This is a genomic window from Candidatus Poriferisodalis sp. (assembly GCF_965221945.1).
In the GTDB taxonomy this organism is placed as follows: domain Bacteria; phylum Actinomycetota; class Acidimicrobiia; order Acidimicrobiales; family Poriferisodalaceae; genus Poriferisodalis.
The window spans coordinates 632,171-747,513 of record NZ_OZ244925.1 but is presented as its reverse complement, the minus strand read 5'-3'; the positions used below and the strand labels follow the sequence as shown (position 1 = coordinate 747,513).

Annotated in this window: 103 protein-coding genes (2 of these 103 running past the window's edge); 50 read left to right on the top strand and 53 right to left on the bottom strand. The window is 65.3% G+C overall.

Annotation, left to right across the window (positions count from 1 at the left end; translation table 11 throughout):
- The 3 genes from ACOQPH_RS03420 to ACOQPH_RS03410 form a co-directional block, all read left to right on the top strand.
- On the top strand, positions 1–126 hold the end of the coding sequence (locus ACOQPH_RS03420) for a hypothetical protein (protein ID WP_420623342.1). The gene continues 177 nt to the left of window position 1, outside the view; the window shows 126 of its 303 coding nt (coding positions 178–303); its start codon lies beyond the left edge, outside the window; it ends in the stop codon at positions 124–126.
- The gene (locus ACOQPH_RS03415; protein WP_420623341.1) at positions 71–3,751 is read left to right on the top strand and encodes a choice-of-anchor R domain-containing protein; all 3,681 of its coding nucleotides are present in this window, start codon (positions 71–73) and stop codon (positions 3,749–3,751) included. The genes ACOQPH_RS03420 and ACOQPH_RS03415 overlap by 56 nt, the downstream gene beginning before the upstream one ends.
- A gap of 350 nt (positions 3,752–4,101) precedes the next feature.
- A complete protein-coding gene (locus ACOQPH_RS03410) occupies positions 4,102–4,359 on the top strand; it encodes a hypothetical protein (RefSeq protein ID WP_420623340.1) in 258 nt (85 codons plus the stop codon).
- A 32-nt stretch (positions 4,360–4,391) separates the two neighbouring features.
- Here the strand turns inward: ACOQPH_RS03410 and ACOQPH_RS03405 are convergent, their stop codons facing one another.
- The 4 genes from ACOQPH_RS03405 to ACOQPH_RS03390 all read right to left on the bottom strand — a co-directional run bounded on the left by ACOQPH_RS03405 (position 4,392) and on the right by ACOQPH_RS03390 (position 9,944).
- The gene (locus ACOQPH_RS03405) at positions 4,392–5,864 is read right to left on the bottom strand and encodes an amidase (RefSeq protein WP_420623339.1); all 1,473 of its coding nucleotides are present in this window, start codon (positions 5,862–5,864) and stop codon (positions 4,392–4,394) included.
- A gap of 54 nt (positions 5,865–5,918) precedes the next feature.
- On the bottom strand, positions 5,919–7,253 hold the full coding sequence (locus ACOQPH_RS03400; protein WP_420623338.1) for an aspartate aminotransferase family protein: 1,335 nt from the start codon (positions 7,251–7,253) through the stop codon (positions 5,919–5,921).
- Positions 7,254–7,454: 201 nt separating this feature from the next.
- Positions 7,455–8,600, bottom strand: coding sequence for an aromatic ring-hydroxylating oxygenase subunit alpha (locus ACOQPH_RS03395; RefSeq protein ID WP_420623337.1), 1,146 nt, complete (start codon positions 8,598–8,600; stop codon positions 7,455–7,457).
- Positions 8,601–8,609: 9 nt separating this feature from the next.
- Positions 8,610–9,944: an aspartate aminotransferase family protein gene (locus ACOQPH_RS03390; RefSeq protein ID WP_420623336.1), complete on the bottom strand. Its 1,335-nt coding sequence runs from the start codon at positions 9,942–9,944 to the stop codon at positions 8,610–8,612.
- A gap of 227 nt (positions 9,945–10,171) precedes the next feature.
- Between ACOQPH_RS03390 and ACOQPH_RS03385 the strand changes: the two genes are divergently transcribed.
- The 7 genes from ACOQPH_RS03385 to ACOQPH_RS03355 all read left to right on the top strand — a co-directional run bounded on the left by ACOQPH_RS03385 (position 10,172) and on the right by ACOQPH_RS03355 (position 22,057).
- Positions 10,172–10,375 (top strand): hypothetical protein, encoded by a 204-nt coding sequence (locus ACOQPH_RS03385; RefSeq protein ID WP_420623335.1) that lies wholly within the window; start codon positions 10,172–10,174, stop codon positions 10,373–10,375.
- 27 nt (positions 10,376–10,402) lie between these two features.
- Positions 10,403–11,692, top strand: coding sequence for a deoxyguanosinetriphosphate triphosphohydrolase family protein (locus tag ACOQPH_RS03380; RefSeq protein ID WP_420623334.1), 1,290 nt, complete (start codon positions 10,403–10,405; stop codon positions 11,690–11,692).
- 111 nt (positions 11,693–11,803) lie between these two features.
- The gene (locus tag ACOQPH_RS03375; RefSeq protein WP_420623168.1) at positions 11,804–12,997 is read left to right on the top strand and encodes an ISL3 family transposase; all 1,194 of its coding nucleotides are present in this window, start codon (positions 11,804–11,806) and stop codon (positions 12,995–12,997) included.
- Positions 12,998–13,197: 200 nt separating this feature from the next.
- Positions 13,198–17,229 carry a hydantoinase B/oxoprolinase family protein gene (locus ACOQPH_RS03370; protein WP_420623333.1) on the top strand — a complete coding sequence of 1,344 codons (4,032 nt, stop codon included), beginning with the start codon at positions 13,198–13,200 and terminating at the stop codon, positions 17,227–17,229.
- Between the two features lie 173 nt (positions 17,230–17,402).
- On the top strand, positions 17,403–18,200 hold the full coding sequence (locus ACOQPH_RS03365) for an alpha/beta fold hydrolase (protein ID WP_420623332.1): 798 nt from the start codon (positions 17,403–17,405) through the stop codon (positions 18,198–18,200).
- Between the two features lie 152 nt (positions 18,201–18,352).
- Positions 18,353–20,653 (top strand): xanthine dehydrogenase family protein molybdopterin-binding subunit, encoded by a 2,301-nt coding sequence (locus tag ACOQPH_RS03360; RefSeq protein WP_420623331.1) that lies wholly within the window; start codon positions 18,353–18,355, stop codon positions 20,651–20,653.
- Positions 20,654–20,809: 156 nt separating this feature from the next.
- Complete coding sequence (locus ACOQPH_RS03355) at positions 20,810–22,057, top strand: acetyl-CoA C-acetyltransferase (protein ID WP_420623330.1); 1,248 nt, start codon at positions 20,810–20,812, stop codon at positions 22,055–22,057.
- Here the strand turns inward: ACOQPH_RS03355 and ACOQPH_RS03350 are convergent.
- Both ACOQPH_RS03350 and ACOQPH_RS03345 read right to left on the bottom strand, forming a co-directional pair.
- Positions 22,054–22,647 (bottom strand): hypothetical protein, encoded by a 594-nt coding sequence (locus ACOQPH_RS03350; RefSeq protein WP_420623329.1) that lies wholly within the window; start codon positions 22,645–22,647, stop codon positions 22,054–22,056. The two genes, ACOQPH_RS03355 and ACOQPH_RS03350, sit on opposite strands and share 4 nt — an antisense overlap.
- Before the next feature lie 89 nt (positions 22,648–22,736).
- The gene (locus ACOQPH_RS03345; protein WP_420623328.1) at positions 22,737–23,159 is read right to left on the bottom strand and encodes a RusA family crossover junction endodeoxyribonuclease; all 423 of its coding nucleotides are present in this window, start codon (positions 23,157–23,159) and stop codon (positions 22,737–22,739) included.
- A 159-nt stretch (positions 23,160–23,318) separates the two neighbouring features.
- On the opposite strand from ACOQPH_RS03345, the gene rpe reads away from it, so the two are divergent.
- Positions 23,319–24,038 carry a ribulose-phosphate 3-epimerase gene (rpe, locus tag ACOQPH_RS03340; protein ID WP_420623327.1) on the top strand — a complete coding sequence of 240 codons (720 nt, stop codon included), beginning with the start codon at positions 23,319–23,321 and terminating at the stop codon, positions 24,036–24,038.
- A 5-nt stretch (positions 24,039–24,043) separates the two neighbouring features.
- Complete coding sequence (locus ACOQPH_RS03335) at positions 24,044–24,490, top strand: hypothetical protein (RefSeq protein ID WP_420623326.1); 447 nt, start codon at positions 24,044–24,046, stop codon at positions 24,488–24,490.
- 52 nt (positions 24,491–24,542) lie between these two features.
- Here the strand turns inward: ACOQPH_RS03335 and ACOQPH_RS03330 are convergent, their stop codons facing one another.
- The 7 genes from ACOQPH_RS03330 to ACOQPH_RS03300 form a co-directional block, all read right to left on the bottom strand.
- Positions 24,543–25,178 (bottom strand): ATP-dependent Clp protease proteolytic subunit, encoded by a 636-nt coding sequence (locus ACOQPH_RS03330; RefSeq protein ID WP_420623325.1) that lies wholly within the window; start codon positions 25,176–25,178, stop codon positions 24,543–24,545.
- A gap of 68 nt (positions 25,179–25,246) precedes the next feature.
- Positions 25,247–25,816 carry an RdgB/HAM1 family non-canonical purine NTP pyrophosphatase gene (gene rdgB, locus ACOQPH_RS03325; protein ID WP_420623324.1) on the bottom strand — a complete coding sequence of 190 codons (570 nt, stop codon included), beginning with the start codon at positions 25,814–25,816 and terminating at the stop codon, positions 25,247–25,249.
- A gap of 56 nt (positions 25,817–25,872) precedes the next feature.
- A complete protein-coding gene (gene rph, locus ACOQPH_RS03320; protein ID WP_420623323.1) occupies positions 25,873–26,601 on the bottom strand; it encodes a ribonuclease PH in 729 nt (242 codons plus the stop codon).
- A 46-nt stretch (positions 26,602–26,647) separates the two neighbouring features.
- A complete protein-coding gene (locus ACOQPH_RS03315) occupies positions 26,648–27,397 on the bottom strand; it encodes an MBL fold metallo-hydrolase (RefSeq protein ID WP_420623322.1) in 750 nt (249 codons plus the stop codon).
- A 59-nt stretch (positions 27,398–27,456) separates the two neighbouring features.
- Positions 27,457–28,218 (bottom strand): hypothetical protein, encoded by a 762-nt coding sequence (locus ACOQPH_RS03310; RefSeq protein ID WP_420623321.1) that lies wholly within the window; start codon positions 28,216–28,218, stop codon positions 27,457–27,459.
- A gap of 59 nt (positions 28,219–28,277) precedes the next feature.
- Positions 28,278–29,225, bottom strand: a complete 948-nt coding sequence (locus ACOQPH_RS03305) for a PLP-dependent cysteine synthase family protein (RefSeq protein ID WP_420623320.1) — start codon at positions 29,223–29,225, stop codon at positions 28,278–28,280.
- A 36-nt stretch (positions 29,226–29,261) separates the two neighbouring features.
- Positions 29,262–29,537: a ubiquitin-like small modifier protein 1 gene (locus tag ACOQPH_RS03300; protein ID WP_420623319.1), complete on the bottom strand. Its 276-nt coding sequence runs from the start codon at positions 29,535–29,537 to the stop codon at positions 29,262–29,264.
- A 177-nt stretch (positions 29,538–29,714) separates the two neighbouring features.
- Here ACOQPH_RS03300 and smpB point away from each other — a divergent pair, with 177 nt between their 5' ends.
- The gene (gene smpB / locus ACOQPH_RS03295) at positions 29,715–30,179 is read left to right on the top strand and encodes an SsrA-binding protein SmpB (RefSeq protein WP_420623318.1); all 465 of its coding nucleotides are present in this window, start codon (positions 29,715–29,717) and stop codon (positions 30,177–30,179) included.
- Between the two features lie 73 nt (positions 30,180–30,252).
- Here the strand turns inward: smpB and ACOQPH_RS03290 are convergent, their stop codons facing one another.
- Positions 30,253–31,818: a 4-hydroxyphenylacetate 3-hydroxylase N-terminal domain-containing protein gene (locus ACOQPH_RS03290; RefSeq protein WP_420623317.1), complete on the bottom strand. Its 1,566-nt coding sequence runs from the start codon at positions 31,816–31,818 to the stop codon at positions 30,253–30,255.
- Positions 31,819–31,913: 95 nt separating this feature from the next.
- A complete protein-coding gene (locus ACOQPH_RS03285) occupies positions 31,914–32,390 on the bottom strand; it encodes a zinc-binding dehydrogenase (protein WP_420623316.1) in 477 nt (158 codons plus the stop codon).
- Between the two features lie 170 nt (positions 32,391–32,560).
- Between ACOQPH_RS03285 and ACOQPH_RS03280 the strand changes: the two genes are divergently transcribed.
- A complete protein-coding gene (locus ACOQPH_RS03280; RefSeq protein ID WP_420623315.1) occupies positions 32,561–32,908 on the top strand; it encodes a hypothetical protein in 348 nt (115 codons plus the stop codon).
- 7 nt (positions 32,909–32,915) lie between these two features.
- Positions 32,916–33,575, top strand: coding sequence for a nucleotidyl transferase AbiEii/AbiGii toxin family protein (locus ACOQPH_RS03275; protein ID WP_420623314.1), 660 nt, complete (start codon positions 32,916–32,918; stop codon positions 33,573–33,575).
- A gap of 337 nt (positions 33,576–33,912) precedes the next feature.
- Here the strand turns inward: ACOQPH_RS03275 and ACOQPH_RS03270 are convergent, their stop codons facing one another.
- Both ACOQPH_RS03270 and ACOQPH_RS03265 read right to left on the bottom strand, forming a co-directional pair.
- Positions 33,913–34,542: a nucleotidyl transferase AbiEii/AbiGii toxin family protein gene (locus ACOQPH_RS03270; RefSeq protein WP_420623313.1), complete on the bottom strand. Its 630-nt coding sequence runs from the start codon at positions 34,540–34,542 to the stop codon at positions 33,913–33,915.
- Between the two features lie 3 nt (positions 34,543–34,545).
- Positions 34,546–34,857 carry a hypothetical protein gene (locus tag ACOQPH_RS03265; RefSeq protein WP_420623312.1) on the bottom strand — a complete coding sequence of 104 codons (312 nt, stop codon included), beginning with the start codon at positions 34,855–34,857 and terminating at the stop codon, positions 34,546–34,548.
- 302 nt (positions 34,858–35,159) lie between these two features.
- On the opposite strand from ACOQPH_RS03265, the gene ACOQPH_RS03260 reads away from it, so the two are divergent.
- The 5 genes from ACOQPH_RS03260 to ACOQPH_RS03240 all read left to right on the top strand — a co-directional run bounded on the left by ACOQPH_RS03260 (position 35,160) and on the right by ACOQPH_RS03240 (position 37,269).
- A complete protein-coding gene (locus ACOQPH_RS03260) occupies positions 35,160–35,786 on the top strand; it encodes a DUF6338 family protein (RefSeq protein WP_420623311.1) in 627 nt (208 codons plus the stop codon).
- Positions 35,787–35,826: 40 nt separating this feature from the next.
- On the top strand, positions 35,827–36,021 hold the full coding sequence (locus ACOQPH_RS03255) for a hypothetical protein (RefSeq protein WP_420623310.1): 195 nt from the start codon (positions 35,827–35,829) through the stop codon (positions 36,019–36,021).
- 18 nt (positions 36,022–36,039) lie between these two features.
- A complete protein-coding gene (locus ACOQPH_RS03250) occupies positions 36,040–36,249 on the top strand; it encodes a hypothetical protein (protein ID WP_420623309.1) in 210 nt (69 codons plus the stop codon).
- A gap of 202 nt (positions 36,250–36,451) precedes the next feature.
- Positions 36,452–36,532 (top strand): hypothetical protein, encoded by an 81-nt coding sequence (locus ACOQPH_RS03245; RefSeq protein ID WP_420624298.1) that lies wholly within the window; start codon positions 36,452–36,454, stop codon positions 36,530–36,532.
- Between the two features lie 92 nt (positions 36,533–36,624).
- Complete coding sequence (locus ACOQPH_RS03240; protein WP_420623308.1) at positions 36,625–37,269, top strand: hypothetical protein; 645 nt, start codon at positions 36,625–36,627, stop codon at positions 37,267–37,269.
- A 659-nt stretch (positions 37,270–37,928) separates the two neighbouring features.
- Here the strand turns inward: ACOQPH_RS03240 and ACOQPH_RS03235 are convergent.
- The 4 genes from ACOQPH_RS03235 to ACOQPH_RS03220 form a co-directional block, all read right to left on the bottom strand.
- The gene (locus ACOQPH_RS03235) at positions 37,929–38,903 is read right to left on the bottom strand and encodes a quinone oxidoreductase family protein (RefSeq protein ID WP_420623307.1); all 975 of its coding nucleotides are present in this window, start codon (positions 38,901–38,903) and stop codon (positions 37,929–37,931) included.
- Positions 38,904–38,983: 80 nt separating this feature from the next.
- Complete coding sequence (locus tag ACOQPH_RS03230; RefSeq protein WP_420623306.1) at positions 38,984–39,556, bottom strand: VOC family protein; 573 nt, start codon at positions 39,554–39,556, stop codon at positions 38,984–38,986.
- Positions 39,557–39,664: 108 nt separating this feature from the next.
- The gene (locus ACOQPH_RS03225; protein ID WP_420623305.1) at positions 39,665–39,904 is read right to left on the bottom strand and encodes a hypothetical protein; all 240 of its coding nucleotides are present in this window, start codon (positions 39,902–39,904) and stop codon (positions 39,665–39,667) included.
- Positions 39,877–40,614, bottom strand: a complete 738-nt coding sequence (locus ACOQPH_RS03220) for an LLM class flavin-dependent oxidoreductase (RefSeq protein WP_420623304.1) — start codon at positions 40,612–40,614, stop codon at positions 39,877–39,879. The genes ACOQPH_RS03225 and ACOQPH_RS03220 overlap by 28 nt, the downstream gene beginning before the upstream one ends.
- A gap of 172 nt (positions 40,615–40,786) precedes the next feature.
- Here ACOQPH_RS03220 and ACOQPH_RS03215 point away from each other — a divergent pair, with 172 nt between their 5' ends.
- Together ACOQPH_RS03215 and ACOQPH_RS03210 are read left to right on the top strand one after the other, a co-directional pair.
- Complete coding sequence (locus ACOQPH_RS03215) at positions 40,787–41,212, top strand: GlcG/HbpS family heme-binding protein (protein ID WP_420623303.1); 426 nt, start codon at positions 40,787–40,789, stop codon at positions 41,210–41,212.
- Positions 41,213–41,307: 95 nt separating this feature from the next.
- Positions 41,308–42,216: an IS982 family transposase gene (locus ACOQPH_RS03210; RefSeq protein WP_420622806.1), complete on the top strand. Its 909-nt coding sequence runs from the start codon at positions 41,308–41,310 to the stop codon at positions 42,214–42,216.
- 46 nt (positions 42,217–42,262) lie between these two features.
- Here the strand turns inward: ACOQPH_RS03210 and ACOQPH_RS03205 are convergent, their stop codons facing one another.
- Positions 42,263–42,988, bottom strand: a complete 726-nt coding sequence (locus ACOQPH_RS03205) for a hypothetical protein (protein ID WP_420623302.1) — start codon at positions 42,986–42,988, stop codon at positions 42,263–42,265.
- Positions 42,989–43,324: 336 nt separating this feature from the next.
- Between ACOQPH_RS03205 and ACOQPH_RS03200 the strand changes: the two genes are divergently transcribed.
- The 9 genes from ACOQPH_RS03200 to ACOQPH_RS03160 all read left to right on the top strand — a co-directional run bounded on the left by ACOQPH_RS03200 (position 43,325) and on the right by ACOQPH_RS03160 (position 51,073).
- Positions 43,325–44,788, top strand: coding sequence for an ABC transporter substrate-binding protein (locus tag ACOQPH_RS03200; protein WP_420623301.1), 1,464 nt, complete (start codon positions 43,325–43,327; stop codon positions 44,786–44,788).
- Between the two features lie 45 nt (positions 44,789–44,833).
- A complete protein-coding gene (locus tag ACOQPH_RS03195) occupies positions 44,834–45,760 on the top strand; it encodes a branched-chain amino acid ABC transporter permease (protein ID WP_420623300.1) in 927 nt (308 codons plus the stop codon).
- 32 nt (positions 45,761–45,792) lie between these two features.
- Positions 45,793–46,782, top strand: coding sequence for a branched-chain amino acid ABC transporter permease (locus ACOQPH_RS03190; RefSeq protein WP_420623299.1), 990 nt, complete (start codon positions 45,793–45,795; stop codon positions 46,780–46,782).
- Positions 46,779–47,495 (top strand): ABC transporter ATP-binding protein, encoded by a 717-nt coding sequence (locus tag ACOQPH_RS03185; protein WP_420623298.1) that lies wholly within the window; start codon positions 46,779–46,781, stop codon positions 47,493–47,495. Before ACOQPH_RS03190 ends, ACOQPH_RS03185 begins: the two co-directional genes overlap by 4 nt.
- 2 nt (positions 47,496–47,497) lie before the next feature.
- Positions 47,498–48,256, top strand: coding sequence for an ABC transporter ATP-binding protein (locus ACOQPH_RS03180; protein ID WP_420623297.1), 759 nt, complete (start codon positions 47,498–47,500; stop codon positions 48,254–48,256).
- 118 nt (positions 48,257–48,374) lie between these two features.
- A complete protein-coding gene (locus ACOQPH_RS03175; RefSeq protein WP_420623296.1) occupies positions 48,375–49,682 on the top strand; it encodes an alkyl sulfatase dimerization domain-containing protein in 1,308 nt (435 codons plus the stop codon).
- A gap of 317 nt (positions 49,683–49,999) precedes the next feature.
- The gene (locus ACOQPH_RS03170) at positions 50,000–50,320 is read left to right on the top strand and encodes a DUF5678 domain-containing protein (RefSeq protein WP_420623295.1); all 321 of its coding nucleotides are present in this window, start codon (positions 50,000–50,002) and stop codon (positions 50,318–50,320) included.
- A gap of 92 nt (positions 50,321–50,412) precedes the next feature.
- The gene (locus ACOQPH_RS03165; protein WP_420623294.1) at positions 50,413–50,748 is read left to right on the top strand and encodes a hypothetical protein; all 336 of its coding nucleotides are present in this window, start codon (positions 50,413–50,415) and stop codon (positions 50,746–50,748) included.
- A gap of 151 nt (positions 50,749–50,899) precedes the next feature.
- The gene (locus tag ACOQPH_RS03160) at positions 50,900–51,073 is read left to right on the top strand and encodes a hypothetical protein (RefSeq protein ID WP_420623293.1); all 174 of its coding nucleotides are present in this window, start codon (positions 50,900–50,902) and stop codon (positions 51,071–51,073) included.
- Between the two features lie 151 nt (positions 51,074–51,224).
- On the opposite strand, the gene ACOQPH_RS03155 is transcribed toward ACOQPH_RS03160, so the two are convergent.
- Positions 51,225–51,758 carry a DNA sulfur modification protein DndB gene (locus ACOQPH_RS03155; protein WP_420623292.1) on the bottom strand — a complete coding sequence of 178 codons (534 nt, stop codon included), beginning with the start codon at positions 51,756–51,758 and terminating at the stop codon, positions 51,225–51,227.
- A gap of 12 nt (positions 51,759–51,770) precedes the next feature.
- Here ACOQPH_RS03155 and ACOQPH_RS03150 point away from each other — a divergent pair, with 12 nt between their 5' ends.
- The 3 genes from ACOQPH_RS03150 to ACOQPH_RS03140 all read left to right on the top strand — a co-directional run bounded on the left by ACOQPH_RS03150 (position 51,771) and on the right by ACOQPH_RS03140 (position 55,578).
- Positions 51,771–52,238 (top strand): alkyl sulfatase dimerization domain-containing protein, encoded by a 468-nt coding sequence (locus tag ACOQPH_RS03150; RefSeq protein WP_420623291.1) that lies wholly within the window; start codon positions 51,771–51,773, stop codon positions 52,236–52,238.
- Positions 52,239–52,727: 489 nt separating this feature from the next.
- On the top strand, positions 52,728–54,221 hold the full coding sequence (locus ACOQPH_RS03145; protein WP_420623290.1) for a hypothetical protein: 1,494 nt from the start codon (positions 52,728–52,730) through the stop codon (positions 54,219–54,221).
- 262 nt (positions 54,222–54,483) lie between these two features.
- The gene (locus ACOQPH_RS03140; protein WP_420623289.1) at positions 54,484–55,578 is read left to right on the top strand and encodes a hypothetical protein; all 1,095 of its coding nucleotides are present in this window, start codon (positions 54,484–54,486) and stop codon (positions 55,576–55,578) included.
- Between the two features lie 105 nt (positions 55,579–55,683).
- Here the strand turns inward: ACOQPH_RS03140 and ACOQPH_RS03135 are convergent, their stop codons facing one another.
- The 4 genes from ACOQPH_RS03135 to ACOQPH_RS03120 all read right to left on the bottom strand — a co-directional run bounded on the left by ACOQPH_RS03135 (position 55,684) and on the right by ACOQPH_RS03120 (position 58,522).
- On the bottom strand, positions 55,684–55,926 hold the full coding sequence (locus tag ACOQPH_RS03135; RefSeq protein WP_420623288.1) for a hypothetical protein: 243 nt from the start codon (positions 55,924–55,926) through the stop codon (positions 55,684–55,686).
- Positions 55,927–56,335: 409 nt separating this feature from the next.
- Entirely contained in the window at positions 56,336–57,028 is a 693-nt protein-coding gene (locus ACOQPH_RS03130) for a topoisomerase DNA-binding C4 zinc finger domain-containing protein (RefSeq protein ID WP_420623287.1), read from the bottom strand.
- Positions 57,029–57,249: 221 nt separating this feature from the next.
- A complete protein-coding gene (locus ACOQPH_RS03125; RefSeq protein ID WP_420623286.1) occupies positions 57,250–57,600 on the bottom strand; it encodes a hypothetical protein in 351 nt (116 codons plus the stop codon).
- Positions 57,601–57,799: 199 nt separating this feature from the next.
- The gene (locus ACOQPH_RS03120; RefSeq protein ID WP_420623285.1) at positions 57,800–58,522 is read right to left on the bottom strand and encodes a hypothetical protein; all 723 of its coding nucleotides are present in this window, start codon (positions 58,520–58,522) and stop codon (positions 57,800–57,802) included.
- Positions 58,523–59,440: 918 nt separating this feature from the next.
- On the opposite strand from ACOQPH_RS03120, the gene ACOQPH_RS03115 reads away from it, so the two are divergent.
- From ACOQPH_RS03115 to ACOQPH_RS03100, 4 genes are all read left to right on the top strand, one after another.
- Entirely contained in the window at positions 59,441–60,232 is a 792-nt protein-coding gene (locus tag ACOQPH_RS03115) for a hypothetical protein (protein WP_420623284.1), read from the top strand.
- Positions 60,229–61,155 carry a hypothetical protein gene (locus ACOQPH_RS03110; protein WP_420623283.1) on the top strand — a complete coding sequence of 309 codons (927 nt, stop codon included), beginning with the start codon at positions 60,229–60,231 and terminating at the stop codon, positions 61,153–61,155. The genes ACOQPH_RS03115 and ACOQPH_RS03110 overlap by 4 nt, the downstream gene beginning before the upstream one ends.
- Before the next feature lie 72 nt (positions 61,156–61,227).
- The gene (locus ACOQPH_RS03105) at positions 61,228–61,962 is read left to right on the top strand and encodes a TIGR02391 family protein (protein WP_420623282.1); all 735 of its coding nucleotides are present in this window, start codon (positions 61,228–61,230) and stop codon (positions 61,960–61,962) included.
- A gap of 334 nt (positions 61,963–62,296) precedes the next feature.
- Positions 62,297–62,671 (top strand): hypothetical protein, encoded by a 375-nt coding sequence (locus ACOQPH_RS03100; RefSeq protein ID WP_420623281.1) that lies wholly within the window; start codon positions 62,297–62,299, stop codon positions 62,669–62,671.
- 92 nt (positions 62,672–62,763) lie between these two features.
- Here the strand turns inward: ACOQPH_RS03100 and ACOQPH_RS03095 are convergent, their stop codons facing one another.
- On the bottom strand, positions 62,764–63,639 hold the full coding sequence (locus ACOQPH_RS03095) for a hypothetical protein (protein ID WP_420623280.1): 876 nt from the start codon (positions 63,637–63,639) through the stop codon (positions 62,764–62,766).
- 556 nt (positions 63,640–64,195) lie between these two features.
- Between ACOQPH_RS03095 and ACOQPH_RS03090 the strand changes: the two genes are divergently transcribed.
- A complete protein-coding gene (locus tag ACOQPH_RS03090; protein ID WP_420623279.1) occupies positions 64,196–66,163 on the top strand; it encodes a hypothetical protein in 1,968 nt (655 codons plus the stop codon).
- Between the two features lie 228 nt (positions 66,164–66,391).
- Positions 66,392–67,078, top strand: a complete 687-nt coding sequence (locus ACOQPH_RS03085) for a hypothetical protein (protein ID WP_420623278.1) — start codon at positions 66,392–66,394, stop codon at positions 67,076–67,078.
- A 351-nt stretch (positions 67,079–67,429) separates the two neighbouring features.
- Here the strand turns inward: ACOQPH_RS03085 and ACOQPH_RS03080 are convergent, their stop codons facing one another.
- The 4 genes from ACOQPH_RS03080 to ACOQPH_RS03065 form a co-directional block, all read right to left on the bottom strand.
- The gene (locus tag ACOQPH_RS03080) at positions 67,430–68,254 is read right to left on the bottom strand and encodes a hypothetical protein (protein ID WP_420623277.1); all 825 of its coding nucleotides are present in this window, start codon (positions 68,252–68,254) and stop codon (positions 67,430–67,432) included.
- Between the two features lie 90 nt (positions 68,255–68,344).
- The gene (locus tag ACOQPH_RS03075) at positions 68,345–69,919 is read right to left on the bottom strand and encodes an AAA family ATPase (RefSeq protein WP_420623276.1); all 1,575 of its coding nucleotides are present in this window, start codon (positions 69,917–69,919) and stop codon (positions 68,345–68,347) included.
- Positions 69,920–69,936: 17 nt separating this feature from the next.
- Positions 69,937–73,017 (bottom strand): type I restriction endonuclease subunit R, encoded by a 3,081-nt coding sequence (locus ACOQPH_RS03070; RefSeq protein WP_420623275.1) that lies wholly within the window; start codon positions 73,015–73,017, stop codon positions 69,937–69,939.
- The gene (locus ACOQPH_RS03065; RefSeq protein ID WP_420623274.1) at positions 73,017–74,267 is read right to left on the bottom strand and encodes a restriction endonuclease subunit S; all 1,251 of its coding nucleotides are present in this window, start codon (positions 74,265–74,267) and stop codon (positions 73,017–73,019) included. The genes ACOQPH_RS03070 and ACOQPH_RS03065 overlap by 1 nt, the downstream gene beginning before the upstream one ends.
- Before the next feature lie 158 nt (positions 74,268–74,425).
- Between ACOQPH_RS03065 and ACOQPH_RS03060 the strand changes: the two genes are divergently transcribed.
- Positions 74,426–75,775 carry an IS1380 family transposase gene (locus tag ACOQPH_RS03060; protein WP_420621095.1) on the top strand — a complete coding sequence of 450 codons (1,350 nt, stop codon included), beginning with the start codon at positions 74,426–74,428 and terminating at the stop codon, positions 75,773–75,775.
- Positions 75,776–76,002: 227 nt separating this feature from the next.
- Here ACOQPH_RS03060 and ACOQPH_RS03055 read toward each other — a convergent pair whose 3' ends face one another.
- The gene (locus ACOQPH_RS03055; RefSeq protein WP_420623273.1) at positions 76,003–78,111 is read right to left on the bottom strand and encodes a type I restriction-modification system subunit M; all 2,109 of its coding nucleotides are present in this window, start codon (positions 78,109–78,111) and stop codon (positions 76,003–76,005) included.
- 338 nt (positions 78,112–78,449) lie between these two features.
- On the opposite strand from ACOQPH_RS03055, the gene ACOQPH_RS03050 reads away from it, so the two are divergent.
- The 3 genes from ACOQPH_RS03050 (at position 78,450) to ACOQPH_RS03040 (ending at position 81,706) form a co-directional block, all read left to right on the top strand.
- Positions 78,450–79,757 (top strand): AAA family ATPase, encoded by a 1,308-nt coding sequence (locus ACOQPH_RS03050; protein WP_420623272.1) that lies wholly within the window; start codon positions 78,450–78,452, stop codon positions 79,755–79,757.
- A gap of 3 nt (positions 79,758–79,760) precedes the next feature.
- Positions 79,761–80,231: a hypothetical protein gene (locus ACOQPH_RS03045; protein ID WP_420623271.1), complete on the top strand. Its 471-nt coding sequence runs from the start codon at positions 79,761–79,763 to the stop codon at positions 80,229–80,231.
- 545 nt (positions 80,232–80,776) lie between these two features.
- Positions 80,777–81,706 carry a DMT family transporter gene (locus ACOQPH_RS03040; protein ID WP_420623270.1) on the top strand — a complete coding sequence of 310 codons (930 nt, stop codon included), beginning with the start codon at positions 80,777–80,779 and terminating at the stop codon, positions 81,704–81,706.
- 78 nt (positions 81,707–81,784) lie between these two features.
- Here the strand turns inward: ACOQPH_RS03040 and ACOQPH_RS03035 are convergent, their stop codons facing one another.
- From ACOQPH_RS03035 to ACOQPH_RS02995, 9 genes are all read right to left on the bottom strand, one after another.
- Positions 81,785–87,403: a S8 family serine peptidase gene (locus ACOQPH_RS03035; RefSeq protein WP_420623269.1), complete on the bottom strand. Its 5,619-nt coding sequence runs from the start codon at positions 87,401–87,403 to the stop codon at positions 81,785–81,787.
- A gap of 260 nt (positions 87,404–87,663) precedes the next feature.
- Entirely contained in the window at positions 87,664–88,479 is an 816-nt protein-coding gene (locus ACOQPH_RS03030; protein ID WP_420623268.1) for an enoyl-CoA hydratase-related protein, read from the bottom strand.
- Positions 88,476–90,800, bottom strand: a complete 2,325-nt coding sequence (locus tag ACOQPH_RS03025) for an acetate--CoA ligase family protein (RefSeq protein WP_420623267.1) — start codon at positions 90,798–90,800, stop codon at positions 88,476–88,478. The genes ACOQPH_RS03030 and ACOQPH_RS03025 overlap by 4 nt, the downstream gene beginning before the upstream one ends.
- Before the next feature lie 25 nt (positions 90,801–90,825).
- Positions 90,826–91,995 carry an acyl-CoA dehydrogenase family protein gene (locus tag ACOQPH_RS03020; protein WP_420623266.1) on the bottom strand — a complete coding sequence of 390 codons (1,170 nt, stop codon included), beginning with the start codon at positions 91,993–91,995 and terminating at the stop codon, positions 90,826–90,828.
- A gap of 66 nt (positions 91,996–92,061) precedes the next feature.
- A complete protein-coding gene (locus ACOQPH_RS03015) occupies positions 92,062–93,564 on the bottom strand; it encodes a 3-hydroxyacyl-CoA dehydrogenase NAD-binding domain-containing protein (RefSeq protein WP_420623265.1) in 1,503 nt (500 codons plus the stop codon).
- Positions 93,565–93,578: 14 nt separating this feature from the next.
- Positions 93,579–95,135 (bottom strand): amidase, encoded by a 1,557-nt coding sequence (locus ACOQPH_RS03010; protein WP_420623264.1) that lies wholly within the window; start codon positions 95,133–95,135, stop codon positions 93,579–93,581.
- Positions 95,136–95,194: 59 nt separating this feature from the next.
- Complete coding sequence (locus ACOQPH_RS03005) at positions 95,195–95,596, bottom strand: type II toxin-antitoxin system VapC family toxin (protein WP_420623263.1); 402 nt, start codon at positions 95,594–95,596, stop codon at positions 95,195–95,197.
- Complete coding sequence (locus ACOQPH_RS03000) at positions 95,593–95,835, bottom strand: FitA-like ribbon-helix-helix domain-containing protein (RefSeq protein WP_419552598.1); 243 nt, start codon at positions 95,833–95,835, stop codon at positions 95,593–95,595. Before ACOQPH_RS03000 ends, ACOQPH_RS03005 begins: the two co-directional genes overlap by 4 nt.
- Positions 95,836–95,929: 94 nt before the next feature.
- Positions 95,930–96,757, bottom strand: a complete 828-nt coding sequence (locus ACOQPH_RS02995) for an enoyl-CoA hydratase-related protein (RefSeq protein WP_420623262.1) — start codon at positions 96,755–96,757, stop codon at positions 95,930–95,932.
- 132 nt (positions 96,758–96,889) lie between these two features.
- Between ACOQPH_RS02995 and ACOQPH_RS02990 the strand changes: the two genes are divergently transcribed.
- From ACOQPH_RS02990 to ACOQPH_RS02980, 3 genes are read left to right on the top strand one after another with little or no spacing between them, the layout of a single operon-like run.
- Positions 96,890–97,630, top strand: a complete 741-nt coding sequence (locus ACOQPH_RS02990; protein WP_420623261.1) for a dienelactone hydrolase family protein — start codon at positions 96,890–96,892, stop codon at positions 97,628–97,630.
- 59 nt (positions 97,631–97,689) lie between these two features.
- Positions 97,690–98,424: an SCO6745 family protein gene (locus ACOQPH_RS02985; RefSeq protein ID WP_420623260.1), complete on the top strand. Its 735-nt coding sequence runs from the start codon at positions 97,690–97,692 to the stop codon at positions 98,422–98,424.
- 9 nt (positions 98,425–98,433) lie between these two features.
- Entirely contained in the window at positions 98,434–98,844 is a 411-nt protein-coding gene (locus ACOQPH_RS02980) for a nitroreductase family protein (RefSeq protein WP_420623259.1), read from the top strand.
- A 188-nt stretch (positions 98,845–99,032) separates the two neighbouring features.
- Here ACOQPH_RS02980 and ACOQPH_RS02975 read toward each other — a convergent pair whose 3' ends face one another.
- Positions 99,033–99,308, bottom strand: a complete 276-nt coding sequence (locus tag ACOQPH_RS02975) for a leucine-rich repeat domain-containing protein (RefSeq protein ID WP_420624297.1) — start codon at positions 99,306–99,308, stop codon at positions 99,033–99,035.
- Here ACOQPH_RS02975 and ACOQPH_RS02970 point away from each other — a divergent pair.
- Complete coding sequence (locus ACOQPH_RS02970; protein ID WP_420624397.1) at positions 99,216–99,455, top strand: hypothetical protein; 240 nt, start codon at positions 99,216–99,218, stop codon at positions 99,453–99,455. The two genes, ACOQPH_RS02975 and ACOQPH_RS02970, sit on opposite strands and share 93 nt — an antisense overlap.
- Positions 99,456–99,703: 248 nt before the next feature.
- Here ACOQPH_RS02970 and egtD read toward each other — a convergent pair whose 3' ends face one another.
- A complete protein-coding gene (egtD, locus tag ACOQPH_RS02965; RefSeq protein WP_420624296.1) occupies positions 99,704–100,744 on the bottom strand; it encodes an L-histidine N(alpha)-methyltransferase in 1,041 nt (346 codons plus the stop codon).
- A complete protein-coding gene (gene egtB / locus ACOQPH_RS02960) occupies positions 100,744–102,054 on the bottom strand; it encodes an ergothioneine biosynthesis protein EgtB (RefSeq protein ID WP_420623258.1) in 1,311 nt (436 codons plus the stop codon). The genes egtD and egtB overlap by 1 nt, the downstream gene beginning before the upstream one ends.
- Before the next feature lie 262 nt (positions 102,055–102,316).
- On the opposite strand from egtB, the gene ACOQPH_RS02955 reads away from it, so the two are divergent.
- Entirely contained in the window at positions 102,317–105,748 is a 3,432-nt protein-coding gene (locus ACOQPH_RS02955; RefSeq protein WP_420624295.1) for a carboxyl transferase domain-containing protein, read from the top strand.
- 19 nt (positions 105,749–105,767) lie between these two features.
- On the opposite strand, the gene ACOQPH_RS02950 is transcribed toward ACOQPH_RS02955, so the two are convergent.
- Both ACOQPH_RS02950 and ACOQPH_RS02945 read right to left on the bottom strand, forming a co-directional pair.
- Positions 105,768–106,310 carry an RloB family protein gene (locus tag ACOQPH_RS02950; RefSeq protein ID WP_420623257.1) on the bottom strand — a complete coding sequence of 181 codons (543 nt, stop codon included), beginning with the start codon at positions 106,308–106,310 and terminating at the stop codon, positions 105,768–105,770.
- 83 nt (positions 106,311–106,393) lie between these two features.
- Positions 106,394–107,731, bottom strand: coding sequence for an AAA family ATPase (locus ACOQPH_RS02945; protein ID WP_420623256.1), 1,338 nt, complete (start codon positions 107,729–107,731; stop codon positions 106,394–106,396).
- Positions 107,732–107,869: 138 nt separating this feature from the next.
- Here ACOQPH_RS02945 and ACOQPH_RS02940 point away from each other — a divergent pair, with 138 nt between their 5' ends.
- Positions 107,870–107,992 carry a hypothetical protein gene (locus ACOQPH_RS02940; protein WP_420623255.1) on the top strand — a complete coding sequence of 41 codons (123 nt, stop codon included), beginning with the start codon at positions 107,870–107,872 and terminating at the stop codon, positions 107,990–107,992.
- Positions 107,993–108,024: 32 nt separating this feature from the next.
- On the opposite strand, the gene ACOQPH_RS02935 is transcribed toward ACOQPH_RS02940, so the two are convergent.
- The 6 genes from ACOQPH_RS02935 to ACOQPH_RS02910 all read right to left on the bottom strand — a co-directional run.
- Positions 108,025–110,586 (bottom strand): CaiB/BaiF CoA transferase family protein, encoded by a 2,562-nt coding sequence (locus ACOQPH_RS02935; RefSeq protein ID WP_420623254.1) that lies wholly within the window; start codon positions 110,584–110,586, stop codon positions 108,025–108,027.
- 73 nt (positions 110,587–110,659) lie between these two features.
- Positions 110,660–113,215, bottom strand: coding sequence for a CaiB/BaiF CoA transferase family protein (locus tag ACOQPH_RS02930; RefSeq protein WP_420623253.1), 2,556 nt, complete (start codon positions 113,213–113,215; stop codon positions 110,660–110,662).
- Between the two features lie 85 nt (positions 113,216–113,300).
- Positions 113,301–114,242 carry a hypothetical protein gene (locus tag ACOQPH_RS02925; protein ID WP_420623252.1) on the bottom strand — a complete coding sequence of 314 codons (942 nt, stop codon included), beginning with the start codon at positions 114,240–114,242 and terminating at the stop codon, positions 113,301–113,303.
- A gap of 9 nt (positions 114,243–114,251) precedes the next feature.
- Entirely contained in the window at positions 114,252–114,896 is a 645-nt protein-coding gene (locus ACOQPH_RS02920) for a hypothetical protein (protein WP_420623251.1), read from the bottom strand.
- A 93-nt stretch (positions 114,897–114,989) separates the two neighbouring features.
- On the bottom strand, positions 114,990–115,259 hold the full coding sequence (locus ACOQPH_RS02915; protein ID WP_420623250.1) for a hypothetical protein: 270 nt from the start codon (positions 115,257–115,259) through the stop codon (positions 114,990–114,992).
- Between the two features lie 77 nt (positions 115,260–115,336).
- Positions 115,337–115,343, bottom strand: partial view of a hypothetical protein gene (locus ACOQPH_RS02910; protein ID WP_420623249.1) — the final stretch only. The gene runs 950 nt beyond the window's last position; only the last 7 of its 957 coding nucleotides appear in the window; its start codon lies beyond the right edge, outside the window; the stop codon is at positions 115,337–115,339.

Sequence of the window (115,343 nt, the reverse complement as noted above, 5' to 3'; positions counted from 1 at the left end):
GCCGTGGGCCTCAACGAGTTCACCGCCCCCGGCAGGCGCGTTCGCGTACCAGGGCGTCGACTACTTCGTCGTGCTGTCAGGCTTCGGGGCCTCTTTGTCGATCAACGAGACGACCTCCGACAATGAAGACCCCGGCGGCGAGACCGCAGCGACGCTCCAGGACAAGGGCTCGGACACCGGCGTGCTGCGCATGGCCGTCAACGGCGCCCAGCGCCAAAGCGGCATCCTGGCCTCGACCTATACCCAACCCGGCGACGGCCAAGAAGTCGTGTCGGTCGGCGACAAGCCCCGCGTCGCGTTCACCGTCGGGACCGCGGACCGCTACCTCCTCCGCGGCGTCACGTTCAGCCTCGACGACACCACAACCCGCAACGGGGGCTTTACCAACCCCTGGCAGGTGCGCTCGGGGGGCGACGAGCTGTTCCGCATGACCAGCACACGCCAGATATTCGGCATCAACGAGTTCACCGCCCCCCAGGGCGCGACCGTGCCCGGAAGCGGCTCATACGTCCTGTTCCAGGACATCAGCTCGGTGGAGCGGATGGGAGGCGTCATCCTGGGCCGCCACGCCTGCACCACCTCCACCGCAATGGACTCGCCCACGGCGGCGGGGGTGAGCATCGACGGCACAACAGACGTAACCGAGTTCGGATGCGACCCGCCGCTGATGGCCGTCTTCGGCGAGCCCCTCGCCGCGATGGTCCAGAACCTCGCCCAGACCGACAACAGCCACACCACCGCCGACACCACCAACACGGTCCTCTCCCAGGGCTTCACCACCGGCCCCCACTCGGACGGCTACGAGCTCTTGGGCTTGGGGGTGAGCGTCGAGGGCTCCGACAGCAAGTTTCCCGACGGGCCGTCGTCGGTGTCGGCGGCGGTGCACGCGGATGCGAGCGGGCTGCCGGGCGCGAAGCTGTTCGACCTGCTCAGCCCCTCCGAGTTCGCGGCGGGCCACAGCTTCTTCGAGGCGCCGCCGGGAACGACGCTGGATGCGGGCACGTCCTATGTGCTGGTGTGGGCCCACCTGGGCGGCACCGCGCACCGGCTGGCGAAGACCTCCAGCGACAGCGAGGACACCGACGCGCTGGCGGGGTTCTCCATCGCGGACGCGTTCCATCGGGGCGCGAGCCTTTCCAGCCTGACGGTCGACTCGGGCGGCAATGCGCTGGAGATCGCGGTGTACGGCAGGCACACCCAAAACGCCACCGGCGCGCCGCGGGTGGTGGCCTCGGCGGAGGATCCGGGCATCTTGGCTGTGGACGCCTCGCGTATCGGCGATCCCGACGGGCTCCCCAATGTGGGCAGCGTGGACACCACCGGCATCCAGCCCGATTTCTCCTACCAGTGGGTGCGGGTCGATGCCGTGACCGGCGTCGAGACTGCGGTGGGCGACGGGTCGGCCCGTTATCGGCGTGTGGCGGCTGATGTCGGCCAGCTGGTCAAGGTGGAGGTGTCGTTCGTCGATCTGGGCGGCACCGCCGAGGCGGTGACGAGCCTGCCGTTCGGGCCGCTGGCCGCGTTGGCGCCGCGGCTGTCGGCGTCGATGCTGGTCGCCAACACCTCCCAGACGCCCGTTGCCGCCAAGAACATCACCGCCCAGTACGCGATGGGGTTCGAGCTGGGCGCCCACGGGCAGGGCTATGAGATCTCGGGCGTGTCGATCGACCTGGCCGCAGCCCCCGCGGATTTGACGGTGTCGCTGTGGGCGGGGCCCCCGCCCGGGTTCGGCCGCGCCGCGGCCGCGCACACCAAGCTGTTCGAGTTCGCCAACCCGAACTCGTTCGCCGTGGGCCTCAACGAGTTCACCGCCCCGCCCGGCGCGTTCGCGTACCAGGGCGTCGACTACTTCGTCGTGCTGTCAGGCTTCGGGGCCTCTTTGTCGATCAACGAGACGACCTCCGACAATGAAGACCCCGGCGGCGAGACCGCAGCGACGCTCCAGGACAAGGGCTCGGACACCGGCGTGCTGCGCATGGCCGTCAACGGCGCCCAGCGCCAAAGCGGCATCCTGGCCTCGACCTATACCCAACCCGGCGACGGCCAAGAAGTCGTGTCGGTCGGCGACAAGCCCCGCGTCGCGTTCACCGTCGGGACCGCGGACCGCTACCTCCTCCGCGGCGTCACGTTCAGCCTCGACGACACCACAACCCGCAACGGGGGCTTCACCAACCCCTGGCAGGTGCGCTCGGGGGGCGACGAGCTGTTCCGCATGACCAGCACACGCCAGATATTCGGCATCAACGAGTTCACCGCCCCCCAGGGCGCGACCGTGCCCGGAGGGTGTACGACGGACGAAATGACGATGGCAGAGACCTGCAACTCATACGTGCTCTTCCAGGACATCAGCTCGGTCGAGCGGATGGGCGGCGTAATCCTGAGCCGCCACGCCTGCACCACCTCCACCTCGGCGGACGCGCCGGCCGCGACCGGGGTGAGCATCGACGGCACAACAGACGCAACCGAGTTCGGATGCGACCCGCCGCTGATGGCCGTCTTCGGCGAGCCCCTCGCCGCCATGGTCCAAAACCTCGGACAAACCGACAACAGCCACGTGAGTGCCGACAGCACCGACACAGTGCTCACCCAGGGCTTTACCACCGGTTGCTGCGAGACCGATGATTCCGAGTCCGATGCCGCGTTGTACGGGTACCGGCTTCAGGGGATCGGCGTCAACATCGAGGGCTCCGACGGCAGGCTCCCCGACAGCCCGTCGTCGGTGTCGGTGTCTGTGTACGCCGACGCGGGCGGGCTGCCGGGCGCCAAGCTGTTCGACCTCCTCAGCCCCAGCGAGTTCGCGGCCGGCCACAGCTTCTTCGAGGCGCCGCCGGACACGCATCTGGCGCCTGACACCTCCTACGTGCTGGTGTGGCGCCACAACCGCGGCACCGCGCACCGGCTGGCGAAGACCTCCAGCAACAGCGAGGACTCGGGCGCTGTGTCGGGCGCCAGCTTGGCGGACGCGTTCTACCGGGGCAAGGGCCTCGACAGCCTGTCGGCGGACACAAACGGCGATGTGCTGGAGTTGGCGGTGTACACCGTGGTCAACGACAATGCCCCCTTCGTGGCCCGCGGTGTCCCGGTGACCACGAGCTGGCTGCACATCCCCGACGGTGCCGAGGTGGGAGACCAGTTCAGGCTGGTATTCGTCACACAACGCGGAATACTGCCCACATCGGGGGACATAGAGGACTACAACGCGTTTGTGCAAAAGGAAGCCGCGGGGACCCTTGTCCGGGGTAAACCTGTCCCGGGCAAACCAGCAGCCGAGCCGTACACCGATCCGGTCATCCACAGGGTCGCGTCGCAGTTCACAGCGGTGGTGTGCACCGCTGCGGTCGACGCGGTGACGAACACCAAGATCGCGGAAGCGGGCTCCATCGCGGTGCCGGTCCATTGGCTGGACGGCGGCTGGCAGGACCGTCCCACGCTGATTGTGGAGCAGTACTCCGATTTCTATGGTGACGAGTGGGAGAACACCGAATACGGCGCCTATGTCACCGGCAACTCCGCCCATTTCCACGAGAACGCGATGGTGTGGACCGGGTGCGACGCCTCGGGGGCCGCGGATCCGAAGTTTCCGGTGGGTTCGAACAACATGGGGCTCGTCGCTGCGGGCTCGCCGAGAGACCCGGCCGACAACACCGCTCCTGTCGGCGCGGTCGATGTCACTGTGGGACGCATCACGGGCAACGATGACGAGCACAGGCCGATCTACGCCATTTCGCCCATCTTCACAGTCGTCCCGTGAGCTGGGGTTGACGGGAGATGATGTCGATGAAGCGCATCCGCGTGAGCGGTTCCGCCCCCCGGAAGGGAGCTCTGTACGGTCTGGCTGCGCGGGGCTATCTGCACCGACGACGACAGGAAATTGTCCAACCGCTTGGAATTCACCGTCAGCGGTCCAAACCAATAGACCACACACAGATCTCGGCATTGCCTCATCCCAAGCAGTCACCGAGGCTGGCGACACGTGGGTCGGTGTCGACAGGCCTCCCGCAGCGCACACACGAATCTGCTTCTGTCGTAGGTTTACAGAATTTCAAGTGTTTTCAATTAATGTCACAGGCTCGGCCGTAGCGGGTTTGGTAGGGTTGCGACATGACGGCCGCGGCGCTCGCGCAGATCGCCACCATGGTGCTCGCCGTACTAGCAATCGTGTGGCACCAACAGCGCAGCACCGACAAGGTTCGTGCTGAGGTCGGCGACGTACGCACAGAGGTCGCTCTCAATGGGCAGCGACTCGCGCGCATTGAGGGCTATCTGGGGATCGGCATGCCAGCAGATGCTGCGGTCGGGGCCGCCGGTTCGGCAGGCTTGCCGCCGTCTCAGGCCGCGGAGCCTTCAACTGATCCATAGTGATCTGGAGTGCCTCGCCATCGGAGAGTCGGCTACTCGTAGCCGGGCGGTGAGACGAAGCCGCCGAGGGTTCGCTCGATGAGGGAGGCGTAACGGATCGAGCGGCGATCGCCGAGATGCGGGGCGACGATCTGGATGCCGACCGGCAAGTTCAGCCCGTCGGCGGTCAGTCCGGCGGGTGCAACAGTGCCGGGCAGATACACGCTGCAGCTCCAGCCGGCCCAGAAGAGCTGGTCCACGCCAAGCTCCTGGTGGCCGTCGATGTCGATGGTGCGGGTCGGCCGGGTGCCCATGTGGTCATGGACGAACGCCGCCGACGCTGCGATCGGGCACAGCAGCAGGTCGTAGTCGTCGAAGAACCTCGCCCAGGCTTGCCGGTAGCCCTCGCGCTTGTTGTGGTGAGCGAACCACTCGCGATGGGTCATCGTCATCGCGTAATCGACGAGCGATTGGTAGTCCCCGTCGCCGTCGTTGTACCGGTGGGCACGGGACTGAGCGTCGTTCCACATTGCGTCGTCGGCCAGCGCGCCCGTGGCGGCTCGCAGCAGCATGAGGTAGTTCTCGTTGAATTCATGCTGGTCGATGTCGGGCGTGGCTTCGCTGACGTCAGCTCCTGCAGCGGCCAGCGCATCCACCGCCCGCTGCAAGGTGTCGATCATGGCTGTCGAGTTGCGAATCACCGGCGTGTCCAGCATGACGCCCACCCGGAACGCCCCCAACGTGTCGCGATGTTCGGGTTGCAGCGCCACGCGGTAACCGCTCGCGTCGAAGCCGGACGGTCCGGCGAGCACATCAAGCGCCACATCCAGATCGGCGGCGCTGCGCGCCAGCGGGCCGCACACCGCGATATCGCTGCCGACCAGCGCACCAGGCACGGCGTGACCCCCGTCGGGCACCAACCCGTAGGTCGGCTTGTGGCCGAATACGCCGCAGTAGTGCGCGGGGTTGCGAATGGATGCCCCGATGTCCGAGCCCAGTTCCAGCGATGCCATGCCGGTCGCCAGTGCGACCGCCGATCCGCCCGATGAGCCACCCGGCACACGGGTCAGATCCCACGGATTGTTGGTGCAGCCGTAGATGTCGTTGAAGCTCTGCCAGTCGCCCAGCAGGAGCGGCACGTTGGTCTTGCCCCAGATGACCGCGCCCGCCTGCCGTAGCCGAAACACCGTGACGGCGTCGGTGTCAGCCACGTTGGCGGCCCAGGCTGGATTGCCCCACGTCGATGGCGTGTCGGCCCAGTCGAAGGCTTCCTTGATGGTCATCGGCACGCCATGCAGCGGCCCCCAGCACTCCCCCGCCGCCAGCGCAGCATCGGCTGCAGCAGCGCGCTCGCGCGCCTCGGACATCCGGGTGAGAATCACAGCATTCACCGCGGGGTTGAAGCGCTCGTAGCGCTCGATTGCACCCTCGAGCGCATCGGTCGCCGACACCTCCCCGTGGCGAATGAGCGACGCCAGCTCGGTGGCCGGCATGAGGTTCGGATCTGTGCTGTTCGAGCCTGTCATCGCGCCGAGACTAGGAGCCAACCGGCGGCTGCGTCGATGGCTGCCCTGCCGGGTTCACGCGGGCAACGCGGTGGTGGCGGCTGCCAGGAGATGGGCGATGTCGTCGTCGGTCATCGCCAAGCTGAGGCAGCCGAATCCCCCGCCGGAGAGATACACGCCGCCCGCCTGCATGGCGTGTTCGAATTGCTCAAGCTCCGCAGCTTCGTCGCTGCTGAGGTGCGCGTCCCGGTAGTTGCGGATATGTCTCGTGTGGGGATGAACCTTGAACAGGCTCCCGCGGCCGGTTACCTGCCAGTCCACACCGGTCTTGGAGATTGCTGAACGCAGGCCGTTGCGCACGGCTTCGCCCATGTCATCCAAGCGGGCGAAAGCGGCGTGATCGAGTTGCTTCATGGTGGCGTATCCGGCCGCCATGGTGATGGGGTTCGCCGTGAACGTCCCCCCGGACGGCACCTTTGCCCGAGCGCCGCCTGCCCGTGCAAACGTCGACATCGGCCCTTCGCGCCCCGCAACACCGCCGACGGGGAATCCGCCGCCGATGATCTTGGCCACTGCGGTGATGTCAGGATCGATGCCGAGCAGCGTCTGGGCTCCGCTGTAGCCCAGCCGGAATGAGATCACCTCGTCGAGCACCAGCAATGCGCCTACCTCGCGGGTTGCCTCGCGAACCGCCGCTATGAAGTCCGGCTCGATGACCGGCAAACCGACCTGGCTCGGCATCACATCGAGCAGCACGGCCGCCAGACGGTCGCCCTGACGCTCAATGGCAGCCCGAGCACCCGCAGCGTCATTGAAATGGATGATGCCGACCTCTTCGATCACGGAGTCCGGTGTGCCAGATGCGAAGGGCACTGTGGCGGGGGCCGCGGCGTCGCCCCAATTGGTGGGATCGGACGCCAGGCTGGCCTCGGCATGGTCGTAGGTGCCGTGATAGGCGCCCTCCACCTTGATGACATTCGGCCGGCCAGTGAACGCCCGAGCAGCTTTCAGCGCACCCATCACGGCCTCGGTGCCCGAATTGCAGAAGCGGATGAGCTCGAAGCTGTCGACCCGGTCACACAGCAGCGAGGCCAGTTCGATCTCGATGTCGCACGCCAACGCAAACGCTGAGCCACGCTCCATCTGCGCACTCACCGCCTGGCCAATCGCGGGATCGGCGTGTCCCATGATGAGCGAAGTGAAGTTGTTGTTGCAGTCCAAGTAGCGGTTGCCGTCGACATCGGTCACCCAGGCGCCCTCACCGTGATCCACATAGATCGGGTTCGGTCGCCGCAGCAGCGTCGCCCGGGACACGCCGTCAGGAATCCACTGCCGTGCGCGGGCATACAGCGCAGCGGACTGTGCCTCTGAGCGCTGGCCACCGACCTGGGATCCGATTCGTTCCGCCATCGGCTCAGTGTCGCAGACCCATCCAACGCACGACGGGGTCGCGCGATCGCCTGCGAGAGCTACGGAGGCTGCGCGGAACGGTCACGGCTCAGGGAACGACTGTCGCGCACTCTTTGCGCAAATTTGCCGCCTGTGGCGGCATTTCTGCACAAAGTCGGGGCGGTCGAGGCAGGCAGGCATCGCCGCCGCTCCGTTAGCGCTCTAAGCCGCGCCAGCGCCGCGGTAGGCATCCAGCACGAGCCCATGGAAATGGTGCAGCCCGTGCTCGGACAGGCCCGAGCCGCCTGGGTCGCATACGAGTCGGCCCTGGGTGAATGCCGGTGTGCTCATGCCTCGCTGCACGCTCTCGACCAGCCCGACATCCTCAGGCTGCAGCACCTCGTCGATGTAACGCATCGACTCGATGTCGGCGGGGGTCAGCTCTGCGGACTCGAAGTAGAAGTCGATGGTCTCGAGGGTGCGCTCAGGCCCCGCCGGGACGATGTGCATGACGCTGAAGTTGCCGCGGCCGGGGTAGCGCATCAGGCAGGTGTTGGGCCACAGCCACCAGACCGCCAGGTCTTTCACGCTGGAGCCGTCGACGTCGTAGGCGGCATTGGCCGAATGGCCGGCTCGGGCCATGTGGCTGGAGTAGATGCCGTGGGTATCGACCCGGTAGGTGTCCATCTCCACCAGCGTCACGAAGTCGGGGTGAGCGATGTGGCAGTGGTAGCACTCGAGGAAGTTGTCGACCACGTTCTTCCAGTTGGAGGCGATGTCGTAACTGAAGCGGCGGACGTGGGTGAGGTCGTCCACATCGGGCGCCCAGCGCGCAATCTCGTCGCCGAGCCCTCCGGCCTGCGCGGACAGCGGGGCCGCAGACGGGTCGAGATTGACGTACACGAAGCCGCCGAACTCTTCTGCTTGCACTTCTGTGAGGCAGATCGCGGACGGGTCGAAGCCGGCGACGTCGTCGGTGTGGCGCGCCCGGTGCAGACCGCCCGACAGGTCGTAGGCCCAGCCGTGGTACGGGCACACGATGCTGCCGGTGTGGCCCGTGCCCGTCAGCAGGGCATGAGCCCGGTGCTGGCAGACGTTGTAGAAGGCCCGCAGCACGCCGTCGTTGCCGCGCACTACGGCGATTGGCATGCCCGCGACATCCAGTGCGGTGTAGTTGCCGGGTTCGCGGAGTGACTCCACGTGGCCCACCCATTGCCAGCTGCGTGCAAAGACTTCCCGCTGCTCGAGGTCGTGCCAGCGGGCGTCGACATAGGCGTCGGCACGCAGGGAGTACGACACGGTGGGATCCGGGTCGTAACCCGCATCGATCCCGGCTGCGGAATCGGCGGCAGTCGGAGTACTCGTCATTGCTGTGAATTATGGGCTTGGCAGCGACGCTTCGGCGGCCCCGAGGAAGTGCTCGACGTCGTCATCGCTCGTCGCCAGGCTCAGACACCCCAGGCTTTCGGCAATGAAGTAGACGCCTTGGGATTGCATGCGACGGCCAAATTCGGTGATCTCGACTATCTCGTCGCTGGACAGGTGCGAGTCGCGGTAGTTGCGGATCGTGCGATTGTGCGGGTGCACGCGGAACAGGCTGCCCGCGCCGGTGGCCTGCCAATCCAGGCCTGCACGATTGAATATCGACCGCAGGCCGGACCGAATGTTCTCGCCGATCGTGTCCAGCCGGGCGAAGGCATCGCGGTCGAGCAAGGTCATGGCGGCGTGCCCGGCGCACATCGTGATGGGGTTCGCAGCGAACGTGCCGCCCGATGGCACTTTGGCCCGGTTTCCCGCTACGCGGACAAAGGTCTCCATGGGGCCCCGACGACCGGCGATGGCACCCACCGGGAAGCCCCCGCCGATGATCTTGGCCAGCGTGGTGATGTCGGGGTCGATGCCCAACTTCGTCTGGGCTCCCCCGTAGCCCAACCGGAACGAGATGACCTCATCGAGCACGAGCAGTGCGCCCACCTCGCGTGTGGTGTCGCGGATCGCCCCGATGAACTCGGGTTCGATGACCGGCATGCCCACCCTGTTCGGCATGACATCAAGCAGCACCGCGGCCAGCTGATCACCGCCGCGGCGAATCGCCGCGCGGGCACCTTCCGCATCGTTGAACGAGATGATGCCGACTTCTTCTTCGACCGACGCCGGCGTACCGGCGGAGTAACGCACCGTCGACGGTGCCGTCGCATCGCCCCAATTCGTGGGATTGGGCGACTGGCTGGCTTCGGCGTGGTCGTACGTGCCGTGGTAGGCGCCCTCCACCTTGATGACGTTCGGCCGCCCGGTGAAGGCGCGGGCAGCTTTGAGGGCAGCCATGACCGCCTCGGTACCCGAGTTGGCGAAGCGGATGAGCTCGAAGCTCTCGACACGTCCGCACAGCAGTTCCGCCAGCTCGACTTCTGCGTCATTGGGAAACGAAAAGGCCGTGCCCCGAGACATGCGCTCCTGTACTGCAGCGGCAATTGTCGGATCGGCGTGGCCGATGATGATGGACGCGAAATTGTTGTTGCAGTCCAGGTAGCGGTTGCCGTCGACATCGGTCACCCACGCGCCGTCGCCATGATCGACGTAGATGGGGTGTCCTCCCTTGCGCAGCAGGGTGTCCCGTGAAGTGCCGTCAGTGATCGACTGCTGCGCTCGCTCGTACAGCGCTGCGGAGTGATCCGTGGACCACGGCCCAGTCCCGGTTGGGGGCATCGTCATCGCAGCACGGCTCGCTCGTACATCGGCCAAGTCTCGCATCGGTCCTCGCAGAAGGCGCGTCTTGCGGCCACGCAAGGTCAGATAGGCGCCTGACGTAGGGTTCCTCACACGACCCCACGGCAGTCCAATATTTCCGCTCCGGCCACTTGCGTCGCCGGTACAGTTCGGCGCAGCGGCTCCGGACGACCCGGGTCGCCCGGTATACGGAGGGGGAGGTGGAGGTCACCGTGACTGACGAGCGAGCGCAAATCATCGATGCGGCCATCCGCGATGCAATTGAGAATCATCTCGATTGCGACGGAGGATGGCTTCGAGAGGCGAGCAAGCAAGCAGATGCTGACCTTCCGGCGCTGCAACGTCGCTTCTACAAGATGCTCTCCGAGCACACAGTCACCTTGGGTCCAGGCCTCGTCCCTCAACTCGTCAAGTAGCTCACGGCGAGTAGCCGGGACATTCGAGTGCGTGAACACCGACTGCACAACAGCGCTTCACCCGACGACCCCCGCCCAAACGGGGCCCGTGATCGAGATCGAGTGTTGTATTGTGATCCTTTCCGACGGCTCTTAGGTGTAACACAAGTTGTCGGAGCCCATGAGGGCCTCACCTTTCATAACCGCCTAACGCATTCCATGAAGGTCGGGCAAATCGCCCGTCGGCTGGCCGAAGACACTCTCCGTAAGTGTCAACCCCAGCAAATCGAAGATTTGGGCGGCCTAGATCCGGAAGTAGCCGAAGCGGCTGCCCTGGCGCACGATATTGGCCACCCGCCTTTCGGCCATGCAACCGAACGCACACTTGACGAACTGGTACGCAATGAAGGGTGCCATGATGGATTTGAGGGCAATGCACAGAGCTTTCGAGTCATAACAAAGCTTGCGTTCACGAAAGCTGATCCCGATTCCCCTCCAGGCCTGGATCTGACACGGGCAACCTTGCGTGCTGTCTTGAAATACCCATGGCTAAGGGATCTAGATTCGAACAATCGCCCTAAGACAGACAGCGCCCACAGCAAGAAGTGGAGCGCATATGAAACCGAGCTTGAGGACTTCAATTTCGCGATGGAACTTCAGCCCGCGGACAAGTATCAAAGAAGTCTGGAGGCCGAAATCATGGACTGGGCTGATGACATCACATACGCGGTCCATGATCTTGAGGATTTCTATCGTGCCAACCTCATCCCGCTTCCAACACTCATTTTGGACGAGGACACTGGCTCAGAATTCTTGACAGAAGTATGCAATAAACGAGATCTTGACAGCAAGCTAGCTCAACAAGCGTTTCAGAACCTGAAGGTGCTCCTTCCGGACACGCCATTCATTGGCACGGCTGCCAGTATTGGGCGTCTCTCGGTAATGCGCAGCTCTCTGATCACGACCTTGTTGCAAGCATTTGAGATAGACAAGAGCGGCAAAGTCATGGTTCAGCCTGAAGGCCGGACACTCGCTGAGATTCTGAAATACCTAACGCGAAAATACGTCATCGACGCTCCAAGCCTGAACGCTCAGAGATATGGCCACAGGCGAATCATCACGGAGCTGTTTCACGCCTACTGCGATATCGATGCCCAGAAGGGAGCGATTACTACATCACTCAACACGCCCTTCTTTGACCGCGAGTTCTATTCGGATTGTCATTCGGCGCGTCGCGCCGCCGATTTCATCGCAAGTCTCACAGACGATCAGGCAATCAGACTGTATAGACGCATCACGGGTCAATCCCTCGACTCGATTCACTTGCCCATTGCGTGATTATCTGGCCCTTCGCGTTTTGGTGGGATGACGGCGGGTTGAGGGTCCGTTTGTAGGGGTCGAGGCCCTGCTGGGATCGGTGTTTGCGACGCCGAACCCTGGAGGGCCTCGATGGCGAGTGATGCTGTGTCGGTGCGGCTGTGGCTGCGGTGCATCAAAGTGCTGGAGGTGGTGGTGGACGCGCCTGAGCGGCTGGCGGTGCGGGTGGTGTCGACGGTGTCTCGTCCGAGGTGCCCGGATTGCGGGACGCCCAGCGGGCGCTGTCACGACCGTCGCGAGCGCGAGATCCGGGACTTGGAGGTGTCGGGGCGGCCGGTGCTGTTGTTGTGGGGGCGGCGCCGGATGGTGTGCGATGTCTGCGACCGGCGCTTCGTGGAGGACCATCGGGCGTTCGAGGGCCGTGTCACGGCGCGTCTGGCTCGCCGGCTGGTGGCCGATGCCCGTTCGATGCCGGTCAATACGGCGGCGCGTCGTCATGGGGTGAGCTGGGGGCTGGTGAACGCGTTGGTGGTCGCTTGGGCGGGTCTGGTCGCCGATCATCGCCGGCGGCGGCGGTGCCGGGTGCTGCTGGTCGATGAGACCTCGATCCGCAAGCGGCACCGCTATGTGACGGTGCTGGTGAACGGCGACACCGGCGAGGTGCTCGCGATGGTGCCCCACCGCAGCAGCCAAGCGCTCAGCACGTTCTTGGCCGCTCAGGGGCATCGCTGGTGCAAGGGCGTGAAGGTCGTCGTCTCGGACGGCTCGGCGGCATACAAGGCAGCCATCGAGGCCCGGCTCGGGCACGCCCGCCATGTGCTGGACCGCTTCCATGTGATCCGCTGGTTCGCTGCGGGCCTGACCGCGGTGCGCCGCGATGTCCAGCGCCGGCCCGAGGGCTCAAAGCCTGCGTTCGACCCCGAGGTGTTCCGGGCCAGGTTCTTGCTCATGCGCCGGCCCGACAAGCTCGACGCGGCCGAACAAGCACGCCTCGCCGAGCTGTTCGAGGCCCACCCCCGGCTGCGGGCAGCCTGGGACGCGCTCGGCGAGCTGCACAACCTCTATCTCGCCGACAACCACAAAGGCGCCCTCGAAGCGCTCGACCGGTTCGCCGACATCTACAGCACCGGCCAGATCCCCGAGTTCAGCGACACCGTCGACACCTTCCTCGCATGGCATGCCCAGATCCTCGACTGGCACCAAGCGGGGCGGCCCAGCAACGGACGCATCGACCGAACCAACAACCTGCTCCAAGTCCTGCGAACAACCGCGCACGGGTTCACCAACTACGCCAACTTCGAAGCCCGCGGCATCCTCCCAACATGAACCCCGCCGAGCCCAGCAGCCCAAATCCCACAAAATCGCGAAGGCTCGATTATCTGACTGTCTCCTGATCACCGGCAGCGATGACAGATTGATTACATTCGATGCAGGTGCAGTCGCCCGACAGGCAGTGGACACACTGCGGCGGGTGTGACTGCGGGTCTCATGAGCCGAACCGACGCCAAGGGTGCGAGACTGGGCGTGTGAGCAAGTCCTTCATGGCCCCTGCAAGCGACGGCGCCCAACGGCGACCCTCAACGCCTTGGCGGATCGGCGTGGACGTCGGGGGCACCTTTACCGATCTGGTGCTCGCCGACGTGCAGGGCGCGACCTGGGTGGCGAAGGTTCCCTCGGTGCCTGCGGATCCGAGCCGGGGAGTACATGCTGCGCTGGCTCGTGTGGCCGTGGATCTCGGTATGCCGCTGGGCGACGTGCTCGCGGACTGCTCGCTCTTCGTCCACGGTTCCACGGTCGCCACCAACACCATGCTGGAAGGCACTGGGGCCACCGTCGGGCTGATCGCTACCGAGGGATTCCGCGACGCGCTGGAGATCCGCCGAGGCCTGCGCGAAGACCAGTGGAACCACCGGGCTCCCTACGCCCCCGTGCTCGTGCCCCGCTACTTGAGGGCCACGCTGGGCGGCCGCATCGACGCCGACGGCAGCGAGCATGCCCCCGTTGAACTCGACAGCCTCGGCCCGATTCTTGAGCGCTTCGACAGCCACGACGTCGAGGCCATCGCCATCGCGTTCATGAACTCGTTCGTGAACGACTCCCATGAGCGTGCAGCCGCCGAAGCAGTGAGCGAGCAGTGGGATGGCACGTGGGTGACGACATCGACCGCTGTCTCGCCGCTTATGGGCGAGTACGAGCGTACGTCCACCGCCGTCGTCAACGCCTCGCTGTCGCCGAAGATCGTGTCGTACTTGCGCTCGCTGAACGACGATCTCGCTGCTGCTGGGTTGCGTCACGCCATTTTGCTTGTGCAGTCGAACGGCGGCGCTGCCTCGGTCGACCAGGTGTCCGGACGGCCCGTGAACCTGCTGCTCAGCGGCCCTGCTGCCGCTGTCGGAGCGCTGAACCTGTACCGCGACGCCACCGACAATGCGCTCGTCAAGGACGAGAACACTTCCGCCGTGGCCGGAAACCTGATCTCCATGGAGATCGGCGGTACCTCATGCGACGTGCTGCTCATGTCGAGCGGCGAAGTGGACACCCGCGACGACATCATGATCGCCGGCTATCACGTGTCCACACCTGCGATCGACATTCACACGATCGGCGCCGGCGGCGGCACGATCGCGGGCGTCGACGAGGCCGGCCTGCTCTATGTGGGCCCTCAAGGAGCAGGCGCCGATCCCGGTCCTGCGTGCTACGGCCACGGCGGCACACTGCCCACCGTCACCGACGCCCAGCTGATCCTCGGTCGCCTGCGCCCAGGAAAGTCCGCCGGCGGCACGTTGGACCTCGACATCGACGCAGCCCGCGTGGCAATCCGCGCCCATGTCGCCGAACCGCTCGGCATGACCATCGAAGAGGCAGCCGCGGGCATCGTCGAAGTGGTCGAGCAGCACCTGCTCAGCGCCACCGAGCACATCTCGATCGAGCGAGGCCATTCGCCGCGACGCTTCACGATGGTCGCCGCGGGAGGTGCGGGCCCGATGCACGGCGCATCGGTCGCTGCGGGACTCGGCTGCGAGCGCGTCTATGTGCCACGCGACGCTGGCGCGTTGTGTGCGATCGGAATGCTGCACTCCGATGTGCGCCAGGACTTCACCCGCTTCCTGATGGGCTCGCTGGACGACCTCGACGCAGCCGAGATCGAGGGGGGATTCGCGGCCCTGCGAGCACAAGCCCTCGAGGTGATGAGCGGCGAAGGCTTCGCAGCCGAACTGGTGGCGCTCGACTGCGAGCTGGAATTGCACCATCCCGGCCAGCTGTGGACCATTCGAGTCCCTGCTTACGCCGCAAGCAATTCAGAGGTCGACGCAGCCGCAGTCCGTGCCTCGTTCGAGGCTGAGTACCAGCGGCTGTATGGCCACGTCCAGACAGACGGCACGATCATGGTGGCCTCGCTTCGCCTCGTGGCTCGTGCCTCGACGGGCGACGTGGCCACCTCCGAGACTGCTCCTGCGGTGGGAGATCCTGAAGCCATCGAGACGCGTTCGGTCTGGCACGGCCCGTTGGGCTGGCGCGACACACCGGTCTTCGACGGCGAAGTCCTGCGGCGCGGCCACACCATCGCCGGACCCGCACTCGTCGAGGAGCTGACCACGACGGTCGTGGCCCGACCGGGCGACCGGCTGTGGGTCGACGCGAACGGCGACCTGTTCATCGACCTCGCACCCACCGACGAGTCCGCTGATGGCTCAGCATCGGGCGATGCGGCAGTGTCTCGAAGCGTCCAATCGGGCCAATCACGCAGCGCGTCAAACGGCGAAGCGGCGCCGGTACTGGACGAATTCGGATTGGACCCGATCGTGCTTGCGGTGATGCAGAACCGGCTCGACCAGATCAGCAAGCACATGGGCTGGGTCATGACGCGCACCGCACGCAGCACGATCTTCAGCCAGAGCCACGATTTCTCCTGTTACGTGACGACCCCGGACGGAACGCTGGTCGCCAACGCCGACGGCATCCCGATTCACACCGGCGGCGGCGGTTTCGCGGTCCGTGCGCTGTTGAAGCGCTATGAGGGCCGCATCAACCCAGAGGACGTCTTCCTGCTGTCGGACCCCTACGTGGCGGGCGGCAATCACCTTCCCGACTGGGTCATTGCCAGGCCCGTGTTCACCAACGAAGGCTGCGACGAACCGACGCTCGTGGGGTTCTGCTGCAACCGCGCCCACCAGTCCGACATCGGTGGCGGGATCGCAGGCACCTACAACCCTGAGGCAACCGAGATCTGGCAGGAGGGCATCCGGCTGCCGGTCATGAAGCTGATCGAGGAAGGCAAGGTCCGCGACGACCTCTGGGAGCTGCTGCTCATCAACTGCCGGACGCCCGAGCTGCTCGACGGCGACTTGCTGGCAATGCTGGGATCCACCCGCATCGGTGCGGAACGGGTGCTCGGCCTCGTTGCAGAACTGGACATCGAGCCCTACCTGGCCTACCTCGACGGTGTCCTGACCCACGGTGAACGTCGTATGCGCACTGCCATCGCGGCGCTCCCCGACGGCACCTACTACGGCGAGGACCGCACCGACAACGACTGCTTCGGCCCCGCCGACATCGCCGTCCGGGTGCATCTCACCGTCGAAGGCGACGAGATGATGCTGGACTTCACCGGCACCGATCCACAGATCGAGGGTTTCAAGAACAGCTCGGTGGCGAACACCTACTCGTCGGTGTACCTGGCCGTGTCGTCGTTCTTCGACACGTCAATCCCGCGCAACGAGGGCACCTACCGTTCCGTGCGCATCATCGCTCCCGAAGGCAGCATCGTGAACGCGCTGCCGCCAGCTCCGATGACGATGAACACCGTGTTCGTCGCCCACGAGATCGTGATCACGGTATGGCAGGCACTCGCGCAAGCCGATCCAGATCGGGCCTGTGCGGCGTGGTCCAAGACGATGCACGGTCACGTCACCGGGCGCCGCGATGACGGCACCACCTGGGTGATGTACCAGTGGCATGCGATGGCAACACCCGGCGCGACCGCCGAACGCGACGGCTTTCCGCAGATGGGCCACCTCATCACGCTCGGCGGCCTCGACCTGCCGAATCTGGAGTTCCACGAGCAGATGTATCCCGTGCGCTACATCCGCCATGAACAGCGCTGCGACAACGCCGGCCCAGGCCAGAAGCGCGGCGGAACGGGTGTGCGTTACGAAGCCGACATACTCAGACCGGCCACCTGGTCGTACAGGGCCGAAGGCCTCGACACGCCGTCTGGTCACGGCGTTCGCGGCGGCGGCACCGGTGGCGTCGGTCTGGAGTGGATCGTCCCCGTCGACACTGACGCCGACGGACCGACGTTCGTGCCGCCCAAGTACGGGGTGCAGCGTCTTGGTCCGGCACGCATGATCGCCGACACACCGGGCGGGGGCGGCTGGGGTGACGCACTCGAACGGGAGCCCGCTGCTGTGCTGCGAGACGTGATGGACGACGTCGTCAGCATTGAGGGTGCGCGTCGCGACTATGGCGTCGTGATTGGCGACGACGGCCAATCCATCGACGTCGACGCCACCGTGCAACTGCGTGCAGCCGGCCGAGCTTCCGCGCCGACCACTTGAATCCCGGCCCCTTGTCATTCTGTGTGCAGAAATGCCGTTCCCAGCGGCTTTATTGCGCAGAGAAACGAAGCTGCGGGTTTTCTGCGCAGAAATGCCGCTCCAGGCGGCATTCTTGCGCACAGAAGCGTGACAGCGAATCGACGTAGACACCCCGCTAGCGAGGAAGCGACCTCATGACACTCGTGCTCGTCCACGGCAATCCGGAGACGACCGCCATCTGGGACCCGATGCGAGCCGCACTCGAGCGCCATGGCATCGGCCCTGACGACGTCGTAGCGCTGTCGCCCCCCGGGTTCGGCGTGCCCGCACCCAACGACTTCGGCGCCACCATGAACGAATACCGGGATTGGCTCACCGCCGAGTTGGAAGAGCTCCAGGCGGGCGGCGCAGGGCCAATCGACCTGCTGGGCCACGACTGGGGCGGCGGGCACGTCATGCGCATTGCCATGGAGCGACCGGACCTGATCCGCTCGTGGTGCACCGATGTCATCGGGCTGTTCGATCCCGACTACGAGTGGCACGACGCTGCGCAGGTATGGCAATCGCCTCGCGGTGAGGCCTCGATCGAACGCATGATCAACCGCCCTGACGACGAGAGCGTCGCCTTCTACGCCGGATTGGGCATGGGCCCCGAAGTGTCGGCAGCAGTCGTGCCCCATGTCAACGCCGACATGGGCCGGTGCATCTTGGCGCTTTACCGCGACGCCTCCCAGCCGGCCATGTCCGACCTCGGCTTCAACATTGCCGCCGCTGGCCAGCGGCCCGGGCTCTGCATCTTGGCGGCAGGCGACCACTTCACCGGCGGCGGTGTCATGCATCGCCGAGTCGCCAAGCGCGCGGGCGCCCGGGTCACCGAGCTGCTCGACGTGGGCCACTGGTGGATGTGCGAGAACCCGGGCTTCGCGGCGCACACCGTGGCGAGCTGGATGACATCGCTCGAGGGGGCCAGCGCCGCACGGTTGGGGACCTGAGCCGGTCCGGTCACGACGCCCCCTCCGGCGCACAGCGCCGGTTCATCGTTGGGCTACTGTCGCGGCTGATGCCGGGCCGCGCGCGGCTGGGCACACAGTTCTGACCGCAATCTGGCGCCGCTCGCGGGGCGTCGGCCACAAGGGGGCAAGCGATGGCCGCATCGGGCTCGATCCTGGGGAATCCTGTACAGCGCCGGGAGGATCCCGGACTGCTGACCGGGGCGAATCATTACGTCGACGATCTCGACATTGATTCGGCGAAGGTTGCGTTCATTCGCTCGCCCGAGGCACATGCCGTAGTCACCTCGGTCGACACCTCTGACGCGGAGTCGATGCCGGGCGTGCTGGCGGTGTACACCGCCGACAACATGCCCATGGACGCCTTCCAAGGCTTCCCGATGATCGACCCGGCGTACAACCGGCCGCCGCTGGCAGCGGACAGGGTGCGTTACGTCGGCGACCTTGTGGCTGCCGTGGTAGCGGAGTCCCAGAGCGAAGCCAACGATGCGGCCGAGATGGTGAGCGTCGAGTACAGCTCGCTGCCGATCGTGTCCGACATCGAGGCTGCGCTGTCGCCGGACTCGCCGGTTGTGTGGGAGGGCCAGGACTCCAACGTCTGCTTCGCCCACATCGCCCCCGATGCCGAAGTTCAGGACGCGGGTGATCCGTTCGAAGGCGCCGATGCGATGGTGTCCGAGCGCATCGTGACCCAGCGTCTGGCGGGCGTGCCGATGGAGCCCAACGGCTGCGTGGCCGTGCCCGGCGACGGCGGCTCGATGACCTTGTACCTGTCGACGCAGGCGGCCCACTCGATGCGCGACGCGCTCGCGCCGGCGCTGGGTCTTGAAGCCGATCAATTGCGGGTCATTGCGCCCTGGGTGGGTGGCGGCTTCGGCCCCAAGGCGGCCTGCTACGTCGAGTACATCGTGGCTGGCAAGGCAGCCCAGGCCCTCGGCCGGCCGGTCCGCTGGACCGAGACCCGCACCGAGAACATGCTCTCGATGGTGCAGGGCCGGGCCATGGTCATGAACGCCGAGATGGGCGTGCGCAACGACGGCAGCATCGTGGGCTTGCGGGCAAACGTCGTCGCCGACGCTGGGGCGTACCCAGTCATCGGGGCGATCCTGCCGCTGCTCACCGGCATGCTCTCCCAAGCTGTGTACGACATGCCCATGATTCACTTCAAGGCATACACCGTCATCACCAACACCACCCCGATCGGTGCGTACCGGGGCGCGGGGCGGCCCGAGGCGACCCAGATGGTGGAGCGCATCCTGGACAAGGCGGCCGCTGCGATCGGCATGGACCCGGCGGAGATGCGCCGCAAGAACTTCCTCCAGCCCGACGCCTTCCCTGCGACGTTGCAGACGGGGGTCGTCTACGACTCGGGCGAATACGAGCGGTCGCTGGATGCGGTGCTCGAAGCATCGGGCTATTCCGACCTTCGTGCCCAGCAACAGGCCCGCCGCGACGCGGGCGACTCGAAGCTGTTGGGCATCGGCGTCTCGTCGTATGTGGAGATCACCGCTCCGGTGGGCCTGCACGTGGAGTACGGCAGCATCGAGGTGCACGAGGACGGGACAGCGACGATCCGTGTCGGGACGTCCAGCCACGGCCAAGGCCACGCCACGACTTTCGCCCAGATTGTCGAGGGCGTGCTGGGCATTTCCATGGACGATGTCACCCACATCGACGCCGATACCGCTGAGGTGCCTTCGGGTGCTGGCACGCTGGGTTCGAGGTCGCTGCAGACCGCCGGCTCAGCGGTGTACCTGTCGAGCCAGGCCGTGCTGGAGAGGGGCAAACAGCTTGCTGCTCACCTGCTCGAGGCTTCTGCCGACGACATCGTGATTGCCGAAGGCGGCCTGGCGGTAACCGGCGTGCCGACCAGCTCGGTGAGCTGGGCCGACATCGCCAAGCTGGCCAACGACGACAGCGCCCGTCCTTCGGGCATCGAAGCGGGCCTGATGGCCGAGGAGAACTTCGACGGGACCGATGCCACGTTCCCGTTCGGCTCCCACGTCTCCGTGGTCGAGATCGACAGCGACACCGGTGAGGTCGAGTTGCTCCGCCATATCGCGGTCGACGACTGCGGCACGATCATGAATCCGCTCATCGTCAACGGCCAGCAGCACGGCGGCATCGCCCAGGGCGTCGCGCAAGCGCTGTTCGAGCACGTGGAATACGACGACGACGCGAACCCGCTGAATGCCAGCATGATGGACTACCTGATCCCGTCGGCGGCCGAGCTGCCCAGCTTCGAGGTGTCCAACACCGAGACGGCCAGCCCCCGCAACCCGCTGGGTGCCAAGGGCATCGGCGAGTCGGGCACCATCGGCTCGACCCCTGCGGTGCACAACGCCGTGTGCGATGCGGTCGCCCACCTGGGCATCGACCACATCGACATGCCGTGCAGCCCCCAGAACGTCTGGCGAGCCCTGCAGAACGCCTGAACCCCTCTGCGCCGCACCATTTGACGCTCGCGGGGTTGCCTGAGCGCGCACGTCTTCTCGGACGAAGCACGCGGTGATGACGTAGCCTCTGGGCTCGCACACACTGCGTGACCGGCCCTGCAAACGGGTTCGGCGCGCCCTTCGAAGGGATCCCCCATGAGCCCAGTTGCAGCAAGCGCGGACGCCGCGACCGATCCGGTCATCGTCGCCACCGCCCGCAGCCCGATCGGCCGAGCGTTCAAGGGCTCGCTGACCGAGATGCGGCCCGATGACATGACCGCACAGATCGTGACCAAGCTGCTCGACAAGGTTCCCGATCTCCCTCGCGACGAGATCGAAGACCTGATGCTGGGCTGCGGACAGCCGGGCGGCGAGGCCGGCTTCAACATCGCTCGGGCCTCGGCAATTCTTGCCGGACTTGAGAACGTACCCGGCACGACGGTCAACCGCTACTGCTCGTCGTCGCTGCAAACCATCCGCATGGCAGCACACGCCATCCGCGCCGGCGAAGGCGATGCATTCATCTCCGCAGGCGTCGAGTGCGTGAGCCGCTACACCAAGGGCAACTCCGACAGCCTGCCGGGCACGACGAACCCGCAGTTCCAGGCCCCCGGCGAGCGGACCAAGGTTCGCTCTGAGGGCGGCCATGACGACTGGACGCCAGCTGAAGGAGTACTGCCCGACCTGTATATCGCGATGGGTCAGACCGCCGAGAACGTCGCGGAGCACCGCAACGTCAGCCGCCAGGCCATGGACGAGTACGGCGTGATGAGCCAGAACAAGGCCGAGGCGGCCATCGCTCGCGGCTTCTTCGAGATGGACATCACACCGCTCGAGCTGCCCGACGGCACGATCGTCAGCGCCGACGACGGACCGCGTGCAGGCGTGACCTACGACGCCGTGGCGCAGCTCAAGCCGGTGTTCCGGCCCGACGGTCGCGTCACCGCCGCCAATGCCTGCCCACTCAATGACGGAGCCGCAGCGGTGCTGGTGATGAGCCGCAAGCGTGCCGAGGAGTTGGGTATCACCCCGCTGGCGCGCATCATTTCCTCCGCGGTCTCGGCGCTGAACCCCGAGATCATGGGCCTGGGCCCCATCGAGGCCTGCAAGAAGGCGCTTGAGCGTGCGGGCATGTCGATGAGTGACATCGACATGGTCGAGATCAACGAGGCGTTCGCGGCTCAGGTGATCCCTTCGGCCGACGAGTTGGGCATCGACATGGTCGATCAGCTCAACCTCCACGGCGGTGCCATTGCCTTGGGTCACCCGTTCGGCATGACCGGCGCCCGCATCATGACCACGCTGCTGAACGGTCTCGCCGACCGCGACGAGACCTTCGGGCTCGAGTCGATGTGCGTCGGCGGCGGTCAGGGCATGGCCATGATTGTGGAGCGGCTGAACTAAGTCGCCGCCTTCGACCGTGCGGGAATGTCCTCCGAGAGCCTCCGCACGAATTCAGTCAGGTCGAGGACCACATCGCCCTCGATGTCCTCGTGGCTGTAGCCATGTGCAACTGCGTTTCTCAGCGCCTGTAGCTCTTTCAAGTAGCCACGGTCTTCGTGCGAGATGATGCCGTACATCGTCGCAGCGTCCATCAACTGACTTGTCAGGGGCAGGTCATCGTCCGACCCCGTTTCGTCTTGGAGTTGTGTGCGCAGTACTGCCTCGCAGGCTGCCCACGCAATCAACAATGCAGATTCCGGATGCCCATCGTCCAAGAGACGTTCTGCTGCACCCATCTGGCGCAGAGCCGCTTCCACGCCTATCGGACGTGAACCTTCAGGCGCGACCAGTTGCAGAGTCTCAGGAACCAGCACGATGTCGAAATGCCATCCCGGCTGAGACTCAATGATTCGGGCGATCTCATTGATCCGCGAATCATGTCGTAGTGACGAACGCCGCCTCACTTCGACAATCCTCTTATCATCGCCCTGACGCGCGACGATGTCTGCCCTAAAACCAGGCAAAAAGTCGACGCTTGCCTCCAGAATCACCTCGTAGCCGCGGGCACGATACTCATCTGCCGTCTTCTTTGCCTAGTAGTACTCGCTACTGATATGACCAGTGTTCTCTTCCGTTACTGTCATATGTTCAGCTCCCCGGCATTCGCGAATGTGATCGAAACATGCAAGAAGGGATCAGTGTCACCCATATGGCGCCTCACGGGATCCGATGGATTGTGAATCGTGAAGGCGCTGTAACGGTTTCTTCTGCGGCAGATAATGTCAATTACTTGCTTGTCATCCTCGTAGATAAGTCCCTTGAGGGCATCGAGAATTGGCTTCGGTACGTTGTCAACATCAAGTGAGTGCTTGAGTCTTGGCGTCGAATCGAAGCAGAAGTAGTTGATGGCGACCGCGACATCACCACTGATGACGGAACGAGACTGCCACATCGTCGATGCCGCCTCGTGGACTTGTTCTTGCCACTCACGCAGACGTGCACAATCCCTGGCCTGTTGGCTCACGGGCGGGCCGTCGATGGTGAATTCGAACGGTATGGACATCTGCTCCGAACCTAACGGTGTTCAACTCGCTCCGTCTACCTCATTTTGCGAACGTGGCCGGACGCTGCGCGGAGCTGGTGAGCCTCCTCAACAGGAGCACTGGGCCATGCCCTCGATAACTGCCGCGCCTGACGGGTTCGCGTCGGCAACACTGGTCGAGTGAACGCGATCTCTCAGTCGGCACCGCGGCCCATCGAAATCGTTCCGTCGGTCCTGCCCGCAGACTTCGCGCGCCTCGGAGACGAGTGCGCTGCGCTGGCCGAGGCCGGCGTCGACCGCATCCAGTGGGACGTCATGGACGGCGTCTTCGTACCGAACCTCACGTTCGGCCCCGACGTCATCGCAGCCTGCCGTCCCCATGCAGGCGTGCTCTTCGAAGCCCACCTCATGGTCGTCGACCCCGACCCGATGCTCGGTGCCTACGTGGATGCCGGCTGCGAAATGCTGATCATCCACGCCGAATCGGTCACCCACATGCACCGCACGCTGAGCCGGGTGGCCGAGCTAGGCGCCCAGCCCGCGGTGGCGATCAATCCGTCGACGCCGATCGACGCCGTGGCCCATGTGCTCGACCTCGTTGACATGGTGCTCGTGATGACCGTCAACCCCGGTTTCGGCGGTCAGGCGTACATCTCGACAATGGAGCCCAAGATCGCCGCGCTGCGTCAGCTCATCGATCGCAGTGGTTCAACGGGCGCATCGGGTTCGGGCATCGACATCGAAGTCGACGGCGGCATATCGGCCGACACCATCAGCGGCGCTGCGGCGGCAGGTGCCAATGTCCTCGTGTCAGGGAGCGCGTTGTACCGCTACGCCGAGGGGCTCGCGCACGGCGTCGCGGACCTGCGGTGCCGCGCGGAGGCTGCGTCCCGAGCGTGATGACCGTGGCAGCTCGCCGGCGTTGGCTTCTCGTTGCTGCCGCCGCCGTGGTGATCGTCCTCGCCGTGCGCGTGACACTGTTGCGCGACAGTGGGGAACCCTCCGCCGAAGAGTTCTGCGAGGAATTCGCGCACCTGCTGGTGGTCGACGAGCTCAGCCTGACGGTCAACCCGAATGATGACGCAAGCGCCCGCGACGCGATGGATCGCACCGCTCGCCAATTCGCCGACGCCGCAGCAGCCGCACCAGCGGAGATTCGCCCGGACGTGCAGCTGCTGGCCGACCTGACCGCCGCACTTCGAGATGCTGTCGTTGACACGGCATCACGAGAGACCTTTGACCGCGCCGCTGCGCTGATAGCGGCCCAGGATCCGTTTCTCGAGACTCAAGACGCTGCTGCGCAGCGAGTCATCGACTACGTCACCCGCCATTGCATTGCTACGCCCGGCTAAACCGGGCACACGAGCATTGCTGCGCCCGGCTGATCGACCCGGTGGTACGGGCCTAGATCATCTCGCCGCGCTTGACGATCACGTGATCGCACAAGCCGTAGCCCTTGGCCTCCTCGGCGGTGAACCAGCGGTCCCGCTCGAAATCGAGCAGGATCTGCTCCACGTCCTGACCGCTGTGAAGAGCAGTGCGTTCTGCCATCAGGCGCTTGATGTACGCCATCTGCTCGGCCTGGATGGCGATGTCTGATGCCTGGCCCCGCACGCCGCCAGATGGCTGGTGCATCATCACTCGGGCGTGCGGCAGGCAGTAGCGCTTGCCCGGTGCGCCCGCAGTCAGCAGGAACTGGCCCATCGAGGCACCAAGCCCCAGACAGACCGTGGCCACGTCGCACGCAACGAACTGCATCGTGTCGTAGATGGCCATGCCGGCAGTGACAGAGCCGCCGGGGCTGTTGATGTACAGCGAGATGTCCCGGCCGCGATCCTGACCCTCCAGGTACAGCATCTGCGCGCACACGACATTGGCCAGCTGATCATCCACGTCGTCGCCCAGGAACACGATGCGGTCGTCCAGCAGCCGGTTCGAGATCTGGGTCCAGCCAGACACCCCGCCTGACTCGAATGCACGCGGCTCGAATGCACGCTCCGAAGCGGGGCTCGGGTGCTGGGCGGATGGAAGGTCGGTCATGCGGCGCAGGTTACCGACGAGGCCATCTTGCCCAGCAGGGCAGGTGCGGGCATGTACGGGCAGGCGTGTCAGAGCTGCCTGGCCAGTGCACGCAGCGCCCGGCCCCGATGGCTGATCCGATTCTTCGCATCAGCCGTCATCTCGGCGAACGTCAGCGGAGCTGCCTCGTCAGGAACGAAGACGGGGTCGTAGCCGAAGCCATGATCGCCGCGCGGTGCCGTCGCGATGGTCCCTTCGACGGCGCCGTCGGCCAACACCTCGCGCCCGTCGCCGAATACGACAGCGACCACGGTGCGAAAGCGGGCAGTGCGCCGCGGCGGGGGTACATCAACCAGTGCCGCCATGAGCTTGGCCAGGTTGGCGACCGGATCCGCTTCGGGCCCCGCATAGCGGGCGCTGTGCACGCCAGGTGCGCCGCCGAGCGCGTCGACCTCAAGGCCGGTGTCATCTGCGATGGCCGGCTCGCCGGTGGCTGCGTGCACGAATCGGGCCTTGATGAGCGCATTCTCTGCCAGGGTCTCGCCGTTTTCGGCCACGTCACCGAGGTCGCCGGGCCGTGGCACGATTTCCGCTTCCGGCAACGCCGCTCGCAGCACGTCAGCTATCTCGATCGTCTTGTGCGGGTTGGCCGATGCCATTACGAGCCTCATGCCGTCGGGGCCCTCTCAGCGCATGTGTATGGAGTCGTTTGGCCTCAAGATGGCGGCGTGACCAGGGCCGCTCGCTGCAAGTTGACAATCTCGCCGATGCCCGAACGGGCCAGGGCCAGCATCGCCCCGAGATGGGCATCGTCGAACGGGTCTCCCTCGGCGGTGCCTTGCACCTCGACAAAGCGGCCCCCACCGGTCATCACCACGTTCATGTCCACCTCGGCCCGGGAGTCCTCCTCGTAGGGGAGGTCCAAGCGGGCCTCGCCGTCCACGATGCCCACCGAGATGGCAGCGCATTCGTCGGTGAGCGGGAGTTGGCTGATTGCCCCACTGAGGACCAGGCGGGTGCAGGCGTCGTGCAGGGCCACGTACCCACCGCAGATCGACGCAGTACGCGTACCTCCGTCGGCCTGCAGGACGTCGCAGTCAACGGTGACCTCACGCTCTCCGAGCGCCGCCATGTCGCACACCGCCCGCAGTGCCCGGCCGATCAAGCGCTCGATCTCGAGCGTGCGGCCTTTCTGCTTGCCGCGCTTGGCTTCACGGCCGACGCGCTCGCCGCTGGAGCCGGGCAGCATTGCGTACTCCGCGGTGACCCAGCCAGTCCCTCGGCCGCGCATCCAGCGCGGCACGTTGTCGTCGATGGACACGGTGCACAGCACCCTGGTGCGGCCGAAGGACACCAGTACCGAGCCGGGGGTCTGGTCGGTGAAGTCGCGTTCGAAGGTGACCGGGCGCAGTTGGCCGGGCGTCCGACCATCAGCGCGCGTCACCGCGGGGGTCCGGCCGTCGGCGCGCTCCACAGCGGGGGTCCGGCCTTCACGCCCAGAAGGTCGCGCCAGTGCGGGCAACCGACACATCGCCGCAGAACACTTCGCCTGCCTCCGTGAGATGGTCCTGCGGATCCGAGCCAGGCGGCACATGGGTCACGACGAGTTTTCGTGCACCCACGTCGTTGGCATCGGCCGCCAACCACGCAGCGCTGACGTGGGGGATGTCGGGATTGTCAGTCGCATGGAGCAGCGTTCCCTCCCCCACAACCAGGTCCGGTGCGGGTCGCCCGGCGTCGCGGCTGAGCGCAGCGAGCGCCCAGCCCCGGCCGGTGTCCGAGGTGTACACGATGGACTTGCCGTCGGACTCGAAACGCATTGCAAGCGTCTCGACCGGGTGATCGGTGCGGGAGAACAGGACGTCGATGTCGCCGACACGCGCTTTCGACGAGTCCTTCACCATCTCCCAGCCGAAGAGATCCGAGCTGTCGCCGTAGGCCTCGGTGACCTCCCGCACGCCGCTGGTAGCAAGGACACGAATGCGCTCAATGCCCATGTAGTACTTCGCGGCGTTGTAGACAACCGGCAGCTCGGCGCAGTGATCCGGATGGTGATGGCTCACCAGCAGTGCATCCACGGACTCGAGCGCCACGTGCTGTTGCAGGTTTGCGAACGTGCCAGGGCCGCAGTCCACCCACAGCGTCGTGGAGTCGCTGCGCACGAGGTAGCCGCTGCAGGACTCGCCAGCGGCGGCATAGCTGCCTGAACAACCCAAAACCGTCACCGAGAGCTCGCTCACGGAGGCCGATACTACGCAGGAAGGCGACGCGGCTCACATCGCGCCGGAGTCAGCGAACTTCAGCCCGTTGGGCAGCGCGTTCCTGCTTCGAGCGACCGGAGGATTCCGGTGCCATCCAAAATGCCGGTGAGCCGGCCGCCGCTGGTTGCAAGCACAACTGAGGCCGGTTCGCTGGCCGTCGCCGGGCGGAAAGTGGCGGCGGGGTATGCCTCGGCCACCTCGCTACGCGTGGCGCCGATGCCGATCCCTTCGGCGGTGCGCAGCAGGTACGGATCGGGTCCGAACGATCCCAACCGCCACGTCATGAAGTGCTCATCGGCGGCATCGCGGTGCTGGTACCCGTCTTCGGGATTCCCGAACAGGGCCAGCACACCCGGCCATTCCACGACTCGCAGGCGGCTGCCGGGACAGTCTCCGTATATCGAGAACGTGTCGATCCATCCGGTGTCGGCCACCGGCTGGCCGAGCGAATTGATCAGCGCACCGAGCGCAGCCTGCACGCCGGCACCGAAGCTCACGAAACCGAGGCCGTCTCCGGCCAGGACCACCCCTTCAGGGTTCGGAACTGCCGCGGCCCCCAGCCGCTCGGATGCCGTTGTCTGCGCCGCGGCGTCGGACGGAACCGTCACCAGTACCGCAGCCGGCCGCTCCGATGACGGTTGTTCCGGCAGCAACGTCGTCTGGGTGATGTCAAGCGACAGCGCAGTTGCGGGGGGCGAGGTGGGGGCAACCAGGATCGGCGGGCTCGTACACGCACCGGCCGACAGCGTCAGCGTGACAACTAGCGCCGCGGCTCTGCGGCGGGAACCCATCTCGTCCATCTCCTCAACGGTACGACGGCGACCCAAGAGACCAGCAGCAGGAAGTCAGAAACAGGGAATCAGAAGTAGATGACGTGCTCAGCGTTGGCGGCCGCGGCATCGAGGTCGTCAGTCCAGGCACCGACGGAGAGGTACTTCCAGCCGTGGTCGCTCACCACGAACACGATGACGCCTTCATCGATGCGGGAAGCAGCCTTGCGGGCTCCCGCCAGCGCCGCTCCGCCCGAAATGCCCGAGAAGACGCCCTCAGCCGCCAGCATGCGCGTGGCTTCGATTGATTCGCGTGGGCGGACGATCATCTTGCGATCGAGCAGATTGGCGCCACCCCAGTTCTCGAAGATGGGAGGCACGTACCCGTCGTCGAGGCTGCGCAGCCCTTCGACCTGCTCGCCAGCGGGAGGCTCGACAGCCCACACCTGCACTCCGGGAGCATGCTCCTTCAGGTACCGCCCGACGCCCAGCAGCGTCCCGCTGGTGCCCAGCCCCGCCACGAAGTGGGTGATGCCTGGCACATCGGCCAAGATCTCGGGACCCGTGGTCCGGTAGTGAACCTCAGGATTGGCCTCGTTCCCGTACTGGTACAGCATCGTCCAGTCGGGGTTCGCTTCTGCCAGCTCCAAGGCGAGCCGCACGGCGCCGTTGGATCCCTGCTCGGGCGGGCTGTCGATGATCTCGGCACCGAAGATCTCGAGCATCTGGCGCCGTTCCGCCGTGACGTTGCCCGGCAGCACGATCATCACCCGGTAGCCGCGGCGCTGCCCGAGCATGGCCAGCGCAATGCCGGTGTTGCCCGACGACGGCTCGATGATCATCGAACCCGGTGCAAGTTGGCCCTCTGCTTCGGCGCTGTCCAGCATTGCCAGCGCCACACGGTCCTTCACGGAGCCGGTCGGGTTCTGCCCTTCGAGCTTGGCGTAGAGCGCAACCGACGGGTTGGGGCTGAGGCTGCTGACATCCAACGTGGGAGTGCCGCCGATCAGCTCGTCGACGCAGCGATAGACGGCCACGAGCTAGCTCAGCGCCGGGGCCGGGGCGATGCCGGCTCAGCCGCCGGCAACGGCTGGCAAGATCGACAGCTCGTCACCATCGGCCAGCGCAGTGTCCATCTGGGAGAGGTACCGCACGTCCTCGTCGTTCACATAGACGTTGACGAAACGATGCAGGCTGCCGTCTTCGGCGAGCAGATTCGGGGCGATGCCAGGGAACTGGCCGACCAGCCACGACACTGCCTCGGCCACGGTGTTCCCCTCGGCGGCGACCCGCGACTGCCCGTTGGCGTGGGGACGCAGGACGGTGGGCAAGCGGACAGTGACAGCCATCGGAGCTCCCGGTTCGGCGGCGTTGGGGTGGACGAACTGTGGCCGGGGGAATCAGATTGCGCCACGGCAATTCCCGACCTGATCACTCAGGATTCTACGGGCCGCGACCGCTGCCTCCTACTGCCGCTCCCGATGGGCAACGCGAGTGCGGTGACCGCCAGCCGTACCCTCGGGCTGATGGCGAAGGACCGGACCGTCGTGGCGTCGAACCGGCGCGCACGACGCAACTACGAGGTGCTCGACACCTTTGAGTGCGGCATGGTCCTGCGCGGCACCGAAGTGAAGTCGCTGCGCGCCGGCGGGGCCCAGATGGGTGACGCCTACGCCCGCGTGCGCAACGACGAGATGTGGCTGATGGGCATGCACATCGCCCCGTGGATCCACGCATCGCCCACGATGGGACACGACGTCGAGCGCCCCCGCAAGCTGCTCATGCATCGCGCCGAGATCAACCGGCTGCGTGCCCGCACCGAACAGGATCGGTTGCAGCTAATCCCGCTGGAGATCTACTTCCGCGATGGGCACGCCAAGCTAGAACTCGCCTTGGCTCGGGGCCGTCGCATGTACGACAAGCGCCAGGCGATCCGCAAGCGAGAGACTGATCGCGAGGCTCAGCGAGCGCTGCGTCATCGGCCCGACTAGCGGCGGCGAGACATGGACCCGCCTAGCGGCACGGTGGTATCGGCCCGCCCGCCGTGCCGCCCAGTCCGCCAGCTCAGTTCCAGTCGCGGCCCACGATCGAGACATCGTCGGGGTTGAAGAATCCCGGGATGGTCCAGCCGTCGAGGTCGTACTCGGCCATGCACTGCTCAGCGAATCCTTCCAGCATCTGGGTCATGGAGCCCACACCGGGGATCTCGAAGTCGGCCACGGCCAGGTTCTCGAAGCGGATCTGTTCGTTGTTGCCGGCGTAGTTGCGCTCGTACAGCTCGTGGCGGCTGCCGAACTCGCTGCCCATGGCATCCCACAGCAGCTTCATGATCTTCATCCGCTCGAGCGCCGAGATGCCGTTCGACCCCCGCACGTACTTCTCGAGGTACGGCCGGATCTCATCGGACTTGAAGTCTGACGCATGGGAATTCACATAGATCAGGCCGGAGGCCACGACCGACTCGATGATGTCCTTGACGCGCGGATAGAACATCGGCGTGAAGGTGCGGTACGCCATGCCGTAGAGCAGCGACGGCTGCACTGCGCCGTTCTCCCACGGGTCCGGGCTCTTGCACATGGCGTCGCTCAAGCCCCACATCAGGTTGCGGATGGCGATCACCTCGCCCAGGTTCGCCTGCACGCCCCGGAAGTCACGGGTGCCCGTGGCCCGCAGCGCCTTCGAGAGCAGACCAGCGATGAAGTCGAGCTTCACGCACAGGCGGGCGAGACCGTGGAAGGTGAAGCGCGGGATGAAGCCTGAAGCGGGGAAGAAGTTGTTGGCGTTCTCGAGATCGCCATAGAGGAACACGTTCTCCCACGGGATGAGCACCTGGTCGAACACCAGGATCGAGTCGTTCTCATCCAGCCGGCTCGACAGCGGGTAGTCGAACACGCTGCCCGTTGCCGCCGCCTGCAGCTCATAGGAGTTGCGGCAGATGAGTTTGACGCCCTCACAATCCATCGGCGTGGTGCAGACGATGGCGAATTGAGGGTCTTGCAGCGGAAGCGGGCCGAAGTGAGCGATGAAGTTGTAGTGCGTCAGCGCCGAGCCCGTCGCCACGACCTTGGCCCCTGTGACGATGAGGCCGTTGTCGGTTTCCCGCTCGACGTGCATGCACACATCGCGGATCTGATCCGCCCCCATGTGACGGTCGACCGGCGGGTGCACGATGGCGTGATTCCAGTACGACACCTCTTCCTGGCTGCGCCGGTACCAGTACAGGGCGTTGTCGTAGTAGTCGCCATAGAACTCGGGAAATGCGCCGAGCGTGCCCAGGAACGAGGCCTTGTAGTCGGGGCTGCGACCCATCCACCCATAAGTCAGGCGCTGCCAGCCTGCAATCGCGTCACGGGCGCCGACGAGATCGTCAGCGCTGTGAGGTACCCGGAAGAACTTGTGCGTCTTGCCGCCAGAGCCGGTGTCGGTATCGCACATCAGCACGTCCTGCTGATCGGGATCGTGGAGCGCGTCGTACAGCCGGGCAATCGAACGCACGCTGTTGCGGAACGCTGGGTGCGTCGTGACGTCGCGCACCTTCTCGCCGTGGAAGTACACCGTGCGGCCGTCGCGCAGGCTCTCGATGTATTGGTCGCCGGTCATCGGCGACCATGTCTCGACTGATTCGCTCATTGCTCCCCCTGTCAGGTTCCCCCGGATGCGGCCCGACACTAACGCAGGACGCTGACAGGGAGTCTTGTTCAGCGCTAAAACTGAGTCAACTCACTTTAGGGAATGAGCAGGACCTTGCCGGTCGTTGCCCTGCCTTGCAGGGCCTCATGGGCGCTGCGTGCGTCCGACAGTGCGAACCGGGCGCCGATGCGCACGTCGAGGCGACCCTCGGCGATCCATCCGAAGAGGTCGCCCGCTCGGCCCTCGAGCTCGTCGCGGGTGAGCGTGTGATGAGCAAGCGTCGGCCGTGTCAGAAACAGCGATCCCCCGGCGGACAACCGCAGCGGCGCCAGCGGCGGCACCGGTCCCGAGGCGTTGCCGAAGGTGGCCATCGTCCCCCGCGGCCGCAGGACCTCCAGGCCTCGCTCGAACGTGTCAGCGCCGACCCCGTCGAAGACCACGTCGAGCGGTCGGGGGCCGGCAATGCGTTCCACGGCGTCGCCGAAATCCTCGTCGCGGTAGTTGATGACGTGATCGGCGCCCGCGCCCGCTGCCAAGGCGTAAGTAGTCGGGGCATGTGGTTCTTGGTTCATAGGGGGAGAATGACGAGGCCGACCGGGAACGTGATCCCAGATCGCCAGGTGCTCAATCGACGTGCGCGGCTGCGCGGCCCGCCACACCTCTTCGCGTCGCCCAAAAGCCCGTAGGCAGTGTGCAATTGATGCAGATCGTGAGATCAGGGCCTGCCAATACAATGGATATTGTGGCTGGCCATCTCGTGACCGACGTGCGCGAAGCTGCGCGCCGTCCGCTGGGGCGGATGCCGGTCGCTATCCCCGCAGACGCTTCGGACCGGACGCTGCCCAAAGCAGGCGGGGTGGTGCGGCTCCCGGGCCATATCGCGTGGAGCCCGCCGCATGTCTATGACCTGGACGACCGCCAGCAGCGCTGCCGTGCGTACGCCAGAGTCATGAGCGAAGGCCTCGAAGCCGACGTTCGCTACTTCATCGACGTCGACGCCCTTGTGGAGGTGTGGGACGAGATTCACCTGGCGCCGCACGTGCGGGAGCGGTGGAGCGCCTGGCTGACCGAGCAAGGCCTGTTGGCCTAGCGGCACGGTGCTCACTGACCTGCAGCGAGAGATTCGGCGCATTCTGACGGGGTTGGCAGAGTGCGCCGAGTTCGCGCTTGCCGGCGGCACAGCGATCATCGTGAACGGAATCGCAGACCGCCCCACGAATGACCTCGACTTCTTCACGTCGTATCCGAAGACCGTCGAAGCCCTGCTCAACGCCGCTCAGGCCGCCCTCGAGGACGAAGGCTTCGACGTGGCACGGCTCGCGGAAGGGGCCACGTTCGCACGGCTGAGCGTCAACAACGCCGGCGAGATGACCTACGTCGACCTGGCGTCAGATGCCCGCATGCTGCCGGCACGGTTGACCGAGGAAGGATTCGTGCTAGCAGAGCCCGAGCTCGCAGCGGACAAAGTGCTCGCACTCGCCGGCAGACGCGAATCTCGCGACTACATCGACTTCCGAGGCCTGCTCGACCGCTTCGACATCGACCGGCTCTGCGAGCTCGCCGGCGACAAGGACCCCGGCTTCGCCCCCGACCAGCTCACAGATGCTCTGGGATACTTCGACCGGATACCGGCCACCGAATTCGCCGACTACACCGACGACTACACCGGACTGAGCGAATGCGTGCATGCTGCACGACAAGCCCTCCAGCCCCCCGCCCGGGAACAACCGGGTCGCCGCAGGGGACTCGGGCTCTAACGCCGTGAGGACGCACCCCAAAGGCGGTCGACGGGAGCGGTCGTGACCGGGCAAGCATCGAAGGCGGGTGTGTGGGGCCTGAATCCGGACACGATCCAGTTCGGGTTCGTTGTGGCCCTGGTCGTACGACACCGTCGAAGGGGACCGGATCGGCAGGGCCCGATGGATCGGCGCCTGCCTGTGGCTTACGCTCCACAAGCGGTTCACCGAGCCACGTATTGACCCGTGTCACTACTGCTAGGCCGCCGGGCTGCGGATCAAGTTCGGAAGGCGGCGAGCAGACCGCAAGGGGTTGCGGGACCGGAGGTCCGCAGAATGGGAATGCGACTGTGCCTGGTCAGTGTTGGTGGGGGGACGGCAGGTCGGCGCGCCAGCTGTGCACCCAGGTTCGCAGGCGTTCGTAGTCGTCATCGGAGACGGGGAAGTCCTGGCGGTAGCGGTGCTCGAAGGTGCCGAGGGCGTCGTGGAGGCGCTCGAGGACGAAGCCGGTGTCTTTGTCCTTGGCGAGTTCGTAGAGCTGGGACCGGCTGAAGCGCGCCGACAAGGCGTAGACGTCGACGAAGTCGCGTGCAGCGGCGCGGCTGAACAGGGCAGCCATCTTGTCGCCGGCGAGGTCCTCGGGCGTGAGGACCTGCCCGGTCTCTGCGAGAACCGGGGGGAACGCCCGCCGTGAGGGGCCAAAGTCGACGGCGGTGCGGTCGTGGCCGTCGGTGACTTCCAGGCGCACCAAAATTGCTCCGCCGCGGCGCACCTCGACGTGGAGGCCTTCGTGCTCGAGTGCGGTGTGCACTGCTTGGGCGGTGGGTCTCACATCGGCGATGTCGGTGGAGAAGAAGTCGAGGTCTGTGGTCCCTCGGTCAACGATTCCGTGGACGATGAGAGCGCCCCCGCCGGCGAGAGCCGCTGACTCGGCGTCGGGCAGGGAGCCGACGAGTCGGCAGATTCGCTCCTGCAGGGCAGTGAGCACGCTCTAGGAGATCAGGCCACGCGAACGCAGGTGCTCCGCCCACTGCTCGCGGACGTGGGGGGCGAGCCACATCGTGTCCCACATTCCCAGCAGCACCTCGAGGTCGATGTAGGTGCGCACGTCATCCTCGTTGCCTTCAGTCATGACCAGCTCGTACACATGGGCCCGACCCCGCGGGTCGTCGAGGTCGTACTCGCCTTGGCCGCTCCATGCAATGTGATTCGGCAGCTTCACGCGCCCGGTCCGGACCGCGGCAGGGCGATCCCCGTGATCATCGGGTATCTCCACAGGGCGCCAGAAGCGCGTAACGGTCACAGCACCGAGTCTAGAGACAGCGTTGTGAGCAGATCGAGCAACCGGTCACGTCGGGTGCGGCGCGCCTATTGACGGCGACTAGTGCCCCTAGCTTCGATCGCTGTCCGCTTCTCGTGTCCTGGCGGCGTGTCGTTCAGCGCGACGCCACGCAGCGTTCGATGCGCGGCACTCGTCGCAGCGGCACTCCTTGACTCGGTAGCCGTAGCGGGTGCCATGCCGGAGGCCGCTCGCTTCGGGCCAGGGATGGCGACGGCGAGGACCGTCGGCTGCCAACCTGTTCCGGGCGACTGTAGGGAGGCCAAGTGCTGCCGGAGCTCGAAACAATCGTGCGGACTGTGGCGGCGGCGTTTGTCTTGTTGGTGCCGGGCGCAGCTGCGGCCTCGGGCTTCGAGTGGCACTCGGTTCGTTACGGAAGGCGCGGCCGCGACTGGGTGCTGCGGTTGCTGTTGTTCTCAGGGCTGTGGCTGGGGGCCGGATTTGCACTATGGCGGTGGCTTGCCGCCGAGTATTGGGACGAGCTGATTGGCCGAGAGCCGGTGCCTTGGTGGCTCAACGTCGTACCGGTCACCTTTGTCGTGGTGCCCTACGGCATCGGCTGGATGCTGGGATGGCTTACGGTCAGACATCCATCTCGAATGCGCAAGGTGCTGGGCGGAAACCGCGAACCGACGGCTTGGGACCACGTCTTCGAGACGCGACAGGCGGGTTTCGTTCGTTGCCGGCTCCGCAACGGCCGGTGGGTGGGCGGCCTCTATGTGAAACACGCGCCGGTGACGTCATGGGCTGCGACTGACGAGGCGGATCGGGATCTCTACCTCGCCCGGGCGATCCTGTTCAATCAGGACGACGGGTCCCCAGTTCTGCACGACGGCGTTCCCTTCGAGACTCAGGGAGGGATACTGCTCCAGCGCAGCGACATCGAGTCGTAAGAGTTCGTACCCATAGACCCCACGACAGCCGGAGGCGGCGATGGCAGGCCGGAAGGACAATGACAGCGGCGCAAGCCGGACCCAGGAACGCAGGGGCCAGGACGGCCTCGGCTACACGCCGAGCGGCTCAGCCGGACCTCAGGACGTCCCCAAGGGCGCGTACCAGCCGCCCCCGTCCGAGGCCGGCGAAACGTCTGGCAGCGGAGCGTCTGACGGCGGGTCGCAGGACACGTAGCTGCCGATCATGGGCACGGTGACCGTCACAGTCGAGGAAACCCGCAAGCGGCTGGCGACAACGCCTGACGAGGTACGCCAGGCGGCGGCCTCGTACCGGCAGCTCGGAGGGATGCTGCCGGGCTGGCGTGCTTTCTGGCGCACGCACGCGCTGGCGTTCAGCGAAGCAGCTGGCGACGAGATGAGCGGGCTCGCGGCGCTATTCGCGGGACCGGTGCCGGCACGCTGACCCCCCCCCGCGAGAATTGGGTCGACAAGACGATCTGGACGGGTGACAACCTGCACGTGATGCGGGGCATGAACAGCGAGATGGTCGATCTTGTCGATCTCGGCCCGCCGTTCAACTCTAAGACCGACTACGCGGCGCCGATCGGCAGTAGAGCCGCCAGCGCGGAGTTCAAGGACACAGCGACCACATCAGCAACCTGCAGATGCTGTGCGGCTCGTGCAATCGAATCAAGGGCGACCGCGGCATGGAACATCTGCGCACGAAGCTCCAGCTCGCAGCATGAAGGAGCAGCCTGTAGTGCGGTAGTCCGGACTCGTCGGTGCCGGTAACCGCTGCATCAAGGATCGAGGATGCCGAAGCGACAATCCTTGGGACATGACGCTGCAGAATGTCGTGGCGATCGCCGGCGCGGTCGCAGCTGTTGAGATCTTGATCCGGGGACTGCGCGAGTGGCAGGCGGCCCGGCGCATCGTGCCGATCGCGACGCTCGACGCACAGGTCGTGGAGGAATGGGGCGTGGTCCCGACTCAGTTCGCGGGATCACGCTTCAGGATCGTTCGGGCGCTGTTGGGCGTGTACGGGTTTCTGTTCGTGACACCACGGACACGGAAGTCGGTGTTCTTGTGCAAGGCAGTCACCGGTATGAGAGATGAGAGTGAGATCGGCTGTGGTGCGCTCGGGCCAGGCGACCATCTGCGCGTTGTGCTCGACGACGGCGAGCGCGCTGCTTCTCTTGTGAAAGCCCTTCGGCGCGGCGGGTCGGGTGGTTATCGGACAGTGGCTGTCCGAGATCTCGACGACGACCAGGCACAAGGGGAAGCTCAATGCGTGACAGTGCGAACCAGCGGCAAGTTCATGCTGGCCGACGAAGGAGACCGAAATCCTGCGTGGCTGCGATTCGACGCAGTTGCTGCGGCCCCAAGGAGCCGATTCCAGAACGGCTCGGCTGCGCTGGGCGACGTGCCCGAGGACGCCTTGCTGGGGCCGCGGGGAGCCAATGGGAGCTTAACCCGCAGGTAGTGGCAATTGCCTGGTCGGTCTTGGGACTCGTGCTCTTCTTGGCGGTGCCGGTGGCTGCATGGCGTCTGTGGCGGCGGGATTCGGGAGATACTGCACTCAGCACGCAGCAAGCGATTCAACGAGCTGATGGACCCGCTGACCACGGGCAAAGCAACCCGCGGCCTACGCAGCTCGTGAGTCGGACGGCGCCTGCGCTGTGGCTCGGTGCGACGACTCACTGCCAGAGCATCGGGCGCAAGTGCAATCGCACCGACGTCGCTTCAGCCGCAAGCCGTCTCTGGGAGCGCGTGGACTACAAGCTGAGCCACGCCGGCCATACTTGGAGTTCGATCACTCGTCACTGGCGAGAGTTCCGAGAACGCCGGCGAGGAGCCCCACCTCAGGAACAAACAGCCGGCGACGGCTGAAGCTCCCGCGGCCACTCCCCCGGCTGAAGTTCGCCTGTTGATAGTGGTTCTTATGTCACGGCGACTCATCCGCAACCGCTGCCCCGAGGGCGCCCAGGTTGCTACTTCACCGGGCCGCCCGTTTGGACAGCTGGGCAGCCTGCCGTGATGGATAGTCGCTCAGTCAGGTCAGCTGCCAGCACGGCGGGCAGCAGCAAGGTCCGGAGCAGCCTGAGCGCAGTGCCCACGGGCACCGCGAACACCGCGGTGGATTCAGGCTGAGGGAATGAGCAGGACCTTGCCGGTCGTTGCCCTGCCTTGCAGGGCCTCGTGCGCGCTGCGCGCGTCGGCCAAGGGGAAGCGCGCACCGATGCGCACATCGAGGCGACCTTCGGCGATCCATCCGAACAGGTCGTTGGCGCGACCTTCGAGCTCGTCGCGGGTCGCGGTGTGATCGGCGAGCGTCGGCCGCGTCAGAAACAGCGATCCACCCGTTGACAGCCGCAGCGGAGCCATCGGCGGCACCGGTCCCGATGCGTTGCCGAACGTGGCCATTGTCCCCCGCGGCCGCAGGACCTCCAAGCCCCGGTCGAACGTGTCAGCGCCGACCCCGTCGTAGATCACGTCGAGCGGCCGGGGACCGGCGATCCGTTCGACAGCGTCGCCGAAGTCTTCGTCGCGGTAGTTGATGACGTGATCGGCGCCGGCGCCGGTGGCCAGCTCGGCCTTGTCCTGCGTGCCGACCGTCGTGAAGACCTCGGCGCCCCGCATCTTCGCAATCTGAATGAGCAGGAGTCCAACACCGCCGGCGCCAGCGTGGATCAGGCATCGATGGCCCGACTCCAGCGGGAAGGTCGAGCACGCCAGGAAGTGAGCGGTCATGCCCTGCAACATCGTCGCGGCACCCAACTCGGTGCTGACCCCATCGGGCAGCACGACCGCCACCCGAGCCGGCACCTGGGCCCTCTGGGCGTACGAGCCGATGCTCGAGGTCCATGCCACCCGGTCGCCGACAGCGAGCCCTTCGACGCCCTCGCCGACCTCCGCAACGATGCCCGCGCCTTCGACACCGGCAATGAACGGCAACGGCATCGGGTACAGACCGCTGCGATGATAGGTGTCGATGAAGTTGACGCCGGCCGCGTCGATGTCGACGACGAGCGTCCCCGCCTCGGCGACTGGGTCGTCGACTTCGGTCCAAACGAGGGCCTCGGGACCGCCCGGTTCAGTTACTCGTATTGCGCGCATCGGGATCTCCTACGAACGCGCCACGGTCACGGGGTTGTGGCGCGGTTGGACGTGACGAGGCAAGCCGGACCTGGCCGAACTCAGCTGGCGTCGAAGTTGGTCTCGTACTCGGTGGTATCGACCAGCAGGTCTTCTTCGGGCAGAATCTTGGCGTAGTTGAGCGCACCGTTGATGTCGTGATCCCAGACCTCGGCCGGCAGCTCGTAGAGCACTTCGACGCCGTAGCCGTTGGGATCGTTGACGTAGACGCTGTGGGTCATGCCATGGTCGACTCGCAGGTTCATCGGGACGTCGTTCTCCTTGAGGAACTGCACCTGCTCCAACCAGGACTCCCGGTCGGGATAGGAGATGGCGATGTGGTTCACCGCGCATGCGCTCTCGAACATGTCCCACTGCTCGGGCGGCGCCGGAAGGTTCGGAAGCTCGACCAAGGCAACGTCGTGGTGATTCACATCATCGATCACACCGCTGTAGAACTGCATCTTCACGGGGGGGACGTCATACTTCTCCGAATCCAAGGCGCCGACCTGCCTGAAGCCCAGCAGGTTGCACCAGAAGTGATGCGACTCCTCCATATTGCGGACGTTCAGCACTAGGTGGTTTAGGCCCCGAGGCGTGACCGCAGTGCTGCGCTTCTTGATGGTTTCGCTCATGGGCTACCCCCGCTCGAGAGGACATTCGGCCGGCACCTAGAACCGACCGCAGCTTCCGTTCCCCGAGCCTAGCCCCACTCGCCTGTGCACCGAGAAACCTGACTGCGCTCAGAGCGCCTCGAGTCGAGGCTTGACCTCCGCAGCGATCCACTCAGGGATCGTGTCGTCCTCATGGCAGAAATGCTCGAACACCACCTCATCGAGACCGAGATCACGCAACTGCCCGACCTGGTCGACAAGTTCCTCCACCGAACCGCGCCACGGTCCGTGGCCGGCTGCGATGGCGTCCTCCTGGCTGATGCCCGAGCCCTCGGGAGCCATCATGTCCCAGAAGCGTTGCAGCGCCATCCCTTCTTGGTGCTCATCGGGGCCGATCGTGGCGAAGATGAGCATCGAGCGGCGGATGTCCGCGGGTCGCGGCCGAAGTCCTCGCAGTGCGCCGCTAGGGCCTCGTTGGCGGCGCGGTAGTCGTCGAGGTCGAGTGGCATGGCATTCCACTCGTATGCGTGCTCGGCGGCGATGCGCAGCGTGCGCCGCGGCCCGGTACCCCCGATGAGGATCGGCGGGCGTCCCGCGGGCGGGTGGGGCTTCGAGTTCGTGCCGATGATCCGGTAGTGGGTGCCCTCGAACGTGCCCGACTCGGAGTACCACAGCTCCTTCATGAGCGCTATCGCCTCTTCGAGACGGTCGTAGCGCTCGGGGCCTGGCGGGAAGTCGATCCCGTAGATCTCGTGTTCGTCGGGGTACCAGCCCGCGCCGAGGCCCATGACGAAGCGCCCGTCGGCCAGCGAGTCGAGCTGCTGAGCCATCCGCCCGACGTTCACCGGCTGACGGAAGGTGACTGGTGTCACCAACGGGCCGAAGCGGATCCGTTCGGTCTCCTGCGCAGCCATCACGAACGACAGGTAGACGTCGATGGCGTCCTTCTGCTTGCCGTTGAAGTAGTGGTCGGACCGGAACAGCGAATTGAATTCCAGCCGCTCGATGAGCTGACAGATATGGCGCCACCGCTCCCATCCCAGCGGTGTGGCCTCTCCGATGATGATGCCGACATCCATGGCTCGCTCCCCCTGCCGGCAGGCACCGTTTCTGTCACCCAGACCGGTCACCCGGGCCGGTCACCCAGGCCGGTCACCCAGGAGGGCGATGCGCTGCGCTGTGCGTGCGAGCCGGAGCGTAGTCTCGGCGCGGTTCACCTAGAAGAGGCCCCACCGGAAGCTGGAATTCGCCATGGCTGACACCGCTGACACCCGCTCACTGACACTCGCAGGCGCCCGCAAGGCGCTCGATGCCGCGCTGGCCAAGGCCGAGGCCATGGGTAGGCGGTTCTGCATTGCCGTGACCGACCCCTCAGGCGAGCCGATTGCCACTGCCCGCATGGATGGCGCGCCTCGGCTGTCGGCTGGCATCGCCCTCAACAAGGCCTACACGGTCGCCGGCATTGGCGGCATGCCCAGCGGCAACTGGTGGAATCTCATCAAGGACGAACCCGCGCTGGTGCACGGCATCACGCACACGCCGCGGCTCATCGTGTTCGGCGGTGGTGTCGGGATCTTCGTTGACGGTGCCCTGGTGGGGGCCATCGGCGCCTCAGGCGGCTCAGCCGATGAGGACACCGAGGTGGCCCAAGCCGGCGCCGACGCCCTCGCTAACTAGATGATTAGTTCCAAGGGGTCGGGTCCACCGGTTGTGGGGTGAGGGTGTCCAAGCTCGGGGTGTGTATTCACGCTTCGATCTTGGAGGTTCTCAGCATGGGCCCGGACTTGGACACCCTCGCGACCGCACTGTATGTGAGGATCGATGACCTGTTGGCGCAGAACCCTGGGTGGGCTCCGCGGCGGCCTGTGGTGGGGTTCGCCCCGAAGCTGTCGGACGCGGAGCTGGTCACCTTGGCGGTGATCTCGGCGCTGCTGGGCTATGACAACGAGTCGCAGTTCGTGCGCTACGCGAGAGCGCATCTGGGGCCGTGGTTCCCGTATCTGCCCAACCGCGACGGCTACAACAAGCGGCTGCGGCGCAGCGCCGAGATGATCGCTCGTGTCATGGGATGGCTCGCACGCGAGTGCGAGTCGTGGCACGACGACGTGTGGCTGGTGGACTCCACCCCGGTCGAGTGCGGCACCAGCCGCGAGACCCAAAAGCGCTCTGACCTCGCGGGATGGGCCCAATACGGCTACTGCGCGTCGCATTCCCGCTGGTTCTGGGGCTTGCGGCTGCATCTTGTGGCCACCCCGGCGGGGCTGCCGATCGCGTTCGCTCTCGCCGGCGCGAAAGCCGACGAACGCGACGTCTGCGCCGACATGATCGACGCCGCCGGGATCGCCCGGCCGGGCCAGACCCTCATCGCCGACAACCGCTACCGCTCTGCTGCGTTCGAAGCCGACCTCAACGACGTCGGCATCACCGTGCTGCGCCCCGCCACCCGATCCGAGGCCCCACGGCCCGGCGCCAGATTCCTGCGGCCCCTGCGCCAGATCATCGAATCGATCAACCAGACCCTCAAAGGCCAGCTCAGCCTCGAACGCCACAAAGGCCGCACCAAAGCCGGCGTCGCCGCGCGCATCGGCGCCCGGCTCCTCGCCCTCACGGCCGCCATCTGGCACAACGAGACCTACCACCGAACACGCCCCAGCCGCTCACTCACCGCCTACGACCACTAAACCCTTGGAACTAATCATCTAGGTCAGCCCGGCTAGCGCAGCCAGCTCAACCCTGGCGCTTGGCCAGCCACTCCTCGAACTCGGGGCGCCGGTCCTTCGCGATCGGGAACACGCCGATCGAGCTCTCGCCCGCAGCGACCCGCTCGATGGCCCACTCTTCTTCGATCTCCTGGGCGTAGGAGTCGTTGGCGACTTCGGGGGCCAGCAGCGCCGGGATCACTACGGCGCCTTCGCCGTCGCCCACGATGATGTCGCCCGGAAGCACGGTGACGCCAGCACAGGCGATCGGCACCTGGTGATCGAGCGGTGTGTGGAGCCGGCCAAGCGTCGCGGCGTGGGACGACTGGTGGTACACGGGCAGGCCGACCTCGGCCACGGCGGGCGTGTCGCGCAGCGCGCCGTCGGTGATGAAACCGGCGCCGCCGAGTTGCTTCACTCGCATAGAGAAGATGTCACCGATCGTTCCGGCATGCGGCTCGCCCCGGGCTTCGACAATCAGCACCTCTTCGGGCTCGATCGATTCGACGGCCTGGCGCTGCGCGTTCGGTCCCTGATGGCGCCGCTCGAAGTCTTCACGCTTGGGCACGAAGCGAAGCGTGTGTGCATAGCCGAGCATTCGCTGCCCCTCGTTGAGCGGCCGCAGCCCGTTGAGGAAGCTGTTCTGCATTCCCCGCCGCTGCATCTGGCCCGCCAGCGTGGCGGTCGACACGGCGTTGAACTTCATGCGCATGTCGTCGGTGAGCGCTATCGGGCGGAATTCTGCGTCGGCCATGGGTTCCCCTTTGTATTGCCCGATCGGGCTTTTCTCATGCTGCGCGTTGACTGGCTTCGCGCTGGCAGCAATGTAGCCAAGCCCACCATGCGTTGAACCGTTGTGCCCCTTGACAGGCTGTAAGAACTCGAGTGCGTGGGCTGCAATCTTGGCTCCTCTTCCTCGGGCAACCGCCCCAGATACAGCACATTTGCCGAGTGGGCTCAATTCTTCAAACCGACTTATACTCCGCGCTGGGCGGGGTCCGACATCTCGCTCGCTGGGGGCGCGGGCTCGAAAGAGGCCTGGTTCCCTTCCGGGCGAGATCCCGGGCGCCACACGGAGGGGGGAGCACCCATGCTTCGCAAACTGACATCAATCGCGTTCGTGTTCGTACTCGTAGCCGCAGCCTGCGGAAGCGATGACGACACCGATGCGGACGACGCGGAGGCGCCTGCCGCCACCGAGGCGATGGCCGACGATTCCGGCGATGACATGGCCGACGACGACATGGCCGACGACGACATGGCCGACGACGACATGGCCGACGACGACATGGCCGACGACGACATGGCCGAAGGCGACCATCTCGCGTGCGGTCTCGGAAACGGTCAGCAAGCGACCGGTGAACCGATCGTCATCGGCAACGTGACCACCTCCGTTCCCGGCATCGACTTCTCGACGGGTCCGCTCATGATGAAGGCGTTCTTCGACTGCGTGAACGCCAATGGCGGCATTCACGGCCGCCCGCTGGAGATGGTCTGGGAGAACGACAACTTGAATCCTGCGGACGCTGCGGCGGCTGCTCGTAAGCTGGTCGAAACCGACCAGGTCGTGGCCCTCGCTGGAGGCTTCTCGATCCTGGACTGCCCGGTCAACGCCGGCTACTACGAGGAGCAGGGCTACAAAGTCATCGTCTCAGGAGTGCCGGCGGCGTGCTTCAGCTCGCCGAACATCGCTGCGACCAACATGGGACCCGCCTACTCGGCACTCGGTGCGGCCCAGGCAGTGGTGGCCAAGGGCGCAGCTGGCAAGGTCGTGACCACAACTGGCATCACGCCCACCTCGCACTACTACAACTCGCTGGCTGGCATCTACGTCCAGCAACATGGTCTCGAGTGGGAAGACGTGCAGCACGAGCTGCCGCTCTCCGATGCCACGTCGATTGTGCTTGACCTGGTCAACCGAGCCGGCGACGGCGGCGGGGTGATCCTCAACTTCACGCCGCCGGAGGGTTTGAAGATCCTGAAGGCCGCCGAGGAGCAGGGTCTGATTGACCGGGTTCTCTGGGGTTCGTCCACGCCACTGAACGACAGCTCAGTAGCGGTTGCGCTCGGCCCTGCTTGGGAAGGCAACATCAACGTCAACGCCGAGTTCAGCCTGCTTGACGATCCTCGCCCGGACGTGGAGCTGTACCGGCAGGTGACGGCCCAGTTCAACCCCGACCCGACGCTCGGCAGCTTCCAGCAGATGGGCTTCGTGGCCGGCCAGATCCTCGTGCACGCCCTGCTTGAAATGGACCCGGCCGACCTGGACGACCCGGTAGCGGTCAACGCAGCGATCGGCGCGGTCGCCAACTTCGAGACCGACCACCTGTGCAAGCCGTGGTACTTCGGCGGCCTGCCACTTGGCAATGTGCCCAACAACTGGGACTACAACGTGGTGCCCAACGGCGTCGACCGCATGGTGGACGACAGCGGCTGCTTCGAGATTGCCGAGGTCGATCCGATCCTCATCGCCGTGCGCGACGCGGAGCGGGCCGGCGGCCTCACTGCGGACGAGCCGAACAACTGGACGGGCGGCTTGGGCTCCGGCGGCTGATCCGCCCTCTCTACGACCCGAAATACACCGCATACATCGCTTCGGATGCCCGGCACTTCGATACTGCTGCCCTTCATCATCCAGGGCTTGGCATTCGGCGCGATGTATGCGGTGACCGGGACGAGCATCGTCGTCCTGTACCGCACCACCGGTGTGGTGAACCTGGCGTTCGGGGCCATCGGTTCGATGGGCGTCCACATCGTGTGGTCGCTGATGGGCGGATCGCTGATCCTGCCCGAGCCCCGGGCATCGGGATTCGCGATCCTGCTGTACCCCGCGCTCGTGGGCGTTTGCGCGCTGATCTTCCTGTTCTACGGATGGTTCTTGGCGCCATTGCTCGACCGGCGTGACGCGCTCGCCAAGTCGCTTGGCACGGTGGCGCTTGCGCTGTTCCTGATGGGGATCATGAAAGAGCGCTGGGACACTTCCAAGCCGCGCTCCATGCACTTCCCCAACTCGACGTTCAAGATCGGCGGCACAGTGGTGACGACCACCCAGGTAGTGGCGCTGCTGTTCGCTCTCGCAGTCGTGATTGTCGTGGGGATCTACCTGAAGCGCACAGAAACCGGCACGGCGATGCGGGCCATCGCGAACAACCGCGAGACGTCGGGCCTGTTGGGCGTCCCGGTGCGGCGCGTCGAGGCAATGGCATGGTTTGGCGCGGGCATCCTGTGCGGCTGCGTGTTCCTGCTGCTGCCGTCGCTGTTCAAGAGCATGGACCAAGCCACGCTCACCTGGTTCGTGATCCCGGCATTGGCCGGCGCCATCGTCGGCCAGCTGCGATCGCTGTGGATCACCTTCGGCGCCAGCCTCCTGATCGGCGTGGTTGAGTCGGTGCTGACGCCGTTCCACGGAAATCTGCAATTCCTGGCGACCTACCGCCGGCTCACCCCTGTTGTGATCTCAGTGGTTGCGATCTTGTGGATCTCGCGCCGGCGAACCGTCGTGCTGGCCGGCAGGGAGATGACGTGATGGCCAGCGCCGTCGGGCGTGTGCTCTCTCACATGGCGCGCACTACCGGGCGCGTGCAGTCGCATCGGGCATTCCAGCCGGCAATCGTCATCGCGCTGTTTGTCTTCGCCATGTTCGCGATGCCGTCGTTCTTCGACGCTACGTGGATCCACAACTTCACCCAGATGGCGATCTTCTCGATGGTGGCAGCCAGCGTGGGAATGCTGTATGGCCGGGTGGGTCTGGTGTCACTCGGCCAGGTTGCCCCCTATGGCATTGGCACCTGGATCACAGTTCGGCTGGCGTTCGCAACCGATGTCCCCTACCCGTTGCTCATGATCGTGGGCGGCATCGGCGCCGCCGTCATCGGCGTGCTCATCGGCCTGCCTGCGCTGCGAGTCAGCGGGCTGTATTTGGCGCTGGTCACGCTCATGCTGGCGGTGGGGGTCGAGATCCTCCTGTTCCAATTGAAGCTGCCCAACGGCGGCAGCGGCTTTCGCGGTGTCGCAGCGTCGCTCACTGCAATCACGCCGGTGCGGCGACCGGCCTTCGCCCAGACCGACGTTGCCTACTTCCGGTTCGCCGTGGTGGCTGCCTTCATCGTCTTCATGGTGGCGGTGGCCTTCCTCGCAACCAAGCCGGGACGCGCCTGGGCGTCGGTGCGCCAGAGCGAGCCCTCCGCGCTGGCTTCAGGCATCGACATCACCCGCTACAAGCTGATCGCGTTTGGCCTCGCGGCGTTCATGGCCGGCGTGGCGGGTGGATTGTTCGCCGGCCACGTGCAGAACTCGATCGGCATCAACCAGTTCAACCGGCAGGCCGCGCTGCTCCTCATCGCGGTCGTGCTCATGGGTGGCATCAACTCGCTGTGGGGTGCTCTGCTTGCAGCCTTCTTCGCCAAGATCATGCTCGACTTCCTGACCCAGAACGTCATCGGTCACCAGTTCTGGAACGACTTCGCCCTGACCATCTTCGGCATCGGTCTCATGATCAACCTCATCCAGACGACGAAGTCGATGGAAAAGAAGGGCCTGCTCGAGTGATCGAGATCACCGATCTGAGCGTGCAGTTCGGCGGCGTCCGCTCGCTCGACGAGGTGACGCTCACGTTTCCCGACGGCACGTGCGGGTTGATCGGCCCCAATGGCGCCGGCAAGACGACGCTGTTCAACGTGCTGTCGGGCTTCGTGACGCCGGTTGCTGGCCGCGTCGAGATCGACGACGTAGACCTGCTTTCGATGACCGACTACCGGCGAGCGCGCTGGGGGGTGCGACGCACGTTTCAGACCGTGCAGACCATCGAGAGCCTGACCGTGTACGAGAACGTGCGGACAGTCCACGAGCACGCCTCTGGGGGTTCGCGCTCCGAACGGCAAGATGCGGTCGACGACGTCCTGTCATTCGTCGGGTTGACCGATGTACGAGATGAGATAGTGCGCACGCTGCCACAGCGCGACCGGCGCTTCATCGAGGTTGCGCGGGCCATCGTGGGAGAGCCGAGGGTGGTTCTGCTCGACGAACCCGCAGCAGGTCTGCCCGAGGAGGAGACTGAGCAGCTGGCCGCGATCATCCGCAATGTTCCCCGACGAACAGGTGCCACCGTGATCCTGGTCGACCACGACATGTCGCTGGTGCAGGCGTGCTGCGAGTGGACGGCGGTGCTCGACTTCGGCCGACTCGTTGCCGCCGGGCCGACTGCCGAAGTGCTGCGCGACGAGCGGGTCCTGGCCGCTTACGTCGGCGACGAGGAGACGTGACGATGTCTGACGGCACTGTGGCTGAAGCCGCCGTCTCCGCCAGCGCGGGGTGCAGCCTGGTACTCACCGATCTGACCGTCGATCGGGGCGGGCGGCCGGTGGTTCACGACGTTGCCATCGAAGTGCCGCCGGGCGAGATCACGACGATGCTCGGGCCAAACGGTGCCGGCAAGTCAAGCATTGCGGCCGCCATCGCCGGGCTGGCCCGGGTGCGCTCTGGCCACGTCACCATGGCGGGCGTCGACATCACCAACTGGCGGCCCGAGCGGGTGCGTCACGCCGGGGTATCGGTGGTTCCCGAGGGTCGTCGCCTGCTGACCGATCTGACCGTGGCCGACAACATGCGGGTGGCGACCTACTCGCTGGACGCCGAGGCTGCCGAGGATGGAATCGAATACGCAAGGTCGCTGTTTCCCGAACTGGACCGTCGCTGGGAGTACTTCGGACGCCTGCTGTCGGGAGGCGAGCAGCAGATGGTGGTGCTGGCCCAAGCGCTGGTGTCGCGGCCGAAGGTGCTCGTTGTGGACGAGCTGTCGCTGGGGTTGGCGCCGATCGTGGTGAAGCGGCTCACGCCAGTGCTCGCCCAAGTGGCCGACAGCGGCGTCGCTGTGCTGTTGATCGAGCAGTTCGCGCAGGTCGCCCTCGGGCTGGCCACCAAGGCGTACGTGCTCGAAGGCGGGCGGATTCGCTACGACGGCAGCGCCGAGGACCTGATCGAGCGACCCGACGTGCTGCACTCGGCGTACTTGCTGCGCGACTGACGCATCAGTGGCCGAGACCGAACGGCCATCGAGAACGAAGCGCAGACCGTCACTCGAACCGGAAGCCGTCGAACCGGAAGCCGTCGAACCGTAAGCCGTCGAACTGAAAGGAAGTGTCGTGGCAACATCGAAGACCATCGACCCCATCGAGCTGTCGAGCCGGCTGATCGACACCGGCGTGGCCGACGAGCGGATCGTGCGGGTCGACAACGCACTCAGTGAGATCGACGACAACGTGGCCCTGATCGAGGCGTTCAGCAACATGGTCACCTTCGGCACCGACGACGGCTTGGTGTGCCTGGACGCCAGCGGGCCGTTCAGCGGAGCGGCGGTCGTGGACTCGCTGCGGGCCTGGTCCGCGGATCGCATCAACACGCTGCTGTACACCCATGGCCACATCGATCACGTGGGCGGCAGCGGTGCGCTCGCTGCCGATGCGGCCGAGCGCCGCCAGCCTTTGCCCGATGTTGTCGGGCACGACAACGTGATTCCGCGCTTCGAGCGCTACAACGCCACCAACGGCTACAACCTCATCATCAACCGGCGCCAGTTCGGACTCGGGCTGCGCCAGCGCGGGGTGGGCATCGCATTCGACGACGACAGCTTTCTGCCATCCAATGTGTTGTGGCCGACGCGCACCTACCGCACGCATGACTCGCTGTCGGTGGGAGGGCTCGACCTTGAGCTGCACCACGACAAGGGCGAGACCGACGATCACACGTGGGCGTGGGTGCCCTCGCACCGGGCGATCTGCCCCGGCGACCTCGTGGCGTGGGTTTTTCCCAACGCCGGCAACCCCCAGAAGGTGCAGCGCTACCCGCTGGAGTGGGCTCGGGCGCTGCGCCGCATGGACGCCCTCGAACCTGAGCTGCTGATCCCGGCGCACGGCCTCCCGGTGCGGGGCCGTGAACGAATCGGCACGGTGCTGCTGACACTGGCCGAGTCGCTGGAGACGCTGGTGAGCCAGACGATCGACCTCATGAACGAGGGCGCGTCCCTGGACGAGATCCTCCAGAGCGTTTCGCTGCCAGCGGAGTGGCTGGAGCGCCCCTGGATGAGGCCCGTCTACGACGAGCCCGAGTTCGTGATTCGCAACATCTGGCGCCAGTACGGGGGTTGGTGGGATCTCGACCCGGCGTATCTCAAGCCGTCGCCGAAGGCTGAGCTTGCCGGCGAGGTTGTGCGTCTCGGCGGCGGCGCCGAGGCGTTCGCATCGCGGGCCCAGGAGTTGGTCGAAGCCGGGAATCTGAAGCTGGCGTGTCACCTCATCGAGCTGGCCGTAGACGCTGACCCGACGTCCGCGAGCTTGCACGGCGTGCGTTCGGAGATCTACGAGGCTCGACGGGCGGCAGAGTCGTCGCTGATGTCGATCGGCATCTTCAGCGCCGCCGCCGCCGAGTCCCGCGATATCGCCGAGGGTGACTAGTCCTGCGCTCCCCCGGCGATGGCTTCGCAGAGTCGTTGCGGGGTGATCGGCGTGGTCAAGTGCCACACACCGAGGTGTGACGAGACTGCAGTGCAATCGGGATGCTGACGGGGATTCGCCAACGCGCCGGGCTGGTCAAAATCGCGCAACTGCTTGCGTTTCCGAATGTTCCCGGCTCTGGCAGAGGTGTGGGCGGTGCCTTCAGTAGGCTCGTGTTGTGAGAGGCGAGGAACAGGCCAGCATCAGGCATGGCTCCGACGCTCGCGGGTTGGTTGGCGCCATGCTCGCCTGCTGTGTCGATTCGGAGGTGAGATCAGGTGAGCACCGTCGTTTCTGAGGACCGAATTCGCGAGATGGTTGAATCTGTCGGCGGTCTGGAGGCCGTCCTTGAAGGCGAACGCCAGTTCAAAGCCGACCAGAATTACCTGGAGGACAACCGCGAACGCTTCAAGGAGCAGTACCCGGACCAGTGGATCGGAATCGTGCACCTGCGGGTCGTAGCGCACGGAGACACAGCGGACGACGTATTGGCAGCACTCCTCGAGGCCGATGAAGACATCAGCTGTGCTGTCCTGCACCATGCATGCGTTGAGGATTCCATCTGGCTGCTTGCCGAAGGGAGCCGGTGCGCCGCGTAAAGGGCGACTTCGGCAGATCAGACCGGCGCCCGTACGCAGTCGCACTCGTCGAATTGCCTCGACTTGGTGTCTCCGCCTATACGGATCTGCTGGTGGACACCGGCGCGGACTTCACATCCATCCATTGGGCCGACCGGCAAAGACTGCTGGACGCCAATGGCAGTCCTCTCCCCGAACACACGGCGTTCTCAGACCAAGGCGACGCATACGGCATTTCTGGCTCGCCTGTTGAATACGGCATCGAAGAGGCAGCGTTGTACTTCCGTACCGAAGACAACCAACTGCTGGTTCAGGTTGTCGACGCCAGAATCGCATCGGACGACGCGACCGCTGGGATTCCGTCATTGCTCGGACGCGACATCCTGAGCACGGCCCGCCTCGATTTCAACATGCCGGCCGGTCTACTCATGCTTGAGTGGCCGACCTAGGAGCGAAGCGAGACTCTCGACATCGTTGCTCGGGCGGCCCGTTCAGAGGCGTCCAGCTCGAGGCCTGAGCCGCACAAGGCTCGTCACCGTGATACGACGCGTCCATGACGGTCGCCTCGTGCCCAATGAGTGCTGCCGGTAAGTTCTCGGCGTGGCGACCTACGAGGCTTACCGAGAGCTGACGCTGCCGGAAGCCTTGCTGGAGCTTGTCGAGCGTCACGGCAACGAGCGGACGCGACATCTGAGCCAGTACGAGTGCAAGCTGTTGGAGATCGCAGCCGACTGGCTTGACCGCAACGGTTGCCGTATTCACGTTCCGCAGTAGCGACACTCCTACGGAGCGAGTGCGCCGGTTCGTGGACCGTGCGGAGGGTTCCTCCTTGTCGCGGCACCCACACAGAATCCCCATTTCCTGTCCGTCCGCGTTACCAGCCGGGACTGGTGTCTCGTAACGCGGACGACAAGGGCAGGACGGCTCAGAGCTTCTCAAGCACTGCATCTGGAGCGTCAGGTCGAAGCCCGAGCTTGTGCTTGAGAAGCTCGCCGGTGGCGTCACGTGTTGACGTTCTGGTGATGATGCTGTTGCCGAGGATGCAGATGCCCTCCCATTCGGGATTGCGCTTACGCCAGTCCACGTCGGCGAGGGCGCTAAGGGCGTCGAGGCTCATGCCTTGTTCTCTCAGCACAGCGCCGACGCGTCCGAGCGCCCACAGCACCAGCGTGTATGAGGACAGGTATTCCTGGCGTGCTTCGATCGAGGTCATCGTTCCAGCCGCGATCTCCGACCATGGCTCCACGAACTGCGTCACTCGGTTCCAGAAGTCGATGGCGTAGTTGCGTGCTTCGGCGACGGTCGCTTCGTCAGCGTCGTCGGGTATGTTGCCCAGCAGTTGGGTGTTGGCGCGTTGCAGCCCTGAGAGCGTCGCGAAGTTCCGGTTCCTGACCGACAGCGATACGCGTTCCTTGTCGGTGCGCCCCCTGAACGACGCCACGGCATCCACGCAGTCCATCTGGAGACGCTGGTGAGCCAGACGATCGACCTCATGAACGAGGGCGCGTCGCTGGACGAGATCCTCCAGAGCGTTTCGCTGCCAGCGGAGTGGCTAGAGCGCCCCTGGATGAGGCCCGTCGACGACGAGCCCGAGTTCGTGATCCGCAACATCTGGCGCCAGTACGGGGGCTGGTGGGATCTCGACCCGGCGTATCTCAAGCCGTCGCCCAAGGCTGAGCTTGCCGGCGAGTTGGTGCGCCTCGGCGGTGGTGCTGAGGTGATCGCAGCACGGGCGCAGGAATTGGTCGACGAGGGCGATTTCAAGCTGGCGTGCCACCTGATCGAGCTGGCGGTGGCATCCGACCCGACCTCCGTCAGCCTGCACGGCACTCGAGCTGAGATCTACGATGCTCGACGGATGGCCGAGCGCTCGCTCATGTCGATCGGCATCTTCAGCGCCGCCGCCGCCGAGTCCCGAGAGATTGCCGACGGCAGCTAGGTGCCGCGAATCCCGAATGCGTTTCGGTTTGACTTATGAGGGGTCGGATCGGCTGCTTGGCCGGTCGGGATGGCTGCCGAAACGCTGTCGGGGACAAGGCGAACCCGGGATTTCGTAGCCCCTGTTCGTTGTTCGGTTCCTACGCTCCGAGTGGTCTTGCTGCTGGGGATGCATCGAGCCGATTCGCCGCCGAAGACGGATTCATCGCCCACGCCGCCAGCTACGGGCAGCGCAAGCGCACCCACTACGCGACCTGGCGGGAAGCATGCGTGCCGACAGGCCTTCTCGCCGAAGCTGGGATCGCACGGGGCAGTAGCTGAGGCGGGAATCTGCCGGCCAGATTGGGGGAATGCGCCTCGCCGGGAGGGTGCCGGGTCTCACCGCGGCTTGCTTCGACGTTGCCGTAGGCAGCTCTCGTCGCGCGGGTAGCGTCGCTGTCGCCCTGACGGCTTGTCGGGCTGAGTCCTGCGGACGGAACTGACAGCACCGATGAGCACGAGCGACGAGACTCCAACTCGTGAAGGACGACTCAAGAGGCTCGTCATTCGCAAGGAGCCACTGACCGCGCCTCACCTAAGTGAGGACGAAGCCGAAGTGGAGCGTTGGCGCGCCATCGACCCGAAGTGGAACGAATCATCTTCAGTACCCGAAGGCGAGCGTGTCGACCTCCATTGCGTTTGGGGCGTCGAGTTCTACACGCCGTCGCATTTCGACGGCCTCGTATCTTCATTCGAGCGGCTTGCTCGTGACATGCCGTGGCAAGGCGTGTCGCGCCACGATCCCGCTGACTGGCTGCGCAGTCTGCGCCCTTCGCGTTTCAGCGGCGGATGGCTCAACTTGGACCCCTTCGCTCCGACCGAGGAGATGATCTATGCCATCGGCGCTCAGTACAGAGTGCCGATGCCAGAGCAGTTTCGGTACGCCAAAGCCATGATGCACTCGGTAAGCGCTTCGTTGACAGCGCTGGTAGTGGGATTCGTGCTCACCGACGAGCACTCGAAGTCCATTCACGAAGTACTGCAACAGGATCGTGAATCAAGCCTGATTCCGAAGGGTCTGGGCTACACCGTCTATGACCCGGCGAATCAGAAAAAGGATGATCTGAAGCGGCTGAGAGATGAACACGCAGCGGCCATAACCGACTGGTTCGGGGACCAGTTTCCGGGAGTCTTCTCGTCGGGAACGCAGAACGGCAGAGTGCCGACCTGTGAACTCATCACGACACGTCAGGCTGTGCCGTTCCCGACCCAAGTTGAGCGTGAAGGTTCGATGGGCCACTTCATGGGACTGCTCGGAATCGACATCGGTTGGTATGCGTGGAAGAGCGCTGACACCGCTGGACTGCGGTTTGGGACCATTTTCGGGTCTCAGCATCACGCTGCCATGGCGGTCCGAGAAGACGAACTGACAGCCGCGATGGGCGAGGATTCAGAATCGAGCAGGTCCGCTCGCGTCCAAGACGTCGAGTTGGAGGCAGGAGAGGTCGTCTTGGCTTGGGCCATCACTGTGCTGATTGACGAATGCACGACCCAAATAGTCAAAGCACGCAACACTCAATTGCAGAAAATCAAGTCACGGGACCGAGCCGCGGCAGTGCTGGAGGACATCGAGAACGAGATGCTCGCTGCGGCCGATGTGACTGCTGTCGCAGTTGAACTCGCCGAGCATGCCGGTGCCCGGCGGCTGTTCCGTGACAGCGTGCCCACATTCATCCCCGTCGAGCCAAGGAAAGGCGAAGAGTCCGTCTCAATGGCCGACCGACGGCATGAGGACATCCACGACAAGGCTTCTTGGCTACAGCAATTCGAACTAGCCACCCGAGAACGCGCCACGCAAATCGGCACCCTGATCGGCGCAAGCGAGAACGTAAGACTGCAGAAATCAATCAAGAAATTCACGATCGCAGTAGCAGCGATGACCGTTGTAGGCGTAGCCATCGTGCTGATTCCCGCGGTGCGCTGGATTCTCGAAATGTGGGCATGAGAACGGGCATGGAGTAGCCGTAGGTGCAAGACGTCCCGCCTGCACACGCGATTTCGACGGTGCCGCGCGCTCGTTGATCGGGGGTGTCCTCCCAGACGAGACCGAGGTCGTGCAGAACGACGCGCGGCCTCCACTCTCCGTTCTCCCTGCGCCGCGTTGGAACGCAGCGCCACCGGGCGTTCGGCGGCTCATCGGACGCGGACGAAGGAGCATGCATCTCGTGACAGCGAAGATTTCGGCATGGCACGGCTAGCTTCACGCGGTGCCCAGACCACGGCGTCAGCACTACATCAGCAAGTTCCTGATCAAGCGATGGGCCGACGAGAACGGCGATGTCGGGGTGGTTTGCACGTACCACCGTGACAGCGCAATCGTGCCCGCCGACAAACTTCACCTGCTGCGCTCCCTGTCGTCACCAGAACAGGAAGACACATGGGGCAACGACATCGAGAACCCGGCAAAACTCGCCCTCGATGGGCTGATGGACTCGCTCGGCCCCCAAATGACGGACTACGAGGCAGCACGAGACTTCCTGTCCGAACCAGAGAATCTCACGCCGCTCATAGACCTAGCCCGACTCCACCACGCACGCTCGTTGGCCGTGCTCGCACAACAATTCGCCGACTCGCGCAAGACGCCCAACAGCGCCGAAGCCGAAGCCATGATCCAAGAACGCTGGGACAGCACACGCGACTACCACGACTGCGGTGCCGTGCTCACGGTGCTGCCATCCGACTTGCCCATCACCTTGGGCGCTGTGCCTGTATTCGACACCAAGATTTGGGGTCCACGCGAATCAGTCGCCGCACGGTTCATGATGCCTCTGGCACCGCGTGTGGTGATCAACGGCGCCATGTGGCTGCCCCCAACACAGGTAGAGATTGAGCCTGAGCGCATCGAACACGACGTCCTACAGACGTTGCCGATGGCGGGGATATTCGGCCTGTTCGCCAGCCAGTGGATGATCTGCGAACCCCCAGCGCTAGAACCCACCACACGAGCCGTGCTGGAACTCTGCGAGGGCCGCGGCACGCACTGGCGCGCGCTACAAGACCGCATCGCAACGTTCGACAACGCCACCCACGAGCAGCAGGCCAATTGGCATCAACGCCTCGACGCCTACGCCGACAACCAACTGGCGCTCAAGACTCGGGCGCTGCGTGAATCCGTACAGAACAGAGTCCACGACACGATGATCAAGGACGCCTGCAAGATTCAGGCCGATCTCGATGCGCTCGACGCATCGGTCTGTGCATGCCACCTCCACCGCCACGGTGAAAGCAGTGCCCTGTGGAGACGCTTCATGCCGCAGATCATCTGCGACGCTATACGCGACAAGCACCGCGACGAGGCCTGATATACCGGAAGGCGGAACCTCGCCAAGCCGACCAGAGCACCGACTGCTGACGCTGGCCCGCCAGCCGCGTCAACAACCTGTGGGGGCATTACAGCTAGCCGCGGCTTAGCTGCCCTCGCGTGCCTGAAAATCTGCTTCCTGCCACTCACGCCACTGCTCCACCGCCGCTTTCGCACGACTCGCTCGTGTCGTGGAGTTCGTAGCAGGATCGTCGCTGTACGCCGCGGCCCACACGATTGCTTCGGGGATCACGTTTTGTGCTCCGAGTTCGACGCCGACCAGTTCGTCTGCGATGGATCGCAGGTGTGAAGCGATGTGCGCTAGTGCGTCGTCGGTGGCTTCGTCCATGCCGTGACGCTAGCCGCGTGACTCTTCCTGTAGAGGGACGAGCGCGGAATGATTCTGACAGCCGTTCATGCAGGTCAGAGCGCCGAACAGAAACAATAGCTCGGTCCTCGAATTCGCGGTTTCTCCCAAACCGCACCGCGATCGGACTGGTTCCGGAACGCGAACCGAAGGATTCGCGAACGCGAACAAGCAGATTCTGGACCGCGCCGCACAGCCCGATGAGAGCGCGCCGGTCCGTCACCGGTGATGCGGTCACGCCTGCTTCGCCTCCCCCATCAGCCGCCGCAGTTCCTCCGCGCTGCACGGCTTGTCGGGATGGCGGTGCAGCGTGGCGTGACAGTTCGGGCAGACCGGTACGAGGTCGGTGATGAGATCGACAGTGCACTTGGCGCACCTGGCGACTCGCCGCTTACACGCTTTCTTGCGGCGGCAGCATCAGCACCCGGTCGTCTTGGGCTTTGGCGACTACGAGTCGGGGCATGCTCGGGTGCCGCCATTCGCGGATGTCAGGCTTGTTGCCCTTGAACTTGTTGCATCGCTGGTGTGCGACTTGGAGGTTCTCCATGCCGTGCAGCACGCTCGTGTAGTACGTGCCCTGCCGGGCTTCGCCTTCGGCGGTGAGTTCGAACACCGCGAACCGTTTCGGCACGACGTGCTCGACTTGTGCGCCTTTCAGCTTCATCTTGCCGCCACACAGACCGCAGCGCTCGCCGTCGCGGATGTGCAGGTAGTTGAGCACCTTGCGGCGGTGCTCACGGTCCCAGCGGTCGTTCGCGTCCGGCTCGTCAAGTTCGAGGTTGAAACGCCAGATGCCGTCCATCGCGGAGACGGCCCGCTTCAGCAGTCCCTTGGGCGGATCGGGCGGCGGGCTGCTGAACGGGCACACCGGATCGGTTCCATCCGCGTCCGGCGAAGCCTCTGGTTCGGGTTCTGCGATCTGCACGATTGAGCGGCACTTCGGAAACGTCGAGCAGCCCCAGAACTCGTTCCCCGCGTTGTCGCCTCGCTTCGCGACCCGGCGCACCATCACCGATCCGCACTTCGGGCACGGAGATTCCGTAGCGGCTTCGTTGTCCGAGGGATCGATGCGTTTCGACGTCATGCCTAGCGTCCTAGTAGTCGCGATCATCGCGGACTGTAGTGCTGAGCGGCGGGACGCAGCCGATGGAGGGTTCGCTGCGGTCCCTCGTGGCGCAACAGGCACTCAGGCTGACCTGCGGGTTCACGGTGCCACTCGCTACTGGCTGCATGTCCTTGGGGGCTTCGAGGGCTAGCGAAGTGCGTTTGCGCGCCAGTTGCTGCAAGCCGAGGACGACCGCCCGCCTAGGACCACATCCGCTCGATCCACCACGCCAACGCCATCGTCGCAGCCAAGTACGGCGCTTGCGCTCGCATGTTGTTCAGAGCACGCACTGCGGGTCGCAGCCAGTCGGGGTGGTGGACTGTCAGTTTGCCGCTGGTCTTGGTGTCTCGGACGCCCCGGAGACGACTTGTGCGTTGGTCCGACGGCGTGGGGACATCGCCTGACTGCTCAATCCGAACGAACCTGCCGATCCGTTCATCGCTTCGGTTGACGAGCGTGCCGATCAGATTCAGCACGAACCATCCCCCGACCACCACCGCCGTCCAGGCAATCGAACTCACACGCCGCTCCAATCGCCCCGAGAGCGACATCGATGCCGCTCCTTGCGACTCACGCCGGTCACGACCGCGAGGGCGCTGGTTCGAAACCCGTTTCCGCTGGTCAGAGCAGTATCTTGAGAATGCGTGTCTGGGTCAATCGGCTCCGCTGCGCTCATCGAGAGTGTCGGCTCCAATTGCGACATCGCGGCCGGTCGAGACGGTCGATGTTGTCGGGTTGCGTGTGTCGCACCTAGGCGGCGAGCGATGGCAAGACGAACATGCCAATCGGTGATTCACCGCACGGCCAGCAGTGGTGCTCTTCGCAATCGGCGCACCAGGCCCATGCCTCGTGTGCCTCTGGAGCGATCTCAGTCAGGCGAGAGTAGAGACCGCTCACGTCGTCCTCGATTGCCCTGTACGGATCGGCTTCGTGCTCGGCCTTGAGGTCCCGTTGCACCCGTGGCGACAACTCATCCCAATAGAACCCGGCTCGCCCGACCAACTCTCGAAGAGTCGGGTGCCGGTACGCCCGAATCGATGCGACGCGATTGTGCAGCAAGCACGCCCCTTCGCAATCCGCCGCTTGGCATGCCATGAGATGGTCTCTGGCAGGTGTCAGCACCGGGGACTTCAACCCGATGTCCGCATTCAGCGATCCTGCGATCGGCACGACCAGAAGTTCGCACATCAACGCTGCACATATCAGCGAGCCGTTGGCAACGTAAGCACCGGTCGCGTCCTCTGCACGATGCTTGTAGGAGTAGCTGTGACGACCGATTTCCGTATGCGGATGAGGTTCACAAGCGGCTATCCACAACAACGTCCGCCGCAGCTCTTCTTGGTCCCAGTCGACCATGCCGACATCGGATTCTTCAAGCCCCTTGCGACTCAGATTCGGGTGTCGCTCAACCACCTCGCTCAACTTGGCCGTTCGAGCTTGGCGGTCATGAACGAGGCTGAGAGCAGTCTTCATGTGGTCATCGGACATAGCGCGGGTTCCTTCGGGTCGGGCCGCTGAACCTACTTGGCGCGCACCTTGTGGCTGAGTCAATATCGCCCGCGGTGGAAGTCTGCGGATGGCTCGCAAGCAGGCGGACTCGCAGGTCACGGCTGTTTCACGAGTGCCGCACTTGAGGCTCCACATCGGGACGAGCGGGTGGTCCACATTTGCGTTCTGCCCCGGACACGACGCGGTTCGTTCGGGGCCGGCACTTGTGCAGGTCAGGCCGACTTCGGGGCCGGCAGGGCGCCGTGAGTCCCAAATGCGTTGCGGTTTGACTCGTCTGCGAGCATGGAGGGGCCACATCGACTGCTTGGCCGGTCGGGATCGCTGCCGAAACGCTGTCGGGGAAAAGGCGATCCGGCGATTGCGTTGACCTTGCGGCGCAACAGGTATTTCGCCTGATCCGCGGGTTCAGGGTGCCATTCGGGGATTCCCTACACTTGCTCCCGAAGAGTCGCGCATTATCGATGGTCTGCGAGAATGTGGCCAGAATACGATGCGGTGGCGCGATCACTGATCGTGCTGGTTCTGGAGCAGCAGCAGCGCCTGCGGGCCTTGTGCGCCGCGGAAGCAACGATCTCGAAATGACAGATGTGTCGTTCCGGGTTGGCGCATTGGTGGGGTCGGGACATACTCGACCGCATGGCTGATAGCTGGTCCAGTCGTGACGGCCACCGCGGGATGGCTGAGGCGCTATCGCTTCGCGCTGTCCTCGGATTGGATCACACGGCGCGGGCAGTGACGGCGTTCGCTCGTGAAACTCCTCGTGTCGCAGCGTTCAGTTCCGGACTCGCCGAGAGCGGACAACTCGGAGCCTCATGGTCGAGGTCGATCAGCGCAGCGGGGCGCCTCGACGCGGGGATTGCTGCGAGTCGGGGGTTGACCCGAATGGCCGCAACGTCCAAGGGGTTCGTGGACGACATCGCTGCAGCGGCAGATTCGTGCGTGTACAGGCTCCAGTCGGGCCTGCGACTCGACCTCTCGCCTGTCGCGAGGTTCGGCCGCTCAGTCGAAGAAGCCTCCATCGTTGCTTCGACGCGCTCGCCCAATGACTTGTGGAAGCGGCTGGAGGACTGCTACCCGCCGAATCTGCGCAGCCTGCCGTCTCTCGACGCGGTGGCGGAGATAGCGCGAGTCGAGGGCATCGCCGTGTGCGGGGTTCCGCGTGCGGAGATCGTCCAGAAGCTTCTGGCGGCACCCGATGCGTCTGCGCGTCGACAAGTACTCGTGGAACGCAGCGACGAGATCATGGACGACTGCCGCGTCGTGCTCGACGATCTCGGCGGCGAACTGGTCGGCTTGTGCAGCGAGGCAGTCGAAGCGTTCTCCGATGGGTACACGTCGGCTGCCCAGGCGCTCGCGGCGGGCGTCATCGAGAGCGTCGCGCTGAGGCTCCGAACACAGTCAGCCAAGGAGTTCACCGGCGCGTGCTTGGACCGTGTGCCGATTGGCAGGCTGCGCTGTTGGCTGGCCCTCCAGCCTGTCGCCCGAGCACTCGTGCGATGGTCGCCGGAGAGCGGGAGGCCGCCTCCTCGTGGCTTCTCCAGGCACGCAACTGTCCATGCTGCGGGCCAACCAGGCGTTTTCTCGACGTGCCGGTCGTTGACCGCGGTCATGCTGGCCACGTCGGTGGCTGAGCAGTTCCACGGGGTCGTGGCTGAAGCTGTTTGTCAGTCATGACCGATCCGGTCGAGCAGCCATGGGTGCCCTTTCCGAAACAGGAGCTTCGACGCGACATGGCCGAGCGAGAGGCTGCAGGCGTGAGCCTGTGGACCGAGGCGCTGGACGCGACGGCACGCAACAAACTCGCTGCATGCGTACGAGACCAACTCTGGGACGACAGGGACGGCCGCGACGCAGAAAGGTTGTTGAGTGCCATCACCCAGGAGGTCTCTGACGCCGCGGGGGTCGTGAGCCGGGTGGCCGAAGTGCCCGAGTTGTTCGGCCGCCAGAGTGTCGATGACTTCGTGGACAGCATCAGGGACCCGGACGTGTCGCCGGCGGTCATCTTGGGCTTGATCGAGGGTTTCTGGCGCTGGCAGGCGGTCAGGGATGAGGAGTTCATCAAGAGAGGTCCCCGTTCGCGCGAGTTGCTCCGGGACCGGATCACTGAAATCCTGGACGACCACCGGATCGGTTTCGTCTTCGTGGACGGGGACTTTCTGCCGCGCAGCGGCAGCATTGCGGACCAAGAAATTCTGGTCCCCACGGTGAAATTCCTCACCGGCGACCGAGCCTTCGCTGACGCCGACTCCACATACCGAGAGGCTCTCAGGGCGATCCAGCACGGCCAGCCCGACGAAGCCATCACCAAGGCGTGCACAGCGCTGCAATCGGTATTGGCTGCACTCGGCTGTGGCGAAGGCTCTGACAAGCTCTCAAAGCAAATTGCAGCCTCGATCGACAATGGACTCTTGGCGAAACACGACAAGCCGCTGGAGGGCTGGCTGACAGCGGATCGTGGCAACCTCGGTAGCGCCCATCCCGGGGAAGGGAACGCCGTTCGCGAGGACGCGTGGCTGACTGTGCACGTCGTCGGTGCCATCATCCTCAGGCTCGCCCGAGGCCGTGCACGCGGCACGCTGGACGAGCACGAGAACTGAGTGCATGCTTCGCGCGTTCTGTGGTTTCGACCTTACGATCGTCTTGTTCCGGCAGAAGGAGAGACTTGGGTGGTGACGCTCGACGACTATGAATTGGCGTTGGAGCGGGTCAAGCAATTTCGTGACTGGCTCCACGATGCCCGCGCCAACGAGGACAATTCCGAGCACGAGGTTGGCCGTTCAGCCGCTCTTCAGTTGCTGCCGCTTATTCGGCAGATCGCCGAACGGCTTGATCCTTCGTTGCTGCCCAGGCTTGAAGGCCTCAAGTCGTACTGGGACTTCGATGACATGAGCGACGGTCTCGAAGCCGCGGACCTGCTGATCGGCTACATCGACTACGCCGACGATGCTCGGCGAATCCTCGGTCCTTCGGGTCCCGTGCTCGCTGCGAGCGGTCTCCACGAGTGGGTGTGGGATGCCGCGAAGGGACGCTGGGACGACGGCTACTACGACGACGCCGTACATGCGGCTGCCGAAGTGCTGAACCAAAAGACCCAGGTGAAGATGGGACGGAAAGACCTCAGCGGCGTCAGTTTGTACCAGCAGGCTTTCTCAACGAGCGAACCGACCGCCGACACGCCACGACTGCGTTTGCCGGACATCGATCCTGAGGACACCGACACTTGGAAGTCCGCCCACATGGGAGCGATGAGGCTCGGCGAAGCATGCTTCCAAGGCTTCCGCAATCTCGTCGCCCACAAGAAGGCCGACCTCACCGAGCAACAGGCACTGGAGCAACTCGGCGCGCTGAGCACTTTGGCACGCTGGGTCGATGGCAGCGAGTTGACGAAGGCCGAACCGACATAGCGGCCTCAGCCCGACTCACCGGATGCCCGCGCTCCTGGGGGCACCGAGATACGGCCGTATTCCGCCGCTTCATCTCAGCGGCCGCGATTCACGCCATCCAAGGGCCAGCGCCCTGCTCCCCGCCATGGATGCGTGGCGGAGTCGAGCTTTCGTCTCGTCAAGCGGGCCAGCGCTGATCGTGAACTCGGAGAGGTTCGCTGCGACCTCGTTTGCGTGACGCTATACCGAGGTCAAGATCACAAGCTGGCTGAGCAGGCCTCCGCGCTCGGAGTGGTACTGCTGTGCTGGAGATGCCCCGAGCCGAGCCGCCTCCGCCCGCCAGCAAGCCCGTCTGATGGCACCCAAGCCCGGCAAGGCCCCGCGGCCTCGTCCGGTCCCGCCACCCCCGCTCCACGCCGAGCGGCCCGCTCAACGCTTCGGGGCTACAGCGGCCCTGTCCGCCTGGACGCTGGGTGCGCTGATCCTGATGTGGGTGCCCGGCGGATTTGTGTTCGCGAGCGCGTTCTGCGGTTCCGACTGGGACGCGATATGCGAGCAGCGGTACGCGGCGGGATGGGCAGTGATCGCAGTCACGATCGCCGCGACCCAGGGGCTGTCGTTGCTGTTTCGCCGGCGGTCCGTGATCGTGGTCGCCGTACTGTGCGTGCCGGCTCAGGTCTGGTTCTACGTCGCGTATGCGATCCCGACCGTCGAGACCCTCCCCAACTGAACTGGTGAGAATCGCGGCGATTCACGTCGCCGGTCGGTTGTGAGTGTCGGGCCGGTGCCCCGCGTCAGCGAGCGCTGCTTGAGCATCAACGATTAAGCTGCACGCAAACCCGTACCGGCTTCAGCGTCCTCTGTCATGTCGGACAGCACGAAGCTGCAGAACCTGATGAACGAGATTGCCTTGAGACTGTTCAATTCGGTTCCGTAGTCGGTGGTCTCGCCGTGCAGGACTTGGTGCCGGTTCAACTGGGAGAAGTCGGGAATGCGCTGGCGCTTGCCTTCGTTGAGCGTCAGCGGCCAGTCGTCGCCGCGGAGCGCTTGCGCCAGCGGTGCGGCGGTATGCGCTCTCGGCCTTATGAGCATCTCATCGACGGCGCTCTTGCGCTTATGGGTGAAGACCGACTTCTTGCACCGGTCGTGCCAGATGCCGTCGGCTTGCGCGATCAGGACCGGCACGGACAGGTTGAACTTTGCCTGCCGGTGCGCTTCGAAGGCCTCGCGCAGTATCGGGGACCTCGACGGGAATGCTTCGCAGAGGTCCGCTTCGATGCCGTCGAGCTTGTCCCCGGTCTTCTCGCTCATCAGATCGTCGGCGGATTGCCGCTCCTCGCTTGACTCAGAAGCCGTCCCGGTCGGCTCGTCGTTCCCGCAAGCGGCTTCCTCGTCGAAGACTTCCGCGAGCAAGTGGAGACCGCCCAGCGAATCGTCAGGGTCGGGATACCAGCCGTTCGCGACGATCGGCTCGATCGCATCGGGCACGACGAGGGCCGCATACCGCACCGGAAAATCGCGCAGGGGCGTGATGTAGTACGCGATGCCGATGTCGAGCTTCTTGACGGCGAGGGCAATTTGGTCCCGATTCTCATAGGCCCACTGCCGGTAGGCACGTCGGGCGTTGTCGATGCGGCGCGAGAACTCGCTGAAACCGGGAGAGGCGGCTATTCGCTGGAGCCACGCAGCAAGCGTCATCGGGGAAGTCCTTTGTCGGCGGACGAGGTGTGGGGTCCTTCGCCCGATCGTAGAACTAGGTCGGTTCGGCTATGCCGGGCATTTCTCGGTGGCGCGGAGCAGGGGCGCGAGGAATTCGCTGGCTTGTGGCTTCGAGCGCCGAGGACCGTCCCGACGGACGAGCGAACCCGCTTTGCCGCTCGCTCTTGGAGCCGCGTTGCGTCAATTGCGCCGCTCGGCCAAACCCAGCGAACGTCCTCTGGATGCAAGACGCACGGTGGCTGCGGCCCCGGCGGGGGAGGTCAGACCAGCGTGGCGGCGGGAGCCGGCGGCGTCTAGGTCTGCCCTGCTGAAGAGTTGATGAGTGTCGCTCTCGCGCAGTGCCTCGCACGGACTCGTCGCTGATTGGAAATAGACGCGGTTCCTCAGCTTGCGCGCGCGATGATCGCGAGGTCCGCTGGCGAATCGCTCACTCGTAGCGATCTGTCATCGCGGGCGCCTTGGCGGGTTTGAGGTCGATTGCGGGGAATCGTCCCATTCGATTCGACGACGTTGCCGACAGGTCGAGGTTGTGAGCATGCGAATTCGACAAGTCGGCGCAGATGCATTCGTGGTGAACGTGGAGTCTGAGGCTTCATGGGCATTGCACGTGAACAAGTACATGCCGCGCGAATTGACCCATATGACCACTCACTACGTGCTGCGTCTGCCCGAGGCAGGCAGGCCGGGCGCGCTCGCAGCCACTGCGGGGCTGTTGCCGCTGCACTACGTCGTCAAGCCGGTGACCTTCATGTCCGACCGGATTGGAAGCGGGATTCACCAGCCGTGGCGACAGGCACCCGGCAGCGCACTCCAGCTACCCGGAGATGTGGCAGACGACTACTGGTTTCAGCGCAGCCTTGCCGCGGAACTGCTGATCGAACCCTCAGCGCTGGAGATCTTCCCCGCGGGTCCCACCTTGCGCCGAGCCGCCGCAGTGGTGCTCGTACGCGCGAATCCCGGGACGCTGCTGCGGGTGGCTCTGCATTGGGCCTTCGCCGGCGAGATAGCGCTGCGCTCAAGCGCTCAAGCACGCAGCGCTCTCGAACGCCACCACCTGGCCGGGCCAGAACCCGACCGGCAGTGGCTGCACGGCGAGGCGAATCGTCTGGTCGTCCCACAGATCATGAGGGTGATTGCCGTGGACGCTGCGTGCCCTGCCAGCGATGCCGACAGCCCTCGCTCGTGGCGCGCCTCGCGGTGCAGTCCCCTAGTCCGCAACTACATCGCCGAGTACTTCCCGAGCATCATCAACGAGCAACCGCCCTCGCATCCCGAGATTCGCACTGCGATCTGGCTCCTGTCTGTCGACACGCCATTCGACATGGACGACGAAGACGAATTGGCCATGCTGATGGCGCAAACCTTCGGCCTACGCAGCACCGGGCAACCCCATGCATCGCCACGCGACTGGGCATTGCTGGTGGACCTGCCCGATGATCATCCACACGGCTCATGGCCTCCGGGCCAGACGCCTTCGGACCTGAGGGCAGACCTGCACACCGCATCGGGACTCGACCTACGCGTAGTTGCCATCACGGTGACCTTGATGCTGAAGATCATGATCGAGTCGCTGATCCGTGACAATCGACTGTGGACCCTGCCAGCGCTGGCGGCATACGCCCAGCACGCCTTCGGGCAGTCGCTGCAGATTCCCCTCACGTTCATCGCAGAACATCTCGTGACCTCCGTCGGCCAGATGCAGGACGCTCTTCGATCCGAGAGCGAAACAGCCGGTGCTGCGCCCGCGGCGATCGAGCGTCGCAAGCAAATCGAGCGTGTGTGCCACCAGCGTCCATTCGTCCAGTTCGACGACGGCACGATTCTCCCGGTCGGCGTGCCTGATGTGGCCCACAGAGCGATCGAACTGTGCCAAGAGGCACACAATGGACAGAACGAGACCCCACAGCAGCGCAGCAACAGGATCGGGAACACCCTGGGACACCTCTTCGAAGCGCACGTCAAAGCGCTGTGCCACAGCATCCGCCATGGGCACTTCGTGGCCGACAGCAATGTCGTCGAAGCGGTCATGAATCGAGAAGCCGGACCGCGGGCCAAGCGTGCCGATGTCGTCATCGGCAACATCGACGGCACCTACCTCGTCATCGAGGCGACCAAACAGAACCTCCTCGGCGGCATCCGGTACGCCGAACGCGACCAGCTAGAGCGGTGGGCCGCTGAGCACCGTTCCAAGCATGCACAAGCCGTCAGCACGGCACGGCACGTTCACGCCATAGCGGCCGAATGCAACTTCCCGCCTCCGAGAGCGGTCGCGACGCTCGTCGTCGCCGATCTTCCACTGCTGCAATCCGTCGGTCTGAGCGCCCTGCTCGACTCCGGGCAAGACAACCCGCCTCGCCCAGTCGTCTGCAGCATCCCCGAATTCACACACCTCATCGAATGGGGACAACAAGACTGGTCGATCCCCCAAATCATCCGCTCCTGGCAGCACACCGGAACCCATGAATCGCTCGGCCTCTTCCTTTCCAGGTACCCGCACCGCTGAAGCAGCAGCGACCGGATGATTCACGAGCGCCGCCCTCGATCGGGTCGGGGGAACCGGAAGGACGAATTCACGGATGCTAGGAACACTCATCTTTGGCGGCTGCTGGGCTGTTTGGCTCGTGCAGCCAAACCGTCCGCGCTCTTGCGCGCCGTCATTCGCTGACAGCCCGGCCTACCCTGCCGCCCATGACAGCCCAGCCCTAGTCGACGAACCACCCGAGGGTGCCCAGTGACCACCGACGACGAACTTGAAGCACGGCGGCAGCAATACCGTGACGTCCACGAAACGCTCCTCAGCGACGATCTGGTCACCGCGCTTCGACTGTGCATCCGCACTGGCAACACACCCTTGAGAGACCTAGCGCTCAAGGAACTCCGCGGGTACGAAACAGATGATGAACTGCCCCAATGGCGCACGTTCTCGATAGACGGTCGGCTGCACATCCGATGGACTGGTGTCGGTGGCGGTTACATGACCACGAAGACACAAGAATGGCCATGGTTGTTGCTGCCAGATGAGTGGAAAGAACTAATCCCTGAGCAGTTGCCTCTTCGCAAACCAGTCGAAGAGTTGATCGAATACGCGAAAGCGGATGACGCTCTTCAATTCTCAACCTCAGCGATGCAGGTCTATACGCAGGAGCAAAACAGCAAGACCTCTTGGGGCGACCCCGCGATAGAGAAAACATTTGCCATCCTTGGCGCCCATGAGATTCGAGGCCGACTAGGTGTCCTCGTCACCGACCTGCTGGAGATAACCGACTACTTGGACAACAGAATTTCCCAAGAACAAGGCGGCAAGACTGGCCCGGCAGTAGATGAGCCACGAACATCAAACCAAGTCTGGACGTGGATCAGACAAGGGGTGGCCGTCGCAGGAGACCTAGCGTCACTCATAGGGCTGGCGCTGCCTTAGCTCCGAGCGGCGATTCAAGAGCCGCCGGTTGCCGGGGTGGCGCGAAACACAAGCCCGCAGGCCACGGTGTCGCGAAGTCGCGGCTGGTGAGTTAATTCGGCGAAATCGGCAAGTGATGACCTGACCGTCAGATCACGAAACCACAGGTCACAGGCCTGTACCCGCCGAGCACCGCGGTCGGACGGCCTTGCTGCCTCCAGAACGGAGAATCCTCCCGCGATTCCCAAGTCTGCTGGTCACAGAGTCGCAGTGCTCAAGTGTCGAATGTGCAGAGACGAATGTGAGCGGGTCGCCGGATCGCAATTCGACCGCGGCTGCTCAAACCCCGCCGAGCCGCGAGCCACTGCCGTCTCAATGCTCGGGCGGTGTCGTCCGCTCTAGGAGTTCGGCTCTCAGTGTGGAAAGCGGCACCGATCCTGTTGGCGTCTGTCGCGCCCAGAAGTCCCAGCCGTTGGCCGGTCCGTTCTTCGCGGCGCTCGCCGCGCCCGACGGCGTGTCGTAGAACTCGTCGTCCATCTCTATCCGCGCATCGGGAGCGACCCGTGCACGGGCAGGCCAGGCACCGTTGGTCGACACCAGCACATCACCGGCCTCGACCAGTCCAGCCTCCAGTATCTGCACGAGCTTGACACCGAAGTGATCCCTTCGGACCGCGCCTGAAGCGTCGGTGTCGTCACTGGATGAGGGGTCATGGCCCATGAGTCTCATCAGCCGTTGTATGGACACCAGCACCATCTCAAGCGCTTGGCGGTCATACGGAGCGAGCGTCTCGTCGCCGGGCCTGACCTTGTTCGCCAGGCGGGCGCTCTCCGCGGCCTTGAGCAGGTCGTACACCTTTCCCTCAAGCCAGCCGATCTGAGCCGAATTGAATCCGTGGGTCGTGTCGCGCTGAACGAGCAACGCCCGATACCAGTCGTCCTTGTTGCGCTCATGGTTCTTGAGCCGGTCGCGGATTCCCGAAGGCGCCTTGCCGACATATGCGCCCCACTCGCCACTTGCGTCGCTGCGGTCGACGAGCAAGTACAGCCCTGCGGCATCCCAATCCTCGGTGAGGTGCCGGGCTGTGCCGCGTTCCACAATTGCCGCTTTCAGAGCGGCATTGTCATCGAACACGACGATTGGTGACGTGACGTTCTCGGGCACCAGTGCGGTGATGGTCAGCGAGTCTCGATCCATTGCGCCCCAGCCGTTCTCTTAGTGCCTGTGGGAGTGCGACTCCCGGCAATATCTAACTGCCCACCGTGAGCCGACCGCAGCGCCGCCGCGTCATGCGGCGTCCGGTTGCGGCTCCTGATCAGCTTGTCGGAGGGCGTCGCCCAACTCAGCGCACATAGCCGCCACATGCGTTCTGAGCGCCTCATCGCCGCGCAGCGCAATTCGGACCGCTTGCTCGTACGCCTTCCTGGTGGGGAATCCGAGGCTCGTCGCGATTCGTTTCGGGATGTCGCTCTTGCTGATGGGGTAGTTCGCGATGATCGCATCGGCATCTTCGGACTCGATGTGGCGGCGCAGGCGCTCGCGGTCCACGTATCCGATCGATTCGAGTGTGGGCGCTTCCGCTAGGACCGCTTCTCGGGCCGCAGCGAGCCGGTCCTCGATCCTTGCGCCCGCATCCTTTGCGGGAGCAACGCCGACGCTGCGCTGCGCTTCGGCGCAGTAGTAGATCGACTCGATCGCGTAGCACCCGAGTTGGCACACCAGTTGACGCGCTCCTTCATCGAGCGTGTCGTCTTCGTGGCGGTCTCGGTCGATCAACGCGTGCACTTGCAGCCAGTGCAGGTCGCGTGACTCGTGTGCCGCCCTGACGGCTGCGACGACCTGTTGCCAGCCTTCGCGTGCTACGAAGGTCGCCTGGGGGAATACCGCCTCGTAGATGCGCTTGTCCAAGCTGTGCCGTTTGCCTTCGACGTACACGAGATGTCGGCGGGCGCCCCAGATGTCGAGCTTGATGTCGTCGTCGATGTCAGCATCGGGTGCCATGAGGTCGGCATCCCAGGTTTGAGGGCCGTTCTTTTGAGGCTCCCAACCACGCAGCAGCAGGACATGAGCGTCCTGGCAGTCTTGTGGTAGCGAGATTTTGTGGGTTGCCACGACGAATTCGCAGTCTCGCTTCGCAGCGAATATGCCTGACAGGAGCGGGCCTGCAATCGAACGGTGCAGGTGACGCTCCGGCTCATCGATCAAGAACAAGGTGCCAGCGGGTGCGCTCAGAATCTGTGCAGCCAGCAGAAGAGCGCTGCGCTCCCCGTCTGAGAGTTGCTCAATTCCGTACGGAGTGTCCGACTTGCGGTGACGCGCCAAGAGCGAGTCTGGATCACTCTCAGGAATCTCTATTCGGACTTCCAGACCCGCTGATTGGAACAGACCATTGATGATCTCGATCGGACTGATGCTCTCGTCAACGGTCTTCTCGACCGCCGCAAAGCCTGTCCTGCCCGCATGAGCACTCCGGGCCTGTCGTCCGATGCGGGCCAATAGCCCGATTTCGGCTCGCTGCAGCTCGTAGACGATGCTCTGTGCGCGATTCGGGGCGCTCTGGTCAACATAGCGGCCGTATTCGGAGAGATCGTCCTGATCGGCTCGCTCCAACTGGGTCGCATATGAACTCGCGCTGATGTCCACTCGGTTGGTCGTCAGGCTCGTCATGCGGTGCGCCTTGATGCGTCGCAACGCATACGTGCCGTCAGATCGTCGACGCTGATGCCGCTGATAGAGCCAATGCAGCAATGCTGACTTGCCTGACCCATTGGCGCCCAGGACGAACAGGGCGTTGTTCTCCGAGTCCAGGTTGATTTCAACGGCCTGACCTCGGACGGTGGGAATCGAGAGCGATCTCGTCATGGCTGCCCCCGGATGCCTCAGCGCTCTTCGGCGTTGGCGCTGCCGAAGATGGCCTGCATCATCCCGTAGTCCACGACGTCGCCGACGTCGCCGTCGTTGTGGCACTTGTTGACGAGTGCTTCGTTCTCTGCGAGGCGGTCGAGCATGAGTTCTCGCAGGCGTGCGCGTTGGGCAAGGAAAAACTTGTCGAAGTCGTTGGCTCGTGCGGTGACGAGCATGTCGTCTTCTTGCATGGCGTCGTTGTGGACTGCTTCGAGGAACAGGCGGTCGGTGTCGTCGAAGTCGGTGCCGAAGAGGTGGTTGAGGCGCTCGATGATCTGGGACAGCGGCTCGGTTTCCTCTTCGGCGGTGCCGGTGCCGACTGCGGTGGGGCTGGTGACGGTGGCGTCGTCGCTGTCGAGGCTGATGGCTCCGCTGGAGATTTTCTGGATGCGGTAGTACTCCAGTTCGACATCGCCGCCGAGGTCGATGGGGTCGCCGCCGTCGGGTGCGGCCAGGCGGGGCAGCAGCATGCGGCCATAGGAATAGAGCCGTTCGAGTTCGCAGTCGGCATACGGGATGATCTGGCTCAGGAACGTGTAGAGCCGCACGTATGCGGTGAGCCGGTCCCGGAATTCTTCTTGGGTTTGTTCGTCGTCGAGGGCGGCGAAGCGGTCACGTGCGGGCTGCAGGGCGGCTTCGAGGCGGGCGTGGTCGGTCGGCTGCTGGCGATGGGCGGGCAGGTAGAACACCGACGCGAAGTCGTCCACCTCGGACTGCTGGTACACGTTCGCTTGGCCGAGTTCGTGGGCGAGGGTGTCCAGTTGGTAGGGGTCGGACTGCTCGCGCAACTCGGCGACGTCGAAATATGGGCCGAACGCCGCGGCGATGTCAGACGGCGAGTTCACGAAGTCCAAGACGAATGGGGGCTGCTTGCCTGCGGCGATGCGGTTGAGCCGCGAGAGCGTCTGCACCGCATGCACCCCTGACAGGGGCTTGTCCACGTACATGGCTTGCAGCAGCGGCTGGTCGAACCCGGTCTGGTACTTCTCCGCGACGAGCAGTATCTGGTAGTCCGGCGAAGCGAACCGGCCCGGCAGCGCGGCTTCGCTGATCGGTTTGCCCGACACGACGTCGGTGTTCATCTTCGGCTCGGTGTACTCAGCGCCGGTGTGGGGGTCGGTGACGGTGCCGCTGAACGCCACCAGCGGGCGCACGTCGTCATAGCCGTGCTCTTCGATGTAGCGGGTGAAGTGGTTCATGTACCGCACGGCGTGCAGCCGCGACCCCGCCACCACCATCGCCTTGGCCTTGCCTCCCATGGCGTGCATCACCTGATTGCGGAAGTGCTCGACGATGATCTCGGTCTTCTGGGACAGGTTGTGCTCGTGCAAGGTGACGAACTTGTTGAGCTTGGTCGCGGTGCGCCGCTTGGGGAAGTCGTCGTCGCTCTCGGCGGTGTTGACCAGCTTGAAGTACGTGTCGTAGTCGGTGTAGTTGCCCAGCACGTCGAGGATGAAGCCCTCCTCGATCGCCTGGCGCATGCTGTAGGTGTGGAACGGCACCGGCTTGCCGTCCGCCCCCGGACGCCCGAAAAGCTCGATCGTCTTGCCCTTCGGCGTCGCGGTGAACGCGAAGAAGCTCAGGTTCTCCTGCGGGCCGCGTGACTCCACCACCGCGTTCAGCCCGTCCTGCCAGTCCTGCGGATCGTCGCCGCCAGCGAGCGCTCCGGCTCCGAGAAGCTGCTTCATCTGATGGGCGGTGTCGCCGGTCTGGCTCGAATGCGCCTCGTCCACGATGATCGCGTAACGCCCCGACGCCAGCCCTTGCGCCCACCCAGCAGCCTGAGCGCTCTCAGCCTCGCTGGCCGTGTCAGGGGAGTCCGCGCCGGCGATGCGCATCAGGCCGTCCATCACGAACGGGAACTTCTGCAACGTCGTGATGACGATCTTGGTGTCGTCCACCAGGGCCTTGGCAAGCTGGGCGGAGTCCTCGTCGATGGCCTGCACCACCCCTTGGGTGTGCTCGATCTGGGCGATCGCGTCCTGAAGCTGCGCATCGAGCACACGCCGGTCGGTGATCACCACAACGCAGTCGAACACCTTGTCGTCGCTGGCGGTGTGCAGGCTGGAGAGGCGATGAGCCAGCCACGAGATCGAGTTCGTCTTGCCGCTGCCCGCCGAATGCTGCACCAGATAGTTGCGCCCTGCCCCCTCAGTGCGGGCGGTCTCCACCATCAGGCTCACCGAGCCCAATTGGTGATAGCGGGGAAAGACCAGCGTCTCGCGTTTGACGGTGCGAGTGCCCTTCGCGTCGACGACCTTCTCCTCGCGGCGCTCAGTGAACATGAACGAGCCAAGAATCTCCAAGAACCGGTCCCGCTCCAGCACCTCACCCCAGAAGTAGCCCGTCCGAGGCCCCAACGGATGAGCAGGGTTGCCCGCACCGCATCGCACCTCGCCGGGATGGCTGCCCCGGTTGAACGGCAAGAACCGCGTCTCGCCCTTCGCGAGCCGCGTCGTCATGTGCACCTCGTCAGGGTCCGCTGCGAAATGCACCAAAGCCCGCTTGCCGAACCGGAACAACGGCGCACCCGGCTCACGATCAGAGCGGTACTGACTGATCGCGTCCTTCCACGTCTGACCCGTCGTCGGGTTCTTCAACTCGCACGTCGCCACCGGCACACCGTTGAGCGCAAGCAGCAAATCAACCGTGTCGTTCTTGCCCGGATGACAACGAGCCTGCCGAGTCACCGTCAACTCGTTCGCCCCGAACAGCGCCAGCGCATCGGGGTTCAGGCCATGGGCCGGCTTGAAGTACGCCAGCCGGAACATTTGGCCCACGAACTTGAAGCCATGACGCAGCACCTCCAAGGTGCCTTTCAGATCGAGTTCCTTGCACAGGCGCTCCAGCAGCCGCGGCTCAAGCTCAGCGCCCTGGGACTTCTCGGCCTGCTCCCACAACTCCGGCTGCGTCGCCCGCACGAACAAGATCACACGAGCCGGGAACAACGCCCGATCCACATCCCACTCATCCGGCGTCACCGACACCCAGCCCACATCAGCCAGCATCGACTCCACCGACGACTCGAACGCCTGCTCAGAAGTCTGCGAAGACATCACACACCACCCCCAGAACCAGCCAGCGCCGCCTCTCGCACATCGATCTTGCCCGTCACCGCCGCTGACACCAGCGCCGAGCGGTACTCCGACAGGCGCTCGATCGACAACTCGGCCTTCGCTCTCAGAGCGTCGATGCGCTCGGACATCGTTTTGAGGTAGTCAGCGATGGCCTCCTGTTCATCTCGTCCAGGAATCACTACTTGGATTTCGTGAATGTCATTGCGGTCGACGCCGGGGACTGCCGACTTTTCTGCGTTGGCGATGAACAATGGCTTGAGGCTCCTCAGCAGGAAGATTAGAAACGTCACGTCGTTGCCACGGAGATTGATGCTGTAGAGGCTCGTGTTCAATGGCCAGAAAGGGCCGTCGATGACATAGAAATCTCCAATCGAGCCATATCGCCCTGTCACAATCGCAGGACCGGTAGCGGCCGCCTCGGCGTGGTTGCCGGAGACTCCGGCAGACGAAACAACTGGCACAGTTCCTGGCTCGCGTACATCATTGGGGAGATCATGACCACGCTGGAATATGACGGCGCGGAACAAGGATTTAGTCTCCCAATGCTCCGGCACCTCCCCGAGCCACTCCACCCCCGAGTCCTTGAGCGCCGGCGTCGGGTCCAGCCCGGCGGCCTCGGCAGCCTCGGGCGGCAGCCCCTTGGTCACCACTCTCGTGATCAACGCGAGCCGATACTCGTCGAGCCGCTCGATGAGCGACTCCTGCATCGTGATCAGCTTGTCGATGCGGGCGGTTTCGGAGTCGAGGAATGATGCGATCGCACGTTGCTCGCTTAGAGGCGGAAGCAGAATGCGCAATCCACCAATATCTTGCAAATTCAGCCCATCTCGCTGCTCTCCCCCAGCTAGATTTCGCAACACGTCATACTGAGATTCGAGTAGCCAAAAGAGATAGCGGGCATGCGCGCGTTCGTTTGGAATCACCGCCGACATCGACTGATTGCAGGTTGTCGCAGTAGCCAGTTGAGCGACCATACCCTTTGTCCTGCCTTGGCCTGCAAGGGCGATGACGAGAGCGCCTGCAGGAATCCACTTGGCGCTGCTAGCCCTGAATCCTTCGTCACTAATCAGCGCCGAAGGCTGAGTGATGAGTCCCTGGTTAACTGCGCCGGAGTTGATCCACGGAATGGTGCCCTCATCCCAGTACTGAGGATTACTGCGATCAGGAGTTCCTCCGGCATATCGCCTCGAGAGCCAGCGCAGCGCAACTAACTCCCAATGCTCCGGCATATCGCCAAACCACTCGATGGCCGAGGCGCGGCAACTAGCCCTGATTATTCACGAGCCGGGCGGAGTGGTTTGTCCGGGTCCGCGGAAAAGCCCCTCTGACCTGCAACGATGCATATCTGCAATGAAAGCATCCGCAGTTTCAGGGGGGCATCTCCGAGGTGAAACCTAGCAGTGTCACAAACGCGTGTCTGGCAGGCGGCGGGGACCGGGTGGTGTGGGGTGCGGGGCTGTTCGCTTTGGGCGGTTTCGCGGACCGTGTCGGGCTGACCGAGGCGCTGTCGGCCGCGGTGCCCCCACGGGGCGAGCGGGCCCCGGTTCATGACCGTGGCGAGGTGCTGGTCCATGGATTGTTGATGCTGGCCGCCGGCGGTGAGGCGTGCACCGATATCGAGTATCTGCGCGCTCAGCGGGAGCTGTTCGGCGACGTGGCGTCGGACTCGACGCTGTACCGCACGATCACGGGCCTGGGCGCGAGCGGCCCGGCGGCGCTGTTGGGCGCGGCCGCAGTGGTGCGCGAGCGGTTGTGGGCCGACCGTGACCGCAGCGGCCCGCTGGTGGTCGATGTCGACTCGACATTGTTGGAGGTCCACTCGGAGAACAAGGCGGGCGCTGCGCCCCATTACAAGGGCGGGTTCGGGTTCCATCCGATGGTGTGCTCCACCGCGGACGGGGAGCCGCTGTGGATAAAGCAGCGGCCCGGCAACGCCGCAGCGAACGACATCGCCGATCACCTCGAAGTGATCGACGCCGCGGTGGCGACGCTGCCCGAGCCCGACGCCGCAGGCCACCGCGAAGGCGACGACGACAGTCTCGTGGGGCGTGCGCTGGTGGTGCGCGTCGACGCTGCGGGATGCTCGCCCGCACTCGCCGCGAAGCTGCGTGACCGCAACATCGGCTACGCGGTGTCGGCGCGGTCGAATCGCGGCATAGAAGCAGCCATCCGCGCCGGGCTGGGCGACCCGGACCGCTGGCACAACGCCCCGAAGCGGCCCGGCCAGCGCAAGCGACGCGCCGCTCAGGTCGCGGACCTCACCGACCTCGCGGACCTGTCGGGGTGGCCGCAGCGCACACGGCTGGTGGTGCGCCGCGAGCCGCGCCACCCCGGAGCGCAGCGCACCCTGTTCCCCAGCGACAACTTCCGCTACTGGGGATTCCTCACCGACCAGCCCCGCAGCGCCGTGCAACTGGACCAGCTGATGCGCTCACACGCCGACGTCGAGAACGCCGTACGCCGGCTCAAAGACAGCGGCCTGACGCGCATGCCGTTCACAGACTGGCACGCGAACAGCGCCTGGGCCGCCATGTCCATGATCGGTCTCGCGCTCGTGGGCTGGTTCCAGAACGCATGCCTCACCGGCGCGCTGCGCCGAGCAGCCCCCAAACGGCTCCGCTGGCAGCTATGGCACCTGCCCGCCCTGGTGTGCCACAGCGCACGGCGCGCCCTCTTGCGGCTGCCCCAACAGCACCCCGGCGCCAAAGCACTCCTCGCCATCGCCCACCCCCGCTGACTCCCCAGCCGACCTGCTCTGCTCGACGCCTGCCCCGGCGGGACAGCCCCGCCACGCCCCCACACCCACCCGACACCCGCCCGAGCACCAACACCAAGGCCATCGACCCCTCTGAGACGCTCCCGCCGACACCCCGACAGCCCCACACCACCAAACCGGGCGCAACCCACACCGAAAATACGATCAACAGCATTCTCGTGAATAATCAGGGCTAGCGTATGCCTGCTTCATGCCGTGACCTCGGCAAGCAGTTGCCCGATCTCGGTTTCGAGTGTCTTGAGGTCGGCTTCGATGACTTCGAGGGGCCTTGGGGGTTCGTAGACGTAGAAGTGGCGGTTGAGGGGGATTTCGTAGCCCGTCTTGGTCTTGTCGTGGTCGAGCCAGGCGTCAGGAACGTGAGGGCGGACTTCGCGTTCCATGTAGTCGTCGATGTCCTCGCTGAGCGGGACGTTCTCGGTGTCGCGCAGCCCCGTGTCTGGTTCTCGTCTGCCTTTGTTGTCCTCGCAGATGTCGGCTTGGGGGTCGCGTTCGCTGAGCGCTGCGAGGACTGCCGTGATTTCGGGCTTGGACAGCTTGACGCTGTGTGCTTCGGCGGCTGCTCGAAGCCGCGCCGTGAATTCGTCACGGTTCGTGATGATCTCCCCGCTGGTGGTGTCAGCGAGGGTTGCGAGCGTGTCGCGGATGGCTTGCTGGTGGGCCTTGCCTTCGGAGACTTCGACGTCGTGGGCTGGACCTGGAGCCTTCTTGCTGGCGGCGAGTTTGGCGAACGTGGTCTGGTCCTCTATGCGGGCGATGCGCTCGGGGGTGACGGCGAAGTTGAGCCGCAGGGGGCGTTCGACGGTGATCTTGCGGTAGCCGAAGTCGTCGTTGTCGAACACCTTGCTGACCACCCGTGGACGGGTGCGCGGTTCGTGGGTGATGGGGTTTTCGTCGGTGACGTCGCGTGTCTCGCCGTCGTTGAAGCTGCCGTGGATGCGTGTCAGGTCCGCGATCTGGTCGTCCGACAGTTCGATGCGCTTGTTGCCGAGACTGCGGCGCATCTTTATGTAGAACTTGCGGGCGTCGATGAGTTGGACCTTGCCGCGGCGGTGCTCCTCCTTACGGTTGGTCAGTACCCAGATGTAGGTCGAGATGCCGGTGTTGTAGAAGAGCTGGTCAGGCAGGGCGATGATCGCTTCGAGCCAGTCGTTCTCGATGATCCAGCGCCTGATCTCGCTCTCGCCGCTTCCTGCGTCGCCGGTGAACAACGGCGACCCGTTGAACACGATCGCGATGCGGCTGCCCCCCGTGCCGTCAGCGGCGACGGGTGCCATCTTGGACAGCATGTGCTGGAGGAACAGCAGCGAGCCGTCGTTGATGCGCGGCAGGCCCGCTCCGAAGCGGCCCTGGTAGCCGAGCGTGTCGCGTTCGTTCTTGATGGTCTGCTGCTGCTGTTTCCACTCGACACCGAAGGGCGGGTTGGCCAGCATGTAGTCGAACGTCCACCGGGTGTCGTCTGACTTGTGCTTGTAGCCGTCAGCGGTGAACGAGTCGCCCAGCCTGATGTTGTCGGCGTTCTCGCCCTTGATGAGCATGTCCGAGCGGCACACCGCCCAGGACTCGTTGTTGATGTCCTGCCCGAACAGATGCGGTCTCGCGTCGGCGTTGTGGCTGCGCAGGAAGTCCTCGGCGACGCTGAGCATGCCGCCTGTGCCGCACGCGGGGTCATAGATGGTCTTGACGACGTGAGCCTTGCCCAGGTCAGGCTCGGGCGACAGCAGCAGGCTGACCATGAGCCGGATCACCTCGCGGGGCGTGAAGTGCTCGCCGGCTTCCTCATTCGACTGCTCGGCACCGATGCGGATCAGCTCCTCGAACACATAGCCCATCTGCATGTTGTCCACACGCTGCGGTGACAGGTCGAGGTTCGCGAACCGCTGGATCACCTGGAACAGCCGCTGGCGCTCGGCGAGTCGGTCGACCTGGGTGCCGAAGTCGAAGCTGGCCATGATGTCGCGCACGTTCGGCGAGTACGCAGCGATGTACGCGTGCAGGTTCGCCGCGATCTGGTCGGGGTCGTCGAGCAGCCGGGCGAAGTCGAACGGGGACGTGTTGTAGAACGGCCGCTGCGCCGCGGATGCCAGCAACTGGTGGCGCACGTTCTCGGACTGGCGGGCATGCACCCTGGCCGCAACGAGCACGTCATCCTTGGTCTCCGCGAGCACGCAGTCGAAACGGCGCAGCACCGTCAGCGGCAGTATCACCTTGCGGTACTCGTTGCGCTTGTAAGGGCCGCGCAGCAGATTGCAGATGTCCCAGATGAAGTTCGCAAGCTCGCTGTGGGTCTGTGCGTTCACTCAATCCTCCGACCGCGCCGCTGCAGGACCTGGGCAGTGATGGTCCGTCGGCGACTGTAGTGAGAGGAATCTCGCGAGGACGCCAGCGGGCCGGCAGCGCCCAATTGACCGCATGGGTCGAAACCACGCGCCACGGCCTGTGTGTGGGGGACCAATCCCTCGACTTGTGCCGACGCCGTCCGACTCATCTCGCCATGCCCATGGGGCGATCAGTCCACTGGCTCGCCCTTCTTGTGGCCTGACACTCGAAGTGGAATCGGACAGGGTGTCACGGCCTTCAGGAATTGGTCCTCGTCAGCTTCAGTCCCCCCGTCCAGGGCATCAGTACGCTTGCGACTATGGCTGCCACGCTGGAGCAACTCAGATTGCCAGCGTTCAAGAGCGTGCGGAACGCGCACGTCCGGCTCGGGCCACTGACACTGCTCGTCGGGCGCAATGCCAGCGGTAAGTCGAACGTCATCGACGCTGCAGCGGTGCTGTCTGCCCTCGCGAGCGGCATGACCGTCCGAGATGCGCTCGATGGCGGTCGTGACGGGCCACTCGTGCGAGGCGGATCCGAAGGATGTGCGCCAGTTGGCGATGACGTCTTCAAGATCGGTTGCGCCGCTCGTATCGACAAGAGGACCTACTTCTTGGATGTGGATGTGTCTGTTCGTCCGAGCGTGCAGATTGTGCGGGAGCGGCTCTGGACACGACGCGTCGGCGGCTCGCGCCATGGCGAGATGCAAGACCTGCTCAAGACAGAGGCGCCCCGGAAGGACTCTGGTGACATCTATGCCCGCTGGGACAATCGCAAGCAGGGCCCGAACCCGACAGTGACGTTTCGGGCGACGCAGCTGCTGACGTCGCAGGTGGCGACTCGAGTGCCGGCGACTTCGAAGGCGGGTCGGCACATTCACAGTGTTGCTGAACACATGCTCGCGGCCCTTCGCGGGATCTTCATTCTCGACCCCATTCCGCAGCAGATGCGGGAGTACGTGCCCGAGAAGGACACCCGCCTTCGCAGGAACGCCGAGAACCTTTCTGCTGTCCTCGCGAGCCTGATGCGAAACCAAGATGCACGACGGACCTTGTTCGAGATGACGCGGTCCCTCTCGGAAGCTCAAGTTGCCGATCTGGGCGTCGTCAGCAGCGATCTCGGGGACGTAATGACGACGATGCAAGAACAACTCGGCGATTCGAAGCGTTCAATCCCGGCGCGCCTGATGAGCGACGGCACCCTGCGTTTTCTTGCCATCGCAGCGGCGCTGCTCGAGGCTCGGCCTGTTGACGATGAGTCGGCAGGTTCGACACCGGTTTCTCGACTGCTAGTAGTCGAAGAGCTCGAGAACGGCCTGCACCCGTCGCAAGTCGAGTTGCTGCTTGGCCGCCTCAAGTCGGCTGCTACCGCGGGTGCGCGGACCTTGGCGACGACTCACAGCCCTGCCATTCTCGATGCGTTGGCGGGCGAAGATCACGAAGGCGTCATTGTCTGCAGCCGCGATTCGGATGGATGGACGCAGTCCACGCGTCTCACCGACTTTCCTGACTACTTCGAAGTGATCGGCGGTGGGCCGCTGGGGACCTCGGCAATTCGGGACCGACTGCGACCGCGTGAACACGCGCCAACAAGGCAGCGTTCGCTGGTCGATGTACTTGGGCTCTGATCGGTGCACATCCGCAAGACAGTGGTATTTGTCGATAGCTCGGTGCTGATGCGTCTCATCGGCATGGATGGCGATGCCGCGGCACGCGAGATTGCGGAACAGCTCGACGAACGGATTGCCGCCGGTCAGCAGTTCGTCATTCCGGTCACTGCAATTGTGGAGGTCGGCAATCGGATTGCTCAGCAGTCGTCCAACCGCAGGAACCACGCTGAGCGCCTCCAAGCAGTCCTTCGGGCGGCGCACGACGCTGATCCTCCCTGGATCATTCGTGCGGTGACCCTGGACCAGCAGTTCATTCAAGAGCTGCTCGACGGAAACTCGACCGGATCCGATCTGGTGACGCTCATCGGCGATGGTCGGCTCGGCACCGGCGATGTCGCCCTTCTTGTGGAGCGTGACCAATTCCTACGCGAGACGGCATACGTGAGAGCCGAAGTTTGGAGCCTGGACCAGGAACTGACGGCCTACAGCTGATTTCGGACACGCGCTGTGGCGTGCATCCCGGGTGGGACGTCAACGAATTCGTACCTGCTGGTCAGCCGCTGCAACATTCTTGTCGGCCATTTGGGCTCCCATGTCAAGGGACCAAAATGCGACGGAGGCGGATCTGAGGCGGGGGTTCGGACCGAGAGCCCTGCAACGGCGTAACCCCGGCCGTTTGCCGAAGCAGTGACGGTTCCGGGGTCTTCAGAGACAGATACAAGGGCTGGGAAGAGAATGTCGAGCATCAACTTCCAAGAGGTTGCCGCCCGCCAGCGCGCAACCCGTGGAGGCAGGCGCGCAGAAGTGCACGACCGGGTCATCGCCGGCACCTTCTCTGGTGTGTACGGGTATGCGCCGTAGCCGACGGCATCGAGTGCGCGCTGCAAGGCCTCAGGACGAATCTCGGCCCGAACGCTAGTTGTGAGCACGCTCATTTAGTTTGAGCCGCCACGCTCGAACAACCGCACTCGCCAATCCTGCTCGGCGTAGTCTTCGCGGGTCGGCTCGGTTCTCCCGCTGCCGAGAGGGGCGGGGCTATGGCCGAGACACCGGGCATGCCGAGCGACCCCTACGGCGGCCGCGGCCTGCCGGACGCCTCCGAGCGTGCGCTGGGCATTCCAGCCGCAGCCGTCGCGATGGTCGGCTGGGCTGCGTCGGGCGTCATCGCCAAGGGGCTGTCCGAGCTGGGCCCGCTGGCTGTCGTGTTCTGGCGGATGTGGCTCTACACCGGCCTGGTGCTGCTGTTCCTGTGGGCGAACGGCACGCCGCTGAAATGGAGCTCGATCAAGATCTCGGCGTGGGGCGGCTTCTCGCTCGCGTTCGACATCATGCTGTTCTTCACGGCGCTACGGCTGACAACGGTGGCCAATGCGACGGTCGTGGCGTCGCTGCAGCCGCTGCTCATGCTGTATCTGGCGCCGAAACTGTTCGGCGAGCAGCCGCGAGGTCGCCACTGGGGCATAGTGATGATTGCCAGCGGCGGCATCGCCATCGTGGTGTTCGGTTCGTCAGGGATTCCCGAGTGGAGCCTGCTGGGCGATCTGCTGGCAGCGCTGACGCTGTTCGCCTGGACCGGCTACTTCGTGTTCTCCAAGCTGAGCACGCAGAAGATCAGCTCGGCTCAGTACACAGGTGGCAGCGCGCTGGTGTGCTCGCTGGTGTGCTCGCCGTTCGCGATCGGTTCGGGGCAGGTGTTCGACATCCCGTCGCCCGGCGCTTGGGTGTGGCTGGTCATCTTGTCGGTCGGGCCCGGCTTTGCCTCTCACATGCTGATGAATTGGTCCCTGGCTCGCATCCCGGCGTGGGTGGGATCGACGATGACGCTGGCGATCCCGGTCACGAGCACGCTGATGGCCTGGGCGTTCCTCGGCGACGAGGTGTCACTGTTGCAGTTCGTCGGCATGACGGTGGTGATGTTCTCCCTCGCCGTAGTGGTCGTCGACCAGTCACGCGGCGCCCGCGCATAGAGACCCGCCGAAAGTGAAGCTGCCGACAAAGTCGACGGCGCTTCGGCACAGCGAGGCCGAAGAGAGGCGTGCAGCGGGTCAGGTCCCCACCGTGGTGGCGGGCTTGTTGCTGTCCACCGGCGAGCAACCCGAACTGTTGCACGCCACCACCCAGTAATAGTTGTCGTCGGGATCGGGATCCGAATGGGTGTAGGAGGTGCCCGCGATATCGGTCGCCAGCAGCTCACAGAACGACGCACTGCCCCCCGAACTCACCCGACACGACGACCCGAAGAAATCGTCGTAATAGACCCGATAGAAACTCGCACCAGCCACCGCATCCCAACCCAACACGATCGCCGACCCCTCGAACGCGTAACGGGCCGCCGGCGCATCCGGCACGGTCCCCACCGTGGTGGCGGGCTTGTTGCTGTCCACCGGCGAGCAACCCGAACTGTTGCACGCCACCACCCAGTAATAGTTGTCGTCGGGATCGGGATCCGAATGGGTGTAGGAGGTGCCCGCGATATCGGTCGCCAGCAGCTCACAGAACGACGCACTGCCCCCCGAACTCACCCGACACGACGACCCGAAGAAATCGTCGTAATAGACCCGATAGAAACTCGCACCAGCCACCGCATCCCAACCCAACACGATCGCCGACCCCTCGAACGCGTAACGGGCCGCCGGCGCATCCGGCACGGTCCCCACCGTGGTGGCGGGCTTGTTGCTGTCCACCGGCGAGCAACCCGAACTGTTGCACGCCACCACCCAGTAATAGTTGTCGTCGGGATCGGGATCCGAATGGGTGTAGGAGGTGCCCGCGATATCGGTCGCCAGCAGCTCACAGAACGACGCACTGCCCCCCGAACTCACCCGACACGACGACCCGAAGAAATCGTCGTAATAGACCCGATAGAAACTCGCACCAGCCACCGCATCCCAACCCAACACGATCGCCGACCCCTCGAACGCGTAACGGGCCGCCGGCGCATCCGGCACGGTCCCCACCGTGGTGGCGGGCTTGTTGCTGTCCACCGGCGAGCAACCCGAACTGTTGCACGCCACCACCCAGTAATAGTTGTCGTCGGGATCGGGATCCGAATGGGTGTAGGAGGTGCCCGCGATATCGGTCGCCAGCAGCTCACAGAACGACGCACTGCCCCCCGAACTCACCCGACACGACGACCCGAAGAAATCGTCGTAATAGACCCGATAGAAACTCGCACCAGCCACCGCATCCCAACCCAACACGATCGCCGACCCCTCGAACGCGTAACGGGCCGCCGGCGCATCCGGCACGGTCCCCACCGTGGTGGCGGGCTTGTTGCTGTCCACCGGCGAGCAACCCGAACTGTTGCACGCCACCACCCAGTAATAGTTGTCGTCGGGATCGGGATCCGAATGGGTGTAGGAGGTGCCCGCGATATCGGTCGCCAGCAGCTCACAGAACGACGCACTGCCCCCCGAACTCACCCGACACGACGACCCGAAGAAATCGTCGTAATAGACCCGATAGAAACTCGCACCAGCCACCGCATCCCAACCCAACACGATCGCCGACCCCTCGAACGCGTAACGCTGATTCGGCGGGGCGAGTGGCGCTTCTGCAGTGTCGTCGGTGACCACGACGTTGATCTGCTGTGTAGTGGTCCTTATCCGCTGCGTGCGGCCCGATGTCGCCGCCACGACGACCTCGTAGGTGTTGTCGCCGTTCGCGTCCTGGGGAGCGTCGTAGTCGGGGGCGGACTTGAACGCCAAGTTGCCCATGCCGTCGATCTCGAACGCCGTCTGGTCGGCACCGGCGGTGATCCCATAGGTGCTGACGGTGTCCGCGGCGTCGGTGTCGACGGCCCTGACCCTGATGGCTTGGATGTTGTTCTCACGAACCGTCACTGACGCAGGACTGGTGAACAGCGGTGCGCGGTTGCCTGCCGTGGTGGCGACGAGCGGCGGGGACCATTCGCCCGTGCCTACTTGGCCGACGGAGCGCACCTGCACTTGGTAGCGGGTGTTCGAATCGAGGCCGGAGATGGTGGTCCGGCGGGCCGTGCCCGTGTGGGGCCAGTCGGTCCAGCCGCCGGCTGGGTCTGCCTGTCGGTACTGCACGTCATAGCCGGCAATGGTCGAGCCGGCGTTCGCGGGCGGCAGCCACTGCACCGTGAGACTGGTCTCGGAGGCGTCGACCAGGCTCGGCTCTGGCGGTGCCGCGGGCGGTCCCGCGGTCTCGCTGGCGTCGTCGGTGACGGTGACGGTGATCGTCTGCGTTGCGGCGAGCAGCCGGCGGCCCGCACCGCCTGTAGCCGTCACGCTTACCTCGTAGTCGTTGTTGCTGTCGGCGTCGGTGGGGTTCTCGTAGTCAGGGGCGACCGTGAACTCCAACGTTCCGCTGATGGGGTCGATGCGCAGGCTCGCCGCGTCGGCGCCCCCGCTGATCTGGTAGGCGCTCACGCTGTCTTGGGAGTCTGCATCAGACGCGGCGACGGTGCCGACGGCGACGGCAGGCTCGCGAATTTCGAACGCGGCCGGGCTGGTGAATCTGGGCGGGGTATTGGAGCCTGTGACGGTCGTTGAGGCCGTTGACGGCTCGGACCAGATGCCTGAGCCTTCCGGGTTGTTGGCGCGCACGCGCACCTGATAGGTGCTGCCCTCGGCGAGCCCCGTGATCGTGGCCGTGGTGGTTGCGCCGGTGTGGGGCCAGTCGGCCCAGTCCGACCAGTCGGATTCCTCGAGCGTTGACAGGTTGCCGAAGATGCCGAAGATGCCGCGGACGACATCGCCGATGCCGCCGAACACATCACCGATGCTGCGGAAGATGTCGCCGATGCCCTGGGCGAGGTCGCCGATGGCCCCGCCAATGCCACGGCTGGCCTCTCCGGCGTGATCGAACCAGTCCGCGAGGCCCTCGGCGATCTCGTGCCCGATCTCAGCGAGGTCCTCTCCGACCTCCCATATCGGTCCCCAGACGGTTGCTCCGAGATCGCGCCAGATGTCGCATCCGGTGTCCCACACGTGGCTCCAGCCGGTGCCGGCGTCGGTGTTTCGCAGCAGCCTGTCACCGATCAGGTCCCCAACGTCCCGTCCTGCCCTGCCGGCATCGTCCCAAGTGTCGTCCCAGAGTTGGCGTCCGTCACCGCCGAGGTCGCGCCAGATGTCGCATCCGACGTTCCAGAGGTCGCGCCCGACCTCGTTCCACTCCCTCGTGCCGAGCACCTCGTCGGGCGAGTCGACGGCCCGGTACTGCAGGTCGTAGTCGTTGATCGCCGGCCCGGTGGTCGCCGGTTCGTGCCACACAGCGCTCACCGATCCGGTCGCGGGCTCCAACGTGGGCGGGTCGGGCGCGCCGGGCGGCTCAACCGTGTCGGTGACCGACACGCGGATCGTCTGTGCGGCGGTCAGAGCGCGGGCACCGAAGCCGCTAGTGGCTGTAATTGCCACCTCGTAGATGTTGTCTGTGTCGGCGTCGGTTGGGGCTTCGAAGTCGACGGGCGACACGAACTCCAGAGCGCCGACGCTGTTGACAGTGAACAGCCCTTGGTCGGAGCCACCGGAGATCACGTAACCCGTGACGGCATCGTCTTCGTCCACGGCGGTCACTGCGCCCGCGCCCGTCGTGTTCTCGTCGACGCTGCGCTGTGAGGGGCTGGTGAAGCGGGGAGCGGCGTTGTCGATACCGACGGCCGAGCCCAACGCGACGATGGCGGCGTGGGGTTGGATAATGCCCCAACCGAAGTCGTCGGTTCGCACCCCCATTTGGGTGCTGCCGGGCTGCAACGCGGTGGAGAACATCGCCTGGCGGATCTGCGCGGGTGTGGCGTCGGGATAGCGGGCCTTCATGTGCGCCACGACGCCGCTGACCATCGGCGCCGCCATCGATGTGCCGTCTTTGTCGCCGCCGCTGCACCCCGAAGCCCCGCTGCACGACACGGTCGAGTAGATCAGGAGTCCCGGAGCGGCAATATTGACCCAACGATTGGAAGTACTGAACGGAGCTCGAGCACCGCTTTGTGTCGTAGCGGCGACTGAAATGACATCGGGGTGGATCGCGGGAATCTCCGGGGCGTCGCGATTGGCGAACTTGATGCCGCGGTTTCCTGCGGCCGCCACCAGCACCACATTGCTCGTGGTGGCCAAGTGGATGGCGACGTCCCATGTCGTCGGGAACGGCTGCGCCTCGTGCCAGACCACTCCCAGCGACATGTTGATCACGTCGGCGCCGTTCTCCACGGCCATCTTGAGCGCTTGGGGCAAAGTCTGCACTTCCGCCGCGCATTCACCGTCAAAGGGCACGTCTAGCAGCGGCATCTTGATAGGGAGGATTTTCGCTTGAGGTGCGATGCCCGCCACCGCGAAGCCGTTACCGGACTCTGCGGCCGCGATGCCCGCCACGTGGGTTCCGTGCGAACTCAGATCCCGACGGTGGCACTCATTACCCGCGTCCACGACATTGGCGTCGAGGTCGCCGTGGGTCGCGTCGACGCCAGAGTCGATCACTGCCACAGTCACAAGTGCTCCCGCGGGCCAGCCGTCCCACAACGCCTTCGCGTCCAGCTGCCGCAGATGCCACTGACGGCCGGCATCGGGATCGCCGTTCGCGTAGTCATACTCCCGGCGCAACCCGAGTTCCGCGACGGGGAGGTCGGCGGCGATCACAGTGGGGTCCTCGGCCAAATCACGTCGTGCTTGAGCCAGCGTCCGCCCGTGGAGCCGTTCGTACTCGATGAGCACGCAGCCGTCCTCGATGCGTATTACCTCGACACTGTCTTCTAGCGATCCCGGAGTCGCTGAATCGGGACAACCCTCGGCGTCGTCGAGAGTCCCGATCGACGAGAGCAACTCGTTGATCTTGTGGTAGTCGATTGTTTCCAACGGCGCGGGAACCGCACCGGTCCCTTGGATTGTCTGCCCGATCAGGTTGATCGTTGCCCAGCGGTTTGCGCCGCCGATGCGTTGCGTTCCTGGCTGTTGGACCGGTTTCGACGCAGGCACCGCAGCCGCGCCGCCGACGATGTAGCCACCTTGGCGTGCAGCACCCAGCCGAGCTATCTGGTCGGCGGGCATCGGATCGTTGCGCGGTCCGGCCAGAACGATGCAGTCGGTTCCGATGGAGGCAGCCAGCAGCGCCGCCGCGTAGATGTCCGACTGCGCCCCCGCATCGCTGGCCACGACCACCGGCACATCACCAGTGCAATCAGTGGAAGCCTGCGGCGGCAACGCCACGCCGTGCGGGCGCTGTGCCGGGGGCATATCCGGCGTGACGGCCATAACGGGCTGCGTCGCGCCAGTGAGAACAGCTGAGACCTCTTGGCCGATTAAGTCGATCGTCGCCCAGCGGTCGCTTCCGCCGATGCGTTTCGTGCCGTCGCGGTGAACAGGTTTCGAGTCCGGTACGGCAGCCGATCCGCCCACGACAAAGCCACCCGGTTGGGCCGTGCCGAGGCGTTCGATCTGGTCCGCGGCCATCGGCTGATCCCGCGGGCCGGCCAGCACAATGCAGTCAGTCCCGATCGAAGCCGCCAACAGTGCTGCGGCATAGACATCCGATTGCGCCACCGCGTCGCTCGCGACCGACACCGGCACGTCTCCTGTGCAATCGGTCGACGCCTGCGGAGGCAGAAGTGCGGTGGACGCCGTCTGCGCTGCTGCCGGTGTCGCTGCCAGCAGCGACGCGAGAAGCAGCACCGCCAGCAGAGCAACGCGCATTTTGACGAACACCATGCCCTCCCGACACGGATGGACTCTAATGCTGCGTCCGCAAACGTTCGTCGGGTTGAAGTCCGCTGGGACGCCTGAATTCAAAGGATTCGCGTACCCTGTGAACCCGCGCGTAGGTATACAGACACAGCACTAGTCATGAAAATTGTCGCGCCGTCGCGCGGTCGTGGGGTACGCCGCTTGGTTCGGCGGCCCTTGTTGGGTCGCGAGAAGTCTGCGGGCTTCGAACGCGGCGTAGACGGCGGAGCCGTGAGCGTTGCCGACTATCGATTCTGCCAGAGCGGGGTGCGTCCCTCGGCGAAGGCTCGTGGGCCTTCGGCGGCGTCTTCGGAGGCGAGCATGGCTTCATAGGCGGCCAGCTGGCCCGAGCGCAGCAATTCGAAGGCCTCGGGCAGGCCGAGGTGGGCGGTTCGACGGCCGATCTCGCTGATCGCGGCCACCGACAACGGCGCTGACTGGGCGACTCGCTCGGCCAAGGCGCGGGCCTCGGCCATCAGATCGCCGCCGACGACCACGGCGTTGACGAGCCCCCAACGCAGCGCTTCAGCGGCATCGAGGCGGCGGCCGGCGTACAGCACTTCGTTGGCCACCACTGGCGGCAGCATTCTGGGAAGGCGCACCGAGGCCGTGTCGGCGATGATGCCCAAGCCGGCTTCGGGCAGCCAGAAGCGGGCAGTCTCGGCCGCGATCACCAGATCGGCCGCCAAGACGATCTCGAAGCCGCCGCCCACGGCCATGCCATTCACGGCGCAGATCACCGGCTTGGCCAGTCCCGGCAGCTCGCCGAAACCGCCGAAGCCCCCCTCGCCGTAGTCGGCCTCGAACTCCTCGCCCGCGGCGGCGGCGTTCAAGTCCCAGCCCGCAGAGAAGAATCGATCGCCGGCGGCGCTGAAGATCGCGACGCGCAGCTCTGGGGTATCACGGAACTCGGCGAACACGGCACTGAGCTCGCGGCTGGTGGCAGCGTCGATGGCGTTGGCCTTCGGTCGGTCGAGGGTGATCTCGAGCACTGGCCCGTCGACGACGCTGACGACGGCAGGACGCGCAGCCTCGGCGCTGGCCTCGGTGGAGCTGGTCATGGTCGGTCAGGCCTCCGGTGGACAGGTTCGATCTCATCACCGCCGGGCCGCGCGACGGTCATCAGCGCGTCGACGGCGACTGCGGATTCTCGGGTGACCAGCACTGGGTTGATCTCCACTTCGGTGATGCTGCGATCGGTGCTCACCAGCGTGGCGAGGGCCGAGACCACCGAGACGACAGCGTCCAGTGCCGCCGGGGGCCTGCCGCGGTGGCCGGCCAGCAGCGGCCAGATGCGCAGGCTGCGCAAGGCAGCGCGGACATCGGCCGGATCGGTGGGCAGCAACAACGCGGCGGTGTCGTCGAGCATCTCGACCAGGGTGCCGCCTGCTCCCAACGTCAGCAGCATTCCCACCGGCGGCTCGGAACGGATGCTCACCAGCAGCTCGGCCACGGCTGCGGCGACATGCTCCTCGACCGTCACAGTCCCATCGCCGAGTGCGCCGAGGCGCGCTGCCGCAGCGGCCACGTCGTCGAGGTCGGCCATGCCGATTGCCACTGCGCCGATGTCGGACTTGTGGACGACGCCGGAGGCCTTCACCACCACGGGCAGACCGATCTCCATGGCGGCTGCAACGGCTTCGGCCGCGGTCACAAGCAACCCCCGAGGCACCGAGATGCCCACTTCGGCCAGCCTCCTCTTGGCCCCGAATTCGGTCAGGACTGATTCGGTCAGCCTCGTCTCGGTCAGCACGGCCTCGGTCAGGACTGATTCGGTCAGCCTCGTCTCGGTCCGCACGGCTGCGTCAGATCCCGTTGCGTCGGCGTCGCCGTCAGACCGTCGCGGTTGGGGCTTGCTCGCCGGTCGGGCGCTGTGGGCTGGTGCGAGCAGCGGAGGCGGCGGCGTGCTCGCAACGGCGGCGAGCGACCGTCCGAACGCAGCCGCAGCCTCCAGGGCACCCAGTGCGGTGTCGATGTCGCTGCAGGCACACAGTCCGAGTTCGCCGGCCCGCGTACGCGCCTCGTCGGGCAGGTTCTCTGCCAGCGAGGCCACGACCACGCCGGGAGTGCCGCTGGCGTCGCACGCTGCACCGAAGGCATCCAACGTGGGCCACCATCGTGATCTGTCGAGTCCCACCGCGGGCAGGTCCAGGACCAACATCGCGGCATCGAACGGCGGATCCGCGGACAGATCGACGGACGGCTCCCCCGGCCCTTCGGTGAGCGGCTCATCGGAAAATTCGGCGGACGGCTCGGTGGACGAGGCGGCGGCGGGGTGCGCGTGGCACAGCACGGCGGTGAAACACTCGCGCAGGCGCGCCGCGTCTCCCCAGATGAAGGTGTGATAGTCGAGCGGGTTGGTCACCGCGACGCGGTGGTCCAGCGCCGCAGCCACCCGGTCCCGATGCTCGGGCGAGAACGCCGGAAATGACAGGTCGCGGCCACGGCTGCGGTCCGCCACCAGCGCGGCCTCGCCGCCGGAGCAACTCAGCGAAACCAGCCGGTTGCCCTGCAGCGGACCAGTGTCGACCAGCACCGACAGCGTGTCGAGCAGTTCGGGCAGTGTGTGCACTCTGTGTACACCGAGACGGCGAAACAGGGCGTCGTAGGCGGTGTCGCTGCCCACCAGCGAGGCGGTGTGGGTCACGGCGATGGCGCCCGATGCCTCGGTGACACCCAACTTGAGAGCCACGACCGGCAGGCTCCGCTGGTGTGCCGCGTCCATCGCGGCAGCGAACCGGTCGATGTCGTCCACCGCCTCCAGATAGAGGCCTACCCCGGTCACGGCTGGATCAGCCACCAGCGTCTCCAACGACTCGGCCAGGCCCACATCGGCCTGGTTGCCCAGTGCCAGCACATGGGCGACCGCAAGGCCGCGCCGCGCCATGGTGAGGTTCACCGCGACGTTGCCGCTCTGGCTGACCAAGGCGACACCGCGCTCGCAGCGGGCCAGCCCGTGCACGTCGGGCCACAGCGCAGCGCCGGTCACCGCTGACAGCGTGCCGTAGCAGTTGGGGCCCACCAGCGGCATGCCAGCGGCGGCTTCGACCAGTTCGCGTTGTGCCGCCGCCCCGGCGTCGCCGGTCTCGGCAAAGCCTGAGGCGTAGCACACGGCCGCGCCTGTCCCTGCGGCGGCCAGCTCTCGCACAACCTCTGTGGCGGTGTCGCGGGCTACGGCCACGAACGCGGCGTCGGCGACGCCGGGCAACTCGGCGACCGACGCAACAGTGGGGGCGCCGCGCAGCTCGTGGCGAGGGTTGACCGCCCACATCTCGCCGTCGAAACCGAACGAACGACAGGCCTCGATGGCCAACTCGGCCGCGGTTCCGCCGATGAACGCCAGCGACCGCGGCCGCAGCAGCCGGTCGAGCCGCCCGCTCACCGCCTGCACACCGCCCGCCTGCCGCTCAGGAGCCCAGCGGGCGCAGCATGTCGCGGGACACGATGTGACGCTGGATCTCGCTGGTTCCGTCCCAGATCCGGTCGACGCGGGCGTCGCGCCAGATGCGTTCCAGCGGCAGCTCGTCCATCAGGCCCATGCCGCCGAGGATCTGGATCGCCTCATCGGAGACGAACTGCAGCATCTCGGTGGCCGACAGCTTGGCCATCGCCGCATCGGCGTCGGTCATCTCGCCTCTTGCCGACAGCCAGGCGGCCCGGTAGGTCATGAGCTCGGCCTCGGCCAGGCGCAGACGCATGTCGGCCAGCTTGAACGACACCCCCTGGAAGCGGCCGATGCGCTGCCCGAACTGCTCCCGGTTGGCGGCCCAGTCCAGCGCGACTGCCAGTGCCCGGTCGGCTCGCCCCAAACAGGTGGACGCCACCTGCAGGCGGGTGCTGCCGAGCCACTCGTTGGCAACGTCGAAGCCCCGGTGTTCGGGGCCCAGCAGATTTGCCGCGGGCACTCGCGCGTCGTCGAAGTTCAAGATGAGATTGTGGTAGCCCCGGTTGGACACGCTGTTGTAGCCCGGCAACCGCTCCACGCCAGGAGTGTCGAAGTCCACCAGCAGCGACGAGATCAGCTTGCGGGGCGGACGGCCGTCCGATCCGGCCGGCTCGACGCCGGTGGCCGCGAACAGGATCACGTAGTCGGCGAGGTCGGCGTGACTGATGAAATGCTTGGTGCCGTTCACCACGAAGTCGTCGCCCCGGCGCTCGGCCCGGCAGGTCATACCCCGCAGGTCGGAGCCCGCGCCCGGTTCGCTCATCGCCAGACACTCCACCCGCTCGCCCCGCACGGTCGGCAGCAGGTATTCCTCCATCTGGTCACCGGTGCAGGCGCGCAGGATGTTCGACGGCCGCGCCACGATGTACTGCAGCGCGTAAGCGGTCCGGCCGAAGGCCCGCTCGGCCATGGACAACGTCAGGTCGTCCAGTCCCCCGCCGCCCAGGTCTTCGGGCATGTTGGCCGCATAGATGCCAGCCGCCAGCGACCGTTCGCGAATCTGTTGCACTAACTCGGGCCGCACTTGTCCGGTGCGTTCCACCTCGTCCTCATACGGCGCCAGTTCGCGGTTCACGAAGGCACGCACGGTGTCGACCACCATCTCCTGGTCGTCGTCGATGGAGAAATCCAAGGGGTGCTCCTGTTGTCTTGGTCGTGCCGGCGTGGTTTGGGTCTCAGGGTGGCGCGTGCTCGGGCGTCAACCGGCGGGAATGGACATGCGCCGGCCTGCCTGAGGCGGCGCTGGCATCGGGGCGTGGGTGGCGGCGATGGCGGCAACAGCCGCGGCTGGGCCCGCCAGCGCGGACACTGCGCGCCCGGCCTCGGTGCTCACATGCAAGAGCATCTGCTCTGTCGTACACAGCAGCTCGTCGCTGTGGCCTCGGTACATGGCATGGAAGATGTGGAGCCGCTTCGCGTCGCTGCCGAGCACCTGGGTGGTCACCTGCAGCGGCTCGCCCAGGGAGGCCTCGCGCAGGTAGTTGATGTGGGTTTCGGCCGTGTAGTAGGAGTGGCCGGCTGCGCGATAGTCCTCGTCGATGCCCAGGTAGCGGAACAGCATGTCCGACGCCCAGCCGAACGCGGTGAGAAATGCCGCTTCGGTCATGTGGCCGTTGTAGTCCACCCAGTCCGGCTCGACGACCGTCGAGTACAGCTCCAGTGGGGCGGCAACGTGCGTACCCGGCGTCCACGGTTGGGTGGTGACGCCGGCCTCGAGGATGCGGGCCTCGCGCTCTGCCACTAGACGACCGGCGCCGATGTCGCAGGGGCGCAGCGCCCGCATCACCGACAGCAGGCAGTCGTCGCGCAGCTGCTCCAGTTCGGCGATGGACCGTCCGGCGGCTTGGTCCTCGCAACCGCTCTCCATCGCCGCCACCAGCTCGGGGGTCAACTCGGGCGCCTCCAGATGGGTCCACGGCAGCTTCAGCGCCGGTCCGAACTGGCGGAGCATGTGGCCCATGCCGCCCTCGCCGCCGGCCAGATGGAACGTCAGGTTTGTGCCCATGGCGGCCCAGCGCAGGCCCGGCCCGTACGTGATGGCGTCGTCCAACTCGGACGTGGTGGCCACGCCGTCGTTCACCAGGTGCAGCACCTCTCGCCACAGCGCCTCTTGCAGGCGGTCCGACAGGTAGCCCTCGATCTCGTTGCGCACCACCAGCGGGTGCATGACCAGGTCCTTGTAGTGGGCGATCGCGGCGTCCACGACTGCGGGGCTAGTGGCGTCGCCGGGCACCACCTCCACGAGCGGCAGCAGGTACACCGGGTTGAACGGGTGGCCGATGATGACGCGCTCGCTGTGGCGGCAGCCTTCGGCGAGGCGTGACGGCAGCAGCCCCGAGGAGCTGCTGGCGATCACTGTGTCGGGCGCAGCGTGTGCGGCAAGGCGGCGCAGCAACGGGAGCTTGACGTCCTCGTCCTCGGGGGCGCTCTCCTGCACCCAGTCGGCAGCGGCCGCCATCTCCTCAGCAGAGTCGGCCCAGCGCAGACGGGCCGGGTCAGCGCCGGGGAATAACCCGAGGCGTGTCGCCGATGGCCAGGCTCGTTCCACTGCTGCGCGCAGCCGGGACTCAGCACCGTTGGCCGGATCCCACGCGATCACGTCGTGGGCCCGGGTGAGCACGCGAACCGCCCAGCCGGCGCCGATGACGCCCGTCCCTGCCAGCCCGATCGTGCGGGCCGACCCCGTGGCCACAGCGGTCATGTTCTCGATCCCATTCAGACGGCGACCGCGGGGCGGCGATGGCTCCAGGGGGCGGCTTGTTCCATCTGCGCGGCAACGCGCAGCAGCACGTCTTCGCGGCCAGGTGCGGCCACCAGCTGTACGCCGATCGGCAGGCCTTCGGGTGACATGCCGTCGGGGGTGCCCAGCGGTACCGAGATGGCGGGTTGACCGGTGACGTTGAACTGCGGCAGGTACGGCGTCACCTTTGCCAGCCGCTTGGTCAGCGTGCGCTCGTCTCCCTCGACGAGGTAGCCCACGGGGGGTGGGACAACGCCCAGCGTGGGTGTCAGCAGCAGGTCGAAGCCGTCACCGCTGCCGGGCTCGGTGTTCCACCACGAGACCATCCGGCGCGTGAAGTGGTGGAGGCGTTCCCGGCTGTCCATGTAGTCGGGGGCGCTGATCTTGGCACCGCGCTGGTAGTTGATCCACGCAACCGGCTCGACGTCGTCTTCGGCCCACGGGCGGCCGAGCACCCCTTCATAGGAGCGAAGCGTCGCCGTCGCGCTGGTGCGGATCACCCGGATGTAGTCGTACATGTAGTCGTTGGACGCCATCGGTTCAGGCAGCCCCGCTTCGACTCGATGCCCGAGTCCGTCGAGAATGCCGGCGGCGGCTTCAGCGGCCTGGGTGCACAGCAGTTCGGTGTCGGCGAACGGGAGGGTCGAGCTGACGCCGATGCGCAGCTGGCCGGGATCCTGGCCGACTTCGGCGACGTAACCGGCGGCAGGCGCAGGGTGCGCGGGCACATACGGGTCGCCCGGTTCGGGTCCAGCCAACACGTCGAGCGCCAGTGCTGCGTCGCGCACGGTGAGAGCCACGGCGCCGTCGGTGGTGCCGCCTCCCCAGCCCTCGCCGGACGGCGCGCCCGAGATCCGACCCCGCGACGGCTTGAGACCGACGAGCCCGTTGGCGCTGGCCGGGATGCGGATGGAGCCACCGCCGTCGCTGGCATGCGCTATGCGCACGATGCCTGCCGCCACCGCTGCGGCAGCGCCGCCGCTTGAGCCAAGCACCGTGTGGTCGGTGTTCCACGGGTTGCGCGTCGGTCCGTATAACGCCGTCTCGGCTGCGGCAGGACACTGTCCCCCGCCGAGTTCGGGACTGTGGGAGTGCCCAATGCTGACGGCGCCCGCTTCGGCCCAGCGGCGCGCCACGGCGCCGGTCTCGCTGTAGCGGTAGTCGAGCTCGGCCAGCCGACGGTTGCCTTGGTACGCAGGCTCGCCCTCAGCCGGGCAGTGCAGGTCCTTCAGCGCAATCGGCACGCCCGCGAGCAGCCCAGAGTTGTCGCCGCTGGCAGAAAGTGCGGCGGCCCGCTGCCGTGCTGTATCGAATTGCGCGGCGCTATGCCGTGCTGTGTCGAATTGCGCGGCGCTATGCCGTGCTGTGTCGAATTGCGCGGCGCTATGCCGCGCCGTGTCGTAGGTCTGCTCGACGATCGCGTTGATCGTCGGGTTCACCTCTTCGCAGCGTGCGATTGCCTCATCGACCGCCGTGGCAGCGTCGACCTCGCCGGCTCGCACCTGATCGGCCAGCGCCGTCGCATCGTTCATCGTCGTCCTCGTCTGTCGAAGGCTTCGCAGTCCACGGCGCAGTCTCGCGCAGCACCAGATCAGGTCGACGCGTCAAAGAGCTCCACATCGCACTCGATGCCCGGCGCTCGCGACAGTCGGGCATCGCTTGTGAGCAGTGTCGCGCCGGTTTGTTCAGCCAGCGCCACGTACGACGCGTCGTAGGGCGTCAGGTTGTCGCGCAATTCCCAGCAACGAGCGATGAGCGGGGTGTGATCGACGCGTCTGATCCCCACTCTTGCAAGATGGCGCAAACCACGTCGCGCCGCAGCTTCCGAAATCTCGCCACGGCGGTACATCCGACGGAACGCGGAAACAACTTCGAGGTCGAGCACGTGAGGTGCAAGTGCCAGTTCCAGCGAAATGCGACGCAAGGCACGATCAGTGCGCTCGCCGACCGTTCCCACCGCCGTGACGGCGACGCTGGCGTCGACGACGATCAATGCGACTCGCGATCGGCGCGAATGATCTCGACAATCATGTCGGGATCGAGGTCGAATTCGCCGTAGGCCAACGCCTCCACACGCTTGAGTGCGAGAAGTTCCTCTACCGCTGCCATCTCTGCCTCGCGGCAGACGGCGTCAAGCATGTACTGCTGCAGCGACTGACCGGTTGTAGCTGCTCGTCGCTTCAGCTTGTCGTGCACCTCGTCGGGCACGTGCTTGATCTGGATCGTCGCCATGTGCCCACCTTAACGCCAGAGTGACGCTAGTGGCGCCAATTTAGCGCTACCGAGTCATTGGGCGCAGCTTCGCAATCCAGCACAGCAGGGTCTGTCAGAGCCCGGTTCGGCGGCCTTGCCAGTTGGGCTGACGCTTCTCGGCGAAGGCTCGCGGGCCTTCCTTCACGTCCTTGCTGGCCCTCAGGCGAGTGACGGCCGGATAGGGATGGTGGAACGCTTCGCCGAGCGGCATGTCAAGCCCGCGCATCGCCGCTTGCTTGGTGGCCCGGATGGACAGCGGCGCGCAGCGCATGATGTCGTCGATGAGCCGGTCGGTTGCCGCGTCGAGGTCGGCGTAGGGCACCACGTCGTTCACGATGCCCAGCTCCAGTGCCCGCTGCGCACTCATGGTGCGAGCCGTCAGCAGGAACTCCATTGCCAGCTTGAGCGGGATCTGGCGCGGCAGGCGGTGCACTCCCCCGCCGCCCGCGTACAGGCCACGCAGCGGCTCGGTCAGCCCGAACTGGGCATGGTCGGCGGCCACGACGAGATCGCACGCCATCGCAACTTCGAAGCCGCCGCCGAGCGCCACACCGTTCACCTGGGCAATCAGCGGCTTGGGGTAATCGAAGCGCTCGATCAGGCGGGTCACCTGACTCATCAGCTCGCGGTCGGCGGCCTGGGTGGCCTCGTCGGACTGGTGAACCATCGACAGGTGCTTGAGGTCGCGCCCAGCGCAGAACGCCTGCCGGCCCACCCCGGTGATGACCATCAGCCACACGTCCTCGTCGGCTGCGGCGTGATCCAGAATGTCGGACCACTCCTTGTGGGCTGGCGTGTTGATGGCGTTGCGGACCTCGGGTCTATTGATGGTGATCCGGGCCACACGCGGCCTGATCTCCTCATAGACGAAGTACTGCGGTTCGAAGTCCAATGCCTTCATGGCCCGGGATCGTATGCGGCGAGCACGACGCCGTCGGAGGATGAGCTCGCGAGCGCACGGCTGACGCACGCACTACACAGTGACCAACGAACCCGCGACAGCCGACGCAATGCCGAGGACGAGGAGGCAGCGATGCTCGAAGACCACGTGTCAATCGACACCGGCGAGGGCGAGATGAGCACTTTCGTCGTCCATCCCGAGCCGAGCGAGCGCCGGCCGGGGCCGTTCCCCACCGTGCTGTTCCTGATGGATGCGCCAGGCAAGCGCCCCGAACTTCACGACATGGCACGGCGTATCGCCACTGTCGGGTACTACGTGTTGCTGCCGAACCTGTATTACCGCCAAGTCCCGGGCTTCATCGTGCAACGCGACGATCCCTCCAGCCGCCAGTTCATGGTCGAGCTGATGAGCAACCTCTCCAACGCCATGGTCGCCCGCGATGCGGCAGCAATGATGCGGCACGCTGAGGCCGACCCCGCGGCGAGCACCGAGCGGGTCGGCACCACCGGCTATTGCATGACCGGCCCGATGGCGATTTGGTTGGCCGCCGAGTTCCCCGACACCATCACCGCCGCTGCCTCGATCCACGGCGTACGGCTGGCCGTGGACGCCAGCGACTCCCCCCACCTGCGAGCACCCGACATCAAGGGCGAAGTGCTGGTGATGTCAGCCGAGCATGACGACTACGTCGACCGCGCGCACTTCGATCGGCTGTGCAAGGCCTTTGCCGACGCAGGCACCGATGCACAGACCTACTGGGTGGACGAAGCTCACCACGGATTCGTCTTCCCGCAGCGGCCGGTGTACGACCAGCCAGCCGCTGAGCGCCACTGGGAGCTGCTGCTGGACATGTTCGCCCGCCGCCTGCGCTGAGGGGCCGGCCGGCGCAGCCCTGGAGCAAGCCCGGCGGCGCGGTGCCACACTGTCGCGCCATGGAGACACTTGACCTCGTCCGCACCGTCTCGCCGCCCATCGCAGCGCTGGGCTCGAGCTTCTATTTCGATGCCGGCACGCTCGCGCGGGGCAAGGAGGCGGGCCTTGACGGCTTCCGCCTGTATTTCCTGGGCCGCGGCGGCGTGCTTGGCGATGTCGAGGCCGAGGTCGTGCACAGCGCATTCGGCTACTTCAACTTCGGCCTGGCTTCCAAGATCTGGAACTCCGCCAAGGAAGTGATGCCAGCGCGTGAGGCCGGGACGCTGTACATGGAGTGCGCCGGGGCCTTCGGTGCCTCCAAGCTCGGTGACGTCGAGGGCCTGGAGGACTTCAACACTGCCGCCGACAAGGTGATCGCTGCGGGCTTGGCGAACTGTGCCGGCCAGGCCCTGTTCGCCGGCACGGCGGCAGAGCCCCGCAGCGATGACACTGCTGCTCGTGCGTTCCAGAACGTGGCTGTCTTGCGCGAATTGCGAGGAAGCCTGCACCTGGTGGCAGTGGTGGCGTCGAGACTGACGCCTGAAACCGCTCACCGGATCCGCCGTCCCGACGACGTGACGATGTTCGGCTGGACCGACGACGTCGAGGTAACCGACGACGACAGGGCTCGTTGGGAAACCGCTGAGGCACTCACCGACGAGTTGTTGGCGCCGATCTACGGGGTGCTCGACGGCGCCGAGGCCACGGCGCTCATCGACGGCGCCGCCGCCATCGAAGCCGCTCTCTCCAGCTAGCGCTGACCTATGACGCTGTCTCTCAGCGCCGACGAGGTACTGGCCACAACCCGGGCGGTCCGGCGCCGGCTCGACTTCGACCGCCCCGTCGCCGAGAACTTCCCACGCACGCCGGCCATCTTCATCCCGTGCATCGAAGGCCGCCTCGACGGTAAGCCTGCGGGGCTGCAAGCGCTGCGATGGGGTTCGGTGATCCAGGGCGCCTGGAGCTTCTGCCTCGCGGCGCGCAACCGGGGCCTGGGCACCTGCTGGACGACGGTGCATCTGGCCCGCGAGCAGGAAGTCGCCGAGATCTTGGGCATCCCCTACGACGACGTCCAGCAGGTGGCACTGCTGCCGGTCGCACACACCATGGGCACCGACTTCAAGCCCGGACGCCGCAAGTCATTCGATCAATTCGTGCACGTCAACGGCTGGTAGCCGGCGACACCCTTGCGCCGCGAACCAGCCATCACTGACACGACTGGCCACGGCCAGCACTTCTCAGAGGCCGCGCGGATAGGCGACGTCTCGCAAAGATGCTGTCACGCCTTCTTTGTGCAAATTTGCCGTCTGTGGCGGCATTTCTGCGCAAAGTCCAGGCCGCCGGGGCTGCCGGCCATCGCCGCCTATTCGCTACGGCTCTCAGGAAGCCGCACTTCCAACCCTGGCCGCGGATCCGTCAGATTGTCCGGAGCGGGCAACTGCAGCCGATTTTCGTGCAAGTGCAGGATCGCGAGGCTGGGCAAGTCGCCCAGTACGGCGGGTATCGACCCTGACAGACGATTGTCGGCCAGATCCAAGTTCCTCAGTTGAACGAGATCCCCGATTCGTGGGGTGATCGCACCCGCGATACCGGCTTCTTCGAGATCGAGCTCTTCGACGCGTCCATCGACGACGACCACGCCGTACCACGCATGAATCGGATTCGAGGCTCCCCACGCCGATGCCGGTTCATCGCCGAGGGAACCGGTCTCAGCCAGATCGGAGTAGAAGCTCCACAACGCGGTGCAATCCGAGATCAGGAGATCCAGGGATTGATCGACGACTGAAGAATCGTCACAAGGCGTATCACGAGCAGGCGCCGGTTCGGTTACAAGCGCCGGGGCTCTCGATGTCGAAGGCGCAGTCTCAGCCTGTGTCGTCGGTGCGGCTTCAACAGCGGCCGCTGAGGTCGCAGGCGGCGAGCTCCAGTCGGCATCGCTCCCTTTCGCCTGCTCGCGCCGAAGCTACTGCCGGGAAACCGGCAGCTCAGGTGCGCCGCTCGGTTCGTTCGCGCCGCTGCACAGAGACGTGGAGATCAGGGCCGTCGGATCCGGCGGGCGAGGGTGAGGGCGTAGTCGCTCTGCGCGTCGGTCCACATCTGCTGAACGACGAGGCCGGCAGCGCCGAGTTTGGCTCGGACCCGCTCAGGGCGGAACTTCGCGCTGATCTCGGTGCGCATGTGCTCGCCCGCTGCGAAGTCGACCGTCATCTCCAGCGCGGGAATGTGCACGGTCTGGGCCCGGGTAGAGCGCAGGCCCATCTCGATCCACTCGTTGTCGGCATCGAAGGTCGCCTCGTGCTCAAAGGCGTTGATGTCGAAGTCCGCGCCGAGCCGGCGGTTCAGGACCGACAGCACATTCAGGTTGAACTCGGCGGTAACGCCCGCCGCATCGTTGTACGCGGCTTCGACACGGCCGAGATCTTTCACGAGGTCGGTGCCGAGGAGGAACGTATCGCCGGGCCGCATCGCTGCCGCAACAGCATCGAGGAAGGCGGGACGTTTGGCCGGCGCGAAGTTGCCGATCGTGCCGCCCAGCAGCATCACCATGAAGGGCGGGCGAGGCTGCACCGCTCCGGAATCCGCTGGCTCATCGAGCGGCAAGCGACCGAGGTGATGCTCGAAGTCGCCGACGACGCCATGCACGCGCAGACCCGGATAGCCGGCGGCCAACTCGTCCGCAGCGGCCCGCAAGGTCGCTTCGCTGTTGTCGAACGGGACATAGCGCCGGAGCTGGCCAGCAGCGGCGAACGCGTCGAGCAGGATGCGCGTCTTCGTCGAGGTTCCCGAACCGAGCTCGGCCAAGCTGTCGGCGCCTGAGGCAGCCACGATGGAACCGGCTTCCCGCTCGAGAATCTCACGTTCACGTCGGGTCGGGTAGTACTCGTCAAGACGGGTGATCTGTTCGAACAAGTCGCTGCCGTGGTCGTCGTAAAACCACTTCGGCGGCAGCTCCTTGGGACGCGACGACAGGCCCACCGAAACGTCGGCGCGCAGTGCGCGGTCGGCCCAGCCAGCGTCGAGCCAGTTGTCGACCACAGGCGCGCTGGCGGGCTGGGCGGCGTGAGCTCGAATCATCACTGGGCGGCGGCGGCGAGGCGCAGGCCAGAGAAGTGCCAGCGGGTGTGGGGGTGGAAGAAGTTGCGATACGTGGGGCGAATGTGACCCTCGGGCGTCGCGCAGCATCCGCCCCTCAGCACCATCTGGTTGATCATGAACTTGCCGTTGTATTCGCCGACTGCGCCCTGAGCGACGCTGAAGCCCGGGTACGCGCTGTACGGGCTGGACGTCCATTCCCAGACATCGCCGTACATCTGCTGGAGTTCGACCTGCTCGTTGCGCAGGGCCGGCGTGGGACCGTTTGCCGGCCCGGGATGCAGGCTGGCGCAGCTGCCGATGTTGCCCGTCCGCGGCAAGCCCGTCACTGCGTGCTCCCACTCGAATTCGGTCGGCAGTCGGGCGCCAGCCCAGCGGGCGAACGCATCGGCCTCGTAGTACGACAGGTGGCACACGGGCTCGTCAGGCGCAACGGCCTTGAGGCCCTCGAGCGTGAACACCTGCCAGCCCTCGTCGGCAAGATGCCAGTACGACGGTTCCTCCCAGCCGCGGGCCAACCGCTGGCCCCAGCCGTCGGAAAGCCACAGCGTCGGCGTCTCGTAGCCGCCGTCGGCAATGAACTCCAGCCACTGCGCGCACGTGACCGGGCGGTCAGCCAGCCGGAACGGCTCAACCAGCACTCGATGGCGAGGCCCCTCGTTGTCGAACGCGAAGCCGCAGCCATCGTGGCCGACGGCAAGCTCACCACCGTCGAAGCTTGCCCAGCGGATCTTGTCCGCGCACTTCACGGCGCTTGCGTCGGCACCGGTGCGAGCGGCGTGTGCCGCCTCGCCCAGCGCGCGATACGCAGGCCACAGCGCTGGATTGCACGACAGCACGTGCTTGATGTCCATCAGGATCAGCTCTTGGTGCTGCTGCTCGTGATGGAGGCCGAGCGTCACGAGATCGGCGATCTCGTCATCAAGCTCGAGGGTGAGCAACTGCCCCATCGCTTCGTCGACATGACGGCGGTAAGCAGTCACCTCGGCGCACGACGGGCGGGACAGGTTTCCTCGCTCAGGCCGGGGGTGCCGCTTGCCGATGGTCTCGTAGTACGAGTTGAACAAGAACCCGAACGCCGGGTCGTGCTCGGCGTACCCGTCGAGATGCGGCTTGCACAGGAACGTCTCGAAGAACCATGTGACGTGCGCCCGGTGCCATTTCGTGGGGCTGACGTCAGGCATCGACTGGATGCACTGGTCCTCGTCGCTCAGCGGTGCGGTGAGCGAATCGGTGTGCGCCCGAACCGAGCGGTACGCCTGCAACAGGCTCGCAGGGGAGTTGCTGGTCATAGTTATCGCCACTAGGCCAGACGGAGGGTAACCGCGATCCATGAGATCGTCGCATCTGTGTGATGGACACCGCTTCATGTTTCGAGCTCGGTGACAGCCGGAATTCGCATAGGCCACGTGTCTGCGTGACGCTCAATCGACGCGAACGAGGCCGTCTGCGGTAAACACGCAGCGCGACACTTGTGCGCTCGCATTGCCGTGGCCACGCGGCGGACGGCCACCGTGGCTGGCAACGATGACTGGGAACCGGGAGACAGCACCGATGGGCCTGAAGAAGCTGTTGATTGCGAACCGGGGAGAGATCGCCGTGCGGGTCGCACGCGCCGCCGCCGAGCTGGGCATCGGCACCGTTGCGGTCTCGGGCGCGGACGATGCTGCCTCGCTGCACACCCGCGTTGCAGACGAGGCCGTCACGCTCGACGGCCGCGGCGTAGCCCCGTACCTCGACGTCGACCAGGTGGTCGGCGCGGCGGTGGCGGCGGGCTGTGACGCAATCCATCCCGGCTACGGCTTCCTGGCGGAGAATCCTGCGCTCGCTGAGGCCTGCGACACAGCGGGCGTCGTGTTCGTCGGCCCGACGGCGGGCCAGCTTGCCCTCTTCGGCGACAAGGTGGCTGCACGGCGGCTTGCCGAAGAACACCGCGTGCCCCTCGTGCCGGCCACGAACGGTGCAACCTCGCTCGCGCAAGCCGCTGCATTCGGGGCCGAGCACGGTCCGATGATGATCAAGGCCGTCGCGGGCGGCGGAGGCCGCGGCATGCGGCCGGTCCTGAGGCCCGATGAGCTGGAAGCTGCCTACGAGCGCTGCATCAGCGAGGCGACTGCCGCGTTCGGCCTCGGCGACGTGTACGTCGAACGGCTCATCGGGCGCGCCCGTCACATCGAAGTGCAGATCATCGGAGACAGCGCCGCGGTATCGCACCTGGGCGAGCGTGAGTGCACGCTGCAGCGCCAGAACCAGAAGATCGTCGAGATCGCGCCCTCCCCCAGCCTGTCGCCCTCGACGCGCCAGCGCATCTGCGATGCAGCGGTGGCGATGGCCTCGGGAACGGGATATCGCAGCCTGGGCACTTGGGAGTTCCTGGTTGACGCGGACGATCCCGACACGGTCGCCTTCATCGAGGTGAATGCCCGGATCCAGGTAGAGCACACCGTCACCGAGGAGGTGACGGGTGTCGACCTCGTGGCAGCTCAGCTCCGAATCGCCGGCGGAGCAACGCTGGCCGACGTGGGCCTGACACAAACCGACATCGGGGCCCCGCTCGGACACGCCATCCAGTGCCGCGTCAACACCGAGACGATGACCGACGACGGCACGGCTCGGCCAAGTGGCGGCATGCTGACGGCGTTCGAGCCGCCCACCGGACCTGGCATCCGCACCGACACCTGCGGCTTTGTGGGCTACGGCACGAATCCAAGTTTCGACTCATTGCTCGCCAAGGTGATCGGCCACAGCCGCAGCAGCGACTACGCCGACGCGGTCCGGCGCACCCGGCGAGCGCTCGGTGAGTTCCGCATCGACGGCGTCGCGACCAACCTGAGCTTCCTGGCTGCGCTCATGGACCGGCCCGAAATCAGCGCCAACGACATCACCACCCGATTCGTCACCGACCACGCGGCCGAGCTGTGCGCCGCCGCCGCTGACGTCGCGTCGCTGTGGGCGCCTGCAGCGTCGAGCGCTGTCTCTGGCGCTGGCGGACTGGCAGGGGCGCGTGTCGACGACGATCCGCTGGCAGTGCTGAGGCACGGCGACATCGACGGCGCCTCCACTGACCGCGCTGCATCCGACGCGGTGCGCGCACAGGCGATGTCCGGTGCTGCTGCGTCGCTTCACGGAGTGCCCGTGGCGACGATCACCGGTCCCGACGGCAGCGTCGGCGTGCCCGCCCCGCTGCAGGGGACCATCGTGTCGATCTCTGTGGCCGAGGGCGACGCGGTTGCCGCGGGCCAGCAGGTGGCGGTGATGGAGGCGATGAAGATGGAGCACGTCGTCACCTCCACGGTCACCGGAGTCGTGCGAATGCTGGGAGTTGCCGCAGGCGACATCGTCTATGAGGGGCACTCGCTGCTGTTCGTCGAGGAAGCCGATGTGGACGTCGCACTCACCGAAGCAGCCGCAGCGGTCGACTTGGACTACATCCGGCCTGACCTGGCCGAGGTCATGGGCCGGCGAGCCGTGGGCCTCGATGAGAACAAGCCCGAGGCGGTCGCGAAGCGTCACGGCCGCGGCCACCGCACCGCGCGCGAGAACGTCGCCGACCTCACCGACCCCGGCACCTTTGTGGAGTACAGCCCGCTGATGGTCGCCGCGCAGCGCAAGCGCCGCTCCATGGAGGACCTGATCGCTAACACCCAGGGTGACGGCATGGTCGCAGGCGTGGCCAGCGTCAACGGCGACCTCTTCGGCCCCGAGAAGTCCCAAACCATGGTCATGTCCTACGACTACATGGTGCTGGCGGGGACCCAGGGCGTGAACAACCACCGCAAGAAGGACCGCATGTTCGAGATCGCCGAGCACAATCGCTTGCCGGTCGTCCTGTTGGCCGAGGGAGGCGGCGGGCGACCGGGCGACACCGACGGCCTCGGCGGTCAAGGCCTGGACTGCTGGGCATTCACGTACTTTGCGCAGCTCAGCGGCTTGGTGCCGCTGGTGGGTGTCACCAACGGACGCTGCTTCGCAGGCAACGCGGTGCTGCTGGGCTGCTGCGACGTGATCATCGCGACCGAAGGCTCGAACATCGGCGTCGGAGGCCCGGCCATGATCGAGGGTGGCGGCTTGGGCGTGTTCCGTCCCGAGGAAGTCGGTCCGGTCGACGTGCAGTGGCCCAACGGCGTCATCGACGTGCTCGTCCCCGATGAGGCCGAGGCGATAGTCGCCGCCAAGCGGTACCTGTCGTTCTTCCAGGGACCCATCGACGAGTGGGAATGCCACGACCAGCGCGAACTGCGCCATGTCGTTCCTGAGAACCGGCTGCGGGCTTACGACGTGCGCGAGGTAATCGAGAAGCTCTGCGATGTCGACTCGGTGATGGAGATCCGCCGCGGATGGGGACCGGGATGCGTGACGGCGCTCGCACGCATCGAGGGTCGCCCTATCGGCATTGTGGCCAACAACAATCACCACCTCGGCGGTGCCGTCGACGCCGACACCGGGGACAAGGCAGCTCGCTTCATCCAGCTCTGTGACGCGCATGACGTTCCGTTGTTGTTCCTATGCGACACGCCCGGGATCATGGTCGGCCCCCAAGCCGAGTACGAGGCGACTGTTCGCCATGCCGCACGCATGTTCGTGACGGCGGCCAATGTGGACGTGCCGTTCATGACCATCGTGCTGCGCAAGGGCTACGGCTTGGGCGCACAGGCCATGGCCGGCGGCAGCTTCAAGGCACCGACGTTCACCGTGTCATGGCCGACTGGAGAGTTCGGCGGCATGGGCCTCGAGGGCTTCGTCAAGCTCGGCTATCGAAGGGAGCTCGAGGCCATCGAAGACCCCGCAGAGCGCAAGCGGTCCTACGAGGAGCGTGTGGCTCGTCTGTACCACCAGGGCAAGGCTGTGAACACCGCCGCGTACTTCGAGATCGACGACGTGATCGACCCCGCCGAGAGCCGCGACTGGATCCGCATGGCCCTGCTCTCAGCACCCAAGCCGGCGCCACGAACCGGCAAGAAGCGCCCGATGGTCGACACCTGGTAACGGGGGTCTGCCCCAGCCCTCAAAGCAGTCGGTCTACCAACTGCCACACCTGCGAACTGGGATTCGCCTCGGACGGCCGTTCGTCTCGCGAGTGCATCGCATCGAGTGCATGTGCCCGTTTCTTGGCCTCTTGGTAACGCATCCGTAGCTCCCGCTTCGCGGATTCCGAGAGACGCTTGCCGTCAACGAGGCCCAGTTGGTTCGCGTCCTGCTGTGCACGGCGGCGGTCAATCGCAGCTGTCTGTTCCCGGTAGTGGAGCAAGAGCCACAACTCGAAGCAGGGATTTGAGAGTGCGACGCGAATCCCCGCACTTGCCGCGGCCTGCAGCGATTCTGCGAGATCCGGATGCTCGTCGGTGTCCATGACGCACCAGATTTCGTCGAATTCGGGTGAACCGCTGGAACGACGCGCCCGATCGCTCGCTCGCAACTCCTTGCGCGCCCGCTCCACGAGCTGACTCGGAGTCAGACCTCCTGCGATGACGCGGACTCGAACCTGAGGATTGTCCTTGCCGACAAATTGGACATAGTCCGGCTCCGTGACCAAGCCTTCGGTGAGCACAGCAACTACCTTGCGTTGGCGCGCACGTCCAAGCTCACGGCGCGGAAACGTTCCGCTCGGACGCCTGGAACCCCTCGGCACAGCTAGGAGATTGCCTCCGCCGACGCTTGTTCGAATGCAGCAGCATCGAGGTCCGGGACGCCGCCGTATCGGCCTTGGAGATAGCTCCGTCGCAATGAAACGTCTTTTCGCGGCCGGTAGTCGATGGCCTGAGACACAGTCGTCGCCCCGTCGTCGTCCTTTTGCGTGAGCCACAGCTGGTCACGTCCGATATCACGCTGTTCCGTGTCACCAAGCAATTCCACTTCATGGGCGTTGAAGACCAACTGCGCCATTCTGGGGTTGTGGTGGGGGGCTTGGAACAGTTCGACAATTCGACGCACGAGGTCCGGGTGGAGACTCGCGTCGAGCTCGTCGACAAGCAGCACGTGGCCGCCCGCCAATGCGTCGAGAACGGCCGCTGACAGTCCGAGCCACACCACGGTGCCTTGCGATTCGTCCTCCAGTTCCAGACTCACTTCGTCATCTCGGCCGCAATGTCTCAGGCGAACTCGCCGCATCGGAGGAAAGTCCTCCGTTGCAGTAAGCGGATTGTCGGAACCCAGCATCACCTCCATCAGGGCTCGCACTTGGTCATGCGCCTCGCCATCAAGCTCGGTCTCGACGATTTCGACCTCTGTAATCCCAAGATCAGCCGCTCGCACGAGAGCAGTTGCGCGGCCTCGTCGACCAGTGTCCTCAAAAAGCTGAGCGAGGCGCAGCAGACGAATGTCGCGGCTGTCGGCGCCCACGAATGCGAGGTTGTGCTCGAACCAGCGATATAGGGGGGACAGCGGATGGATGTCTCTGTCGTCGAAACCGCCGACGGTTGACAACACGAGCGTCTGGGGACGCACGAATGCACCAAGCACATCGCGCATCGCCCGCATTGAGGGCCCGTAGTCGATGCTGGACTCGTCTCGCTGAAACAGCAGCGCCTGGCGGCCCTTGGGAAAGCTGTACGCGTACTCGTGGTTGACGGTCTCATTGACTTCCATGCCGTACTGCCACCGGATTCCATCGATGATGAGGTCGACCTCGAGGCGTGTTGGGCGGCATGCCGATGATGCGTCAAGGCGAAACGGGCGCCAGGCGATCGCAGCTCCGGGCCCATGGGAACCAAACGAGTGCAGCACTGCGCTCCGCATGTCGTTCATCACACGCAGGAGGGTTGTCTTCCCGCTCGCGTTCGCGCCGAAGATGCCCGCGGCCGGCAGCACCTTGACCGAACGTGTATGGCCTGCAATGTCGAGTTCGCGGACTACGCCATCTTCGGCGAACTGCGATGCCAACAGATTGATCCGAACCTCGTCGCGATATGACCGCGCATTCGCCGCTGTGAAAGACAGCAGCGCACTCAATCCTCCAACTTGCTGCTGCATGACCTGCCCCTTGCCAGTCTGTTCTCTTCCTTCAAGCCTAGCGAGACAGCTGCATGAGATAGTTTGGTGAGAATTTCTCTCGCAGAACTCTGTCAGGAGTCGCTTACTGCCGGTAACGGCAAGGGTGACGAGAGGCCAGTGAGTATCGACCGTGGGATCGACCCCGCCGAGAGCCGCGACTGGATCCGCATGCCCCTGCTCTCAGCTCCCAAGTCGGCGCCGCGCACCGGCAAGAAGCGCCCCATGGTCGACACCTGGTAATTCCAAGCCGCGGGCGGCTCGTGCGTGGCCGATCAGGTCAGCAGTTCGGCGACGGCGAGTTCGGCGATGCGGTCGCCGTCATAGCCGAGCACGTCGGTAAGGATCTCGAAAGTGTGCTCGCCGAGGGTCGGGCCGCCATAGGTCACTTGCGCCGGCGTTCGCGACAGCACGAAGCGTGACCCGTCGACGACGGTGGTGCCCTGCTTGGCGTGCGCCACTTCCACCTGCTGGCCCCGGTGGATGACCTGCGGATCGGCCGTGTACTCGGGCGAGTTCTGCACGATGTGGGCCGCCACCTCGACGTCTTGCAGGCGATACATCAGCGCCATGCCGTCTTGGGGGCGAGTCCACGCTGAGATCACCGCGTCGAGCTCGTCGTGGCGTTCGTGACGTTGTGCAAGCGTCAGTTCTGCCAGGTCGCCACGCCCCATCTGTGCCGCCAGCGACCGCCACTGGACGTCGTCGACGGAGGCGATGGCGATCCAGTTGTCGTCGTGCATCACTGTCTGGGACCCTGCGTCCGGTGCAGCATCGGACACAGTCGCTGCAGTCTGGTAGACGCCTTGGGGCGCGATGTGGCGGTCGCGGTTGGCGACCCGGTGGGCAACACGGCCGTTCACGGTGCGGTCGAGCAATGCCGGTGCCATCAAGTGCAGCGCCGACTCGGCCTGGGAGAAGTCGATGTACTGGCCTTCGCCGGTGCGTCGCCGGTGCTCCAGCGCTCCCATCACCGCTGCCACCAGCCAGCGCGGCGAGGTGTAGTCGGTGTAGGCGCCGAACGGCCCGCACGGCGCCCGGTCGGGCCAGCCGACCGGGTAGAAGAAGCCCGAGATGGCCGCGGCCATCGTCCCGAAGCCCGCCAGCATCGCCAGCGGCCCGGTCTGACCCATCAGGCAGCTGGACGCCATGATCACATCGGGCCGGTGCTCGCGCACCTGTTCGGGGCCCATCCCCCAACCCGCCATCGCCTTGGGCGAGAACGACTCCACAATCACATCGGCCCAGTCGATGAGGTCCCAGATGACTTCGAGCGCCGGGGGCTTCGACATGTCCAAGCAGATGCCCCGCTTGCCGGCGTTCATGTTGTTGTAGAGCGCCGAGTACTCGGGATCGCCGATGTCGTCGCGGAACGGCTGCAGCGAACGCGCCACCTCCAGCCGGGTCTCCGACTCGACTCGGATGATGTCGGCGCCGTAGTCCGCCAGTACCCGTGACGCCGCGGGCCCGGCCATCGCCCACATGAAGTCGAGCACCTTCACGTTCTCCAACGGGAGGGCCGTCGACGCCACGTGCTCGGTGATGTCCGCCCCGGTGGCCTCGATGCGGGGCTGCGTCCGAGCCCCTGCCGCACCGAGCTCGGTCAGCACCTCATCGGTGTGCTCGCCCAGTTTGGGCGGCGGTCCGAGCGGCTGCATCGGCGTGACGCTGAAGCGGGCATATCGCCCTGGGTAGAGCACGTCAGTTGGGCCGTCATCGCCGAGGTCCTGAGTGACGGTTTCCCAGTACTCGCGTGCCGCCAGCTGGTGCGAGTCGATGACCTCGTCCGCGGTCCATACCGGTGTGATGAGCACCCGTCGGCTCATTGCCGCGTCGAGCAGCTCGGCTTTCGTCTTGGTGGCGAAGAAGTCGTGGAGTACCTGCTTCAGCCGCTCGTATTCCGAGACCGGCTCACGACCATCGAGCAGCATCATGGCGTACTCGGTCCAGTTCTTGTCCCGGGTGGCTTCGTCGCAGTAGCCCTCTTCGTGCACCCAATCCATGAGGTTCTGGGTGAAGGCCCGGAACCCCGGCCCGAACAGGAAGGTGACCGAGGCGTGCCCATCGGCGCAGGGCCACATCAGCTGGATGTGCAGGCCCTCCACGAGCACCCCGCCTGCGCTGCGAATCGGCGGTGTCGCGCCGATGGGTGTCGACAGCGCGTACGACTGGCAGGCCTGGTTCATGCTCTGCTGCGCCGACATGTCGACGTGCTGGCCCAGTCCTGAACGTGTTTGCCGCTCCCACAGCGCGATCAATGCAGCACCCGCCGCCTCCGATGCGGCGTTGTGGAACGCCTGCGGGAACAGCCCACCGGTGCGCACCGGCGCCCGGTCGGCGTCGCCGGTCATGGCCATGTTGACCGCCGCCGCCTGCAGCGTGAGGTCCGATGCGGCCCAATCAGCCTTCGGACCGTCTGAGCCGAACGGCGAGATCGACACGTACACCAACTCGAGATTGATCTCGGCCATCGTGTCGTAGCCGAGGCCGAGGCCGTCCATCACCCCTGGGCCAGCCGACTCGATCAGGATGTCAGCGTTGGCGGCCAGGTCGCGCAGCCGACTTGCGCCATCGTCGGTCTGCAGGTCCAGCACCACGCTGCGCTTGCCGCGGTTGTACGCCCAGTGGTGCAGCGAGCGCTCCGAATCTTCGACATCGCCGGCGAATGGCCCAAGCCGCCGCGCCTTCGATCCCTCGGGCGGCTCGACCGCGATCACGTCCGCGCCCATCTGGGCGAGGATTGCTCCACACAGATGACCCCGCTCGTCGGTGAGGTCGAGCACACGGAACGGACTCAGCATCGACAGGGACTCGGCGTCAGCGGGGGCGTCAGTCATTCGCCTATTTCAGCACGGACGCGCTGTGTTGTTCGGGGTCGAGTGCGCAACGCCGCTTACAGGACCCTCGGCGCTACTCCAGCAGCTCTGCGACGGCCAGTTCGGCGATGCGGTCGCCGTCGTAGGCGAGCGTCTCGGTCAGCACTTCGAAGCTGTGCTCGCCGAGTGTCGGACCGCCATAGGTCACCGACGCCGGCGTGCGAGACAGCACGAAGCGGCTGTTCTCGACTGTCGTCGTGCCCTGCTTGGCGTGTCCCACCTCGACGAGGTGCTGGCGGTGCACAATTTGCGGATCAATCGTGAACTCGGGCGAGTTCTGTACGATGTGGGAGGCGACTCCTGCTGCTTGCAATTCGGCCATCAGCTCGTAGCCGTCACGACCCCGGGTCCACGCCGAGATGATCTCGTCGAGTTCGTCGTGGCGCGCATGACGTTCGGTTGCGTTCAACGAGGCCAGGTCGCTGCGGCCCATCGCCCCCGCCAAGGCCGCCCATTGGCCGTCGTTCACACACGAGATAGCGATCCAGTTGTCGTCGTGGTCATCTCCTGGGGGTCCGCCCGCAGCGGACCGGTACACACCCTGCGGAGCGAACACCAGGTCCCGGTTGCCCGCCGATTCCCAGATGCGCCCATTGGTGGTGCGCTCGAGCAGCGCCGGTGCCATCAAGTGCAGCGCCGCCTCGGCCTGCGACATATCCACGTACTGGCCCCGGCCGGTCTGGCGTTTGTGCTCCAGCGCCCCCATCACAGCAGCCACCAGCCAGCGAGGCGACGTGTAATCGGTGTAGGCAGCGAATGGCCCAGCCGGCGCCCGGTCGGGCCATCCAACCGGGTAGAAGAACCCCGAGATCGCCGCGGCCATGGTGCCGAAGCCGGCCAGCATCGCAAGCGGCCCGGTCTGGCCCATCAGACAGCTCGACGCCATCACCACGTCGGGCCGCCGCTGGTGAATCTGGGACCAGCCCATGCCCCATCCCGCCATGGCCTTAGGCGAGAACGACTCCAGGATCACGTCGGCCCAGTCGATGAGATCCCAGATGACCTCGAGCGCTTCAGACTTGGACATGTCCAGCGCCAAGCCGCGCTTTCCTGCGTTCAGGTTGCTGAACAGACCCGAGCCGTCCGGATCGCCGACATCGTTGTGGAACGGCTGGATCGAACGCACTGCATCGAGCTTGTTGGCCGACTCGACACGGATGATCTCGGCGCCGTAGTCGGCCAGGACTCTGGATGCCGCCGGTCCTGCCATCGCCCACATGAAGTCGAGAATCTTGACACCCTCAAGCGGCGGCGCCGTGATCGAGGCGGCATCGGCGACCTCACGCACCGAGACCGGAACGGTCGGGGTCCGGGCGGCGCCCACAGCGTCAAGCTCGGCCAGAACTTCGTCGGTGTGCTCGCCGAGTCTCGGAGGACGGCCCAGACTCGCGAGCGGGGTCTCACTGAACTTCGCGAAGGCGCCCGGATAGCGCACCGCCGCTGGATCGAAGGAGCCCGCGCGGGCGTCAGACACGACATCGCTGTGGTCGACGTCCTCCCAGTACTGGCGGAACGCCAGCTGCTCGCTGTCGCACACCTCGCCCGTCGTCCACACGGGCGTGATGAGCACACGCCGGGTCATCGCCGCATCCAGCAACTCAGCCTTCGTCTTGGTGGCGAAGAAGTCGGTGAGAACCTGCTTGATCCGCTCGTATTCCGAGACCGGCTCGCGGCCGTCGAGCAGCATCATGGCGTACTCGGTCCAGTTCTTGTCCCGGGTGGCCTCGTCGCAGAAACCCTCTTCGCGAACCCATTCCATGAGGTTCTGAGTGAAGGCCCGGAAGCCCGGCCCGAACAGGAAGGTCACCGAGGCGTGCCCGTCTGCGCAGGGCCACATCAACTGGATGTCGATGCCCTGCAGGCTGGCGCCGCCTGCGATGCGCTTCGTCATCGTGGCGTTCAGCGACGTGTTGAGCGTCGACGACATGGAGGCCTGGCTCATCGACTGCTGCGCGGACATGTCGACGTGCTGGCCGAGCCCCGAGCGGGTCTGGCGATCCCACAGCGCAATGAGTGCGGCACCGGCTCCCTCGGAGGCTGCGTTGTGCATCGCCTGCGGGAGCGTGCCGCCGGCCCTCAACGGAGACCTGTCCTTGTCGCCGGTGATCGCCATGTTCACCGCTGAGGCCTGCAGCGCCAGATCTGACGCGGCCCAGTTGGCCTTCGGCCCATCGCTGCCGAATGGCGTGATCGAGACGTGGATCAGGGCGGGATTCAGCTCTGCGAGCACGTCCCGTCCTAAGCCGATCGCCTCCGCCTGACCGGGATCGAACGATTCGAATACGACGTCCGCGCCCGCGATGAGCGCCTTGGTTCGCTCGACACCTTGCGGGGTGTTGAGGTCCAGCACGACGCTGCGCTTGCCGCGGTTGTAGGACCAGTGGTGCAAGGATCGCTCGGGGTCTTCGACATCGCCGGCAAAAGGTGCGAGCTGGCGAGCCGACGAACCCGCGGGCGGCTCGATCGCGATCACGTCGGCACCCATCTGCGCCCAGATAGCCCCTGCTAGGTGGCCGCGCTCGTCGGTCAAGTCGATGACGCGATAGTCGGCCAGCACTCCATGAACGTCCGTGTTCGTGTCCCCACTCATGGGCACATTTCAGCACGCCCACCCATGGCCATTTGCCGGGGAGCGCAACTCCTCGTTCGGGGGCCGAACGGTCAGCCGTAAAGCGTCAACCTTGGTCGCCGTCGGTCGCGCGCCCATCTGACGAGAGCGCTCTGACGAGGTCCCCGTACATGATCACGTGCGCGACGGTCACGATGCCGACGGTCACCGGCCAAACCAGGACGACCACGATCGCCAACGAATACGCAAACGAGAACGGGCTCGCTATCACCACGAGGAAGACAACTGCCGCGAAAACCATGCGGACGAGGTCGAACAACATCACACGGCCCCATGTCGCCAACTTGTTGCGCCCCAAGAGCCGGTTCCACCGACGCAACGACGGCAGTCCAGGCTCCACGTACACCATGACCCACAAGATGGTCAGGAGGGGGGCAATGACGACGGAAACGACGAGCGTGAGGAGATCCCACACGGCGCCAAGCGGGTCTGCGACCACAGTGAGTCCCAGCCCGACGAGGAACAGGACCGCTTGAACGACGACGAGCGCGACATTGATGAGCAGCAGTGCAGGCAGCCGACTCAGCGCGATGCTCACAGCGGTGCTGCCGCCCGCATCGATGCCCACCAGCTCTTGGCGCGCGATCTGTGCGCTCACAGCGGCTTGGAGAATGCTGAAGAAACTGGCTATGAGCGCCACAAGCAACAGACCCGCCGCCTGCGGAGTGAAGGCAAATTTGAACGACGCCATCCATGCGTCGACCTCCGCGGCCGTCTCGATTTCACCGTCGAACAGGGCGTCGAGCTTCGTCCAGAATTGGCCATCGAACAGTTCGTCCACGCCCACGTACGCGCTCACGAACGCAACGAGCCACAAAGCCGAACCGAGCGTCGCGGCTACGACCAGGTCACGCCAGCGCTTGCCGACCACCGCGAAGGTGCCGGTCCACAATGCTCCCATGGGGCGGTGCGCATCACGCCGCCGGCCACCGTGCTGCGACTCGGACGGCGGCGGGACCGGGCGCGGCCGCATGTCGTCATCAGCCACGGCGGAATGCTACGTCGGCCGCCGCACCGGAATATCGTCGCTGCCTCCTGAGTCCTCAATCAGAGTCGGGTGATCGTCTGGGTCCGTGTCATCGGCGGAGACCCCCGCCAAGTCCACGTACAAGAGGGTGAAGGCCGTCGTCAGGAGCGTGGTCGTCACGACAATGTTGACGACACCGAATCCGAACCAGGCGAACGAATCGACCTTGAGCACGAAAATCCCCGATGCCGCCTTGAAAGCGACGCGGACGAATTGGCACAACAGCACCCGTCCCAACGCGGCAGCGCGCTGACCGTCGACAAGCTGCCGTGCCCGGCGGAACTTCGGCCGCTGGTCCTCGACCTTGATTGCTGTGAAGTAGACGTTGATCTGCGGGGCGGCATAGGCGACGATTCCTGCTGCGAGATATGCCCAGGGCAACAACGCCAGCAGGTCTCGTTCGAAGAGGAACATCACCAGCAGCAAGGTCAATAGCGGCCCCAAAACGATCGCCACGAGTACGCCGTAAACGAGATTGACGGTGATCACTCTCGGAAGCCTGCGCACGGCCAACCGCAGGGCCGGGCCGGGTTTCGACATCCCGCCACGTTCTCGCTGCATGACGAGATGAACCACGGCAGTGCTGAAGAGGTAGCTGCCGATCGCCATCGCCACCAAGGAGAACGTGCTCGCCGATGTCAGACGCAATCCGTATTCGGTACTGCGACTGTCATCGAAGACGGGCTCGTATGCCCAGCCATATACGCGTCACACGAGCGTCAGGGCCACAAGGGCAGGCAGTGACACAACGATCACGTTGCGCCAGTTCCGGAGGGCGAACCGGAACGTGTCGCCGATGAGGGCGGGGATTGGGCGAAGCGTTCCTGGCTCAGGCTCGGCGGGCGTGGTCCAGAAGAACGGTTCAGGCGGATCGAAGGGCGGATCATCGACGTCTTCGACCGGGTCGGCGGGCTCGGCCGGTGGAATCTGGCGGATGACCTGCGGCGTCTCCGGCTGAGGTGGCCGCCCGAATGGCACGAAGCGAAGCTAACGAAATGGTCGCCAGCCAACGGCAGGGGTCGATACGGAGTCAATCCGTAGTCGACCCGCCAGCGTTAACTC

Bases quoted from the DNA above. Each gene is read 5' to 3' on its own strand.
- ACOQPH_RS03410 (WP_420623340.1), top strand. From the start codon at position 4,102: ATGACGGCCGCGGCGCTCGCGCAGATCGCCACCATGGTGCTCGCCGTA.
- ACOQPH_RS03405 (WP_420623339.1), bottom strand. From the start codon at position 5,864: ATGACAGGCTCGAACAGCACAGATCCGAACCTCATGCCGGCCACCGAG.
- ACOQPH_RS03400 (WP_420623338.1), bottom strand. From the start codon at position 7,253: ATGGCGGAACGAATCGGATCCCAGGTCGGTGGCCAGCGCTCAGAGGCA.
- ACOQPH_RS03395 (WP_420623337.1), bottom strand. From the start codon at position 8,600: ATGACGAGTACTCCGACTGCCGCCGATTCCGCAGCCGGGATCGATGCG.
- ACOQPH_RS03390 (WP_420623336.1), bottom strand. From the start codon at position 9,944: ATGACGATGCCCCCAACCGGGACTGGGCCGTGGTCCACGGATCACTCC.
- ACOQPH_RS03375 (WP_420623168.1), top strand. From the start codon at position 11,804: ATGGCGAGTGATGCTGTGTCGGTGCGGCTGTGGCTGCGGTGCATCAAA.
- ACOQPH_RS03365 (WP_420623332.1), top strand. From the start codon at position 17,403: ATGACACTCGTGCTCGTCCACGGCAATCCGGAGACGACCGCCATCTGG.
- ACOQPH_RS03360 (WP_420623331.1), top strand. From the start codon at position 18,353: ATGGCCGCATCGGGCTCGATCCTGGGGAATCCTGTACAGCGCCGGGAG.
- ACOQPH_RS03355 (WP_420623330.1), top strand. From the start codon at position 20,810: ATGAGCCCAGTTGCAGCAAGCGCGGACGCCGCGACCGATCCGGTCATC.
- ACOQPH_RS03345 (WP_420623328.1), bottom strand. From the start codon at position 23,159: ATGTCCATACCGTTCGAATTCACCATCGACGGCCCGCCCGTGAGCCAA.
- ACOQPH_RS03330 (WP_420623325.1), bottom strand. From the start codon at position 25,178: ATGACCGACCTTCCATCCGCCCAGCACCCGAGCCCCGCTTCGGAGCGT.
- rdgB (WP_420623324.1), bottom strand. From the start codon at position 25,816: ATGGCATCGGCCAACCCGCACAAGACGATCGAGATAGCTGACGTGCTG.
- ACOQPH_RS03310 (WP_420623321.1), bottom strand. From the start codon at position 28,218: ATGGACGAGATGGGTTCCCGCCGCAGAGCCGCGGCGCTAGTTGTCACG.
- ACOQPH_RS03300 (WP_420623319.1), bottom strand. From the start codon at position 29,537: ATGGCTGTCACTGTCCGCTTGCCCACCGTCCTGCGTCCCCACGCCAAC.
- smpB (WP_420623318.1), top strand. From the start codon at position 29,715: ATGGCGAAGGACCGGACCGTCGTGGCGTCGAACCGGCGCGCACGACGC.
- ACOQPH_RS03290 (WP_420623317.1), bottom strand. From the start codon at position 31,818: ATGAGCGAATCAGTCGAGACATGGTCGCCGATGACCGGCGACCAATAC.
- ACOQPH_RS03285 (WP_420623316.1), bottom strand. From the start codon at position 32,390: ATGAACCAAGAACCACATGCCCCGACTACTTACGCCTTGGCAGCGGGC.
- ACOQPH_RS03255 (WP_420623310.1), top strand. From the start codon at position 35,827: ATGGCAGGCCGGAAGGACAATGACAGCGGCGCAAGCCGGACCCAGGAA.
- ACOQPH_RS03245 (WP_420624298.1), top strand. From the start codon at position 36,452: ATGCTGTGCGGCTCGTGCAATCGAATCAAGGGCGACCGCGGCATGGAA.
- ACOQPH_RS03240 (WP_420623308.1), top strand. From the start codon at position 36,625: ATGACGCTGCAGAATGTCGTGGCGATCGCCGGCGCGGTCGCAGCTGTT.
- ACOQPH_RS03235 (WP_420623307.1), bottom strand. From the start codon at position 38,903: ATGCGCGCAATACGAGTAACTGAACCGGGCGGTCCCGAGGCCCTCGTT.
- ACOQPH_RS03230 (WP_420623306.1), bottom strand. From the start codon at position 39,556: ATGAGCGAAACCATCAAGAAGCGCAGCACTGCGGTCACGCCTCGGGGC.
- ACOQPH_RS03225 (WP_420623305.1), bottom strand. From the start codon at position 39,904: ATGGCGCTGCAACGCTTCTGGGACATGATGGCTCCCGAGGGCTCGGGC.
- ACOQPH_RS03220 (WP_420623304.1), bottom strand. From the start codon at position 40,614: ATGGATGTCGGCATCATCATCGGAGAGGCCACACCGCTGGGATGGGAG.
- ACOQPH_RS03215 (WP_420623303.1), top strand. From the start codon at position 40,787: ATGGCTGACACCGCTGACACCCGCTCACTGACACTCGCAGGCGCCCGC.
- ACOQPH_RS03210 (WP_420622806.1), top strand. From the start codon at position 41,308: ATGGGCCCGGACTTGGACACCCTCGCGACCGCACTGTATGTGAGGATC.
- ACOQPH_RS03205 (WP_420623302.1), bottom strand. From the start codon at position 42,988: ATGGCCGACGCAGAATTCCGCCCGATAGCGCTCACCGACGACATGCGC.
- ACOQPH_RS03200 (WP_420623301.1), top strand. From the start codon at position 43,325: ATGCTTCGCAAACTGACATCAATCGCGTTCGTGTTCGTACTCGTAGCC.
- ACOQPH_RS03195 (WP_420623300.1), top strand. From the start codon at position 44,834: ATGCCCGGCACTTCGATACTGCTGCCCTTCATCATCCAGGGCTTGGCA.
- ACOQPH_RS03190 (WP_420623299.1), top strand. From the start codon at position 45,793: ATGGCGCGCACTACCGGGCGCGTGCAGTCGCATCGGGCATTCCAGCCG.
- ACOQPH_RS03180 (WP_420623297.1), top strand. From the start codon at position 47,498: ATGTCTGACGGCACTGTGGCTGAAGCCGCCGTCTCCGCCAGCGCGGGG.
- ACOQPH_RS03155 (WP_420623292.1), bottom strand. From the start codon at position 51,758: ATGGACTGCGTGGATGCCGTGGCGTCGTTCAGGGGGCGCACCGACAAG.
- ACOQPH_RS03145 (WP_420623290.1), top strand. From the start codon at position 52,728: ATGAGCACGAGCGACGAGACTCCAACTCGTGAAGGACGACTCAAGAGG.
- ACOQPH_RS03135 (WP_420623288.1), bottom strand. From the start codon at position 55,926: ATGGACGAAGCCACCGACGACGCACTAGCGCACATCGCTTCACACCTG.
- ACOQPH_RS03130 (WP_420623287.1), bottom strand. From the start codon at position 57,028: ATGACGTCGAAACGCATCGATCCCTCGGACAACGAAGCCGCTACGGAA.
- ACOQPH_RS03125 (WP_420623286.1), bottom strand. From the start codon at position 57,600: ATGTCGCTCTCGGGGCGATTGGAGCGGCGTGTGAGTTCGATTGCCTGG.
- ACOQPH_RS03120 (WP_420623285.1), bottom strand. From the start codon at position 58,522: ATGAAGACTGCTCTCAGCCTCGTTCATGACCGCCAAGCTCGAACGGCC.
- ACOQPH_RS03115 (WP_420623284.1), top strand. From the start codon at position 59,441: ATGGCCGCAACGTCCAAGGGGTTCGTGGACGACATCGCTGCAGCGGCA.
- ACOQPH_RS03110 (WP_420623283.1), top strand. From the start codon at position 60,229: ATGACCGATCCGGTCGAGCAGCCATGGGTGCCCTTTCCGAAACAGGAG.
- ACOQPH_RS03100 (WP_420623281.1), top strand. From the start codon at position 62,297: ATGGCACCCAAGCCCGGCAAGGCCCCGCGGCCTCGTCCGGTCCCGCCA.
- ACOQPH_RS03095 (WP_420623280.1), bottom strand. From the start codon at position 63,639: ATGACGCTTGCTGCGTGGCTCCAGCGAATAGCCGCCTCTCCCGGTTTC.
- ACOQPH_RS03090 (WP_420623279.1), top strand. From the start codon at position 64,196: ATGCGAATTCGACAAGTCGGCGCAGATGCATTCGTGGTGAACGTGGAG.
- ACOQPH_RS03080 (WP_420623277.1), bottom strand. From the start codon at position 68,254: ATGGATCGAGACTCGCTGACCATCACCGCACTGGTGCCCGAGAACGTC.
- ACOQPH_RS03075 (WP_420623276.1), bottom strand. From the start codon at position 69,919: ATGACGAGATCGCTCTCGATTCCCACCGTCCGAGGTCAGGCCGTTGAA.
- ACOQPH_RS03070 (WP_420623275.1), bottom strand. From the start codon at position 73,017: ATGTCTTCGCAGACTTCTGAGCAGGCGTTCGAGTCGTCGGTGGAGTCG.
- ACOQPH_RS03065 (WP_420623274.1), bottom strand. From the start codon at position 74,267: ATGCCGGAGCATTGGGAGTTAGTTGCGCTGCGCTGGCTCTCGAGGCGA.
- ACOQPH_RS03050 (WP_420623272.1), top strand. From the start codon at position 78,450: ATGGCTGCCACGCTGGAGCAACTCAGATTGCCAGCGTTCAAGAGCGTG.
- ACOQPH_RS03040 (WP_420623270.1), top strand. From the start codon at position 80,777: ATGGCCGAGACACCGGGCATGCCGAGCGACCCCTACGGCGGCCGCGGC.
- ACOQPH_RS03035 (WP_420623269.1), bottom strand. From the start codon at position 87,403: ATGGTGTTCGTCAAAATGCGCGTTGCTCTGCTGGCGGTGCTGCTTCTC.
- ACOQPH_RS03030 (WP_420623268.1), bottom strand. From the start codon at position 88,479: ATGACCAGCTCCACCGAGGCCAGCGCCGAGGCTGCGCGTCCTGCCGTC.
- ACOQPH_RS03015 (WP_420623265.1), bottom strand. From the start codon at position 93,564: ATGACCGCTGTGGCCACGGGGTCGGCCCGCACGATCGGGCTGGCAGGG.
- ACOQPH_RS03010 (WP_420623264.1), bottom strand. From the start codon at position 95,135: ATGAACGATGCGACGGCGCTGGCCGATCAGGTGCGAGCCGGCGAGGTC.
- ACOQPH_RS03000 (WP_419552598.1), bottom strand. From the start codon at position 95,835: ATGGCGACGATCCAGATCAAGCACGTGCCCGACGAGGTGCACGACAAG.
- ACOQPH_RS02995 (WP_420623262.1), bottom strand. From the start codon at position 96,757: ATGAAGGCATTGGACTTCGAACCGCAGTACTTCGTCTATGAGGAGATC.
- ACOQPH_RS02990 (WP_420623261.1), top strand. From the start codon at position 96,890: ATGCTCGAAGACCACGTGTCAATCGACACCGGCGAGGGCGAGATGAGC.
- ACOQPH_RS02985 (WP_420623260.1), top strand. From the start codon at position 97,690: ATGGAGACACTTGACCTCGTCCGCACCGTCTCGCCGCCCATCGCAGCG.
- ACOQPH_RS02980 (WP_420623259.1), top strand. From the start codon at position 98,434: ATGACGCTGTCTCTCAGCGCCGACGAGGTACTGGCCACAACCCGGGCG.
- egtD (WP_420624296.1), bottom strand. From the start codon at position 100,744: ATGATTCGAGCTCACGCCGCCCAGCCCGCCAGCGCGCCTGTGGTCGAC.
- egtB (WP_420623258.1), bottom strand. From the start codon at position 102,054: ATGACCAGCAACTCCCCTGCGAGCCTGTTGCAGGCGTACCGCTCGGTT.
- ACOQPH_RS02955 (WP_420624295.1), top strand. From the start codon at position 102,317: ATGGGCCTGAAGAAGCTGTTGATTGCGAACCGGGGAGAGATCGCCGTG.
- ACOQPH_RS02945 (WP_420623256.1), bottom strand. From the start codon at position 107,731: ATGCAGCAGCAAGTTGGAGGATTGAGTGCGCTGCTGTCTTTCACAGCG.
- ACOQPH_RS02935 (WP_420623254.1), bottom strand. From the start codon at position 110,586: ATGACTGACGCCCCCGCTGACGCCGAGTCCCTGTCGATGCTGAGTCCG.
- ACOQPH_RS02930 (WP_420623253.1), bottom strand. From the start codon at position 113,215: ATGAGTGGGGACACGAACACGGACGTTCATGGAGTGCTGGCCGACTAT.